The organism is Vibrio aquaticus (genome assembly GCF_003970385.1).
GTDB classification, from domain to species: Bacteria; Pseudomonadota; Gammaproteobacteria; order Enterobacterales; family Vibrionaceae; genus Vibrio; species Vibrio aquaticus.
On record NZ_RXZH01000008.1, the window covers coordinates 1 to 115,343 of the forward strand.

Here is a 115,343-nt window from a genome sequence, read left to right on the forward strand (position 1 = left end):
GGCGTATAGCCGAGAACAAGTAGCTTAACAAGCAATTTAAGAGGGATTCACAACGCTTGGCACTTTTGCTTCTACTTCAAGTTTAGTGTTTATGGCACAATGCTTTAGGTTTGGGTGGAGGCGTTGTTCACCCCTTAATTGGGCGTTAGGCAAAGGGCAAAAAAGTTCTTAGTTCTAATCTTCTTGTTCCCTCTGGCAGTTCGTTTTTCGTAGTGGGCAATCCAGCATTGTCGGCTCAAGTCCTTGAACCTCTCCAACCTTAAACATGTCAAAATTCGTGGGTTGCCTCATTGGTTTTCAGTGTTGGTCGGTGGTGAGTTTCATTGGCTTAAGGTGTGGAAAGGGCTAGTTCAAAGAAGCTTTCGTATTCGCTGTCATTTCGCAGCTTTGAGTTTCTCAGGTTCAAAAGCTACTTTCTCGCTGAAAGGCTGTATTTCGTGAGCATAAAAAGTGAGGCTGTAACATAGTGGCTGTAGTACTTCTTGAATCACAAAAAGTCAGTGGGTGATTGGTTGCTTATCGTGTTTAAGGTATTCTGTTTTCAAACCAAGTAAGTGAGTAAACGAGAAATTTGCCTAACAAACAATTCAAGCTGATTCGCAACGCTCGGCGCTTTCGGTTTCAATTGGTTTTGTGATTACGGTGAAGTGTTTGAGTGCTTTGGCAGTGTTGCTCACAACTTAATTGGGCGTTATGTTTACTTGTATTTCAAAGGCTTAAAGGTCTTAGGCTCTAGTTCTTTGTTCCTTTGGCAATTAGTCCCTAGTAGACTCAGCAAATCCGCATTGTCGGTCTAAGTTCTTGAATCTCTCAGCCCGTAAAACATGCCAATGTTCGTGGGTTGCTTCATTGTCAGGTCGTGGCGATCGGCTTCTTGTTTCACTGGCTCTAAGTCGCTTTGAGGCTTTTAGTCAATTAGCATTTCAGCTTGGCAGTTGCCTCGGCAATTCAACATTGTTTTGCGCTTTTGTTGGAAAGATAGGGCGCTTGTTGTTTCTTAGTAGGGTTGCCTCATTGGGCAGGGAAGTGGAATTACTGGTTTTGGGTTAGTCGCTTTTGGCGGCCAAGTTGGTTCTAGCCTTGTGGTTTGCTTCAGAAAATTAGTTTGAAATAGCAGTTCTTTCTCAAGTAAATCATGTATTTGTGGTAAAACATAACAAACAATTCAACAGTGATTCGCAACGCTTGGCGCTCTCACTTCGAGTTGAATTTAGTGTTTACAGCGCAGTGTTCAAGTTCAGTGTCTGCGCTGCTCACACGTTAATTGGGCGTTATTTTGCTTATTTGAATTATGGAGGATAAGGTTAAGTGATATTCCCACAAGCTCTAAAAGTTGGTGATAAGATTGGCTTCTTTTCACCATCTTCACCCGCAACGGCTTTTGCGCCAGTTCGTTTCAAACGAGCAAAGTCTTATTTGGAATCTCAAGGCTTTGAGTTAGTGGAAGGGCATCTCACAGGTTGCTCTGATTCATATCGCTCTGGCTCAATTCAAGATCGCGCAGAAGAATTGAACCGATTAATCCGCGACCCTAATGTACGATGTATCATGTCTACAATTGGTGGGAGCAATAGTAACTCTCTATTGCCCTACATCGACTATGAAGCGCTCAGAAACGACCCCAAGATTATCATCGGCTATTCTGACGTAACCGCTTTGCTATTGGGCATCTATGCTCAGACAGGACTAATTACATTTTATGGCCCCGCACTGGTTGCATCATTTGGTGAGTTTCCGCCCTTAGTTGATGAAACTCTAAAGTCCTTTCTGGAAATCTTATGTTCGGGCTCTGACTCTCATCAGTATACAATCCCTCCGCTGTGGACAGATGTTAAGCATGACTGGGAAACTCAGGACTCTCCAAAACCTAGTTACACGAATGAATGGCAGTTTTTAGGCAAAGGCCAAGTTAGTGGTCGTATAATTGGTGGTAATCTAAATACCATGGCGGGCATATGGGGTAGCCAATATATGCCAAAGATAGAGCAAGGCGATATCCTACTACTTGAAGACTCGCTCAAAGGTATAGAAACTGTCGAACGTTCTTTTGCTCATTTAATGGCTTGCGGTGTGTTCGAAAAAGTTGGTGCAATTGTTTTAGGCAAACATGAACTGTTTAATGACAAAGGGACGGGGCGCAGTCCGCTAGATGTTTTGCTTGAAGTGTTAAATGGAAAAAATGTTCCTATCCTCTATGGCTTCGATAGTTGTCATACACATCCAATGTTGGTTACACCACTGGGCGTTCGGGCTTCAATTGATTTTGACAGCGAAATTATTGAGGTTAAAAGCCAGTGGATATCAGCAAAATAACAAAGCATTTAAGAGTGATTCGCAACGCTTGCCGTTCTCGCTTCGCTCAAAGTATAGGCAAGCGACGCTCACACCTTAATGCGGCGTTATACGCTGCGCATAAAATTAAGCAATTAGAAGGATTTAAAGCTTATGATTACTTGCTATGTCAGGTACGTGATTGACCCGAAAAAGGTTAAAGAATTTGAAGAATACGCAAGAATGTGGATTCCGCTTGTTGAGAGGTTTGGTGGTCAACACAATGGCTATTTTCTACCGTCAGAAGGTGCGAATAATATAGCTCTAGCTTTGTTCACATTTGAAAGCTTATCAGCATATGAAGAGTATCGTCTTAAATCTCTAAATGATCCCGAGTGTATTGAAGCTTTTGAGTTTGCAGATAAAGTAGACTGCATTGTTAGCTATGAACGTAGCTTTTTTAGACCAGTACTCGGGTAGGGAAGCAACGTATAACAAGCAATTCAAGCTGATTCGCAACGCTCGGCTCTTTCGGTTTCAACTTGTTTGGTGATTACGGTGCAATGTTTTAGTAAGGTGGCAGCGTTGCTCACAACTTAATTGGGCGTTAGGCAAAGGGCAGAAAAGTTCTTTGTTCTAATCTTCTTGCTCCCTCTAGCCACCTGCTTTTCTTAGTCGGCAATTCTGTATTGTCGGCTCAAATTCTTGAATCTATCCAACCGTAAAACATGCCAAGACTCGTGGGTTGCCTCATTGGTTTTTAGTGTTGGTCCGTGGTGAGCTTCACTGGTTCAAAGTGTGGAAAGGGCAAGTTAATCGAGGATTTCTTTTTTGCTGTCAGTTCGCAGCTTTTAGTTTTCCGGTTCAAAAGCTACTTCGTCGCTGAAAGGACGCATTTCGTGGTTGTTGAAACCTCGGCTGTAACATAGCAACTTCAGTAGTTCTTGAATCACAAAAAGTCAGTGGGTGATCGGTTGCTTATCGTGTTTAAGGTATTCTGTTTTCAAACAAAGTTAGTGAGTACGTAGAAAATTTGCCTAACAAACAATTCAAGCTGATTCGCAACGCTCGGCGCTTTCGGTTTCAATTAGTTTGGTGATTATGGCGAAGTGCCTAGGCAATGTGGCAGCGTTGATCACAACTTAATTGGGCGTTATGAGCATCATTTTACTGTGAATAAACTCGCATTGCTTATCGAACCTTACCTTAGCTCTCTAGTTTTGATGAACAATGATAAACGGAGGTTCTATGATGCGTGAAATCGAGTTTATCGCTCATTCTCGAGCGCTTTCTTATTGTCTATCGTCCGTTTTCGGTGGTGTGGCAGTTTTGCTGACAGTGGACTTTGTTTTTTCTATGGAGCAAAGTGCAATTACTTATGGCTTTGTGCTTGTAGGCGCTGCAATTCAATATTTCTCCACTAAGCGTAAGTATGATAGCAATCTGACAGCGGATGATGATGAGGTGTATTTATTTAGCATTCCGGCTGCATTGAGGTATCAGAAGTCACTAACAGGCCGGCCTTATATTCGTGTTACATCCTTGACTCAAAAGGGCTATCACAGGGTGAAGGTTTTTGAATCTTGGGTTTCTGAACAGGACTGGCAGTTCATGCTGTCCAGATGCACATAACAATAAATTTAAGCAGATTCGCAACGCTTGGCACTTTCGGTTTGAATCGACTTTAGTGTTTACGGCACAATGGTTTAGCTTAGGTGGTGGTGTTGCTCACTACTTAATTTGGCGTTAGGCAAAGGGCAAAAAGTTCTTAGTTCTAATCTTCTTGTTCCCTCTGGCAGTTCGTTTTTCGTAGTCGGCAATTCAGCATTGTTGGCTCAAGTCCTTGAACCTCTCCAACCGTAAAACATGTCAAAATTCGTGGGTTGCCTCATTGGTTTTCAGTGTTGGTCGGTGGTGAGTTTCACTGGCTTAAGGTGTGGAAAGGGCTAGTTCAAAGAAGCTATCGTATTCGTTGTCATTTCGCAGCTTTGAGTTTCTCAGGTTCAAAAGCTACTTTCTCGCTGAAAGGCTGTATTTCGTGAGCGTAAAAAGTGAGGCTGTAACATAGTGGCTTTAGTCGTTCTTGAATCACAAAAAGTCATTGGGTGATTGGTTGCTTATCGTGTTTAAGGTATTCTGTTTTCAAACTAAGTTAATGAGTAAACGTGAAAATTTGCCTAACAAACAATTCAAGCTGATTCGCAACGCTCGGCGCTTTCGGTTTCAATTGGTTTGGTGATTACGTTGCAGCGTTTGAGTAAGGTGGCAGTGTTGCTCACAACTTAATTGGGCGTTATAAGTTATAGGAAGTAGTAAAGCAGATGTCAAAAGAACCAGTATCTCATCATTATTTGCCACAGTTTTATCTTAAGTCGTTTGCTTTTGAGTTCTCAAAAAAGAAAAAGTTGTATTGTGTGTACTCCTACGATAAGGAGTTTCAGCGTGTTGTAATACCCAAAACAACTAAGGAGATATGTTGCGAAAAGCACAGAAATACTTTGGATATGCTTGGTGAAAAAGACTTTTTTATTGAAAAGTCTTTTTCAGAGCTAGAATCAATAATGTCGGAGTTCTTTAAAGTTACTACGGGTTATTGTAAAGAATTAGAGAAAATAAATAAAATAAAGCTAGAAGTTTGGGATAGCGATAAATTTAGAGAGACAAGGTACTTACGTAGCTTAAATAAGTTAATGGATGAGCCTTATTATTTTAGGCTGTTTAACTACTTTATTACAGTTTTCTATTGGCGATTGACTATACATGACGAATATTTTGAACTAAACACTACAGAAAACTACTTGTCTGAATCTATTAGTTCTTTATTGCAAAAGTCTAACCAGATTGAAATTATAGACTTTAATTCTTTTCCTGAGCTTTTGAATGAAATAAAGTATGACCTTTATCTTCCATTTGCATTTGGCGAACAAAAAAATGTCATGAAAGTCTATAAGAATCTCATTTTTCCAATGTCCGGTGTTTACATTAATCAAAAAGAACACTTCAAGTTATGCCAAGTTTACCTTCCAGAACAAAGAATTGTCAGTTCTGATGCTCCATTTATTACGAATGACCGTGGGGTAAGCTTAGAACAAGAATTTATTTTTACTTGGTCACCTAACTTAGCTTATATTAATGTAAATAACCAAGCGAAGTTGAAGATTACCAATGTAATCGATTGGGCATTTAAGTTATCAGTACTTAATTACTTACAAGCAAAAAGGTTTGTATTTAGCAACGATAAACTAACATTAGAAAATGTGATCAACTATGCGAATATGAGATATGGAAACCAAGGGGTTAGTGACTTAAAGAAAGAGTTATTGGCTTTGGTGCAGTAACTCTTAGTATCAAGTTTGAAGTGCGACACTTTTTACAGATGCGTATGAATATACTCCTGTGAGGTATATAAACCTCACTTCTTTCCATAGGTGCGATGACGATTCGACTACAAAACCTCTTCATCACAGATGCCATTGAAGCTTTCCAGCTAAATACCTCTTTATGCGAGCACTTGCTTTCTTCATGTAGAAATCGTATATCTTTTGTTCTCAGTAAGGTATGTAAATATCTCAATTGAATCCAAATGAACCGTGACATGACAACGCAGGAAGCGACATGAAAATCTTTTACCTTGCACTTACCATCTTCGGGGTGTTGATTCCCTATGGTGCGTTACTCCCTTGGTTAATGGAGAACGGACTCAACATACCTTATTTGATTCAACAGGCAGCCGCTAACTCTGTTGGCCTATTTGCTTGGTTAGACGTTTTAGTTTCAGCAGTGGCCCTTTTAGGCTTTATTCTTGTTGACGGTGCTAGGAATTATATTAAATTTCGCTATGTTGCAGTGATCGGGACTCTAAAGGTAGGCGTCTCGTGCGGCTTGCCTCTGTACTTATATCTCAAAGAAAGGCAGCTGAACTATTGTTTATGTTAGAAACAGAACGTTTGATATTGAGAGACATGAGCTTGGACGATGAAGATGATTTTGTTGCAATGTCACAAGACCCGAAATATCAGCGATTTTATGATGAACAAGACTGTAAGCCAGAAAAGTACCAAGAACTGACTCGTTTGTTTGTCTCTCAAGCAAAAGAAGATCCTCGAGGCTCTTATCAGTTAGCCGTAGAGTGTAAAAAAACGGGAGAGTTCATAGGTACGGTATGCTTACGATTGGAAGCAAACCAACAAGCCTCTATGGGCTGTGCGTTTTCTCGCCGTCGTCAAGGTGGAAAACTAGCGCATGAAGCGGCCCATGCCTTAGCGGACTTCGGTTTTTCTGTTTTAGGTGTTCACCGTATTTATGCCGAAACCATTGGCAGAAATACGCCTGCGATTAAAATGTGCCAATCACTGGGAATGCGTCAGGAAGCACATCTAAGAGAGCATCGATTCTTTAAAGACCAATGGTGGGATACTGTCATTCTCGCGATTCTCAAGAGTGAGTGGCAAAGTCAAAGCTAAGGCTGAGTGTTGGAACCCAATCTTGGATCTGATGGATAAGATCGATCATAATGCTTCTAGTTGATTGGGCTAATACGGTGAGACTATGCAACAAGAAAGAAACGCATTGCTGGCGCTATTGAAAGATGAATGCGAAAAATATACTCAAATTCCATCGAGTGAAAACAGAGCGAAGCAAGAACAAAAGAAATTTATCTATGGGATCATGACAGCCAGTCGAGTGGTTGGCATAAGCTATGAAGAGCTAGAGACGATTGTTAACGCGATGTCTACACAGCCACAATTTAAAGACCTTGATGAGAAACTGGCAGTACCGACTTATATCAGAGACAAAGTGCAGCTTGAGCTATAAAGTCTCTACTCGCATTCTTATCCTCCAGCCTTTATCATATTCCATAGAATCAACGACTAAGAAGAAATGATGTCATTACCTGCTTGCCCTAATTGCTCATCTGAGTACGTCTATCAAGATCAAAACAACCTTATTTGCCCTGAATGCGCTTATGAATGGAACCCAGAAGAAATCGCCGCAGAGAAAGAAGCGAATGCGATTAAAGATGTCAACGGTGCGGTGCTAGAGCAGGGCGACAAGGTTACCTTCATCAAAGATCTCAAAGTGAAGGGCAGTTCCCTTGTACTTAAAATCGGCACAAAAGCGACCATCAGACGCATTGTCGAAGGAAAAGACCATCAGCTGGACTGTAAGCTAGATAAAGGTGGAGAAATGATGGTGACTGCGAAGTACGTTAAGAAAGCTTAACGAACCGATAGCCAGAAGAATAAAAACGCCTCAATAACAAGCGGCTATTGAGGCGTTTCTTTAATTGCTGAACGGTGTGGCTTATAGGTAACGCTGAATCAGGTGTTGTTTAAAGTGCTCAGCGTTGAGCGTTTCTCCAGTCGCTCGCTTAACCAGTTCGTCCGTCGTGAGTACGCTTCCTTGGCTCCAGATTTTATCGGACAACCAAGAGAAAATTGGCGTCAGGTCACCACTAAGAATTGCACCATCGACATCTACTGATTGCTTCATTGCCGCCATAAACTGCGCCGCATACATTGCGCCTAAGGTGTATGAAGGGAAATAGCCGAATGCGCCGTCTGTCCAGTGAATGTCTTGCATACAGCCATTCTTAAAGTTCCCTTGGGTAGAGAGCCCCAAATATTGCTGCATCTTGCTATCCCAAAGATCCGGTACATCGGTATGTTTAATTTTGCCATTGATCAAGTCACGTTCGATTTCGTAGCGCAAAATGACATGGGCAGGGTAGGTCAGTTCATCGGCATCGACTCGGATAAAGTCTTTTTTCACTCGCGTATATAACTTTTGGAAATTGTCTTGAGCGAACAGCGCTGGGTTATGTTGATCGAACTGTGAACCAGCCAGTTTTGCCAAATGCTGAATAAATGCTTCACTGCGGCCCACTTGCATTTCAAAAAACAGAGATTGAGATTCATGAATGCCCATCGAACGCGCTTCACCAGATGGTAGTCCTGACAAGGATTTCGGTAACCCTTGCTCATAACGAGCGTGGCCAGTTTCATGCACAATGCCCATTAATGACTGGACAAACTCGTTCTCATCATAACGCGTGGTGATACGAACATCAGATGGTACACCACCGCAAAACGGGTGGACACTCTCATCCAATCGACCGTGTTCGAAGTCAAACTGAAGTAACTTCATCACTTCTAAACCCAATTGTTTTTGCTTCTGGGTATCGAATTGGCCTGTCGGTTCTAGATAATGTTCACTGCTCTGCTTTTCAATCACCTGATCGATTAAATCAGGCAGCCAGGTTTTTACATCATTGAACAAGCTATCAAGCGAGGTAGAGCTTGTGCCAGGTTCATAAATGTCGAGCATCGCATCGTAGGGGGTTAAACCGTTCGCTTCTGCCCGAATTTGCGCCTCTTCCTGAGATAAGGCAACAACTTCTGACCAGTTTTTCTCGAAACCTTGCCAGTCGTTTTGGCCTCGTTGTGTGCGCCAAGCATGTTCACATTTCGAACCGGCTAGAGATTTGGCTTGTACGAGTTTTTCTGGCAGAACATTGGCTTGCTGCCATTGGCGTTTAAGCTCGCGCAGTGTGGCTGTTTCTTGCAAGGAAAGAGATTCTTGTTCCGCTTGTGCAAACCAATCTGCGAGTTGAGGCTGAGTGTGCAAAGAATGGATATGAACAGACAATTCAGCCATCGCATTGCTGCGGGCTTGGTTTCCGCCTGATGGCATCACTGCGGCTTGATCCCAACCAACGATAGCGGCAAGGTGATTAAAATGAGAGATCTTCTGAGAATGTGTGACGAGTTGTTTGAATGCGCTCATTAGCGGCCTTCCATGACGGTATAAAAAACAAAGTCTACCAACCTAAGGCTGGTAGACCAAGTCTTCACACAGTGTTTTTAGCCTTGGCTAGCACGCTGTAGACCGAAGTTGTTTTTAGCTTGTGCTGTCAGTTTTACAGGCCAACCGTAGCCTTGATACTCATTCAGCAGTGCTTGTGCAACATCTTCGCTTACGTTTACTTGCGTCCATTTGCCAATGCCCATTACCTGGTACGATAGTTCTACCATCACCATGTTTCCTCCCCCCGGAATAAGAAATCGTAATCCTCCCGATTACATGACAGCATACTAATTGAACTTTTATGGTTTGTCATCCTATAAATTGCGCTAGATCAAAAAATGTGAAGGTAATCATTAATGGAATCACTGTCACATAATTGTAATAGTTATTTGATTGAAATATTGGTAGGTGATGAATTTGGAACAATCGAAATGGAATGTAAGGATGAGTCATTGTGATCAGTAATGTTGAAGCCTTTTTGGTCGCGATAACGATATTGACGTTAACCCCCGGCCTAGATACCGCTCTAGTGGTACGTAATTCCTCTCGTGGAGGCTTCACGGATGGTGCGTTGACCAGTTTGGGTATTTGTTTAGGGTTGTTTGTTCACGCGACATTCTCTGCAGTGGGTATATCCGCGTTGTTAGCGCAATCGGCAGAGTTGTTTAGCGTAGTTAAACTGATTGGTGCCGCCTATTTGATTTGGCTCGGGTTATCGACATTGATGAGTTTGTGGAGAGGGGAGTTATCCTCTGGGCTTAACGTTGACGCAACTACTCATCGGTTTGATGCTAAACGTTCACTTCGAGAAGGGTTTCTGTCGAATGTGCTTAACCCTAAGACGGCCGTTTTCTATTTGGCCTTTTTGCCACAGTTTATAAACCCTGAAGGATCGGCATTAGTGCAGTCATTTTTGATGGCGGCGATTCATTTTGTGATTGCGATGGTATGGCAATGTGGTTTGGCAGGGTTACTCAATTCAGCGAAAAACTTGCTTAAGAGCTCGGTGTTTATGACTCGAATGGAGGCAACAACGGGGGCGGTATTAGTTGCTTTGGGAATTAAACTCTTAGTAGAAGAATAAAGCAGCGGCGAATACCGCTGCTTTCACTGTATGAAATCTAGATTGTTTAGAACTTAAGATGTGACCGGCTGTTTCATCGCGTTAATATTGGCTGCAAAGTACTGTTTGGTCTCTTCTATTACAACATGGCGAAGCATGATCAGACCTATAAGGTTTGGAATCGCCATCAAGCCGTTTACGATGTCAGCAATAATCCAAATCATATCTAAGTGCAGGAAAGCGCCAGACGCGACCAAGGCAACAAAGACTATTTTGTATGGCAGTACCGCTTTTACTCCGAAAAGGTAAACAACACAGCGCTCACCGTAGTAGTTCCAACCTAGAATGGTGGTGAAGGCGAAAAAGATCAGGCCGATAGAGACCAGAAGAGGGCCAAACGTCTCAGCATTCAATCCAACCGCAAACGCATGAGTTGTCATCGCGGCGCCGGCAAAATCACTCTGCCATGCACCCGTTAGAATCAAGGCTAGGCCAGTCATGGTACAAATGATGATGGTATCGAAAAACGTACCCGTCATCGAGATAAGGCCTTGCTTCACGCATGAATCTGTTTTTGCTGCGGCGGCGGCCATTGGTGCGCTACCAAGACCAGATTCGTTTGAGAACACGCCACGAGCAATACCCGATTGAATCGCTAGCATAATGCTTGCACCTAGGAAGCCGCCTGTTGCCGCTGTTGAGGTGAAAGCTGAAACGATAACAAGCTCAACGGCATCAAACAGCTTATCAGCGTTCATGATGATTACACTCAAACACGCTAACACGTAAAACAGCGCCATGGTTGGCACCACTTTACCTGCCACTTTAGCAATAGATTGAATACCACCTAACGTTACAAAGGCGACTAATAGGGTTAGAACGGAAGCTGAAATTTCACGAGAAACACCAAATGAGATCTCAGTGGCATCAAGAATCGCGTTAACTTGCGGGAAAGTACCGATACCGAAGCAGGCAACACCAAGAGCGAAAACAGCAAACATCACCGCCAATGCTTTCGAACCCACACCGTATTGCAGGTAGTACATAGGGCCGCCAATCATTTGGCCGTTACTGTCTTGTTTACGATATTTGATCGCCAGCAAACACTCTGCGTATTTGGTCGCCATGCCAAACAGTGCAGCTAGCCACATCCAAAAGAGTGCGCCTGGGCCACCAAGCTTGATTGCCGTGGCAACGCCAACAATATTACCCGTACCAATGGTGGCCGATAGGGCAGTACATAGGGCAGCGAAGCTAGACACATCGCCCTGTTTGTTTTTGTCTTCTTTGCTAAACACCATTTTTAGTGCGGTGGGTAGGTGCCGAAACTGAAGTAAGCCTAAGCTAAAAGTGAAATAAACACCGGTACCGACCAATAAAATGAGCAGTGGTGGACCCCAGACAAAGTTGTCGATGGTTTTTAGTAAAGAATGAAGGTTATCCATGATTTCCCCTTAAGTGATAATGCTTATTTAAGGAGAAGAGAGAAAAGCAGAGATCAAAAGAAGATCTCAGTAAGCGAGTAGACAGAGAGTCTGCGGCTGATGGTTACTTTCCACTCCTCTGTCCTTTTGCCTGAGAGTTTCACTCGACCTTATTGAATATGGTCAAGCTTGCTCCTTCGGCGACCGATTTAACGGTTCTCTCCAGAGGTTCCTCCAACTACAGTCCCTGCCACCTTAGTAGCACCTGAAATAGTTAATTCTTCGGCGGGTTGTTTTGTCTAAATGTTGATATTTAGAAAACAACCACTCTCCTGTAGTCTTCATCGGAACAATTACCCAAGTAAATGGGTAAAAGATGGTCAATAGCTCTGTGCTATTAACATGTGAACTCTATCATAAAAATATTGTAATTCAATAAACAATTGCAGAAAAATAGCGAGAGATTTTTCTGATAGTAAAAGACGCAATTGTGTCGAAATGACTCTGTGGGTTTCTATGTCTAAATGACATGATTTGAGTGGGTTTTGGTTCTATGTTTATGAAATAATTGCGTAAGAATACTTGGTATGCATTGTGCAATATCAAAGGAGATAATAAAAATGACTCTAGTGAGGTCTCTATGTTTGTTCAATCAAAGTTTGCTCAATCAAACACTGAAAAATTTAAACTCCTGCTCAATGTCTCGAATTGTGTTCTGGTGCTGACTTCGGTCGTTATGATCGTGAGTATTCTTATGTCTTACCCATACGCAGAACATTTTAGTTTGCCGGTACAAGTTGCAGCTCACATCAGTACGATCGTTATCGCTGCGTTTCTTAAAGTCAGCTACGTCACTCGCTGTCTTGCACAATACAATTTAGGTATTGAAGTAAGATAGCGCAGCACAAAAAAATAGCGCCACAAGGGCGCTATTTGTGTATCTGTATTGATTAAAATACGAGATTAGAAATAGTTTGCATCAAGCAGTTCGCTGGTGTTTACGCTTTTCACTTCTTCACGAGCTTCAAGCCATTTAACCACTTGTGCTTTTTGTTCTTCAGTCACGTCTTCATAACGTTTAGTACAGCATAGGAAGCCTTCAAATAGCTCAAGGCCACCGCCACCAAAACAAAGGCCAAGTGAGTCAACGTAGTCGATGAAATCATCAACGAACGTATCGTAGCGAGCAAAATCGTTGATAGTCGTTTCGCAGCTTAGTTCAAAGCCTAACATTGCAAACTCACCCAAAAATAGTTTCTTCTGGATACGGCGTTTTTTATTCTCTAACTGGTACGGTTTCATACTGTTTTCTCACGAGTAATTGAAGGTTCTTTATACCTCAAAATAGCGGAATCAACCAAATTAAATCCTGCACAATGTGGAAGGTTGGTGGATGTTTGCTCGTCTAGGTATGGTCAGTGAGCCAGATCCAGAGCTGACACAATGAAATAGACGTAACTCTGACTATTTAACACCAAAAAATGGTATAAAGTGAAAGGTAGAAAGTCCATCTAAGGAGAGAGTATGACAAGGTTGTTAGCCATCGTCTTTTTTATCGCACTTGCTTTTGTATTGATCCGCTATCGAACCAGTGAAAAGCTACAAAAATACGTGGTCATTACTTTGCTTTCTGGCTTTTTTATATACACAGCAACACTTATGGTTACTGAGCTCATACGTTAACGGTTTAGGAGCAAACAATTGAACGAACGAACCAACAATCAAGAACACGAAAATGATGACGTGGTCGTTATTGAAGAGCGAGATAAACGTACCTACGTCTATATTGCTATTGCGGGAGTCCTAGGCTTAGCGTTGGGGGGATTGATTGGTTCAACATTGACCGCGAACAAATGGGAATCCACTTATCACTCTTTAGAAGAGCAGTATCAAACACTTGCATCTGAAAAAAAACAGATGGTAGTGCAAGTTGAAGAGAAAGTGGCAAAGGTCGATGATGAAGTGGCTGAAAAGCTTCAACAAGCGATTCAACAGCAACAAGAAGAACATCAAACAGCACTCGCTAAGTTACAGCAACAAGTTGAAGAACTAGAGAAAGTAAACTTGTCGCTTGAAGAACAAGTTTCTACTCAAAAAACACAGCTTGAAGAGACAAGTAAGGTGAACAGTAAACTGAACCGTCAGGCAGACATGCAAGCCACCATGTTTGAGCGTTCTCGTGAACTGTTCCAACAAGAGTTAAAGGTTAAGCAAGAACTTGAAGCGCTGGAAAAAGAGCGTGATTCGCTAGAGCCGACTCTTGTTAAACTGAAAGAGCAATGCGACATCTATCTGCAAGGCACATCTTGGGATGCAACGTCAGATTCTTGTGATAAACAAGACGAAGCCAACTCGCGCTTAAGCCAAGTGAACCAAATGATCCGAGTTCATCAAATGGATCTCAAACAGATGCAAGCTTTGTCGGAAGAACTCGGCCTATAACGGACTTATAGACCCAAATAACAACGCCTCACTTTATCGTGGGGCGTTTTTGTTTTAGCCGAAATTGGCCATTTGCCTTTCTATGGTGGGATTTTGCGCTAAGTTTATAGTCATATAGACAGAAGTAAGGCATGGAATGCGGAGCTTAAAGAATAACTATGGGGTAGTCGCGATAGTTGCGGTGGCTTATGTCGGCGCTGTTGGTGTCATGTCGCTTGATTTACTGACAGAGCCACACCCGTGGGGGCGAGGTTATTGGTTATTTCCTGTGTTTTTGCTTTGTGCTCTGGTCGTGGACTCGCCGAATTTGAAGCATATTTACGCTTTCGCTGCTGTTGCGATGTTTATCTTAGGTGGTCTTATTGATTCCTTCCCGATTGATTCGGTCGAAAGTTGCCTACTACTACTTCCATTCTGCTACATGGTTTTGTTCCCCGGGACCCTTTGGCCTATTGCAGTCGGAGCCGCGGTCATCAATGGCTATTTGTACCAGATAGACCTGAAAGAATTCGAAGCCTTTATCGATGTCTCATTACATACCACGGCCATCACCGTATTCGCGACCTTGATGACTTACTACTATGTCACCGTCAGGCAGCAAGCGAGTGATTTTAAGCATGAGAGTCAGACGGACTTTCTCACCAAATTGCCGAATATGAATGCTTATAAAGAAGAGATCGAACGAGTGAATGCCCGTAATGCAGACCATTTTGCATTGATCCACATAGGGTTGGTCGGGTTCAAAAACGTCAATGATCGACTGGGCTATCGTCATGGTGATGATTTGCTGATCGCCTTCTCGAATCATACTAAGCAAGTGGTGGGGGAGTATGGCACCTTGTTTCGTCTTGGGGGGGATGAGCTCTTAGTACTCGTCGAGAGTGACGAGCTGATTGCAACCTTGGATAACTTGGTGGCTGAGTTCAATAAACAGCAACACATGATGTACAACATTGATAATACCTCACACCGACTCAATTTCTGTTTAGGCATTGCCTTTGCCGCAGATGCAAGAGAGAGTCACGAAGTGTGGGAAAAGAATGCAGATTTTGCCTTGTACAAAGCGCGAAGAGACAAAAAGACGAACGTCTGTTGGTTTGATGATGAGTTGCTTGGTGAGACCATACGTCAGCATCAAATTGAAACCGAAATAAAGTCGGCACTAGAGCATGAACAGCTTATCCTAATGTTTCAGCCGAAGGTCTCTTTAGAAACAGGGCAAGTGATGGGGGCTGAAGCCTTAGTTCGTTGGAACCACCCTCAACTCGGCATGGTACCACCCAGTGAATTTATCCCTCTGGCTGAGAAAACCACGCAAATTGTTCCGGTTGGGCACTGGGTTATCTATGAGGCGTGCCGTAAAGCGAAAGAGTACAGCGATGCAGGAACGCCAATGTGTATCGCGGTGAATGTTTCGACTGTCCAGTTTGCTCACGCTGATTTGTTTGATGTTGTGGTTCGGGCATTAAAGGAAACCGAGCTGCCATCGCATTTGCTGCAAATGGAAATTACCGAATCTTCCCTAATGAGCGATCCTGAAAACATCATGGATATATGCCGTCAGCTAAGGGCGCTAGGTGTGACCATTGCTATTGATGATTTTGGCGTTGAATACTCAAGTTTGAAATACTTAAAACAGTTGCCAATCGACATCATAAAAATTGATAAGTGCTTCGTTGATGATTGTGTGACAAGTGAATCCGGCCGGATATTGATTCGTACCATGATCCAAATGGGGCACAGTTTAGGGATTAAGCTGGTGGCCGAGGGAGTAGAGTATCAAGAACAGTTAGATGTTTTGGTGGCTGAGGAGTGCGACCAATATCAGGGCTATCTATTCTCTCAACCTCTAGATAGCGAAGCATTTTTCTCTATGCTGAAACAGCAGCAAAACAGTCATGCCTCGTTGGTGAATCATTAAGGCCGCATGAAACGGCCCTAATGAAATGTTCTTAATGAAACAGATTAGTGCGTTAAGTAGTGCTCTAGGAACTGAGTCACTTGAACGATATCTTCAACCGCAATGTATTCTTCTGTCGTGTGAACTTTCGCCATGCCTGTTGAGATATTGACTGTCGCTAGACCTTTCGCATTAAAGTTATTCGCATCACTGCCACCGCCGGTTCCTTTCGTGAATGGGCTGGCGCCAATGGCTTCGAACGAAGATTTAACCGATTGAATGTGTGGATGAGCGTCATCAATTACAAAGGCATTATAAGCACGGGTAGATTCGATGTTCACTTGCGCACCATGCTTATCAGCCGCACTTTGGAACGTCGAGATCATGTGCTCAACTTGAGCCGTTAGCTTGTCGTCATTCAGCGAGCGTGCTTCGGCAACAACCTTTAACTCAGGCATTACGATGTTAGTGGCATTACCACCTTCAACAATACCGATATTCGCCGTGGTTTCTTCATCAATACGCAGTAAGTTCATTTGCGTGATCGCCTCTGCCGCCACCTGAATCGCGCTGATCCCTTGCTCAGGGGCAAGACCGGCATGGGCAGGGCGGCCGATAAACTGCGCTACAATTTTCTGCTGACCAGGGGCCGCGTTAACGATGGTACCAATTGGGCCTCCGGTATCGAGTACAATCGCTTTGTCTGCTTGAATGTAAGACATATCAAAATGCTCTGAACCAAATAAGCCGCCTTCTTCATGCACAGTAAAGGCGATCTCTATCGTTTTATGGTCAACGTTTTGCTCTCGGATTACGCGAACGGCTTCCATGATGGCAGCGATGCCTGACTTGTCGTCACCGCCGAGAATCGTATTGCCTTTCGAGCGAATGATGCCGTCTTCAATGATAGGTTCAATCCCTTTACCTGGTGTCACTGTGTCCATGTGGCAGCTCAGCACAACGCTGTCATCGATGTTGCCATCAAGATGAGCATAGATATTAAAACCATTGGAAACGTCAGCAGGAACAGGGAGCTTATGCACAGTAAAGCCTAGCTCACCGAGCTGTTCTGCTAGGGTTTGCGCAATGAGCAATTCGTCACGTGATTCACTGTCAATTTTGACTAGCTGGATAAAGTGATCAATAAGGCGAGAGCGGTTAATTAGAGTCATTGTAATACCTTGATAGGGAACAGAGGCATTACCTTATCCTTGTCTGGACGAGAAAAGCCTGCGATAAATCAATTTCTTCACCGCTCACCGCGACTTTTGAGCAAAATGATATCGTCAGGCTATACCTCTAATAGCATTAGATTAATTTGGTGAAACTCAGACCGATCAATCGATTCACTGTTTCATCCGATTGCTCACCAAAGATGCTAGAAGCGGTTTGATTGATGTGCAGAATGAAGGTGCGAGCAAAAAGCTGCTGTCGATCGTCTTTCCCTATTTGTGAAAGAATCAGACAAATAAGGGCGCGAAAGTTCCTTTTATCGAGTGCGCTTACCCAGCTTTGCTCGAAGGCTGATAAATCTTTCTTAAACTCAATATGATCGGCAAATAGCTTCAGTAAGCGCCCTTGTAAGGCTTCAAGAAAATCCGTTTTCTTTGGAAAGTGGTGACTGATACCAGTACGAGAAACTCCTGTCTCTCGGCTCAATGTCGTGTAGGACATCGAATCATATCCATTTTCTAAAAGTTGTTTAGTCACCGTATCTAGGATGAGATTTATCGTGACTAAAGTATCTTCTTTGCTACGTTTCGGCATAGGGAATACAGAGTTGGTCTTTTTATTGATTGTCGTATTGTAAATCATTGCAGTACAAAACACCATAAATCGAGTTTTTTTGGCGGTTATTATCCAAGTTATTGAGGTGGTAATAGATTTAAAACTTCAGTTGTAAATAAATTGTTACTACGGATGGTGGAGTTAAGTTGATGAATTTTAATGAATAAAGTTGCTTTGAAACATTGCGTTTACACTCTTTCGATTCTTTGACGGTGGCAGGAGATTGGCGCTGAAATATTCATTTCTCGGTTGAGTTAGGCCAATTTAGTAGGAGAAACACGGCAGTTAACATCAATGAGGGATTAAAATGAACGAAGCTTACAACCCATTAGGAACCGATGGTTTTGAATTTGTTGAGTACACCGCGGCCGATGAAAGTGGGATCGAAGATCTGAAGCATCTATTCAATTCACTTGGATTTGCTGAAGTCGCCAAGCACCGTTCGAAAGAAGCGTGGCTTTATAGACAAGGTGATGTGAATTTTATCGTCAATGCTCAGCCGCACAGCCAAGCGCATGGCTTTGCCAAAATGCACGGTCCTTCAGTGTGTGGCATGGCATTTAGAGTCGCTGACTCAGCAATCGCAATGGCACACGCTTTGAACAATGGCGGTAAGGAGTATGTGACCGAAATTGGCCCAATGGAGCTGAGTATTCCTGCCATTTACGGCATTGGCGAAAGTCTGCTTTATTTTGTCGACCGCTATCAGGATGGCAATATTTATGATGTCGACTTCCGTTTTTATGACGATGCTAAGGAACGTCTGGCGAAGATGGATGTTGGCCTATATGAAATTGACCACCTCACGCATAATGTGAAACAAGGCAATATGGATGTGTGGTCGGGATTTTATGAGCGCATCGGCAACTTCAGAGAAATTCGCTATTTCGATATTGAAGGCAAGCTGACGGGCCTAGTGAGCCGAGCAATGACCGCCCCATGTGGCAAAATCCGCATTCCAATCAATGAATCTTCTGACGATAAATCACAGATTGAAGAGTTTATCCGTGAATACAACGGCGAAGGCATTCAGCACATTGCTTTGACGACGGATGACATCTACCAAACGGTTCAAACCCTGCGTGACAGAGGTATGGACTTTATGCCAACGCCAGATACCTATTACGAGAAAGTGAACGATCGAGTTGAGGGGCACAGCGAAGAAGTCTCTAAACTCAAAGACCTGCGTATTCTCATCGATGGCGCGCCAATGAAAGATGGCATCTTGCTGCAGATATTCACCCAAACCGTTATCGGACCTGTCTTCTTTGAAATCATTCAACGTAAGGGCAATGAGGGCTTTGGTGAAGGCAACTTTAAAGCGCTGTTTGAATCGATCGAAGAAGATCAAATTCGCCGTGGGGTATTAGACGATGCATAAGTGGATAACATTCCCTCATCGGGAGGGAGTGTGCTCCAAACAAGCGCATGCAGATTTTCCCGAAGAGGCTATCTATGAACGCGAGGCGGGTCGCAGTGGGTTCTTTGGCCCAGCGGCTCATTTTCACCATCAACATGCGCCTACTGGTTGGAGTGAATGGGAAGGGGACTTAAAACCTAGAGCGTTTAACTTCAACTCTGTTGAGAGCGCATCGCAAACGTCACCTTGGTCTGTTCCTCATCTCTTACACAATGCCAACTGTAAAGTGCGAGTGTGGAAGTTGAATGCCGCTATGGAGCATTTGGTTCGCAACGCCGATGGGGATGAGCTGTTGTTTGTTCATCAGGGCAAGGCGGACCTTTACTGCGATTATGGTCATTTAGAAATAACAGAGGGGGATTATGTCATGATCCCTCGCTCAACCTCTTGGCGCTTAGAACCCAGTGAGCCAATGTTCATTCTGATGATAGAGAACACGGACGCGGCCTACACCTTACCTGAGAAGGGTATGGTGGGTAATCACGCTGTGTTTGATCCTGCAGTGTTAGATGTCCCTTCCATTGATGATGCGTTTAAAGCGCAATATTCGGAGCAATCGACACAAGTTCACATCAAGCGCCATGAACAAGTCAGCGTGGTCACTTATCCGTTTAATCCACTAGACGCGATTGGTTGGCACGGTGATTTGTCGGTGGTGAGAGTCAACTGGCGCGATATCAGGCCGTTGATGTCACACCGTTATCATTTACCACCTTCTGCCCATACCACCTTTGTCGGGCAAGGCTTTGTCGTGTGTACGTTTGTGCCAAGGCCAATTGAGAGTGACCCAGGCGCGCTGAAGGTGCCGTTCTACCACAACAATGACGATTATGATGAAGTGCTTTTCTATCATGCGGGTGACTTTTTTAGCCGTGACAACATTGAAGCGGGCATGGTCACATTTCACCCTGCAGGCTTTCCTCATGGGCCTCATCCCAAAGCCTTTAAAGCAGGTCAAGAGCATAAGAAGAAGTTCACCGATGAAGTCGCGGTGATGATTGACACGCGTCATGCATTGTCGTTTACCGATGCCGCACAGAAAGTAGAAAACCCGGATTATGTCTACAGTTGGAAAGAGAAGCCGTTAAAGGATTAAATATGAAGTTAGCCAGCTTAAAAAATAACAGCCGTGATGGCCTTTTGGTTGTCGTGAACAAAGCATTAACGAAGTGTGTTGCTGTACCAGAGATTGCTCAAACCATGCAACAGGCGCTCGATGATTGGCAAGATGTTGAAGCGCAGTTACAGGAAATCTACGTCGCGCTTAACAATGGTGAGCTAACTCAAGAAATGGAGTTTGATCCGGCTCGGTGTGAGTCTCCCTTGCCACGAGCGTATCAATGGGCGGATGGTTCAGCTTATGTTAACCATGTTGAGTTAGTCAGAAAGGCGCGCGGCGCAGAAATGCCCCCAAGCTTTTGGACCGATCCTTTGATGTACCAAGGTGGCTCAGATGCGTTTATTGGACCGCGGGATGATATTCCAGTTGTTAGCGAAGAGTGGGGCATTGATTTCGAAGGTGAAGTTGCGGTGGTTACCGATGATGTCCCGATGAACGTATCAACGGAAGAGGCAGCAAAGTCGATTCGATTAGTCATGCTAGTCAATGATGTCTCTCTGCGTGGTTTGATTCCAAACGAGTTAGCAAAAGGGTTTGGCTTTTTCCAATCTAAGCCTTCTTCCGTTTTCTCACCGGTGGCGGTCACTCCCGATGAGCTCGGAGCGCATTGGAATGACTCAAAGGTGCATTTGCCACTGCTGAGTTACTACAACGATCAGCCCTTTGGCTGCCCAAATGCGGGCGTGGATATGACATTCGACTTTGCGCGCTTAATCGCCCATGCAGCGCAAAGCCGACCGTTATCGGCAGGGGCGATTATTGGCTCAGGTACTGTGTCAAACAAGCAAGGGACCGATTATGGAACGGCAATCTCGGAAGGTGGCGTAGGGTATTCCTGCATAGCGGAAGTGCGCATGATCGAAACGATTCGAGATGGATCACCCTCAACCTCATTCATGAAGTTTGGTGATCGTATCAAGCTTGAAATGCTCGATGAAAAAGGCGATTCAATTTTTGGTGCCATAGATCAACAGGTCGTTAAATATGGCTGATCGGATTCTATATGGCTATTGGCGCTCGTCAGCGGCGTATCGAGTAAGAATTGCGCTGAACCTTAAGGGGCTCGATTATCAGCAGCGTTCGGTACATTTGGTCAACAATGGCGGAGAACAACACTCCGCTGATTATTCTCAACTCAACCCCAATCAGCTCGTGCCAGTCTTGGTCGATAATGGGTTAGTGCTCAATCAATCACTTACCATTATCGACTACCTTGATGAAGAGTATGGAGGGGGACTACTGACCCCAAAGGGAAAAGAACAACGTTATTTGGTTAAATCGATGGCACAAGACATAGCGATAGATATCCATCCTTTGAATAACTTGCGCGTGTTGCAATACCTTTCTGGTCAGATGGGGGCGAGCGATACTGATAAACAAAATTGGTATCGCCACTGGATTGAAACCGGGTTTGAAGCGTTAGAGCAGCGCCTTAACAAAACTCGAGGCCGCTACTCAGTAGGTGATGAAATCAGTTTGGTGGATGTGTGCCTTATTCCTCAAATCTACAATGCTAAGCGGTTTGGTGTTGATTTGACGCCATACCCAAATATCAATTTGGTGACAACGTCACTTTATGGTGTTGAGGCTTTTATTCAGGCTGCCCCTGAAATGCAGCCCGATGCGGATGCAGCAGGGTAGTCGCTACGATGTTACGTCCACCTTCTTTGGCGCGGTAGAGCGCCTGATCTGCTTGTTCAAATAAGTCGTTGATATGGGTGTTGGCGGTAGGTTCGGTCATCGCTACCCCCAAACTGACAGTGAGCACTTCTGATGTACTTGAATAGTGATGCGGTACCGCGGATTGCTCTACCTGTAAACGAATCTCTTCCGCAATATCGATCGCGATATCCAACCCCAGTTGTGGCAGCACAGCGATAAACTCTTCGCCGCCTACTCGAGCAAAGAACGCTTTGGATGTATGCAGTTCAATATGATTAAGGCAGTCAGCAACGGCTTTGATTGCTTTGTCTCCGGCCAAATGACCATAGTTGTCGTTGAATGCTTTAAAGTGGTCGATATCAAAAAGGATCAAGCTCAGCTGACTGCGGTTTTCGATACTTTTCGCCCAAAGCTCTTCAAGCTGTTCGTTGAAATACATGCGGTTTTTAAGGCCCGTCAACGCATCTTTCTGTGCCAACATTTTGATTTGATGATTGGCTTCTGACAACTCTTCAATCAACCTTTCTTTTTGTACCGTTTCGCTAATGCGTGTGGTGGCTTTGGAATGCAACACTTTGGTGTACAAAGTCACGTAGACAATGCCTGCAATGGTGATCACAACGACTTCAAAGTAAAGGTGTAATTCCAGTGCGAAATAGAGTGACAGCGGCGCCATGAGTGACCAAAAATAGGTTTGCAGTGAGGGAATGGAATTGACGTGAAAAATGGTCCCTGCGTAAGCCAATGCTGTGCACCAAATGGTGGCGGCAAGTAGGTTTCGTTCAGGATCAATTTGAATAAACCAAATGGTGCCAACCGCCCAGACAAAGCCTAATAGTGAACGTGTTGCCATCAGAGCGATCCAACTCAGCTTATTTAGCTCTCCTGCGACTAATTGAGGTCTTAACAATTTATCGGCTATAAAACGACAACCGATGACCGTGGGGAACAACCCGATCCAAATCATCAGTTGATGCGTTAATCCGTATGAATAGAGTGAGATAGCAACAACGATAACCGCCAGTAAGGAGTGAATAAGAGCAATGACCGGAAAGCCATCGATGACTTCGAGGTGTTTGCGGCGGCTAACTTCATTAACTAGGATAGAATTCATTTTTAGGGTATCTCATTCTATATGTTAGGTGAAACTTATCGTAAACGTTTACTGTTGTAAACAAATGAAGTGAAATTGCTCGGATCGTGGGGTGAAATAGACAGAAAGTGGTACTAAATTGGGCGTTATAACGCAAAAAGGCCACCTAAATGGTGGCCCAGTATCTTCCTTGGAGAATCAAAGCGATTAACGCATGCCTTCGGCGTGACGTTCTCTTTGTTGTAGCTCGGCAATGTTGAATTGGCGTACGTCCAGTGTCGCTAAATCATTGCACTCTTTGCATGAATGATGGCATAGGCCGTCAACGTATTCATGTTTGGTCAGCATACTTGGCTTTTTACACCAGTCACAGATACCTTCGATCGTAAACATAGTTTTCTCCCCACCTTTAGATCTAGGTGTTATTTTCGGCACGGATTATTGCATAAATAACGAAGGCTGGTTAAGCATTTGTTATGGTTTATGGGAGAGAGATCGATTGCGCCCCTTTGAAATACGGGGCTGTCGACATTTCGAAAACTAAGTAACAGTGTTTTGTAACTATTTATTAACGTGCTTGACGATGAGCTTTAAGGCCTGATTTAAACGTTTCATTTCAGCGTCACTGCCTTTTAAATCAGGGTGATAAATCTTAGAGAGCTGTTTATAACGAGCTTTGATTTGTTTCTCGTCGGGAATGGTGCTCGGACTAAACCCAAACAATGCACAAGCTAAGGTTAATGGTTTATCTTGAGCGGCAGGCTCTGCTTTTTGTGGCGAGTTTTGTGGTTGCTGTGCAGAGGCGACTTGTTGTTTCTTAATATGACGATACATACTCTCAAGCTGACGCTTTTGTTGTTTAAGCTGTTCATCGCGACGTTTGAGTTCTCGCTCTAACTTGGTGTAACGTTGTTGAGTCGATAAGTCGCTCTCACTGCTCGCGCTTTTTAGTCGATGGTTCTTACGCATCAACCAGACAACTGCGACTGTGGTTAAAAGTAGCGTCGCGAGCAGACCATAGATTGTCATATTGTAAGACGCGGTGCTGCTTTCGAGAGAGCGCGCTTTCGGGCTTACTTCTATATCAGAGGTATCAAAAGCGACTTCAAGTTGATCGATAGCGGCCACTTGTTTTGCGCGGCGATTATTGAACTGCTGCTCTAGTACTTTGGCGTAACGCTCTTCTGCATTAGGATCAAAACGCATCGCTTCTTGATACCACAGTTCGGCTAAGTCGAGATTATTCGCGGGTGTGTTTAGATCTTCGTACAGTTTTCCGAGTAGGCTAGGGGCTTGTGTACTGCCTTCGCTCGCGGCTTTACTCAACCAGAAAATAGCGTTTTCCGGATCGGCTTTTGTCCCTTTACCCCAAAGGTAACCCTGCCCAACATGGATCGAGGCGTTATGATTTCCATTCAGTGCGGCCTGCTCATACCAATAGAAAGCTTCTGACTCTGAAGCTTCAACGCCATCACCGAGTTCGTATCGTTGCGCGAGTTGGAATTGAGCATGGATATTCTGATTCTGCGCACTTTCGGTCAGCTCTTGAATAGATTGAGCATAGCTGGTGGTTGAAACGAGCAAAAGCAAGGTGGAAAGCAGACGCAAAGTGACCTCAATATTCAGAAGGTAAAGAATAATTATATCAGTGGTTGTACAGAGATTGGATTAGGGAAGCAAGTTTTGCCAGATTAAATACAACATTGGCTCCCGAAGAAGCCAATGAAATCACACTTAAATGACGGGTTTTCTGTTACTTAAGTGGTAGGATTTGAATCTCAACACGGCGGTTACATGCGCGGCCTTCTGTCGTGCTGTTTGTGCACAGTGGGTAACGTTCACCATTACCACGAGCAATGGCACGACCTGCTGCAACACCCTGAGAAACAAGGTATGAACGAACAGACTCAGCGCGGCGCTCAGAAAGCACTTGGTTAGTCGTCTCGCTGCCTGTGCTGTCTGTGTGACCATCAATCACAAGGCTTGTATCTGGGTATTCAACTAGAATACGTGCAACACCGCGTAGTGTTTTATGGATGCTTGGGTCAAGCGTGTATGAGCTTGATTGGAAGCCGATGCCATTTTCAAGGCGAAGAAGCAATTGGTTTTCACCAACACGTTCAACTTGAACGCCGGAATCAAGGAGCTCTTTACGCAGCGCAGCTTCTTGTTGGTCAAAGTAGTAACCAACACCACCACCAACGGCGGCACCACCTGCTGCACCAATCAATGCGTGCTTACGGCGTTCTTTAGCGTCATCACCCGTTGCAAGTCCAACCGCTGCGCCAGCAAGAGCACCGATCAGGGCGCCTTTGGTTGCTGAGTTGGTTTCTGAATCACCTGTAGTGGCAGATTGACGTTGGGTGGCCTGACAGCCAGTAAGTGCGATTGCAACAGCTAAAGCAAGCGTAACTTTTTTCACGAGAACATCTCCGTATATCATTATCTCGCCGATGCAGCCGCACCGGTCTTTGGTAGGTTGTGAATTAACCTGATGCCATGCGTAATGTCAAATGATAATTGCACCAGTTGGCTGAATATCAACCAAACTGGCCGTAAATTGACATTACCTAAGCATTTTAGGGGTTTGAGCACCATTGATAGGGCGACTCACCGAGACAGTGCGGCCTTTTTTCAGTCCCACTTCGTAATCTGCGGTCAGGTTCTTCATCGCTTCTCGAAGCTGTTGCTTAAACGTTTCTCGGTCGATGTTTTTAAACTCTTTATCGATGTAATCATCAATTTTCTTCGCTGAGTCTTCATCCGGGCTGATAATCGGCAGCTTCTCAAGAGCGCCTTCCACCCAGCCTGACAAGAATGAATTGACTCGGCGAGTCACTTCTAATGTTGAAGTACCAGTTCCTGAGAAACTGTTACGGAATTTTCCCGTTTGCTCGTTCATTTCACGATAAACGATATCAAACGCAAAAGCGGCGAAAATGGCGCGATCCGCCTCACCGATAAACTCGACGCGTTTAAGACCTTTGTGATTAAGCAGAACGGCTTCAACGCCAAACTTGGTGTTGATACCGCGGATAATGCGAAGAATGTTTGATCCAACGTTACCTGGAAGCAGGTGGGTAGATTGGGTCTTACCCATTTTGATGAACTCGATGTCATCTTTATCTAAGCCGTATTTCAGCATTAGACGATGAGCCATTTTAATTGCATTTGCCGCTTCGTTTACGTTGGCTGAGTTGCCAAGCTCTAAACATTTTGCAATTTTTTTCAGGGCTTTCTGCTTATCCATTGACCGGAACATTTCTCTCAAACTTTAATGAAGTCGGACATTTTACCCCGTTATGAGAAAAAACGGAAATGAAGCGGTGAATTAGATGAACTCGCTATGTGGAGTTTGATTAAGAGGAGGCGCTTACTTCTAAGTGGTGTCCGACAACGCAAAACGCCACCGCAGAAGCTCGGTGGCGTATCAACGTCTAGCGCATCAAGTCAAAGACTTAAATACCTAACTCATCCAGTAAGTCGTTCGCGTTTGGCCCACTTTCGGTTTTAGGCGCTTCTTGTTTCGCTTTCATTTTTTGCTGTGTTTGCTCCAGGATGGTATCCGGACATTCGTCTTCAGCGACTTCAAACTCTTCTAGCTGAATGAACTCAGTTTTATCCATGGCCAATTCTAGATAGAAGATGTTGCCTTGTTCAGTAGAGAAGGTCACACGACGTGCTTGAGGACGGTCTAGGTTGGTATCAACAGACAGGTTCACTTGCTTGTTCAGCGCCAGCATTTTCGGCTGATTTTGCGTAATGTGCGTGTGAAGATCTTTACGAATCTGATTAGTAAAGTCACCGACTAACTGGTTCATTAATTCACCCAGTACGTCAGCCACTTCATCAGACGTATGCAACACCGCCAGTTCTTCTTCAGGCATGCCCATATTACGCATGTAATTGGTGTACACCTCTAGGGCAGCTTTCGCCGTGAAGTTAATAACGACAAGACCTGAAAAACCACCATCAAAAAGGACGAAACAGCCAAAATCTGGCTTTAAACTGGTTTTGGTGATCTTCTGCACCATTGCTGAGTATGAAACTTGTGAGCTAGTTGCAGATGTCAGTACGCCAGAAACGGATTGGCATAGCTTTAAAAGGATATCTTCTGTTGTGATGACTTTATTTTTTTTCATTGATGTTTTGCTCATAGAGACACTCAAATTGGATTCAACAATTATAAGTGTGGAAAAGAATCGCGATAAGTTCCATTCTGACATTGCATTTCTGTTTTGATCACCCTTTTAAATGTTGTAAAGTGACGAGATTCAAATAATAGTTTAATTTTTATCGAACCCAGTGCTGATTGGATCGGCGTCGTAGGGGGCAGGAAGCAAATGTTACCAAGATTACATTCACAGTCGGATGTTGATCCGATCGTACTCACCTTTCTTAAAGAACTCGAACAAGCGGGCTTTACCGGCGACGTAGAGCGCCAGTTCTCGAGCCGACTCGCCGTGGCAACCGATAACAGTGTGTATCAACAGCTACCTCAAGCTGTAGTGCATCCAAAATCGACGCAAGACGTCATTTTGATCGGTAAGCTTAGCCGTGATTCACAATATGAGCGGATTACCTTCTCACCTCGTGGTGGTGGTACTGGTACTAACGGTCAATCTTTAACCAAAGGGATTGTGGTTGACCTCTCGCGTCATATGAACAAAGTGCTCGAAATCAATGAAGATGAAGGTTGGGTGCGTGTTCAGACTGGTGTCGTTAAAGATCAGCTCAATGATGCCGTTCGTCCTTACGGTTATTTCTTTTCTCCAGATCTTTCCACCAGCAACCGTGCTACGTTAGGCGGAATGATCAATACCGATGCGTCGGGCCAAGGCTCACTAAAGTACGGTAAAACGTCTGACCATGTATTGTCTCTCCAAGCCGTATTTGCCGATGGCTCTTGCCTTGAATCTGACCTTTCAAACGGATTACCTCAAGAGGGTGAGTATGCCTACAACGCTTTTCACACGACAGAAAAAGTGTGTAGAGAGAAACGTGCCCAAATCGAAGATAAGTTTCCGCCACTGAACCGTTTCCTAACGGGTTACGACTTAAAAAATGCTTTAGATACCGACAGCGATACCTTTGACCTTACCCGAGTGCTGTGTGGCGCAGAGGGCTCTTTAGCGTTTATAACGGAAGCCAAACTAAACCTGACCCCGATTCCCAAAGCTCGCACCTTAGTTAACGTTAAGTACAACAGCTTTGACTCTGCGCTTCGTAATGCACCGTTTATGGTTGAAGCGAAAGCGTTGTCAGTTGAAACCGTGGATTCCCGAGTACTGAACTTAGCTAAGCAAGACATTGTTTGGCATACTGTGAGTGACTTACTGACGGATGTTCCTGGCCAAGATATGCAGGGCATTAACATGGTGGAGTTTGCAGGCCAAGACGAGCAAGAAGTGTCTGGACAGGTTGAATCGTTAGCTGCTCGTTTAGATAGCATGCTTGAAAACAACGAAGCTGGGATCATTGGTTATCAAGTCTGTGACGATCTCGCAAGTATCGGCCGTATCTACAACATGCGTAAGAAAGCGGTCGGTTTGTTGGGTGCTGCGAAAGGGCGTGCTAAGCCGGTTGCGTTTGCAGAAGACACCTGTGTTCCACCTGAGAATCTAGCTGATTTCATTGTCGAGTTCCGAGAATTACTGGATGCGAAATCACTTAATTACGGTATGTTTGGTCACGTTGATGCGGGTGTGCTGCACGTTCGTCCTGCTTTGGATTTGTGCGATCCAAAACAAGAAGCACTGATGCATGAAGTCTCTGATGAGGTAGTGAAGCTGGTGGCTAAGTACGGCGGCCTGATGTGGGGCGAACATGGCAAAGGCTTCCGCTCAGAATATGGCCCTGACTTCTTCGGTGAGGAGCTGTTTACTGAGCTTCGCCGAGTTAAAGCCGCATTTGACCCATTCAATAAAATGAACCCGGGCAAGATTTGTACGCCTCTTGATAGTCAACATGAGTTGGTAAAAGTCACCGATACCAAGCGTGGTTACTTTGATCGCCAAATCGACGTTCAGGTGCGCGACAGCTTTAAACAGGCAATGGAGTGTAACGGCAACGGGTTGTGTTTTAACTACGATACATCCTCTCCAATGTGTCCATCAATGAAAGTGACCGCTGACCGAAGACATTCGCCAAAAGGTCGTGCAGGCATGGTAAGAGAGTGGCTGCGTCAGCTGACAGAGCAGGGCGTTGATATTCTTGATCTAGAGAAACAGACTCTAGAAAACGATGCCTCCATCAAAACCATGGTGGACCGTGTTCGTAACACCTTGAACAAGCGTCATGAGTACGATTTCTCTCATGAAGTGTATGACGCGATGAATGGTTGTCTGGCGTGTAAAGCGTGTGCTAGCCAATGTCCTATCAAAGTTGACGTTCCAAGCTTCCGTTCTCGTTTCCTAAATATCTATTACTCTCGCTATCAGCGCCCGGCTAAAGATTACTTGGTCGCAAATATCGAAAGCATGTTACCGGTGCTGGCTAAAGCACCAAAGCTGGTTAATGGCGCGTTAAAGCAGCAATGGGTTCAAGATTTAACCGCTAAATCGGTTGGTTATGTCGATTCGCCATTACTGTCTGTACCAATGCTCAAGCAACGACTTTCAAGCTTGAAGCCGTTTAATCTGCAAGAGTTGGCGGCGCTATCAAAAGAAGATAAATCGAACCATGTGGTGATCGTTCAAGACCCGTTTACCAGCTTCTATGACGCAAGCGTGGTTGAAGATTTTGCCACTCTTGTCACTAAGCTGGGTAAAACGCCGGTTCTGTTACCGTTCAAGCCGAATGGCAAGGCGCAGCATGTGAAAGGCTTCTTGAAGAAATTTGCGGATAGCGCAAAAAATACCGCAGCGTTTTTGCAGCAGGTAGCGGATATTGACATCCCATTAGTCGGCGTCGACCCTGCGCTAGTGTTGTGTTACCGAGATGAGTATCAAGAAGTGTTGCAAGAAAAGCGCGGTGACTTCGATGTGTTGACGGTTCATGAATGGTTGCAACCGAAACTACCGGAATTCGATAAGCAAGCGAGTAACGGTCAAGAACCTTGGTACCTGTTTGCGCACTGTACCGAAAAAACCAAAATGCCGAATGCAGAGAAAGAGTGGGGGCAGATCTTTGCTCACTTTGGAGCACGTTTAGATACTATTCCAGTCGGGTGTTGTGGCATGGCAGGTACCTTCGGCCATGAAGTCGACAAGTTACAGATGTCTAAAGATATCTATGCATTAAGCTGGAAACCGAGGTTACAAGACTTACCAAAAGAACGCTGCCTAGTGACCGGATACTCATGCCGAAGCCAGGTTAAGCGTTTTGAACAAGAGAAGGTTCAGCATCCGCTTCAAGCACTGCTTACCATTCTATAATCGCGAGACTCCAATAGCTCAATCGTTTAGATTGAGCTATTTTTTAATAACTTACCGTTTGATGGAAAACCAATGAAAGCGTTAGAGCGAAAGATCCCGCCAGTGGCGTTGTTTATTATCTTCATTGTGGCGATTAATCACCTAAGCCATGAACTTGTGGCGTTTACTGTGGATTTACCGCTTAATTCAGTCGTCTTTGCGTTGTGTTTCTTAATTGCAGGCTTTGTCGGGTTGGCGGGAGTGTACGAGTTTCGTAAAGCCAAAACGACAGTGAATCCGGTTAAGGTCGAGACGGCCTCGACAGTGGTCGATAGCGGCATTTTCGGTTATACCCGCAACCCTATGTACTTAGGTTTGTTTCTGCTCCTGTTTGGCTTTGCATATTGGCAACAAAACCTAATTTCAATCGGGTTTAGTTTTGCCTTTGTGTTTTATATGAACCGCTTTCAAATCTTGCCTGAAGAGCAAGCGCTTGAATCTCTGTTCGGTGCTCCTTATTTAGACTATAAGCAGCGAGTAAGACGTTGGATCTAAACGGTCATGAAAATAAAAGCCCTGCTCATGTAAGTAGGGCTTTTTTATGCTTATTAGAAGGTTACCTCATTATACACTTGGCAATAACGCATCTGGCATAAGGTGGTTATGAACAGCCAATTTCAGTAGCTGATTTGCTGCCTCAATATCGGGTGCGAAGTAGCGGTCTTTATCATAGAAGGATACTTTTTCACGTAGGATTTGTTTCGCTTCCTCAATGCGAGCAGCCGACTTGTTTGGCGCTCTGAAATCAAGACCTTGAGCAGCAGACAAGTACTCTACAGCGAGGATGCCACGAGTGTTCTCTGCCATATCACGCAGACGTCTACCTGCGAACGTTGCCATAGAAACATGATCTTCTTGGTTCGCAGAGGTCGGTAAGCTATCTACCGAAGCAGGGTGAGCTAGGGTCTTATTCTCACTCGCCAATGCTGCGGAAGTGACCTGAGCAATCATAAAGCCCGAGTTTACGCCGCCATTATCAACCAAGAATGGTGGCAGTTTAGAAAGGGCACTATCGATAAGAAGCGCCATTCTTCGTTCTGACAAGCTGCCGACTTCCGCAATGGCTAGAGCAAGGTTATCTGCAGCCATTGCAACCGGCTCAGCATGGAAGTTACCACCAGAAATAATGTCACCATCATCTGCGAACACTAATGGGTTATCGGATACGGAGTTCGCCTCCACTTGCAAGATGTCAGCAGCGTTACGAATCTGCTGCAAACAGGCGCCCATAACTTGAGGTTGGCAACGCAATGAATACGGGTCTTGGACTTTTTCACATCCGGTGTGTGAGTCACCAATTTCGCTGCTAATGTCCAACAGGTGGCGATAAGCAGATGCTGCATCCATTTGCCCTCTATGGCCGCGTACACGGTGAATACGAGGATCAAATGGTCTTCTGCTACCGAGCGCAGCCTCTACTGACATTGCTCCACATACCGTTGCTGACGCGAACAGATCTTCCGCGGCAAACAAGCCTTCTAGTGCAAATGCTGTCGAAGCTTGAGTACCGTTGAGCAGCGCCAAACCTTCTTTAGGCGCTAGTGTAATTGGCTCTAGTCCGGCGATTTTCAGCGCTTCTAGGCCTGAAATGATTTTTCCATTATGGCGAGCTTGGCCTTCACCAAGTAGCACTGTGCTCATATGAGCTAATGGCGCAAGGTCACCAGACGCGCCCACTGAACCTTTTTGCGGTACACATGGATAGACTTGGCAGTTCACTAGGTCGATAAGTGCTTGAATCACTTTAAGGCGGATACCGGAATACCCACGCGATAAGCTATTAATTTTAAGCACCATCATCAGTCGCACAGTCTCGTCCGACATGAACTTTCCGATACCTGCAGCATGCGAGAGTACGATACTCTTTTGCAACGTTTCTAAATCTTCCGGTGCAATACGGGTATTGGCTAATAGACCGAAGCCAGTATTGATGCCATAAACGGTGCGATCTTCGGCGATAACTTGCTCAACGACCTGCATGCTTTCTTCAATCGCAGGGTAGGCCTCAGGGTCTAGTGCGAGGTTGATAGGTGAGCGGCTGATTTGGCGAATCACCGATAGATTAAGCTGACCTGGTTTTAGTAGTAGGTTTAACATCGTAATAATCCTTATTTCAGCTTACGCAACTCTTCGTTGAGCATTGGGAGATCGAGTTTTTGTTCCGCAGCACATTGTTTAGCAATGTCGTAACCAGCATCGGCGTGGCGCATCACACCCGTTGCCGGATCATTGTGAAGAACACGAGCAATACGCTCAGAGGCATCATCACTACCATCACAACAAATTACCATGCCTGAGTGCTGTGAGAAGCCCATACCAACGCCGCCGCCGTGGTGAAGAGAGACCCAAGTCGCACCGCCTGCTGTGTTCAATAGAGCGTTCAGTAGCGGCCAATCTGAAACCGCGTCAGAGCCATCCATCATACCTTCTGTTTCGCGGTTCGGACTGGCAACGGAACCTGAGTCTAAGTGATCGCGGCCAATCACAACGGGCGCTTTCAGTTCACCACTTTTAACCATCTCATTAAACGCTTGTCCTAGACGTTCACGGTCTTTCAAACCAACCCAACAAATACGAGCCGGTAAACCTTGGAACTGAATGCGTTCACGTGCCATATCTAGCCAGTTGTGTAGGTGAGGGTTATCTGGGATCAGCTCTTTGACTTTTTGATCGGTTTTGTAGATATCTTCTGGGTCACCAGACAGCGCCGCCCAACGGAATGGTCCAATGCCTTCACAGAAAAGCGGTCGAATGTAAGCAGGTACAAATCCTGGGAAATCAAAGGCATTCTCGACGCCTTTTTCTAACGCCATTTGGCGGATGTTGTTACCGTAGTCCAGCGTTGCAGCGCCTCGTTCTTGAAGCGTCAGCATCGCTTTAACTTGAATAGCCATTGACTCTTTTGCGGCATCGACCACCATCGCTTCGTCTTTTTGGCGCATGTCAGCGGCGTGTTCCATCGACCAACCAATCGGTAAGTAGCCGTTTAGCGGATCATGAGCTGATGTTTGATCGGTGACCACATCAGGTGTGATGTTGCGCTCAACCAACTCTGGGAAGACGTCTGCAGCGTTGCCAAGTAAACCAACAGACACAGGTGTCTCTGATTCATAAATGATCGCCAACGCTTCATCTAAGCTTGTTGCTTTCATATCTACGTAGCCCGTGCGTAAGCGGTAGTCGATACGTGATTCATCACACTCGACAGCAATCATTGAAAAGCCAGCCATTGTAGCTGCCAGTGGTTGCGCACCACCCATGCCGCCAAGACCGCCAGTAAGTACCCAACGCCCTTTGGCGATGCCGTCGAAATGCTTTTTAGCGACAGAGACGAAGGTTTCATAGGTACCTTGCACGATGCCTTGCGAACCGATGTAGATCCAGCTGCCCGCGGTCATCTGACCGTACATCATCAAGCCTTGTTTATCGAGTTCGTTGAAATGTTCCCAGTTTGCCCAGTGAGGGACAAGGTTGGAGTTAGCAATCAGTACGCGAGGGGCATTTTTGTGGGTAGGAAATACACCAACAGGTTTACCAGACTGAACCAAGAGAGTTTGATCATCTTCAAGGCGCTCTAACACTTCAACGATCTTATCGTAGCATTCCCAATTTCGCGCAGCTCGGCCAATACCACCGTAAACCACCAATGAATGCGGATGTTCAGCCACATCAGGGTCAAGGTTATTCATTAGCATACGCAGAGGGGCTTCGGTAAGCCAAGATTTAGCGGTTAGATTGGTGCCGTGGGGCGCGCGAATAGTCCTTGTAGTATCAAGACGCATATCCTCTACTTGGCGCTGTGTCATGGTAAAACTCCTTGTTGTTCACGTTATTCAGAAAAACAGAAGGTGGGGCAGCAATGCCCGTATCCACTCACTGCTTTTCTTCTAGTTGTTATTTTTCTGAAAAGGCGTTGGCGATATCCCAACACAGCCTTGCCGCTAATCGAGCGGTTTGGCTATCCACGTCGTAAGTTGGGTTGTATTCGGCAATATCGGCAATGACCAGTTTTTGTTTGTAATGCAAAATTCTGTCTAAGAACGGGGCGAGCGTATCGATACTCACGCCTCTTGCAGCCGGCGCGCTGACGCCAGGTGCGGTAGCCGCGGGGAAAACATCCAGATCGATGGTGAGATAGATGTAGTCGCAGTTGTCGATAAAATGCTGCAGCTGAGTCAGGTGGTAGACCTGATTGAAATGGGTCAGATCTTTGTCTTCGATATACCAAACATTGAGCTCGTCGGCTTTGTTGAACAGGGCTTGTGTATTACTGGCAGCACTGACACCAAGACAAGCGTAATGGAAAGGCCAGTTGTTACGCTTGCAGTAATCGTGAATCTGATTGAATGGCGTGCCAGAGCTTGGTTTGATGTCCGCGTGATCGCTTTCAAACGCACGAAGATCGAAATGCGCATCAAAGTTGATGATGCCGATCTTAGGTGGCTGCGCTGGATTTAGGTATTCAAAATACTGGGCCAATCCTTGGAAAGAAGCCCAAGCGACTTCGTGACCGCCACCTAATGTAATCACAGGTGTCGACCGTAATGCTGTGGCGATAACCTCTGCACATCTCGTTTGGCTTTGCTCTAGTAGATCATCATCGCAGACGACATTACCGAGGTCGATTAAGGTACTTTGCTTGTGCCATGCCATATTTGCTAAGGCTCGACGAATTAAATCGGGAGCACGTCGAGCGCCAATGCGGCCTTTGTTTCTTGCAACGCCAGCATCACTGCAAAACCCCAATAGGCTTACGGCGTTATGGTAGGGTTGCAAATCTTCAACCGGCATTTGTTTGATGATGTGATGAATACGATGCCCTAATGCACCATCTTCACTGTCATGTCGGCCTTGCCAATGAAAGTCATGGCCTGTGGTGACTTGATTAGACATGATCAAATTCTCCTGCGACAAGGCGAGCCGTTAAACGAGGAGCGCCTTGAAAGTAACTGAACTCAGCTGGGTGTGAGGCATCCCAAATCGCTAAATCAGCCTCAAATCCGATCTCGATCTGGCCTCTACGGTCACTCATACCAAGTGCTTGGGCTGCATGTGAGGTAACGCCTCGAAGTGTTTCTTCAGGCGTTAAGCCAAACAGTGTGCAGCCCATATTCATCATCATAGTTAAATCAGCAAAGGGCGATGTGCCCGGGTTCAAATCTGTCGCAATTGCAATTGGCACTTGATGTTGGCGTAATAATTCAATCGGTGGCTGTTGGGTCTCTTTCAAGAAATAAAACGCGCCAGGCAGCAGAGTGGCTACTGTGTTTGTCTCGGAAAGTGCGAGAACGCCTTGCTCATCAAGATACTCGATGTGATCCGCTGAAAGACCGCCATAGCGAGCAGTGAGGGCAGTGCCACCTAAGTTAGACAATTGCTCAGTGTGCCCCTTCACCGTTAGTCCATAGTCAATGGCGGCTTGGAAGACTTGCTCGGTTTGCGCGAGGTTAAAGCCGATAGACTCACAAAAAACATCAACGCTGGTGGCTAGAGATTCTTTAGCTACTAAGGGAATGATTTCTTTACATACAAGCTCAATGTACTCATCAGCTCGTCCTGCATATTCAGGTGGCAGCGCATGGGCCGCTAGTAATGTGGTAGAGACATGAACTTTACGATGCGCCTCAAGTGCTTTTGCAGCGCGCAACATTTTGATTTCGTCTTCAATGGTTAGCCCATATCCAGACTTTACCTCGACCGTTGTAACGCCAGTGCGAAGTAAGCCGTCTAATCGAGGCAGGGCGAGTTCAGTAAGCTCTTCTTGTGTTGCCTCTCGTGTTGCTCTGACGGTTGAAAGTATTCCACCACCTTGTTTAGCAATCTCTTGATAAGGGACACCTTTGAGTCGCTGCTCAAATTCATCTGCGCGGCTACCTGCGAAGATCAAATGAGTATGACAATCAATGAAACCAGGTGTCACAAGCTTGCCTTTACAGTCGAAGGTATTGGTTGCTTGCAGCGGCTCTAACGATAACGCTGTGATTTGACCGTTCGTGATCCCAATGTGGCATAAAGGCGATGGAGTATAACCTTCGCTGCCTTTGGTCATAGAAATGACTCGGGCATTGGATAACGCTAAATCACAGTGCTGGTTCATGGTGGATACTCTGTTTTAAATGTATATACAATTATTGGTTCAAAACAGAGTATTGATCAAGGTGGATGTTGCGAAAATGTGATCAGTAAAAAGTGCGAAATTCTTTATTTAAGCAAAACCTTAGAGCTTAATTTGTATCTTGTGCCAGGATGGTAGAGTAATGCGGTGCTGACCAAGCGTTCGTCACTCCAAGTACGGCGGTTGAGCAATAAGCAAGGCTCGTTCACGGCTAGCCTTAGGGCAGAGCGGATAGAATCGTCAGCAACAATGGCCTCAACCGTATGTTCAATGGCGCTCAGTGGGCAATTTTCTGATAGGTATTGATTGGGCGTCATCTGCGAGAAATCTTGCTGTAAATAATTAGGGGCGTAACTTGCGTTTACCCAACGAACTTCTAATTGGATAGGGGATTTGTCTGCAAAGTGGATAATTTCACTGTAGAACACTTCTCTGCCCAGCATAACCCCCAGCTTCATGGCTACGTTGTCATCAGCACTCATTGCAATCTGCTTAATCACTTTGCTGCTGTACTGCTTGCCGCGCTGTTCGACCTCTTTGGCAATGTTACGAATATCGAGCAAAGGGGATTCTGCTTTGTCATCAGGAGCGCAGACAAATGTACCAAGTCGTGGTCTTCTCACTAAGCGGCCTTGAGCCACTAAGTCACGAATCGCTTTATTCACTGTCATACGGCTGACGTTAAACTGCTTAGTCAGTTCGAGTTCGGTCGTAATGCGGTGACCAACAGGCCAAAGACCTTGATCGATTTGATCGGTAATGTACTGCTTAATTTGAAGGTAAAGGGGTGATTGGCTCATAATCATTTATCTACACAATTGACTATACAAATAGTCTGGTATTTTATGAGTAATTGCAAGTTTGATTCGTTTGGTGATTGATATCTGTTCGATTAGGTACGCTTTTCACGAATAAGCCCAAAAGCCCTTGCATTCATCGGCTCAGCAAGATAAATCAATAGGTGCAAAGAAATCATAAGGATAGTTTATGTTTGGAAAGTTAAAAGCCTCATTAGGTATTGGTGCTGCAAAAGTAGATACAATCTTAGATAGCATGTCTGTGTACCAAGGTGAAACCCTAAAAGGTACGGTTCATATTAAAGGTGGCGACGTTGAGCAGCAAATTGATGCGATCAACCTAAAGCTTTGTACTGAAGTGAAAGTGGAAAGCGAAGAGAGCACCAGCTACCAAGATTTTATCATCGGTAAACTGCAAGCGGTTCAGCCTTTTGTGATTCAGCCAAACGAAACCAAGCAAGTGCCTTTTGAATTTAAACTGCATGATGAAACACCGGTCACTGAGCTGAATGTGCTCAAAAACCTCTGTCATGTTTGGATAGAAACGACATTGGATATCGACTTCGCTATCGATCCGAAAGACCGTGATTTTGTCGCTGTGAAGCCAATCCCAGTGGTCGCGCAAGTACTGTCTGCCATTGAACAAGCGGGTTTTGGTATGGTGAAAGCGGATGTCGAGAAAGGCTATCTACGTGGTGGTAACTTCTCTTCAACGTCCGGCTGCTATCAAGAAATAGAGTTCCGCAGCAACGGCTTTATTAACCGCAAAGAAATTGAACTGTCATTCATTCTCGATGGTGCTGCTGTACACTGTTTTGCTGAAGTTGATCGCTCGTTTAGCATGAGAGGCGATCAATACGCTTCGTTTACGCTCAACCGTGAGTCCAATGACACAGAAATCGCTTCTGTTGTTCAACGTATCCTGTCTATTTAGAAGCGTTGAATAGATAGCGAAACGCAACGCCAAAGGCAATGTCTGTACTGTTGTCGGCGTTAAACATATTTTCTACCGCAGTGATCTCCACTGCGGTATTTTTTAGCCGGTAGCGATAGGTGAAGGTAAATTCAGTCGACGGCTTAGAAAATTCATCATCATCTTCCGTCACCCCTTGCAGCACTGACAACTGTCCAATAAGTGTATGGTTTTCGTAGATTTCGTAGCGATAGCTTCCGCCAACACTCCAAGTTTGATCTCGATAGGGCATCTGTTCAAATAGCGTAGGTGTATTGCGCATGGTCAGGGCGAATGTCGTATCAAGCGCATGCTTTCCCCTGCGATAGCCATAGTTCACTTGCACCGCTTGCTCAAAGTCGGACGAACTGAAGATGCCATGCTCAGTATCGTTATAATAGAGTGATGCACCGATGGACAAGCCATGATGGTCTTCGGTGACTAGCTGATACTGAAGATAACTGATTAATGCGTGGCTTAGGGTTTCTCCACGAAAGTTTTCAATCTCTATACCATACTCGGGCATGTTGATAACGAATCGATTGTTCTCCACGTTGTCACGTCCATTCTGATCAATACCAAACAGGTCATGAAAGTCTTTGGTTAATCCATCTAAATGATTGTTGCCGGCATAGTTCCAACGATATTGCAGGTCGAATTGCCAGCGATGATTCAATTGCCACTTGCCGCCAAAGACAATTTGGTTTTGATAGTAATCGAGCTCGTAAGTGTCAGTAACCGCCCAAATACTGGAAACCACACCCGAGGTGTAAATTTCGTACTGATCTAACGGCATTGAATATCCTGAGCGGATTTGTGGAGAAAGGTTATTGGTATGGAAAGGGGATTGAGTATAACTTTGCGTCGGGCCAAACCCATCTTCACTCAGTGCAGAGGCACTTAAGAATAAGCAAATGGTGAGTAGAAATCGCCGAACGAAAAGGTGCATTTGTGCTCCTTGTCTTAACTGATATCTACAAAGCTAGTTCAAAAGTTTAGATTTTACGAACCAATAAGCGACCCAGTTATAGGTCGCTTATAGTGTTGGCGGGAGGGTTATGCAGCGCTCAAATGGGTGGTGATGTATGGCTGCCAAGCGTTTTGGTATAGCGCCTTAGATTCGCTGCGCATGTTGCGAATTTGAGCGGTTTCAAACTCGTTATAGTCACGAGATTCCGCAGCAGCGGTACGTTCAATCTTTTGGATCTTTTCGTAAATCGCATGCTCAGGACCGCTTTTCACATCAGCAATGGCTTTTAGGTGAAGCTGAACCTCTGCAACTAAGTTGGTTTTTGGCAATTGAACCAACAGGTTCAAATCACGGTAGCCCGATGCCGCAGGCTTCTTGAAGCGGTTTTTCACTTTAACAATCGTGGTTTCACGGCTTAGCACTTCGTAGGCAGACATAAGGCCTTCAATATCATCAGCAACAATTGTTGCGCGGGCTAAATCAGTAATGCGGTCGACTTGACCATCAAGCTCGTAGGCGATTTTCTCTTTGGCACGTTGAGATGATTTCACGCCAGCAAAGTAAGCGTCTGTTGACGTTAGCATGGCAGTGCTCTTACATAGCGTTTCTAGTTCTGCTTGAGCTTGGTGTGCCTTGCTGTAAAGAACGTCGAAGTCATTGTAAGGTTGAGTCGGTGACATCGACATAGATTGAATACCGTAAAGGCCGCTTAAGTTATGTTTGAAGGCTTTTGAGCAAACTTCGTTTTGTTTTGTAGAACGAGCTTCCTCATCAACTTGTGCGGTTGGAATAGCAGCGAATGCAGGTGAACGGCTGAGCATTAAAAGCATTAAGGCCGTAGTTCGCAAAAATAGGCTCATTCACTCTCCTTAGATGTGTCAGGCTTAGCTAAAAGTGTGTCGAAAAAGGATTCAATCACCAAGTCTGTCTATCTACATGTATTTAATGGGGCTGATTTTGCTAATCCCAAGCCTCGATTAAACGCTATTAAACTGAAGTTTGAACTCCCTCTCAAAACTCATGTGTAGAGTTAGAGTCATTGGGCATCACAAGGTTCAGTTCCAACTTGTAAGCAAGTATAAACAACCAAGATGAACGTAAACTGAATAGAACTTTCAGGTTTGATTTTCTTGCTAGTCTGCCTCGGGGGATACCACTTAGCTCAGCTTTCAGCTAGTCTATGCGGGTTAAAGTCAGCAATTGAGAAAGAGAATGAGAGACCCAGAGTTTTGGCATGGTAAGTGGGCGGCAAACCAAATCGGCTTCCACTTAGAAGATGTAAACCCACTGTTGATTAAATACTGGCAGCACACCAATCCTCGTTTTGAAGATAAGGTGTTTGTCCCTTTGTGTGGTAAGTCAGAAGATCTGGTTTGGCTCGCGACAAAGCATGAAGACATTCAAGGGGTAGAGCTGAGCAATATTGCTGTTAGGGCCTTCTTTGCTGAACACTTTTACACGCCAATGGTGATGCCAATTAATGGTCAACATGAGCTATTCCAATTCGATGAGCTCTCTATTTATGTTGGTGACTATTTTACCGCACCAGTAAAACCCGTCGATATTGTGTATGACCGTGCTTCGCTGGTGGCATTACCTGAAGAGATGCGTGCTGACTACGTGGCAAAAATAAAGTCACTGCTTAATCAAGGCGGTCGTATTCTTCTGGTGAGCTTAGATTATGTTCAAGAGGAGATGGCAGGGCCTCCGTTCTCTGTGCCAGAACAGGAAATCCGTGCTCTATATTCAGAATACAAAGTAACGAAACTGTATCGTGATGAAGCGGGTGACGATCATCCAAAAATCGCGAAGAAAGGCTTATCGCGATTTGCAGAAGAAGTTTATTTGATCGAAGCGCAATAGACGCGTAATAAAAACAAAGGCCTGGCGATGAACCAGGCCTTTGTTTTTTATATTTTAGTTAGTAAATCACTTTTACTTTGTTTGCACTTTCAATTGCGCTCTCGATAGACTCTTCAATGGTCTCGCGACGCGTAATCGCTACACCTAAACGGCGGCGGCCATTGATGTCAGGTTTGCCGAAGAGGCGAACTTGAGTTTGTGGAGCGGCTAATGCGTCTGATAGACCTTCATAGCGAATATTGGTGGAGGTCCCTTGACCTAACACGACAGCAGAAGCTGCTGGCCCATACTGAGTAATGCTTGAAATCGGCATACCAGTAAAGGCACGAACATGAAGGGCGAACTCAGAACTATCTTGCGACATCAAGGTCACTAGGCCAGTGTCATGCGGGCGAGGTGAGACTTCATTGAAAATCACTGTATCGCCTTTGATAAACAGTTCAACACCAAAAATACCGTAACCGCCTAATGCGTTAACCACTTTACTTGCAGCGTCTTGAGCGGCCTTTAGTGCAGCGTCAGACATCGCTTGTGGCTGCCATGATTCACGGTAGTCTCCGTCTTCTTGGCGGTGCCCAATTGGCGCACAGAAATGAACGCCATCCACAGCACGTACGGTCAGTAAAGTGATCTCGTAATCAAAATCAATAAACCCTTCAACAATCACTCGGCCAGCACCCGTGCGGCCACCTTCTTGCGCGTAATCCCACGCTTTGTTTACGTCGTCTGTGCTTTTGATAACACTCTGCCCTTTGCCTGAAGAGCTCATAACTGGCTTACACACACAAGGAATACCCACAGCTTCGATAGCGGCAGTAAATTCTTCGTAGCTATCAGCGAATCGGTAAGGAGAGGTTGTCAGGTTTAGTTCCTCTGCAGCCAAGCGGCGAATGCCTTCGCGGTTCATGGTTAATTTAGTCGCGTTTGCGGTTGGAACGACATTCAAACCTTGCGACTCTAGCTCGACAAGTGTCTCTGTCGCAATCGCTTCGATCTCAGGTACAACGTAGTCTGGCTGCTCTTTGTCAATGATCGCTTTTAGCGCGTTTCCATCAAGCATATCGAGTGTGTAACTACGGTGAGCCACTTGCATTGCAGGTGCGTTTTCATAGCGATCACAAGCGATGACTTCTAAGCCAAGTCTTTGGCATTCAATCGCCACTTCTTTGCCCAATTCACCAGAGCCTAATAGCAGAACACGTGTCGAATTTTTCGCTGTCGCAGTACCAAACATAAATAACCTTAAAATCTTGAAGGAGTAATTTTACGGGGAATAATACTCAACCTTACGCAAAAAGCAAACGTTTGCGCGAGTCTGTAAGCGATTATTTTTCACCGGTGAACGTGTTGGTGATCAACTGAACGTGATTTTATGACTGTTTGAATTCAAACTTTAGGGAAATATTACCCGTCCAGAGCGTTCGATCGTTAGAGAAGTAAGAAAAAACGATTAATTAAGCGTATAATTATAGTCAATATTTAGATGATCAGATATTGAGCTAGCAGCAGTATTCATGCAGTACGATCCTAACAATTCTATAAAAATTCCAATCAACACATTAAGTGTTGGTATGTTTGTGACCGCGATTGAAGACAGTAAGCGCGTGAACCTTGCTCATGCTGGCCGAGTGTCGAGTGACAAAGCGATCAGCCAACTGATTAAAAGCGGTGTTAAGTTCGCTTGGGTAGACAAAGAGTTGTCTGCGAAAGGTAGCGTATTTAAACCAGTTGTCGATCTCCCTGAAATCGAAGAACCAAAATCACAAGAACCAACAGCACCGCTAAAACGAAAAAAACGCAGCCGTTTTTCACAGCAGCAGAAAGCACAAAAAATCATTCGTGATGCCAAAGGGCTCGCGCAGAAAATCTTATCGCAAACCTTTGACGGTAAGCCAATTCAAGTCGATGAACTTGATGATTTGGCTGATGACCTGATTGAGTCCATTTTGTTGGACTCAGATGCGCTGCATTGTGTTTCAGCCCTTCGCACTAAAGATGAATACCTACTCGAACATTCGGTAAACGTTGCCACGCTGTTGGTGACCTTTGGTAAGCATCTGCAATTGCCTAAAGAGACGCTAAAAGAGATGGCGATTGGTGGCTTGATTCATGATGTGGGCAAAGTAAAGGTCGATGATGCGGTGCTGCATAAACCTGGCCGTTTGACCGCAGAAGAATTTGAGCATATGAAGCTTCACCAGGTCTTTGCCGGTGAAATCATTATGAAAGTTGCAGGGTTGAGTGACGTAAGCCGCGATGTGTGTTTGATGCACCATGAAAAACTGGATGGCACTGGGTATCCAAATGGTCTCACAGCAGAGCAGATGCCTATTCATGGCCGTATGAGCTGCATTGTTGATATCTATGATGCGCTAACGGCAGACCGATGCTATAAGCAGGGTATGAGCCCGGCAGAAGCGTTTAAAATCTTACTGTCCCTGACACCTAATCACCTTGATAAAGAGCTCGTGTATAAATTCATTAATTGCATTGGGGTGTTCCCAGTTGGGGCAATTGTTGAGTTAAGTGATGGGCGAGTGGGTATCGTGTGGAGCTCTAACCAAGAAGAACCACTGAAACCAGAAGTTAAATGCTTTTACTCCAGAAAATACGGGCGCTTTATTGATGTGACGATGGTGGATTTGAAAACTTCTCGACTCACAATCAAAAAAGCAATCGCACAAAGCCAGTTAGAGGTCGATGCTACTCGCTTCTTTGAGGCTTAATCGTTCCACATTTCAGAGATCAAAAAGGCGCATGAACTGCGCCTTTTTTGTTTTCTTCAACTTACAGTTCTAAGTAAGTCATTGGAATATCAGGGTTGATTGACTCAAGCGTTGATTGGGTGGTTTCCAAATGACTGATCGTGCCTTCTTTCACTTCAACCAAAGCGGCAGAGTCGATGTTTTCAAATGATTGACGCGCAAGCAGTAGCTGAATCATGGCAACTTGAAGGGGCGGTAAGCTTGGGTTAAACGCGGCATTTTCTGCGTACGCACCGTAGTAAACCTTGCCATCATTCGTCTTGAGTGCCACACCACTTAGGTTGTGAGTGTAAGGCGCGTGGCTTCGGTTTAAGGCTGCGATTGCTTGTTGAACTAGCTCATCGTCTTCGCTGCTTGCTTTACCGTGATCAACGTTAGACATCAATGCAGACTGAATCCCGAGATCGGCTGGGCCAAACGACTCTGGTAAGTATTCTTGCAGAGATTTACTATCACGTTGAGGTAACTGAACTTGCAGTCTATCCGCAGTAGAAAGCTCATTCATAAACTGACGGCAGTGGCCACAAGGACTAAAGTTGATTGTGATGTCAGCAACGCCTTGTTCGCCTTTCATCCAAGCATGGCTGATCGCAGATTGTTCAGCATGCACCGTTTGGCCAAGTTGTACCCCTGCAAATTCAACGTTTGCACCAAAGTAAAGTTTACCTGATAGTCCACGAACGATCGCACCGACATAAAAATTAGACAGAGGAGCGTATGAGTACGCCGCTGCAAAAGGCAAAAGAGCGACACGCAGTTCAGCATCTTCAAGACCTGAAATCGTTAATAGCTGCTCAAATTGCTCTGCAGATAATGTCGCGTCAAAATCGTCAGCAAGAATAATAGGGCTTAGAAAATCTGCTACGTTTTGTGGCGCTTCAGCTAACGCCTGTTCAATGCGGCTTCTCATAATGAATCCTTAAATAAACTGAGTTGATATCTGCCAGTTTAGAGTGCAAATGTCGCCTAAAAACCTCGATATTGGTATTACATTTTAGGTAACACGAAAAATACTTCAGAGATCAATGTCACATAATTATGTGTAACGAATATTCATATTTCACAGTTAGAGTGAGGTCACACATGATAACGATTGCATCTCTTTGAATTGTGATATGAGTCGAGAGGACTAGCCCATATCAAACTAGTGCCTATCGATTCATATTATTTGAGAGTGTGTATTAAGATGCTAGCCAAACAGACAAAGCAAAGAATGAAGGAGCAAGAATAGAGGTGATGACACCGCAGACAACCAGTGCAAGAGAGCTGAACGCAGCATCTTGAGGATCTTTCTCCGCACAAGTTGCGGTACCTAAGGCGTGAGACACCGTGCCCATCGTCAACCCCTTGGCAATTGGGTGGGTGATATTAAGCAGGTTGTAAATTGGGTAGGCCATGATCGCCCCAAACAAACCTACAATCAGAACCAAGATAGCTGCAATGGCAGGCTCGCCGCCTAGGTGACTTGAAACTTCCATAGCAATTGGCGTGGTGACCGACTTACCTAGCAAACTTGCAATCAGAGTGATGTCCGCTTGCATATAAATCGCAATAAGAGAGGCTGTCAGCATCGACATAATGCTGCCAACGCCACAGGCCAACATGATAATACGCCAGTTGGCACGTATCTGAGGCAACTGCTCATAAAGAGGGAATGCTAACGCAACCACTGCAGGTTGCAGCAAGTAGTTAATCCATTTGTTGTCGGCGTAGTAAGTTTCAAATGGTATTTTTAAGTAAGTCAGCATCGGAATAAGAACGAGGATACTGACCAGAAGCGGGTTCATAAATGGGCTGTTGAACTTCTGACATAACCAACGTGCTGAGAAGAACACAGCAATAGTGACCAATAACCACATTATTTTTGTCCTCCTTTAAGCATGCGATCAAGCATCAGCCCAAGTAATACAAGGACGATCGCCGTACCACCAACTGCACTGGCTAAGATGGGCAATGCGTTGGCAATCAGCATATCAAAGTGCTCCATTAGGCCAACGCTGATCGGCACGAACAGAAGAACCATATAGCGAATGAATAGGGTTGCACCAGGTCTGACCCAATCAGAAGGCACCAAGCCACTTGCCATTAGGCTAAATAAGATCAGCATGCCGATAATACTGCCCGGGATGGAGATATCGAGTAAGTGTTGAATGTTAATGCCGGCCACTAGGCAGAGAAAGATCAACCCGATGGAGATGGCATATTGAAGCAGAGTTTTTGCCATAATGTACTTTTGTCCAACTGAGAGCCTCCATAGGATTGGAAGCTCAATATGTTTTGTACGCTTTCGCTCGATTTATTATTTTTTTTGAGCGTTCAAGCCGTTTTGTAGGGGCAGGACTTAGGTTTTCGCTATTCTAGTTTGTTACTAGGATACTCGCTTTTGCACGTAATGGTAGACCGATTTAAGAATCGCTATTTTCTTCTCGTCACTCTCGTGTTCATGCACCAAGTTTTCAAGATTTAGCATGTAATCTTCAATACGTGATTCGAAATATTCACGGCAGTGATTTGCCCAGCGAACTTGCTCTGTTTCGCTCAATGTCCACGGGAAGTGGCGGGCGCGGTAGCGGAACAGAAGTGGGGTAATTCGTTCATCGTTGAATGTGATGTCTAAAGCCGCCAGATTGTTCGGATCGGTTTCACGAATGATGTTCATTGCTGTTTTGTCGGCAGGTGAGAAGAAGCCGTCGTAGAGCATGGTATCCACGTCAGAGCTTTTCTCATATTCACGCTCAATAGAGTAAAGGCCAATTAACTTTTCACGCACTTCAGGGTGCTGACGCAGTAATGCTAAGTTCTGTAGGCACTGTTCTCTATCGATGCCGATCTTTTCTGCATTCTCGGCGGTCAGTGTTTTGGCCGGTGCGAGAATTGGACACTTATTCAAGTGAATCAGTTTAACCGGAACAGGAAGCTCATCTGGAGCGAGTTCAGAGTGCTTAGTGTAAAGGCGCTCGTTCAGTTGGTCGACATCTAAATCGAGCAACACTTGAGGATCTTTGGCTAGATCAACGCAAATTACCGCATTTTGGTTCGTTGGGTGCCAAGCGACAGGGACCATCCAACTGGTGTAATTGCACTCTTTACCCAACATTCCAGATACGTGCATGAGTGGCGTCATATTAACAATATCCACCAGCTCATTAAGCTTGCGTTTGTGGCGCATGTTAAGGAAGTAATCGAACAGTTTTGGCTGCGCCGCTTTGACTTTTTTAGCCAGTTCGATAGTAGCGATAACATCCGCCATCGCATCGTGAGCATTTTCGTGCTCAATGCCATTTTCTTTAGACAGGTGTTCGAGTTTAAAGCTGATGAACCCTTCCTCATTCTCAGGCCATTCGATGCCTTCAGGGCGCAGGGCATAACACGCTCGCATTACGTCAAGCAGATCCCAACGAGAGTTACCGTTTTGCCAGCTCCATGCGTATGGGTCAATGAAGTTGCGGTAACAGGTGTAGCGCGTTACTTCATCATCAAAACGAATGCTGTTATAGCCCAAGCTGATGGTGTTTGGCGTGGCTAATTGCTCATGGATCTTAGCGATAAACTCAGGTTCCGACAGGCCTTTAGATTCGGCTGTTTGTGGTGTGATGCCAGTGATTAACGCCGCTTCTGGATGAGGCAGGTAGTCCGCTGGCGGTTGGCAATAAATGACAAGAGGCTCACCAATAATATTGAAGTCCATATCGGTGCGTACGCCTGCAAACTGACAAGGTCTGTCTTTTGCTGGGCTGGTTCCCCACGTTTCATAATCGAAGAAGAAAAACGTAGGCTGCTGCTCTTGTTGCATTATCTATTACCAAGTGGTTGAAATTCACCTTGATATTAGACCATTGCTATTCAAGCAAGGCAAACGAGATAGCGCGATCTCAGTGCGATTGATAAAAAAATGGCCGACAATTGTATGCCGGCCATTTTCAAAGATGGATTAAAGTGGTTACGCTTGCTGCGTTTCTAGCGATTCATCTGAATTTTTAGATTTCATCAAACGGCTAGTAATGGTACCAGCTGTCATCGCGCCTGATACGTTTAGCGCGGTACGTGCCATGTCGATCAATGGTTCAATCGAGATAAGCAGCGCTGCGATTGTGACAGGTAGGCCCATTGCAGGCAGGACGATAAGTGCCGCAAATGTTGCACCGCCACCAACGCCAGCAATACCAAATGAACTTACTACGATGATAGCAATCAGTGACAACATGAAGTTGATTTCAAATGGGTCGATACCAACCGTTGGTGCAACCATTACTGCTAGCATTGCAGGGTAGATACCCGCACAGCCGTTCTGACCAATTGTCGCACCAAAAGAGGCGGATAGGTTAGCGATTGCTGGTGGCACGTTCAGTTTGTTGATTTGCGCTTCTACGTTCAGCGGAATGGTTGCCGCTGAGCTGCGAGAAGTGAACGCAAATGTCAGTACAGGCCAAATCTTTTGGAAGTATGACTTAGGGCTAACACCAACAAACGACACTAAAATACCGTGAACAACAAACATCAATGCGATAGCAACGTAAGACGCCACAATAAAGCCAAGTAGGTTTAGGATGTCTGTTGCACTTGATGTCGCGACCACTTTCGCCATCAGCGCCGCAATACCGTAAGGTGTTAGCGCCATGATCATTTTCACGAGTCGCATTACGATAGATTGGGCAGCTTCAACGAACGTGCGGATTGGTGATTCAAGCTCTTCTTTCTCTGCCATTACTTTACGTGCAGCAATACCTGTTAGCACGCCGAAGATGACAACAGCAATGATAGAGGTTGAACGAGCACCGGTCAGATCAGCAAATGGGTTTGTCGGGATAAAGCTCACCAGCATTTGCGGAATGGTTAGATCGCTTACTCGGTCAGCACGGCTTTCAAGCGCGGCTATTCGAGCTGTTTCACGAGCACCTTCCGTTAGACCTTCTGCACTCAGCCCAAACGCGTGTGTCACGATGATCGCAACTAACGCTGAAATAGCTGTGGTTACAAGCAAGACAGAAATGGTTAAACCAGAGATTTTGCCCAGAGCGCCGCCTTTTTCAAGCTTGACAACCGCAGCGATCATAGAGACCAAAACAAGTGGCATGATGATCATTTTTAGTAGGCCAACATAGCCACGACCAACAATGTTTACCCATTCTAAAGTTTGGCTAATAACCGGATTGCCTTCACCAAAGATAAGCTGAAGAGCTAGGCCGAATGCGCTGCCCGAGACTAAACCGAGTAACACCAAGCGAGATAACGTTTTCTCTTGTTTCTGCTGTCCGTAGAGAAAGAAGAGAATGCCAACAAATACCGCTAATGCAGCGATAACAACGACTGACATGATTGATTGTCCTTATGATTACGCGTGAGATATAGGTAGGATCTATATCTTATGGAATTTGGTTCGGTATGAGAGTAATGATTTGAAATGCCCAAATAAAAGTACATTTGGGCATTATATATAACAGTAAGTTATTAAAAGGGAGGGAAGGACATAATTTGGACGTATAGAGCCGAAATAACGCCGATTATTGATACTTATTGAGCAGTGCTTTCATACTGACAGTATCAAGAATTTCAACCTTTTTGGTCGCGTGAGAAAAGAGCGAATACTGCATCGCCTTGGCAACGTCTTCTGCGTCGATAGGAACGAAGTTCGCCAACGGTCCAAACATCACTGGCTTTACGACTCGTAAAACGGCTTGCAGGACAGCCTCATCTTTACGTGGAGATTCTCGCAATCCTTTTAATGGCCCTGGATGAGCAATGACTAAACGCTCGAAGTTTAATCGTTCCAGTGCAAGCTCCATGCGACCTTTACACCTTAAATAATGCGAGAAGGAGCGAGTGGATGCACCTAGACTAGACACGACCGCTAGGTGCGTAACACCAAGCAATTTCATTTCTTGCGCTACTTGGCAGACCAATTCATAGTCAACGTGCTCTAGGGCTGGCTTTGAACCTGCTTGCTTGAGCGTCGTACCCAAACAGATAAAGCCATACTTTGGCTGAACATCGTCAGACTCCCATTCATGTACTTGCAGCTCAGGGTGCTGGATGGTGACTAACTTGGAATGAAAGAAAGGTAGAGGCTTTCGAGAAAGCGCATAGATTTTTTCGATCGGCTCTGCCTCAAGCATCTGCTTTGCTAGCTCATTCCCGACCAATCCGGTACTACCCGCGATCATAACAATGAGGTTGTCTCTTACATACAATATGATGTACCATTTGTTATTGATGGATAAGAAATTAGTGACTATATTTTCATCACGATACCCAAGCATCTAATAAACAGGCGTAAAAGTCTGTGATCACAAACAAACTTGTTTCTTACTACACTTATCTTTGACGGATGAGCCATTTCGATTGAAGGCTGTCGAGAATGATAAAGTTAGGGCGCAATTAAATGAAAATTAAGCAAAAACTATTACTGGGTTTGATGGCGGCAACGTTACTTCCCGTCGCGATCATATCTTTCGTTGTGATCTCGAACTCAAGAGATGAAGCGATAACGGATTTTATTGATCGAAGTACCGGTGAAATCCGACAAGTTGATAACGCCATATCGATCTATTTCAAAGCGATTGAAGAAAACGTTCGTATGTTAGCGAGTCAACCAGCAATCAAGAAGGCTGACAACTCAATTGAAAGTTACATGGATAAAGGTGATATGGCGATGACGCCTTTATCTAACAGCAAAACAGAACAAGAAATTTTCAAAACCCTTGAGCAATTTGGCCGTTCACACTCAGGCTATTCCTACGTTTACATGGGGACTAAGCAGGGTGGCTATGTACAATGGCCACAAGGTAATATGAGTGCGGGCTACGACCCACGTCAGCGCCCTTGGTTCACAACTGCCCAAAAAACGCCTAACAATGTTGGCCGTACACCGGCTTACTATTGGGCAGCGGATGATGCGACAATCGTTGGGACAGTGATGACCTTTGACGCGGATGATAGCGCGAGTTCAGGTGTGGTTGCGGTTGATGTATCACTTAAGAACCTGACCGATATCGTCAAAGAAATCAAAATCGGTGAAACCGGCTACCTGATGATGATTGAAGATTCGGGCAACGTATTAGTCGATGCACATAATCCAGATAATAACTTTAAGGCGATTGACTCATTAGGGACAGGGTACAAAGCGTTAAGCCAGCTTGAAAGTGGTGTGCTTGATGTTGAAATCGACGGCGAGCACATGATGGCAAACGTCTATTACTCGAACAAGTTAGGTTGGAAGTTTGTTGGCCTTATCTCTTACGATGAAGTGATGCGTGATAGCAATAACTTGATGAAGTTTATCACGGTGATTGTTGTTGTTCTGGGCGTTATTTTTGGTGCTGGCGCGATGTTATTGGCGAACCTGATTTCAAAACCTCTGACATTGGTATCTACCGGTCTAAAAGAAATCTCAGAAGGTGAGGGTGACCTGACGAAAGAGCTGCAAGTACGCTCAAGTGATGAAACCGGTGCCTTAGCGGGTTACTTCAATGAATTTATCAAAGCGATTCGTCAGCTTGTTCAGCAAATCTCTTCGTCAGGTTCGAGCATTGCGGATTCGGCTTCTCGAGCGAGCTTGGTATCGGAAGAGCTAAACCAAGTATCAGAGCGACAAAATCAAGCGGTAGAAATGGTATCTACTGCCTTTAATGAGATGGTGGCTACGGCTAATGAAGTGGCAACACTTTGTACAACCGCGGCATCTGCAGCTGATAGCAGCCAAGTGTTGGTGAGCCAAGGTCAAACGGATATTGGTGATGCGGTAAATAGTGTGAATGAATTGGCACAACTTATCTCAGCATCATCGGAAACCATCACTGAGCTTGAGCACGATAGCCAAAGCATTACGGTTATTCTCGAAACCATTCGTGGCATCGCAGAACAAACGAACCTGTTAGCGTTAAATGCAGCGATTGAGGCAGCCCGAGCAGGCGAACAAGGTCGCGGCTTTGCCGTTGTAGCGGATGAAGTTCGTGCCTTGGCGAAACGTACACAAGATTCAACAGAAGAAATTAACGGTTTAGTGCAGCGCCTGCAAAACCGCACTAAAGAAGTGTCAGAGCAAATGACGGTCAGCTTGCGTGCGTCTGAGCAAACGGTCGAAATCACTGACTCAGTTCACTCAAGCTTTAGCGGTATTTCTCAGTCGGTGACGTCTATCCATGATATGAGTACACAGATTGCAACGGCAGCTGAAGAGCAGCATTTAGTGGCGGAAGAGATCAATCGTAACATTCAGCAAGTGCACGAAGATACAATGCGTGTCGATGAAGTCGCGAACAGAGCCAAACAAAACTCGACTGACCTTGCGAGCGCAGCGGATGGTCTGAATGATTTGGTGAAGAAGTTTAAGACAGAATAATTGACGTTGTCGTTAAACTTTAAGGCCTCGCTAACAATGCGAGGCCTTTTTCTTTTTAAGTTAGCGACATCGGGACTTTCTTTTGATTTCGTTGCGGAGATTTATTGGTTTTTTGCTTGTTAGATCGTTGGTTGGCAAACATAGCGCCTCCTTGACGGTTATGTGAGTTAAGCAAGAACACGGCTAAAGAAAATGCATAGTTTGTGCCGTTATTAAAAAACTCACTGTATTAATAAGATAGATGAATAATGGGAAAGACGGCTAAGTTTGTTGTCAAAATAAAAGTCATTTTGAAAAGCACACAAAAGGAAGGAAGATCTCAATAAAGGGTGTTAACACCTTGATTTCACGTTACACTCACTGCAAAGGACGAACACTTCTAGGATATCGAATGGACATCAACCTCAGTACCCTTGCTCCCACTCAGATTTACCACTTAATGACTCAAACTGTGATTCCAAGGCCTATAGCATGGGTTCTAACGGAGTCAGACGATAAGAACTACAACCTAGCGCCTTTTTCTTACTTCACGCCTGTTTCGAGCAACCCGCCATTATTGATGCTTTCGGTGGGTAAGAAGCCGACAGGTGACATCAAAGACACCACTCGCAATGTGTTAGAAATGGGGCGAATGGTCGTGCATATCGCTCATGAAGATCAAGCCAATGAGGTGACACAGACAGCAGCGACATTGCCACATGGTGAATCAGAAGTTGCAGCGTCGGAACTTTCTTTGGTTGATTTCGAAGGGTTTGAAATGCCTCGTGTCGAGGGTTGTCCAATTGCCTTTGGTTGTAAATTGTATGAAGTGAAAGAGATTGGTGAGACGCCGCAAAGTCTGATCTTCGCTGAAATCGAACAAGTCTATATCGATCCTAAGGTGATTGATGATCGCAGTGACCGATTGGTGGTTGAAGCGTTAAAAGTGAATCCACTTTCTCGTCTGGGTGGCAGCCAATATGCCACGCTTGATCATGTTTTTTCTGTTGCACGCCCGAAGTAGTTTCTTATGTCTAATCAAATCTTCTCTGATGCAATTTGGCATCGTATTAATCAAAAAACCAAACCAGTAGGCGCATTAGGTCAGCTTGAAACGGTTGCTCATCAACTGGCGATGATTCAAAGTGAACAGCTGGGTGACGTTGTCACTAAAGTTAAAGTCAATAAACCTACGGTAGTGGTGTTTGCTGGTGATCATGGCATCGCAGACGAAGGGGTGAGTATTGCCCCAAGTGCAGTTACTCAGCAGATGGTACTGAACTTTCTTGCGGGTGGCGCGGCGATTAACTGTTTTTGTCGAGTCAACGATGTCGCGCTTAAGGTTGTAGATACCGGTATTTTGCTTCCTGTTGAACAAGCTCATGATGACTTTGTTGTTCAGCGTTTAGGTGATCGCACGGAGAATTTTGCGAATCAAGCAGCAATGACTGAGCAGCAAGTTGAAGAGGGCTTAAAGCTTGGTAAGTCGTTAGTTTCATCGATTATTCATGATGGCTGTAACCTTATCATGTTTGGTGAAATGGGCATTGGCAATACCAGTAGCGCTGCAGCTATTTTAAGTGCGCTGTCTAAGCGTAAGCCCGCAGATTGCGTTGGCCGTGGTACAGGTATTAGCGATGAGCAGTGGGCTAAAAAAGTTCAACTGGTAGAGCAAGGCGTATCAAGGTGCTACGGATTGTCAGTAACAGAAACGTTGGCTCAAGTCGGTGGATTTGAAATTGTGCAAATGGTGGGTGGTTTCCTTGCAGCAGCAGAAAACAAAACACCGGTGCTGGTGGACGGGTTTATCGTGACTGCGGCGGCTTACGTAGCGGCACTTATCAATCCTGCGTGTCGCGATGTAATGATCTTTGCGCACCAATCACATGAAACTGGACACCAATATCTGCTACAAGAATTGGATGCAGAACCATTACTCGACCTCTCATTACGTTTGGGTGAGGGTACAGGTGCTGTGCTAGCCATGCCTTTGATTCGAGCTGCGGCCGAGTTTTACAACAATATGGCGAGTTTTGAAGAAGCCGGTGTGGTGGTCGATTGATGCAAGTGGCTAAACATCAATATCAGCTATTCATACTTGCATTGGGCTTCTTTTCACGTATTCCGGTTCCGGCATCTATACCTTACAGCGAAGAGCGGATGAACCAAGCTGGGCGTTACTTTGCTCTTGTTGGTTTGTTATTGGGCGCTTTGTGTGCCTTGGTTCTTTATCTCGCTCTGTGTGTACTGCCAAGCTCGATTGCGATTGTGCTCATGATGGTGTTTAGCTTAATGCTGACTGGCGCTTTTCACGAAGATGGTTTGACCGATATGGCCGATGGTATTGGTGGCGGTATGACGATTGACCGCCGCTTAACCATAATGAAAGACAGCCGTATTGGTACTTATGGTGCCAGTGCTTTGATCATGGCGCTGCTTGGCAAATACCTACTTTTGGCTGAGCTTGTACGCCTTGATCAAGTTGTCACAATGGTGGTCGTTGCTTATTCCCTTTCAAGAGCTGTAGCTGCATCACTTATCTATGATATGCCTTACGTCAGCGACATTGATACCAGTAAAAGCAAGCCCTTAGCGCAAAGACAATCGAAGAAAGAGCTATTGTTACTGGTTTTGACTGGGCTTCTACCTTGTTTGTTGCTCGCCCCTCAACTCGTTGTGTTACTCATTGGCGCGATGGTCGTTTTTAGAGTGATATTTAAACGTTGGTTATTAGCCAGACTGGGCGGCTTTACGGGAGATTGCTTGGGCGCAGCGCAGCAGTTATCTGAGCTTCTCATTTACCTTATCTCTATCGCTTGGGTGTTTAACACGTTATGACGATTCACTTTGTTTTAGGAGGAGCGCGATCGGGTAAATCTCGATACGCAGAGCAACAAGTTCACCAACTGGCTGAGGCTAAAGCCAAGCATTATGTCGCGACAGCCATTGCCTTTGATGACGAGATGAAAGCGAGAGTTGCTCATCATCAGCAATCTCGTGGTGATGGCTGGCAAGAGCATGAATGCCCAACCGCGTTGACAGATCTTCTATCTCAATTTAGTACGCAAGATGTGGCGTTGGTCGACTGCTTAACCCTTTGGCTGAACAACGTTATCTATAATGAAGGGGACACCCTTGAAGAGACCAAGATCAAAAGCTCAGTCGAGGCGTTGGTTCAAGCGTTAAGTAAAACTCAAGCTGATATCGTACTGGTTTCTAATGAAGTCGGTCTAGGGGTGGTCCCATTAGGCGAAGTCTCGCGGTTGTTTGTCGACCATGCCGGCTGGATGAACCAAGCGATAGCCAAGGTCGCTAATGAAGTCGTTCTAGTTACTGCTGGTTTACCGTTGATGCTTAAGTTAGAGCAAGAGGGGTAGTCCGTGGAGGATGTAAAGACATTCAATGTTTACCTACTTCGTCACGGAAAAACCGTTGGAGATCCGGCACTCTATGGTCATACCGATGTGTTAGTCGCCGATGAAACGCAGCATGGAATCCAACGAGCTGTTCAGGCAGAACAGATTGCATTTAGCGCCATAGAAAGTTCGCCACTTCAGCGTTGTCAGACATTGGCTCGGTTAATCGCTCAAGAGAACCCTCAATTGAGTCTGGTCGTTGCTGAACGTTGGAAAGAAACCCACTTTGGCGGCCTCGATGGTGTTCCCTTTGAAAGCGCGACCGAACAGTGGCCTAAGTTAGAAGCATTCTGGCAAGACCCAATGACTAACACTCTACCTAATGCGGAGCCATTGGCTCAGTTCTATACAAGAATTTCGAATGCTTGGGACGAATTTGTCCAAGCACTACAACAAGATACATTGATCGTCTGTCATGGTGGCACCATACGGATGATATTAGCGAAAGTGTTGCAGCTAGATATTGCTAACCCGAAAATCTATTCGACGCTGCACATTGCTCATCAATCATTAACTCACATACAAATCACACTTGCTGATAAGCACTATGAGCGTGTTTGTATGATTGGAAAACCTTTAAACGGATAGGAACGAGAATGACTGCACCAAGCTGGAATTTATCAATCGCATACCAACAACTTGATGATCCTAAGATCGAACAAGATATTGGCCTTATCCAACAGTGCATCGAAGTGCTGGTGTTGCATGTCGATAATTGCAACGCAGTAACGGTGATGCAAAATGCCATTCAAACCAGCGAAGCGGCGGGGAAACTGCTTGCAACGCTGAATACATTCGCTACGTGTCACGCCTCTATCGATGCAACAAACGGAACGGCAAAAGCACTTATTGGCCGTGTTGCCAAGTTGCACTCGGAGCTTTCTCAAGCCTTTGCGCCTTACGAACATGCCTTAACTCACGCGGCAGAAAGTTTTATTAAAGATGTGCTTGAGCATGAAAGTGGTGACGTAAATGGCCAAGCATTTTTAATTGAATGCGATCGTAAAGTGGCTGACACCAAATTGTCAGTGGCAGAAGAGCAATTGCTAACCGCGATGCAAGTCGATGGCCGTGATGCGTGGGGCCGTTTATACGACAACATTACTGGCTCACTTCAAGTTCACGTTAATGATGAAACCATCGGCTTCTCGCAAGCAGCAAGTACGCTTTATGGTACAGACTTTGATGCTCAAGAACCGGCATGGCGTGGCATTCAACAAGCGATGAAAGACAATCAAGAGTCGTTTTCTTCGATTTTGAATGCTTTAGCAGGTTGGCGCCTCACTGAATACCAAAAGCGCTCAAAAATCACCGATGTTGAGTTCCTAGACCCAAGTTTGCATCAAAGCCGAATTCAAGCCTCAACACTAGAAGCGATGATGTCGACAGCCAAAGCAAATAGAGACGTTGGGCAGAAAGCGGGACGTTTGATGGCGCGAGTACACGGCTTATCAGAAATGAAGCCTTGGAACCATTTAGCGGGTATGCCAAGCCTGACGGACGCAGAGCCGAAAGTGTACGAGTTTGATGAAGCGATCGACATCATCTTCGCGGCGTTTAACCAAGTTGAGCCAGAAATGGCAAACTTTGTGACTCGCATGGTGGAGAACGGTTGGATTGATGCTGAACCAACAGAGAACCGCCGACTAGGCGCCTACTGCACTAAGTTCGCTGCAACTCGTACGCCACTGGTATTTATGACTTGGGGTGGCAGTCGCTCTGATTTATTGACGCTGGCTCATGAAATTGGACATGCTTTCCATAACTGGGTAATGCGTGACATGCCATTGTGCCAAACTCGCTACCCAATGACCTTGGCGGAAACGGCGTCTATTTTTGCGGAAAACATTGTTCGTGATTACCTGCTTGAGCACGTATCTAGCCGTGAAGAGAAACTTGAGATGCTGTGGGAAGAGCTTTCAAGCTGTTACGCTCTGATGATCAACATCCCAGTACGTTTTGAGTTCGAGAAACGCTTTTACGAGCAAAGAGCTAATGGCGAGCTGACACCAGATCAGCTGTGCGATTTGATGAGCGAAACATGGCAAGAATGGTATGGCGATTCAATGTCTGAGTCTGATCCATACTTCTGGGCGAGTAAGCTTCATTTCTCAATTTCTGAAGTCAGCTTCTACAACTACCCATATCTATTTGGTTACCTGTTCAGTATTGGTGTTTATGCGCAGCGTGAAAGTAAGCGCGAGGCATTCTACGCAGACTATGTAAACTTACTTCGTGATACAGGCTCTATGATGGCAGAAGAGGTGGTTGAGAAGCACCTAAGCATGGATCTCTCAAAAGCGGATTTCTGGCAACAAAGCATTGATCGTGTAAAAGCGAAAATTGATGAATTCGAAGCGTTGCTAGATCAAAAATAACCATTGAAAACATGGTACTATATACGGCCGGGCTCAAGCTCGGCCAGTGTGTACAGCTTTACTTTAATCTAGGTTAGGCGACGGCAATTTAATAAATTACGATGAAGCACAACATTTGTGTCCATAAGTGGGATCGCCCCTACATAATTTCGATGAACAATTCTTTAACATACCCGCTGTGCAATAAAGGAGTAGCGCATGACGAAAAACCTCTTTCGCCAATCTTTTCTTTTTGACAGCTTAGACTTAGAACAAGAAATGCCTGCCAACGAAGTGACTGTGGCGGGTGGTACGATATTTAAGCTTCATCAACGAGGTGTTCTGGAAGTGATTCCAAAAGAACTCTCGCCAGAAAGCAAACACATCATTATCTCTTGTGGCATCCATGGTGATGAGACTTCTCCAATGGAGATCACGGATAAAATCATCACAGATATTCAGACTGGCTTCCAACAGATTAAACACCGTCTGCTTTTCATTAACGCGCACCCTGAAGCAACCAATGCGCACACTCGGTTTATTGAGATGAATCTAAACCGACTGTTTGATGATAAAGAGTATGAGCCATCAAAAGAGCTCGACATTGCCAATAATCTAAAGCGAGTCGTGACCGATTTCTTTGCTGACACGCCGCAAGAGCAACGTTGGCACCTCGACCTTCACTGTGCGATTCGACTCTCTAAACACTATTCGTTTGTCGTCAGCCCTAAGGTCAGACACCCTGTGCGTAGCCAAGCGCTGATGGACTTTGTTGCAAGTGCGCACTTAGAGGCGGTAATGTTCTCTAATGCGCCATCGAGTACATTCAGTTGGTACAGCGCCGAAAACTATGGTGCGCAAGCGCTAACAGTAGAACTAGGCCGTGTGGCGAAAATTGGTGAAAATGAACTGGATAAACTGGTCGCGTTTGATCTCGCTCTTCGTGATTTGATCAGTGAAAGTGAAGCGGAGCATCTTCCACGTCAGCCGGTTATGTATCGCGTCAGTCGCACCATAGTTCGCTTACATGATGACTTTGACTTTATCTTTGATGATAGCGTAGAAAACTTCACGGCATTTAAACATGGCGAAGTGTTTGGTCACGATGGTGATAAACCGTTGATGGCGAAAAATGAAGGCGAAGCGATTGTGTTCCCGAATCGTCACGTTGCAATTGGCCAACGAGCCGCGCTAATGGTGTGTCCAGTCAAGATTCGTTACGAACATGACCAAATCGTGTACGACTAAGTCTGCTCAGGGGTGAGTTAACCCACGATTAGACTTTCTATTTTAAAGGCTTAACGGTATTGTTAAGCCTTTATTTTTTGCAGAGAAGTTTGGCAACCTAGTCAAGACATGGAATTTACTCAGCTACTTAATCGCAGACAACAAAGGTGGACACGTTTCGGTTGTCTCGTTTCGATACTCCTTGTTGTTTTTAGCGTCATCTACCTTCTTGTTGGTGAAGTGTTCATTTCGCCGTTCCAAGCATTGTCTCCTTTGCAAGAACAGTTGATCCTTCAGTTAAGATTGCCTCGTTTACTTGCCGCAATAGCCGTTGGGGCTTCGCTCGCCGTTTCTGGTGCTGTGTTACAAGTGCTGTTAGGCAATGTGCTCGCAGAGCCGGGTGTACTTGGTATATCAGGCGGTGCCAGCGTAATGATGGTACTGGTGATGTTCTTTATGCCAGCCTTTGCTACGCCGATTGGCTTTATGATTGCTGCGGTAGTGGGCGCGTTGGCTTTTACTCTACTGTTGGTCTCAATAGCGAAAGCGATGCGCCTTACTACGACCAAGTTATTGCTTGTTGGCGTGGCATTGGGCATCTTGTCGGGCGCTGTCGTGACGTGGGCGTTTTACTTCAGCGATGACTTGAGCCTTCGTCAGTTAATGTATTGGTTGATGGGTAGCATTGGTGCCGCCAGTTGGTATCACCATACGTTAACGTTAATCCTATTACCTGTTGTACTTTGGTTATGCTTGAAAGGCCGAGTGCTCGATAAACTGATGATGGGGGAACAACATGCGAAACAACTTGGTGTCGACATTAACGAAGTACGTTGGAAGCTGATTGGGGCGGTTTCCCTATTAGTCGGTGGCGCAGTCGCATTAGGTGGTGTGATTGGTTTTGTTGGCTTAGTAGTGCCGCACTTACTTAGGCTCGCACTTGGCAGTGAAAACCGTTTTTTGATTCCTCTTTCTGCGATTGCTGGCGCCGGCTTAGTGGTGTTTGCGGATCTTGTAGCAAGAACCGCATTGGACTCCGCAGAGCTGCCATTGGGCGTTGTGACAACTTCTATTGGCGCGCCAATCTTTATTTGGATGTTGGTGAGAAATCATGATTCACGTTAACAGCCTCTCGGTAGGGTCTCGCCTTTTACCTCTCTCATTTGATGTGAAGCAGGGTGAAGTTCTGCATGTTATCGGCCCAAATGGTAGTGGTAAAAGTACGCTGTTATCTGCGATTTCAGGTTTACTTTCGTTTGATGGTGAAGCGGTTCTCGGTGACTTAAACATTAAGTCTGCGTCCAATGAGACACTGGCGGCTAACCGAGCTTTCTTAGCGCAAAGTGACCGACCTGCGTTTAATCTAGAAGTTGTCCAATACCTGGCTCTCTCTCTTCCTGCCCATGTTGATGCTTATTCTCCAGAACTTGAGTCAGTGGTGAATGAGCTTGCTCAGTTATTGCAGATAAGCGATAAACTGCATCGTTCGATCCATCATTTATCGGGTGGTGAGTGGCAACGAGTGCGTTTATGTGCGATTTGTTTGCAAGTGTGGCCAACACTTAACCCTTACGCCAAATTACTTGTACTTGATGAACCAGCTGCGCCGTTAGACATTGGCCAAGAAACCTTGCTGTATGGACTTATTCGCAGAGTGGCTCAGATGGGCATTACCGTGATCATGTCTAACCACGATTTAAACCGAACCCTTAAATATGCGGATATAGCCTTATTGTTAGAGCAGGGCGTATTGCAAGCCGTAGGGGAGGTGGATGATGTGTTGTCGGCGGAATTGTTGTCTCGAGTCTTTAACACCAAGGTATTGAAACAAGTCGTTAATGACCGAGCAGTCCTTCTATTTGATTAGTTTTTTATTAGCTCATTACAAATAAAAACGCCACCTAATGAACTAATAGTTTGATAGGTGGCGTTTTTAATATCTGGTGCTCTATTTAGTTAGAGGCGCTAAATCTGCTGGGCGGTAGTAAACCGACTTAAGCACTTTACCTTGGCGAATTGTCTTACCTTCAGCAACAAAGTCTTCTGCACATTTTGCGATGATGTAATCGCCTTTCTGCACAGCCATTAGATTAATGCCTTGCTCTGCATAGTGCGCTTCAGTTTCCGCGTACTCTTTTTCAGTGCGACATACTTTGCTCATGTTGCTTGAGTGTACTTCATCCCAACATGGTACAAACTCAATACCACGGTTTACCGCAACGTTAAGCAGCAAATCGATCAGGTAGTTGATTGCTAAGTTGTCTTCAATCTTGTCGTGGCCTAGGTGTACTAGGCGTCCCATCAAAACATACACACTGTCTACAATGGCATCGGCCTGCTCTGTTTTGCAGTCGGCTTCTGCTAATTCAGTCAGTTCTTCAATCGCAAGGGATGTATGAAGCGTATCTGCTTTGTCATCTAGGCTTTCTGGTGAAGCCACTGGCAAGTCAAAGGTGCTGCGGAATTCAGAAATATCACGGTAAAGGTGATTAAAAAGTTCAGTAGTCAGTTTTGATAGGTGCATATCCAATCTATCCGGATGTCATTGTGTGGGCGACATACTACCAAAGTGGCTCTGCTCTCGCTATCCAGGAAAAGTGATTCTTGAGTTGAGAGTGGGAAAACTGAACTAAATTGCCCCGAAACTGAATCGAAGCTGAATGGAGCCTACGCTATTGTCATGGAAATGTGAGGAGGTTGGCATTTCTATTGTTAGCAAATGCAACAATTTTTAATATCTCTCCCGTAAACAACACAGTCCATTAATCAACAGGAAACAAAGATGTTAACTAAAGCATTTGTAAAAACTCAACTATTCATCGAATCATTTAAAAACGACGAGCGCGGCGTAACAGCAATCGAATACGCAATCCTTGGTGTATGTATGTCAGCCGTTGTCCTTGCTGTGTTTAATGATGCTCTATTCAAAGCACTAAACGACGCAGTAGCAACAATCTCTTCTAACATCGGTAAAGCTAACTCTACGCCAGCAATTTCAGGCTAGTGAACTTAAATCTGTGGTGGCTAGTTGCGTTAGCCGCCATGGCTTTGATAGCCAGTTATCAGGACGTAAGACAAAGAAAAATACCCAATGGAGTGGTGACAATTATCGCTCTGCTGGGTGTTTTTTTTGTCTTTTTTTATGGTCGATACACGCAGCTTTATTTACCCATCGTGGTGTTAGTGGTTGGCGCTCTCTTGTTTAAGTTCAACATTATGGCAGCCGGAGACAGCAAACTCTTGGCAAGTTTCAGCCTGATGATATCGCCTCACTATTTTCTACTGACCGTGTGTCTCATTTTAATTGCAGGTGGAACCTTAGCTATAACCCAATGGATTTTAAGTCGAGTGACTGGAAATGCGCAGTGGGTAACTAAAGGGGTGCCGTATGGATTACCCATTTGTTTAGGAAGCTTATTAGGTATAGCTGCATCGTTGTAGGTTAATCAATGAATTCAAAAATCATTCTTGGTTTAGCGTTTGTCGCTATATCTATTGGGCTTTATGGGGTGACTAATGCCACACCCAAGCAGCCAACGAAACCGGAACTGCCGGTTACTGCAGAAGTATCGTACAAGGTTTGGCGCTTAAAGCATGAACTGGCGAAAGGGGAAAAAGTAACGCGAACGGATCTAATGATTGAACATCTACCGCAAGCGAAAGCCGCATTAGTTGGGATTGATGAGGACGCCGCTCTTGATTGGGAGAAGTCATTTTTCGCCGTTCGTGATTTAACAATGGGTGAAATCGTCACTGAATCAGTGCTGACGTCACCGGGTGACAATGATTACCTACAAACGGTTCTTAAACCTGGATTCGTTCCTTATAACGTGACGGTTCCAAGTGAAGATGTGTTAGGTGGCACTATCAGTGTTGGGGATTGTGTTGATATTTCGGTGTTATCCGCACCAAAACAAAATCTATCAACACAAGAAACAGTATCGGATATTCAACATCTTTCGATGACGCCATTGCTCGCGCAAATCCCGGTATTAGACATGGTGTCGAAAGAAAAATCGGTCAGTGCATTAACAAGCAAAACAGCCACTGAAGTGACTTTGGTTTTGCAAGTGACCAACCAACAACTCGCTAAGTTAACTGTCGCAAGACGTATTGCTGAAATCGCTGTTCACCACTCAATGGGTGAAGAATACGCAGATGATCTTCAAGCCGACTCGTCAGACATTATCCCTGTGAACAGTAGTAGCGAAGGTATTCGCGAGTTTCGTTTTGAGTAAAGGTTGAACATGAAAAAAACAATAACAAGTCTATTGCTAGTCTGCCTTATTCCTTTTTCTGCTTGGGCGAAGAGCACGGTCAACTTGAGCCAGGGTGAGGCTAAAACGTTCTCGGTGAAAGGAGACATCGCGTCAGTCTTTATTTCAGGTAAAAACGTCGCTGATTACCAAGTTATCGATAAGCATAAAGTCGTGGTGTTTGGTAAGAATATTGGTGAAGCGTCGCTCATTGTATTTAACACCGATGGCGCAGAAATGCTTAACCGAGCGTTAATCGTCAACAAAAGTTACCGCGCTATCGAGCAGCAAATTGCAGTGCAATACCCGAACGTGAATATTTCAGTTTCAGGTATTAGTGACAAAGTTGTTCTGAGCGGTGAGGTAAGCACCGAGCAAGAAAAAGACAACATCTATCAACTAGTGGGTGAACTGCTAGGTATTAAGTCATCTGTTACTGGGTTTGATATGCCTGATGCTGATGACGAAGACATCAATATCAGCTTTATGGATAAGCTGAACTACCCAGGGGTGGTGAACAACATTGAAGTGAGTGCGACCAAGCAAGTGAATGTGAAGCTGACCATTGCTGAAGTGTCTCACTCATTCATGCAGGAGTTTGGCGTCAAAATGGGTAGCGGCGGTGATGCCGGGATCTTCGTGGATCAGCTGACCAACTTTAGCGCGAGCGACATTGTCTCGGTTATTTCAGCCGTTGGTGGCGATACAGTTGGCCAAGTGTTAGCAGAGCCAAATCTATCGGTAATCTCAGGTGAAAAGGCGAGCTTCTTAGTTGGCGGTGAATTACCGGTTGTGACGACCAGCAATAACGGCTCAAGCGTTGAATACAAAGAGTTTGGTGTTCGCTTAGACATGATGGCAAAGGTGCTGCGTGACGACAAAATCAAGCTTGCACTGACTCCAGAAGTGAGCTCGTTAGACAAGCAATACACCACGGACGCTTATGACATGCCAGCGCTGCACACACGCAGAGCGCAAACCACCGTTGAATTAGGTGATGGCCAAAGTTTTGTACTTGGTGGGTTGCTCAATAGTGAAGAACGAGAGTCTTTAACTCGCATTCCGTTCATTGGAGATATTCCAATCCTAGGAAGCTTGTTCCGTCATACGGGCACTGAGCGTAAGAAAACCGAACTTGTGATTGTGGCTACGGTGAACCTAGTTCAGCCAATCAAGGCAAACCAGATTCAGCTACCAAGCATGAAGAAAACGAGCACATTGCAACGCTTTTTTGCTTTAGACAGTAACTATGAGCAATCACAACAGAAATGGGCAGACGAAGTGTTATCTGCTGGGGGATTTAGCCAATGAAATCAGTAATTGCAGTTATCGCTTTAGCCACAACACTTGCTGGGTGCGCCGACCATATCGCTGAGTCGAGAGGCACTCATATTGAAGTCGTGCCAACAACTTACCAGTTTGAGCTAAACACCGTTGAGACGAAAACAGTCTCAGCGCGAGTTGATCAGTTTGTTGCGAAATACCCTCAGCTTGCGCATAACGCCAAATGGGTGATTTCAACCAAAGGCAAACACGGTGAAGTCCTGTATTCAAGTGCGAAACAACAACTGGAATCACTTGGTATTTCAACGAGTCGCATTGAACATCAAGTGCAAAGCCACAATGCGAGATTTGAATTTCGACTATCAGCAACGATAAACCAAACCAAGCTGGAAGTTTGTCACCAAGAGCAAGTGGGCCGATATGGCTATGGCTCATTAGGATGCACAACTGATGTCAACCGATGGCAGTCCATGGTGAATCCACATAACGCAATGTAATCGCAAACGCACTGTAATTAACGTCAACTGAGGCATTATCATGTTTGATTTAGTCGATAAGTTAAGTCGCACAGAAACAAAGAAAACAACAAAATCGAGCCACTGTGCACTGTTTTATCAATCTCAACTATGTAACGCATTGGTTCAAAAAGCATTTCGCTTTGAAGGATTTGAAGAGCCAATAAGCTTTACTAACGAAGCAAAAAGCTACGATAAGCTAGAAGTACACCCCGATGTCGAAGTGGTGTTTATTGAGCTAAACCAAAGCAGCAATGTCGCTGAAGATGCAAAGCAGTTGGTTCATAGTTTACCGACTCATCTTTCGGTCATCATCATTGGTAACGAAGATGCGATCTCGACAATACGTGCTCTGAAAGAACAAGGTTTGTACTACCTGTTCTGGCCTGCAAACGAAGCAGAAGTGATGGACTTCTACCGCAACGTCGCTCGCAACCACGAACAGAAGCAAGGTGTTGGTCGAAACCGCAAAGCGAAGCAAATTGCGTTTATGGGCGTAAAAGGCGGTGTAGGTACATCGCTGGTGGCTTGTGAAGTCTCTCGCTCTTTAGCGAAACATCATAACGCAAGCACGCTACTGATTGATCACACCTATACGGGCAGCAACATTGACGTGATGCTTGGCCTAAAACGTTTCAATAAACGCAGCGTACAAAAAGGCACTTTGGTGTCAGGTATTGATAGCGATATCGCATTGAGCTTGGTACAGAACATCGAAAAACATTTGTCGATTCTGGCTGTTGAGTCTGACGAATTCAGTCGCCAAGAGTTACACCAATACACGCAAGCGCTGAAAAAACAGGTCATCCAGAACAACACCTTTATCGTTGAAGATTACTCGCATACTGCAACAACCAATGAAGAGTTTGAACGCGCTATCGAAGGCATCAACGTTCTAGTTTTGGTGTTTGACGCGACGGTTTCGTCACTTCGCGAATTGAACCGCATTAGTGCAGAGATTGAACTGCGTTACCCAGAATTGAAAATGTTGACGGTAATGAACCGTTCTCGACCAGACAACGCCGCATCGATCAACGAAGCGGATGTAGAGAAATACTTCGGCCGTAAAGCCGATGCGCAATTGGTATTCGATTTCAAAGCTAACCAATATCTACTTCAAGGCGAATTGATCAGCGACACGCGCTCAGAAATGAAACGTGGACTGCAAAACTTAGTGGCGCTTCTAGTGGGTGACAAAGTTGAGCCTCAAAAAGGATTTACACTGCGTAGCCTTTTGGCTCGTAAGGGGTAAGCGAGATGGAACAGTCACAACAAGTTTACCTTACTCTGCGCCGACAAATCTTTGATGCGTTAGACGCCAGTGTTGTTGAGAGCCTTTCACGACAAGAGCTAGAAGCTCAGTTAGCGAATGCGGTCGATATGCTCGTGAGTCGCGAACAGCTGCCAGTCTCTTCACTGGCAAAGTCTGAATATGTGACAAGCCTAACGCATGAATTGGTCGGTTTAGGGCCACTGCAAATCTTGATGGATGATGATTCGATCACAGACATCATGATCAATGGCCCGAAACAAGTCTACATCGAGCGCAATGGTTTAGTTGAACAAGCGCCGGTTCGATTTATTGATGAGCAACAGCTGCTGGATATTGCGAAGCGCATTGCGAGCCGAGTTGGACGCCGTGTTGATGAATCATCGCCAACGTGTGATGCAAGATTGGAAGATGGTAGCCGTGTGAACATTGTGATTCCACCGATTACCTTAGACGGAACTTCAATCTCGATTCGTAAGTTTCGTCAGCAAAGTATCGGCTTCGAACACCTGGTTGAATACGGTTCATTAAGTATGGAAATGGCCGCTATTCTGCAAATTGCAGCTCGTTGTCGCCTAAATATTTTGGTTTCTGGCGGTACAGGTTCAGGTAAAACGACGTTGCTTAATGCCTTGTCGCAACATATTTCAAATGGCGAACGCATTGTCACCATCGAAGATACGGCTGAACTTAGGCTGCAGCAGCCTCATGTGGTTCGTATGGAAACGCGCAACAAAGGCGTAGAAGGAACGGGGGCGATCACTTCGAGAGATTTGGTGATCAACTCTCTGCGTATGCGACCAGACAGAATCATTGTCGGTGAGTGTCGTGGTGGCGAAGCTTTCGAAATGCTTCAGGCTATGAACACTGGCCATGATGGCTCGATGTCAACGCTGCACGCCAATACGCCTCGCGATGCGTTAGCCCGTGTCGAGTCGATGGTGATGATGGCAACCAACAACTTACCCCTAGAGGCGATTCGCCGCTCAATTGTGAGTGCCGTGGACTTAGTCGTTCAAGTTAGCCGCTTACACGATGGCTCAAGAAAGATCATGAGCATTACTGAAGTGGTCGGGATCGAAGGGGAGAACGTGGTGCTTGAAGAGCTGTTTGCGTTCAAAGCTGCTCAAAGTGGCGATGACGGCCGTATTCAAGGCGAGTACACCACTTCAGGGGTTATGGCTCGTTCGGCGCTGTTTGAGAAAGCGCGTTTCTTTGGGGTTGAGCAGCAGCTCAGTCAGGTTATCGAAGCGATGACCATGAATATCTAGTGAGTGCTTATGTATTGGTTAATTATCATCGGTGGCGTGGCGTTGGTGTTTGCCGCGTTGCTTCCAGAGCGCAATAACGCAGCGAATGATTATCTAGAACAAACGAAAGCCGGACACCACAACAAGGTTACTTTCAGTCAGCAAGCGTTCAACATCGCAAGCTTGTCAGACAGAAACCTAAGACAAAAATTGCTTCTACGTTGGGATAACTTGCAGCGTCAATTAGGCAATATGGCAACATTGAAAATTGTGCTATTCACCGTGTTAGCGATTGTCGCTGCGAGTGTGATTAACACGTCGATGATTCGGTTGCCCTTTTGGGAGGTGTTGCCTTTCGCGGTGATAGCAGCATGGACGTGGGGCTATCTCTTCTTACAAAAGCGAGAGCGAAAACATTTTGAAGAAACATTCCCTGATGCGTTGAACATGCTAGCCAGTTCCCTGAGCGCTGGTGAGAGTATCGGCCGAGGTATCACGTATGTCGGCCAGAAATTGGAAGGGGAAGTGGGTAAAGAGTTTAAGTTGATGAGCGAACGCCTCAACTTAGGCGAACCGATTGATGAAGTGTTTCGTAAATCGTGTCGTCGATTTCCGTACCCATCGTTTCATTTCTTTGTGATTACTTTACGAGCCAACATGCAACGCGGTGGTCAGCTAAAAGAAGTGATGTCTCGTTTAAATAGACAAATGTTCGAGGCGAGAGCGGTAGAAAGAAAGAAATACGCGCTGACCTCGGAAGCACGTATCTCGGCCAAGATAGTCGGCGCAACGCCATTTTTCTTCTTGTTCATACTGCAGTTTTTGAGCCCAGAAAACTTTGAATTTGTCATGTTCCACCCTGAAGGAAGACCAATCCTTTATTACATGGTGAGCAGCGAAGCGATAGGCATGTTCATCATTTGGATGTTAATGAAGAAGGTGAAGTAATGAGTGACCATTATAGCTCGACTGATCTGGAACTGTTTTTAGCATGGAGCGGAATAGCTTTTGGGCTGTTCATCATTGTCTACTGGTTGATTGTGAAAATTCAGCACAGACGCCGCATTGCCGCATTAGCAAAACACAATCAGTTTGTGGCGAGCAAAAAAGCGACCAAAGCGGAACTGTCGAGCTGGCTGCAACCCGTGACGTCGATCTTGTCGACATCGGAAGATGAAGTTGCAGTCCGATTTTCGAACGCAGGCTTTAAGAATACCCGCTATTCGCACCTGTTTATGCCGATCAAATACGGCGCTTTGGTGCTAGGGGAGCTGGCGATTGGTGGGGCGTTTTACTTCTTTGATGGTAAAACCAATCACTGGATCGCGGCAGCTGGCGCGTGGGCAATGTTAGCCATCGCAGGGCCAGACATTATTTTAGATTCTATGGCTAAGGCTCGCCAAAGAAGAATCTCAAAACAGATGCCGTACCTAATTGATTTGATGGCGATCTGTGTTCAAACCGGTATGACGATAGAAGCGTCAATGAAATACCTAGCAATAGAGATTCAAGGCTTCAATAAAGAGCTGGCTGAAATGCTAGATAAGACCAACCAGCGTGCGCGCATCATTGGTATGGAAAAGGCATTAGAAGAGTTATACCAAAAAGTGCCGTCATCAGAGATGCGCAGTTTTGTGATGACACTGAGCCAAAGTATTCAACACGGCTCATCAATCTACAGCATGTTAACGACATTAGCCGGAGACATCCGTGAAGTGCAGATGCTGGAACTGGAAGAAGAGATAGGGAAGTTAGCCGCTAAGATGTCGATCCCATTGATCGTATTCATCTTAATCCCGATTGTTTTCGTAATCGCCGCACCTGGCGTGATGAGGTTAATGCTCAATGTTTAATAAAGCGATTGTTGTTTCTCTTACTCTTATTCTAACGGCTTGCAGTTCAACTCAATCAAGTTGGCAAAAAGACGAATCGAAAGAGGCCATTTACAACCAAACCAATAATCACGTTGCGTTAACTGAACTCTACAAAGGTCAGCTGAAAGATCATGACTCCGCTGAGGTCCGAGAAAAGCTGTCAGCAAGCTACTTAGCGATGGGTGATGCTGAGTCTGCGCTGTTCTACATCATGCCAGTCACGAAAGAGAAATCGGCTAGTGCAGAAAGCCACCTGATTCAGTCGAAAGCTTACGGCGAAATGGGGCAGTATCCAGCGGCCATCAGTAGTGCGAAAAAGGTGTTAGCGAAAGATTCTGACAATGCGGAAGCTGAGAACTTACTCGGCACTTTCTATGGTTACAGCTACCAATACGACTTGGCGAAAAGCTACTTTGAACGCGCTCGTAAGCACTTTTACGATGAAGCAACCATCACCAATAACCTTGCGGTGTTGGATATCGCACAAGAAGAGTATGAATCAGCGGCCAAGCGTCTATTGCCCCTGTACAAACGTGGTCAAGTTAATGATCAGATGATGGCGAACTTAACCCTGAGCATGGCAAAGCTGGGCCAATACCCGTTTGTAGAGTCGGTATTGAGCGATCGTTACAGCAAGCATCAGATCCAAAAAATCTATCAGTCATTACGCGAACATAAGCCGTATTCGCCAGAGAGCCGTGCATTGAGCATTAACAACGTTCAACACTCTGGAGCTGCCAATGCGAGCTAAGCAGAAAGGCGTGGCCAGTATTGAATTTGCGATAGGTTTTTTTGCCTTTTGGTTGATGTGCATGGCTTGGGTTGAGATGAGTTACATCTCTTATATCTCAGCGATTAACGATTTAGCGATCTCTGAAATTACTCGAACCGCCAAGAAAGGTTCGGATAACTATATGGATGCGGTTCATGAGGTTCTGCACAGAGAAGACAGCATTTGGAACCAAGTTGTGGATGGTGATGATTTTCAAGTCACCATTCAGTATGTCGAAAGCATCAAAGACTTAGTTAATGTGGACGAGATATGCAGCAAAGTCGACGTCGATGAGAGTGCTGAGTGTGGCAATCCCGACCATGCAGCGTTAGCTATTTATCGAATCAATTATCGCTTCAAGCCTATTTTTAGTTACTTCTTTACGACTCAAGACTTAATGAGCCGTGAAATGATCGTGGTGCAAGAATATGAACGTTCGCAATTTGAAGTCTAAGCAACGCGGCACTTTCAGTATCGAGTTTGCCATTGTTGGTGTGTTCTTTAGTGTGCTATTGGCGTTCAGTGGGGACGTCATTATCAAGCTTTCAGTAAAGGGAAAGTTGGACAGGCTTTCTTACTCACTGGTTAACGTAGTGAAAGAGCGTACTCAACTTTATGGTGCTGAATACGAGTTGGATGCCAAGGAAGTGAATGACGTGAATCAGCTGGCGGTGAACTCTTTAAAACGAACCTTTGGTGCGTTTGATGAAAGCAAATACGGTCTGCTAGTGGAAGAGCTGAGTTTTAAATCGGTTGGTGAGCCGAATCCTGTGATTGCACTTAGCCGTGGCAGTGTGAGTTGTCATGTCGGTGAGTCGATAGACAAGTTAGAGCATTTAACGGTAGTGAGTAACCGAGGTCGAGAAATGCCGCTTTATCGCGTGACATTGTGCTACGAAACCGACAACTGGATTGGTGACATTTTGGGGACGGAATTTACCCACGTCATGTCTGATTCTGTCGTGATTGGGAGATAACATGAAACGTTCAATGAGAAAGCAGTCCGGTCACGCAGCCATGCTGTTCGCCATCATCATTCCCGCACTGTTTGGCATATTTATGCTTGGATCTGATGGTGCTCGTGCCCTGCAAACCAAAGCAAGGTTGGAAGAAGCAGCCGAAGCAGCCGTGCTCGCGGTGTCTGCCAAAGATGAGGAAGATCACCAGCTTGCCAAGGACTACATCAATCATTACCTCTACGATGTCGATGCGATTACCTCAATTGAAGTCAAAAAGCTCTCTTGTGATGAGTTGCCGGATTGCGTCGCAGGAACTGAAGAGGGTGAAGCTCGTTACTTTGAATACCAAGTCGCTGGACGTACAAGCCATCGCTCTTGGTTTCCGGGGAATGAAGTCATCGCCGGTTTCGGTGATGAGTTTGGTGTCACCGGTTCTTCGAAAGCGAGACGCTATCAGAGCCAGCCGGTAGACATTACCTTCATTGTCGATTTCTCAGGTTCTATGAACGATAAGTGGAGTGGTGGCAAAAAGAAGAAAATCGAAGATCTAAAAGACATTATTGATGATGTGACCACAGAGTTGGGGATCTATAACGATCTATACCCAGAACACCCACACCGTGTGGCGATGACGGGCTTTAACCGTCGAACCATGAACCTTGGTGACAATGACAAGCTACTAATACGCGATCAACGCATCACCAAGTTAGATACTGATGATGATTCTTGGGATAAAGATGACATCTTCTATCCGCAAGAAACCATCAATAATCAGTTTGTAGTGAAAGGGCGGGCGAAACGCATACCGAATGAAGATGACTTGGCGGTGTTTAAGGATCTCTACTTCACGACCAATCTAAACAGCTTTATGAATCAAGTCCGCAGTTTTAAAGCGTCCGGCGGTACAGCGTCACTGCAAGGCATCATTCGAGCTGGGCAAATCGTGCAGCAACTTGCCAAGAACCCTAAACAGCTGATCATCATTTTGTCAGACGGTGAAGACTTCAACCATTATTCAGGTCAAACCGAGAAGCTAGTGAACCTAGGTATGTGTAGCAACATTCGCAACCTTGTGAATGGTGGACCAATGACGGTTGATGGAATGGGAACAAGTACAGGGATGAAAACCCCTGATGGTGAACAAATGTCTGCACGTATGGCGGTAATTGGCTTTGATTATGAACTAAACGCTAACGTCGGTCTGCGCAATTGCGTGGGGAAAGACAACGTATACAAAGCAGAGAATAAAGACGACATTCTCAATCAGATCTTGTCATTGATCACCGAAGAAGTCGGGCACTTGGCGAATTAATAGAGTAGAAAACATGAACAATCAAAAATTAAAGTGGGTGCTGCTAGCGGCACTGCCTATGAGCTCACTGGTGATGGCGAACACGGCTACAAGTGATGTAAACGAAGCGCTTTACTATTACTGCCATCAAGGGAGCAACGAGTACCAAGAACAGGTCTTGGTCGGTGAGAGCCAGCGCGTGATGTATCACCAAGGGCCATTTATGCAAATCACAGCCAAAACCGATGATCAAACCCGGTTCGATAGCGTCAAAAAAGAGCTAGAGAAGGTAGGGGTTGAATCAAATTGCGCTCAATACTTGTTAAGTCATGCGGTTGTTGATGAAAACGAGCAGTGGCAGCAAGAGCTTACAGCCCAAGTTTTGTTTGATTTCGATAAGAGTAACCTCAACGCTCAATCGCGCTATTTACTCTCTCAAGTGAAAGCACGCATCGAGCAAGGCGAAAGCCAGTTAAAGGTGTTAGGTCATACGGATTCCAAGGGCGAAGAGGCGTACAACCTTAAATTGGGAATGAAACGTGCGGATACAGTAAAAACGTACTTAGATCAGGACGCTAAAGCCGGCTCAGAAGGCGAGTCACACCCGCTCAAAAGTAATGACTCTGCACAAGGTCGCCACCTCAACCGCCGTGTAGAAGTGGAGTTACTCCCGAAAAGCTAACTGATACGGTTAGCTTGAACGGTAAGGAAGCATCATCTTAAGGCTCACACCCATGGATGGGTCTGCTGGGTCTTCGAACCAAATTGCCCCTTTGTAACTGTGAATGATCTCATCACACAAAGCCAAGCCTAACCCTGTTCCTGGGTTTTGTTGGTCCGCTCTTACCCCTCGCTGGAACAGTGATTCACGAATCGATGGCTCAATAGGTGGACCATCATTGTTGATGGTAATCACTAAGCCTTCTTCGCCGTTGTTTACGAAAATGTCGATGCGTGACTCAGCGAAGCGATAGGTGTTTTCAAGCACGTTACCGAATATCTCCATAATGTCAGATTTGCTCATCGGCAGGGTTTGACCGTTAGAAATAAACATTTCGACTTGAAGCTTTTTATCGATATACACCTTATCAAACATCATGGTTAAGCTATTCAAGATAGGCTTAATCAACGTCGAGTTCTCGGTTATGCCTTTTACGCCGTAAGAAGCGCGTTTTAGCTGCCCTTGGATAACGTCATCCATTTCAAGCAGTTGCTGGTTAATCGCATCGATTTTGCCTTGTTCAATGTCGCTTAATAGCGCCTGAGAAACGGCCACTCGGGTTTTTAAACTATGGGCGAGATCGTTTAGCGCTCGGCGGTAACGTTGTTCGTTTTCTTTTTGTTGAAAGAGCATTTCGTTGAGTGCATTAGTGAGTGGGGCAAGGTCTTCAGGATAAACCGCTTCGAGCCTATCACTTTTGCCCGCTCTAACCAGTTTTAATTCATGTTCTAGTGTTTGTAATGGGCGGAAACCCCAACGGTAGATCGTATGGATCAGCAATGAAATCAGTAATGAAGCCAATACGGTCGCGATGGTGACTTGCATCTTGAGTTCATGCAGTGAATCGATTTTGTGGTTCATGCGCCTAAATACGATGATGCGACCTGATGGATTGTATTCGGTAGCTTCAAGTGCAATGACATGAGTGATGAATGCAGAACCTCTAAGTGTTTGAATAAGTTCAACCGTGTTCTTTTGTTTAGAGAGCAAGGGGTCGGTGCAATAGTTGTCAATGTGAGGAATGTATATTCCTTTCTTGCGCATTTCGAGACGACGCGGCTCAGTCATGGAACGCCAAAGCTCATTGTCGTTGTCGTCACAGATGACCATGGCAAACTCCTCTGAGTCGGTACCATAAACCTCCGGCCATTTTTCAATCGGAGGTAATTGCTTTGAGGTGTTTAGTTCATTGATCACAGAGGGCAAATGGCTTGTTAACTCGACCGAGTAGCCTTTGACCAGTTTCGCTCGTTCAATATGGTAAAACAGGATACCGGCGCAAAGTACAAAAAATATCCCGCTAACCAAAGAGAAGGCAAGAACTCGGCGTCTAAAACTGGTCGAGACTAAACGTTTCACGATGCGCTTCCTTGTTGAATAATGCGATAGCCTTGGCCGCGAATGGTCGCAATGATCTTTTCATCGCTGTAGGCAGAGAGCTTTTTACGTAGGCGAGAGATGATCACTTCAATGTTGTTATGGTTCACTTCTTCGCCCGAATCGTAAAGGGAGTTGGCAATTTGCTCCTTAGAGACAACTTGTTGGTGGTGACGAATAAGATATTGAAAGATCTGATACTCGAGCGCCGTTAACTCGAGCAGGTTACCGTGAAATGCAATGCTATTGGCCTGAGTGTCGAGAGTAAGGTCTTCGACTTTGATTTGCGATGAGGCAAAACCTTGATAACGCCTTACTAATGCTTCTAGTCGAGCCGATAACTCCTCAAACTGGAAAGGTTTTGTCAGGTAATCGTCGGCACCGGCATTGAGCCCTTCGACTTTGTCTTGCCAGTCACCGCGCGCAGTGAGGATCAGAATAGGGACATTAATCTCTTTGCGGCGGATCTGTTTAATCAAGGTAATGCCGTCAAAATCAGGGAGGCCGAGGTCAATAATCATTACATCAGCATTTGGCTGCTTTTGAATGGTTTGCAAACAAGCTGACGCGGTTTTATCCGCATACACGGTATGATTTCGGTCTTTCAATTGAGAAGAAAGGTGGTGGTTTAAAATTTCATTGTCTTCGACCAAAACAACCTGCATAACAAGGCCTCACATACGCATATTATTGAATGGCTTACGATACCATTGAAGCGATGTTTCACCAATGACTTCACAGGTCTAGCGGTCAAGTTAAGCCGAATCCGATGTGATGTTTTGTGTGGGGGAAATGAAAAAGCCACCGCAGTGGGTGGCTTTGGTCAAAATAAGCTCGAATATCTAAATCAAGTATGGGAACAGCTTGGCCTTTTCTTGTGCGCTCAAACCTTCTACTCGGGCGATATTGGTATCAGGAATTGCTTCTGGGTTCGGGTAGTGCTTGAGTACCTTTTCCATGCTCTCTTCACGAATCAAATGGAAAACCGGATACGGAGAACGGTTGGTTAAGTTTTCTGCGTCTTCTGGCTCTGCTCCGCCAAAACAGTAATCAGGGTGGAAGGTGGCAAGCTGGAAAATGCCATCCCACTCTTGCTGACGGATCAAAGCTTCAACCCAATCAATAAACAGGTTGTAGTCGTAAAAATCTTCCAACATATTTGGAACCGCAACCAGCGTAGTTTCAAGTTGCTCTGGCTCTGTCGATTCAAGCTCCAAAAGCTGCGTTAAGATATCTTCAAGAAGGGTTTCTTCTTTCGTTGCTTCACTGACAAAGATCTTAATCTGCTTATTGCGCTGCGGCTTTGCTGCGAATGGACACAGGTTAAGGCCAATCACGACATCATTGAGCCATTGGTCTACGGCTTTGGTCACGACTTCGACTTGTGTTGAGCTTTGGGTGGTCATTTTGCTTCCAAATTAGAATTTTTCGCAAGAATAACAGAATCTGCTCGACCTTGCTCGGTGACTTGATACGTTGAACGTTCATGCGGGGCTAATAGGCGACACAGCATAAAGATCAGCACGTAAAGAAGTGTTCCTCCGGCCATTACGTATTCCCAACCGCCATGCTGCCAGCAGTAAATCAAGAAGAATCCACCGATACTGCCGCCAACATAGTAATGCATCAGATATAAAGCTGTTGCCGTGGCTTTAGCGTGGGTGGCCTTACGGCTGACCCATGCATAGGCCAAGGTGTGAGAGAAGAACGCTCCGAAGCTAATCAGTAACAAGCCAAGCATCATAAAAGGGATCTCCTCGACATAAGCGACAAACATTCCCAGCATGCTGATGATGGTGCCAGTGACGATGCCAGAAAGGGTAGTTTTTCGTTTCGTCCAAGTGGCTGTGAGCTTAGAACTCAACGTGCCAGCTAAATAGCAAAGGAAGATTAAAGAGACGACACCAATTGGCAGATAATGAGGTTCGGCAACCAGTCTAAAGCTCATCACTGAATAGAGATTAACAAACAGAGCGAAATTAACCCCACCAATCAGCATAGCGAACCAAAGGGCACGGTTTGACAGGTGTTTGATTAAGGCTCGATTGTGTTGACGAAGCATGCCTCTTTGCGGGGTGAAACGAGTCTGCTTTGGCAATAAATAAGCAACCAGTATAGCGCCAAGCAAAGAGACAATAGCCATAGTGATGACTGCTTCTTGCCAACCAAACGATCCAGTAATGGTGCCACCTACAATACGCCCGGTAATTCCGCCTAATGAGTTAGCAGCAATATAACCGCCAATCGCTTGGCTAAAGGCGCTCTCAGAAAGCTCTTCCACCATGTAAGCGACTGCAACCGAAGCAAACGCCGCCAGAGCTAGTCCCATTAATGCTCTCGCGATCACAAGCATAAGCAACGATTGACTAAACAGCATGATCAAACCGATAAACGGCATCGCCAGTAGCCCAAAAATCATCACATTTCTTCGACCAAATGACTCAGAAGCGACGGCCCATGGGACTAACGAAATCGATAGACCAAGAGTCGAAGCGGCGAAAATCCAGTTCACTTGCGTTTCGCTAACCGAGAAATAATCCGCCATGTAAGGGAGCATCGGCTGGAATAAGTAAAGGTTACAAAACACCAGGAACGAGCCTAGCGCTAGGCTAAAAGTGACACGGCGATAATTTGGGGTGTTGAGTTCAATCATAAGGAATAAGCAAGCCACGGAACAACGAAGATGTGAGCAAAGTATCAGCCTGCTATTGATATATAAAATATATTAAAAATATCGACCTGATACATTTTTGATCTAATGGTGACGACGTGGAATCTAAGCATCTTAAACATTTTGTGGCGGTTGCCGAACATCAGCATTTTACCAAGGCAGCTAAAGCGTTACATATTGCTCAACCTGCGCTGAGTGTCTCGATCAAAAAGCTTGAGCAAAGTTTAGGGGTTGAGTTGTTTCGCAGAGAAGAACGTCAGGTCTCGCTCACGGATGAAGGTGTGGTGCTTTATGATCATGCCAAGCGAGTATTACAACAATTGCAAGACGCTCAATTAGCGATGAATGAGTTAAAAGGGCTAGAAAAAGGCGAAGTTCGTTTAGGCGCTCCGAGTATGATGGGTTCGTATTTCTTCCCTGAGATCTTGATGGCATTCAAGAGTCGCTACCCACACCTTAAGTTGACGTTAATCGATGCCGGCACACGCTCAATCCGGCAAATGCTGCTTGATGGCGAACTCGATATCGGTGTTATTAACGATCATAACGTTCCAGATGATCTCGAAACCGACCAGTTGCTCACGTCAGAAATGGTGGCTGTGGTCTCGAAAGAGCATGAGTTTGCCGCTCAACCATCCGTCACGTTTGATGAGTTCTTCGAACATGAGTTAGTGATGTTTAAATCTGGTTATTTCCATCGCGATTTTATTGAACACAAAGCCAAACAGTGTGACAAAGAGATGCTGTTTTCTTTTGAAACCAATTTATTGCCAATGATCTTAAGCATCGTCAAACATGAGTTTGCCATCACCGCGTTACTAGAGCTAGTTACTCAACATGAGAAAGACGTGGTTGGCATTTCTTTTGAGCCCAAGGTAAAGCTGGATCTCGCACTGGCGTGGCGCAAGGACGGTTATCTTTCTATTGCCGACAAAACCTTTATCGATTTTGTTAAGCAATACGTGTGACTAGGGAATGCAAATATCACACTTTGCTTAATCTCTATCGCACTTTTTAAACAATTACAGTAATTTGGAATTAGCAATCGCAATATATTGAAAGGTAGGGACACCGTTTCATGCAAATTGACATTCAACAGCTTCACTTGGACTTAGGCTCACATGAGCTTGATATTGAGCAATGGACCATCGCAGACAAACAGTCTTGGGGTGTCTTTAGTACCGAAGGCGACATTGGTTCTGCGCTTGGTTGCCTTCTCTGTGGCGAGCTGGCCGCTGACCCTGCATCACTTCAGTTAACCCAAGGTCGTGTCGCTCAAGTCTCTTTGGTGGAGCAGCAGCGTCTGTTGGAAGAAGAAATCGCAAAGGACGAAACGGATTATCTCGATAAGGTGGATAGTGGTACTGCCATTTATGACTTGATCTATGAGCAATGTCAGTCGTCGTCACTGACCGAACAACTGATTGAGCAGCTTGATCTGCAGCACCTTAAGCAAAGTGGTTTTCGAGTGCTTTCTACCGGAGAAACGCGCCGAGTAATGCTTGCAAGAGCGTTGGCGACAGAACCTAATCTGATTGTACTGGATAACCCGTTTACGGGTTTAGATGTTGCTCACCGAGCGGCGTTAGCGGAGTTCTTAACTGAGCTCTCTCAGCGCGTGCAAATGATTGTGACTTTTAACCGTGAAGAAGATATCCCAGAGTGGATAGAACATATTGCTCTGTTCAATCATGGCAAGCTTGAAAGCACGATGAACAAGCACGAGTGGGAATCTCATCCAATTATCAGTCAAATCAAAGCTCAATCTCAGCAGCAGAGTCAGAAAATGATGGAACTGATCCACCGCTACCAGCATTCCCATCACTTTGAAAATCCAGTATTCGAAATACAAAATGGCCGAGTCGAGTACACAGAGAAAACCATTTTTACCGACTTAAACTGGCGGATTGAAAACGGGCAGCATTGGCAGATTAAAGGCCCTAATGGCTGTGGCAAGAGTACCTTGCTTGGTTTGATATTTGGCGATCATCCACAGTGCTATTCTAACGACATTCAGATTTTTGGTAAGCAGCGCGGTAGTGGGGAATCAATCTGGGAGATAAAACAGCACATTGGCATGGTCTCTTCGGCGCTGCATTTACAATACCGCGTTAGTTGCAAAGCGATTGATGTAATTTTGTCAGGGTTTTATGACTCGATTGGTCTCTATCAGCAGCCGAGCAAAAAAGAGAGCATCGTAGCGCGGGAATGGCTTGAGATTTTGCACATGTCAGAACATGCTAATACCTCGTTTAGGCAGCTAGAGTATGGTCAGCAGCGACTGCTTTTGATCGCGCGAGCCATCGTTAAGCAGCCAGCGATACTGATCTTAGATGAGCCGTACCAAGGGCTAGATTATCTTGGTCGTCGCTTGGTCAAAAATACCTTAGAGCTGATAGCGAAAGAAAATTTAAGTCAGCTACTTTATGTCTCTCATTACCAAAAGGATAAACTAGACAGCATCAAGAATGAGGTTGAGTTTATCTATAGTGATGATGTGCAATGTTATAAACCTGAAGTGAGAGTAGGTAAGTGTGATGATTAGCTGCAGTGATTACGATTACATTGAAATAGTATGTATGCATAGATACCCGGTTCGTTTAACGATGAAAGAGGGCGATATTGTTAAAGGCAGAGCACTCGATACCGCTCGTGATGAAGCGAAGCAAGAGTGTGTGATTGTCGCGGTGGATGGGTGTAAGCAGTTCGTGGTACTGGACAGTGTATCAAAGCTTGAGGTGTTAGAAGAGAATCCACACTTTAACGAAAAACGCTTTGATTGATGGTAAGTCACCACATCGTCTTATCTGCCCTAGCTTGAGTTAGGGCTTCCATTCCTTTAGTACAAAACCTGAGAAATTAAGCATTTAGTGCTGTCTTTGTCTGTCTCATAAATAATTAAATCCCATGATATTGCTAGAATCTATAAAATTATTCCGGTAAATAGGATAGTTTTCTATCAATTGATGTCGAAGCATTATTCATACGTACAATGATCCACACAGCTCATCATTATTTTTCCGATCTCACGACAATGTCAGGGGACGACAATGATGACACCGTTATGATCAAACAGACTGACAAGGAACTCAAATGACGATTAAGCCGTTACGTTGGTTATTGCCATTTCTCATATTGGGTGGTTCTTACGCCGCCTATCAAGCCATTGCATCTAGTGGGCCTGAGTCACTAGAAAGTAAACCGCCTAAAGCGTCTCCTGTAGTAAAAGTTTCCAAACTGAGCCCGAGTGATCACAAAGTGGTGATTACTAGCCACGGTGAGCTTCAACCTGTAGAAGTAACACAGTTGTCTGCACAAGTGTCCGGAGAAGTTCTCAGTTGGCACCCTAATTTTGTCGTTGGTGGTATTGTGAAGCGCGGCGAAGTGTTATTTAGCCTTGAAAGCGATAACTACCAAGCGGCGGTACTCCAAGCGGAAGCACAACTGGCCAGTGCTCAAGCTGCGCTAATTGAAGAAAAAGCACGGGCAGAAGTGGCAAAACGTCAGGCGAAAAACCTGCCACAGAAACAGGTAACGGATCTGTACTTACGCAAACCTCAATTATTGAGTGCCGATGCTCAGGTCAAATCTGCTCTGGCATCACTGAAACGGGCGAAACGCGATTTGGAAAACTGCAAAGTAGTCGCGCCTTATGATGCACTTGTGATTGCCAAAGACATTGGTGTTGGCCAGTTCATTTCCGCAGGCGCTCACGTTGCTACGTTAAATAACGTTGAAGCGGGTGAGATCCGTATTCCTATTGCAGGATTCGACAGCGCATTCTTACCGCAAGAGTATGCGGGGCTTCCAGCGCAAGTCACTCAAAGAGGCATTGAAAGCACCCAAAGAGAAGGGGTGATTGACCGTGACCTTGGCGTGATTGATAGCAGCACGCGCATGATCAATATGGTTGTGCGAGTCGAAGATCCTTATGCGATAAAGAGTGCTCAAGCGCCGATGCAGTTTGGTTCTTATGTCGAGGTTCAATTTTCAGGTAAAGAGCTGAAACACATCTATCGCCTGCCACAAGAGCTAGTGAATAACCGCCAAGTGTGGGTCGTTAATAGTGAAAATCAGCTCGAACCAAGAGTGGTGAACGTTCTGCGAGCAGAAAAAGAGTTCATGCTGATTAATCAAGGCTTAAGCGACGAAGACCAGATTGTTCTGACGGTGCCCGAATACCCGCAAACTGGATTACAAGTTGAAATTGCTGTTCAAGACAGCTTAGTCAATAAGTAGAGGCTCAACATGGAAGAATCCAAACAGAAAGGGCTTATCGCTTACTTCGCCAATAATTCCGTGGCGGCCAATTTGATGATGGCCTTCATCCTGATTATTGGTACGGTGAGCTTTTTCTTTATTCAACGTCAGATGTTCCCAAACATTGAAGTCAACTACATCAATGTTAGCGCCCAATATCCAGGCGCGTCACCGCAAGAAATTGAAGAGAGCATACTCATCAAGCTGGAAGAGTCGTTGAAAGATGTCACCGGCATCAAAAAAGCGGTGTCTACAGCCTACCGAGGCAGCGGTAACATCGAACTTGAGATTGGTGTGGATGAAGACATCGACGCCGTACTGGACAAAGTAAAACAAAAGGTTGATGCGGCTTCTAATTTTCCGGATGCGATGGAACCGATTCAGGTTTATCAATATGAGTGGCGACAAGATGTGATCGAAATGGCGCTGGTCGGTGATCGAACCTTGCTTGAGCTCAAGCCGATTGCCAAGCAAATTGAAGATGAGTTGCTTCAACTAAACAATGTCGCTTTGGTGGATCTTGGCGCGCCTGAATATGAGATAGCCATTGAGGTTGAGCCCAGCATTTTACAGAAATACAGCTTAACGTTGAACGATGTCAGTAACGCCATTCAACGCTACTCAGCGAACTATTCTGCCGGTGAAGTTCGCACTAACTCGGGCATGATTTCGGTGCGTATCGAAAACCAATATTACAGCGGCGAGGAGTTTCGCGACATTCCGGTTAAGATAGGGGCGAACGGCGGTAAGGTTTTACTTCAAGACATCGCAACGATCAAAGATGGCTTTACCGAAGACGATCGTTACTTCCGCTATTCCGGTCAAAATGCCATGTACCTGTCGGTTAAGGCAACTAAAGACCAAAACATGGTGACGGTTGCAGAGTCGGTGAAATCCTACCTAGAACAAAAGAACCCAACGTTACCGTCTGACCTTAAGATCAAAACCTTGGTCGATATGACCTACTACCTAAACGCCCGCCTAGACATGATGCTGAAAAACCTGCTTCAAGGTGCGGTATTGGTGGCGTTAATGCTCAGTCTGTTCTTGCGCGTTAAGCTCGCCATGTGGGTGATGGTTGGTCTTCCGGTGTGTTTCTTGGGGGCAGTCATGCTTATGCCAGCCATTGGTGTCAGCATCAACATTGTTTCTCTGTTCGCCTTCATCATGGTTCTGGGGATCGTTGTTGATGATGCCATTGTCATAGGGGAAAGCGCTTACAGTGAAATAGAGAAACATGGAGGTGGTGTCGAGAACGTGGTCCGTGGAGCTAAACGTGTGGCAACACCTGCTACGTTTGGCGTTTTGACGACAATGGCGGTATTTGCACCGTTTTTGATGTCAAAAGGGATAGAGCGCGCCTTCTTCTTTGGTATCGCTTCTATCGTGATTTTGTGTCTTTTCTTTAGCTTGATTGAATCCAAACTGATTCTGCCTTCACACTTGGCACACACTAAGTTTAAGCCCATCAAAAAAGGCAGCTGGCGTGACAGGTTCAACACACGCTTCTTTGGGTTTATTAATGGCCCGTACAAGCAGTTCGTTAAGTGGTGTACCCATTGGCGTTGGAGTGTTTTCACTACCTTTGTTGGTGTGTTGGCGGTAAGTGTTGCTTTGGTTATGGCGAATTATGTTCGTGTTGTGCCATCTCCCAAGGTTCCCCATGACTTTCCTAGCATCAAGCTCGTGATGAACGACAATGTCTCGAGTGAACAAACCATTGAAGCATTGAAGTTGATTGAGTCTACCGTTTTAAGCATTGATGAAAGCATCGAACAAGAGACCGGTCAGAAAATGGTGCGCGATATTCTGACCTTCAGTCAAGGCAGAAAAGAAGGGCGCTTGGTTATCCCGCTGGTGGACGAAGAGTTAAGACCTTTCAATACGTTTGAGTTGGCAAGGCGCTGGCGAGAAAGCATTCCAACCATCCCAGGTTTGAAGATGCTTAACGTCTCAGACAACGTGAATGACGATGAAAAAGGCGATGAATTTGGCTTCTTGCTCTACGGAGGAGACATAGAAAGCCTTAACGCCGCAGGGCGTGATTTGATTCTTGCTTTGCAACAGCAGCAAGGTCTCTTTGATATTTCATCGTCGATCGATTCTGGCAGCCAAGAAGTTTTGTTATCTCTCGCTCCCGTCGCTTATGACCTTGGTTTGGATTTGTTTGATATCGCCACTCAAGTTGGTGGCAGCTTCTATGGCGGTGAGGCTCAGCGTGTGCTCCGTGACGGGGAAGAAATCAAAGTCATGGTGCGTTATCCGAAGTTAACCCGAGAAGCGTTTTCTTCTTTACGCTACGCCATCATCACAACGCCCGAAGGCAAAAAGGTGATGCTTGGCGATGTGGTCGAGATTAACCAGCAGCCAGGAGTGAGCAGTATTCGCCGCGAAGGCGGTTATCGCAGCGTGTATGTTTACGGCTCTATTGATGAAGAGTTAGTTGAACCAAACCAAATTGTCGAGCAAGTGAACAGTGAAATCATCCCGGATATTCTTGCTAATTATTCGGGGGTTAAAAGTGAACTCGGCGGCACTATAGAAGAGCAGCAAGCTCAGCAAAATGAGCAAATCATCTTCTTCATTGCCGGTATGATTATCGTGTATATCCTGCTTGCTGTGCCGCTTAAGAGCTACTCTCAACCCCTGATTATTATGTCGGTGATTCCGTTTAGCTTAACGGGTGCAATTTGGGGACATTACTGGTTTGGTTTGGATCTCAGTATGATGTCGACCTTTGGCTTAATAGCCGCCGCAGGTGTGGTGGTTAATGACTCGCTGGTAATGACCGATTACGTCAACCAAGTGAGAGCAAAGGGAGTGGCGATCAAAGAAGCGGTGATTGAAGCGGGTTGTGCGCGCTTTAGAGCCATCACGCTGACCTCAATTACCACCTTTGTGGGTGTCTTGCCGATCATGTTTGAAACGAGCTTGCAGGCAAGGTTTGTTATTCCAATGGCGGTAGCACTTGGCTTTGCTGTGCTGTTTGCAACCCTGCTGACATTGGTGCTCGTGCCATGTCTATATCTTATGCTTGAGGATATCAAAGGGATGTTTTCGAAGTTAAAAAACCTTCTCACAGGAAAACGAGGTAAAGCCCAAGTGGTGACCTAAACAAGCGATGCCCAAATAACAAGGCCTGAGGAATTTGATACTTCTCAGGCCTTTTTCATTCATGATGAAATCGAGCGTTAGTGACAATTACTTAGCTCTTATACATCTTCTCGAAGTTACCTGGATTCCAGCCAATCATAATGCGGTCACCGATTTTAAGAACAGGCAGCGAGCGAGCACCGATCGCATCTAGCTCTTTACGGCCGCGTTGCATTTTTGCGTTGGTTAGTCTGTACTTGTAACCCTTAGAATCTAAGTAACGCTGTGCATCTTTACAATGTGGGCATTTATCTTTTACGTACAGGACAAGTCGTTTCATGCTAGGTTTCCTAAGGGTTATCTCTGGCGCAGAGTTTAACGAAAAGGCTGTGAATGGCAAGTAGGAATAGGGTAGACTTACGCCCCTTTAGTTGTGCCGTTGGCTCTATTTTCTACTGTGACTATGAATCCGTTACTCCGCTACATTCAAGGCTACCCTGAACATATCCTCACCCCGGTGACTCAAATGATAGAGTCGGGCCGCTTTACCACTTGGTTTGAAAAACGTTACCCAACCAATCACGACATCAAAAGTGAAAAAGCTCTGTTTGAATATACGATGGCGATTAAAAATCGTTATATGAAGAAAACAGCGCCACTAAGTAAAGTCATTTATGACAGCAAGATCCACTTGATCAACAACGCACTCGGTCTGCACACGTATGTGGCTAAAGTTCATGGTGGCAAGATTAAGTCGAAAAACGAAATTCGTATTGCCAGTATCTTCAAGAATGCGCCTGAGCCATTACTGAGAATGCTGGTAGTGCATGAGTTAGCGCACATCAAAGAGAAAGAACACGATAAAGCGTTTTATCAGCTCTGTTGCCACATGGAACCGGATTACCATCAGTTAGAGCTCGATGCTCGTCTATTTATGATTTACCAAGAAATTAATAAGAAAAAGTAGCGTTATGACTCGCCTAAACAAACCTCATCGTCAAAGTAAGCAAACCAAAGATGCCAGCGCCTCAACTATGAAAGTGGTTACGGTTAAAGGTAAAGCGGGCTTACATAAGCGTAACCTACACCAAGGTCGTTATGACTTTACTCAGTTGGTAAAAGCACTCCCAGAGCTACAAAAGCACGTTATTAAGAACCCGAAAGGGGATGCGAGCATTAACTTTTCCGATCCTTTAGCGGTCAAGTTACTGAATAAAGCATTGCTTGCTCATCATTACAACGTCACGTCTTGGGATATTCCTGAAGGCTATTTATGTCCGCCAATTCCGGGAAGAGCTGACTACATTCATCGTTTAGCAGAGTTGTTAAGCAGTGAAAGTTCCTCACTTAAGCATAATCAAGTAAAAGCATTGGATGTCGGTGTGGGCGCGAACTGTATTTATCCTATTGTAGGGGCAACGGAATATGGTTGGCAGTACATCGGTGCCGATGTTGACGCCGTGTCTGTCGATAACTCGAATAAGATAGCCCAAGATAATAGTGTATTAACGGGGCGTGTTGAGTGCCGCTTACAGGCCGATAGTCGCCATTTCTTCAAAGGTATTATTCAGCCAAACGAGTATTATGACGTAACGACGTGTAACCCGCCGTTCCATAAGTCGCTTCAAGACGCGCAGCAAGGGACGGAGCGTAAGCTCAACAACCTAGCGGCGAATAAGAATAAACGTAATCAAGCTGAGCAGAAATCGAAGCCAGCAAAGTCACCTATACTTAACTTTGGTGGTCAAAAAGCTGAGCTTTGGTGTCCGGGTGGTGAAGCGACATTTATTAAGAATATGGCGTTTGAGAGCCGAGATTTCGCTAAACAGGTACTGTGGTTCTCAACGTTGATCTCTAAGAAAGAAAACGTTCGTTGGATGCGCAAGAACTTAGAGAAAGCGGGTGCTACTGAAATGCGAATTGTAGAGATGAGCCAAGGACAAAAGGTGAGTCGCTTTGTTGCGTGGACGTTCAAAACAGAAAATGAACGCCAACAGTGGTTAAAGGTAAAACGCTAACGGTTTGATACGGAGGGGGTATGGAGTTTGAAATCTATATGCCCTGCGAGCCAGTTTGGATTTGCGATAGCTTTCTGGCTCTGTTCACTGTGTTAGGCGTACTTGGTCTAGCGGGTTTTATCTACATTCTTTATAAAGAACACCGCCGCATTCATCGTAAAAGCAGTAACAAACGTAGCGGCAAGCGTTAGCCCATCAGTTCTAGCTTCTTCTGATATTTCTTCTCCAATGCTTTGTTACCTGCTTTGCCCTCTAAATCTATCAGCAATTGTAACGATGGCTTTTGCACACCATAGCGCTTATGGAAGTTCATCAAACGGATTCTTGCATCAGTATACTGACCGTTTTCAATCTCAAGTTTTGCTAAGTTAAGTAACGAGCGCGGACGATAAGGATCATGGTCTAATGCGCGGTCGAAGTATTGCTTCGCTTTCTCTTTTTCACCTGATTTCAGTGAGCATAGCGCGGCATTTTCATAGCTAGCAGAGATAAGGTAATAATAAGGCTGATTGATGGCTTTATTGAAGTACTGATCGGCCTGTTCGTAGCGTTCATGCTTACAAAGGAACGTACCGTAGTTGTTGAGTACATTACCGTTTTTCGGGTGTTGTCTTAGTGCGGTTTTATAGAGCTTTTCTGCTGACTTTTCTTCACCCACCTGCTCAAAGTAGTGCGCGAGTGAAAGCTGCGCTCGATAGTATTTCGAATCGTGTTCTAAGGCTTTTTCTAAGTTTTCTCGCGCTTTGAGCATATTGCCTTGTTCAAGATAACCGATGCCGAGCTCAATACGGGCCTCGGCTTGTTCTCTTGAGCTAGCAGTGAGCGTGTTACTTGATGTCGCTTCTACAGTCACACAACCGGAAACGAGAAGGGGCAGAGAAAGAAGCAGTAGACGCATAGTTCCAACAAAGGTTATGAATGAATTATCTATATAACCTACTTAGCTAGCCTTGATGAGAAGCCAAGAAAAAGTATGCGACAGGTTTGGCATTTCCCAATGTTTTGAGAGAGATAAAACAAAAGGGGAGCTTGGTAATAAAGCTCCCCTTTAAAGGCGAATGGATGATGTTAGTCGTCTTTGGTGAAGTTAGCTTCGCTGAACTTATCAAGATCGTATGGCGTTTGCTGGTAAACGCAGTAGTTCAGCCAGTTAGAAAACAGTAAATGTCCGTGACTACGCCAGCTCGCTGATGGCGGATTATCAGGATTATTGTTCGGGTAGTAGTTCACTGGAATCGACGGTTCCATACCTTCACCTAAATCACGCACGTATTCATTGTGAAGAGTGTGTGAGTCATATTCAGGGTGTCCGGTTACAAATACATTACGCTTATCTTTGGTTGAGGCAAGGTAGACACCAGCAACGTCAGAAGTGGCAAGAATGTCCAAGTCTGTGTGCTGTTCTAAATACTCTGGTGAGAAGTCAGCGTAACGGCTATGCGGTGCTAAGAAAGTGTCATCGAAACCACGTAAAACAGGGTGGTAAGGTTGATGAATCTTATGATTATAAACGCCAGACAGCTTTTCTTTACGGGTGCGTTTAGGTAAATCGTAAAGCAGTTTCAAGCCAGCTTGCGCAGCCCAACACACATATAGCGTTGAGGTCACGTGCTCCTTCGCCCAGTTCATGATGGTTTGCAGGTGCTCCCAATAAATCACATCTTCAAATTGAACTAAACCCAGTGGCGCGCCCGTGATGATAAGGCCATCGAAATTGCGTCCTTTGACCATTTCGAATTGACGGTAGAAGTTATCAAGGTGCTCGGTTGGGGTATTTTTGCTTGGGCGGTCGTCAATACGCAGCAGCTCGATGTCGACTTGTAGCGGGCTATTAGATAGCAGACGTAAGAATTGAGTTTCCGTCTCAATTTTCTTCGGCATAAGATTGAGGATCAGAACCTTAAGCGGACGAATTTCCTGTGTAGAAGCACGAGATTCAGGCATGATGAAGATGTTCTCAGTGCGTAATACGTCAGATGCAGGTAGTTGATCGGGGATCTTAATTGGCACAGCTTACTCCCTAAGCGTTATTGTGGACGTCTATACTTCCAAACTTAACCCAATCAGAATGAGATGTCGATAGCAATCTTGGTCTGATCTGTATTAAGATCTGCCCATCATGCTCAATCCAACTCAATTATGGCTTTCACTCTTACTCTCATTCGAGGACTTCCCGGCTCGGGAAAAAGTACCTTAGCGAAAACGCTACCGGCTCAGCATTTCGAAGCAGATATGTATTTTATCAATGAGCAGGGTGAGTACGTCTATCAAGCCGATAGGATTACCGCAGCGCACGAATGGTGCCAATCGAGTGTGGAGCAGGCCCTAGCTCAGCGCCAAAGTGTCGTGGTGTCGAATACGTTCGTCAGGCGTTGGGAAATTGTACCTTACCTTAAAATAGCGCAACGCTATGGCGCCAAGTTTGAGGTGATTGAGTGTCATAAGCAGTACGGCAACATCCACGGAGTTGGCCCTGCTGTAATCGCAAAAATGAAAAAACGGTGGCAAGAATGGCGAAACGCAGTCCAGTTGTAGAAATGGTCTCTTACGGGATCTACAAAGAGTGGGATTCTCGCTCAAAAGAACTGCCTAAAATCGTCGACTTTACGACTAAGGTTCCGGCGGATGAAGAGATTGAATTTGGCTATATCGTTAACATCAAAAAAGCCAAAGGGGAGGTGATTGAGTTCTGCATTGATCACCCAGGTGTTAAAGGCAAAAAGGGTCAAATCCTCGAACCGTTCACAGGAGAACTGCATGTTGGCAGTAACGATTGGGACTTCTATCTTGGCGATACTATTCAGCTGCTTGACCCGATTGACGGGTTTGAGTCCAACATCGGTAAATGGCGCATGACGATTCAGTTGGGCAACAAGGTCATATCAGACAAGACCTTTGATGTCTTTGCTCGTGATGAAGGGGAGTTTTGGAAACGCAGAGGTTTCTAAATTTCGAGCGTTACTCTTCTTAACGTCCTAATAAGCATTGTTAAATTAAGGTATAAACAATAAAGGCTGGTGATTCACCAGCCTTTTTACTTCATATCGCTTTAGTTCTTTAATACCTTAGCTTTTCATGTTTTTACTTTGAGTATGCCAAGCAAGCATCGTCCAAACTATCGCTTGTCCCCACAGTAAGGTGTACTGCCCGGCAACGGCGCTCCAATCTCCGCCCATTTGGTTCAGTGTTAAGAAACCTTGAATCGCAGGGGTACTAGGAAACAGAGTCGAAAGCCAAATCATAGGTGGAGGAATAGACTCTAATGGCCAAATAAATCCAGCACTGAATACCAACGGCATTGAGCTAATTAACACCACTAATGTGACCAATTCTCGGCGCGGTGTAACATTACCTAGCCAAATCCCAATCGCTGACGAGGCAATGAGAAATGGTAGCAGCAGAGCCAATAGATCATTGATGCTCGCCAGCTGACTCACGCCATGCATGGTAAAGCTTGCGCCGAAATAGTAGCAACTTAAGAAATAGTAGATAGCCACAAGCACAGCAGTTCGAGCACCAATCAAGCGCAGCGGTGATACGCGATTCCAATATCCAGAGCCATGTTTTTGTGTTCCACCAATTAGACCTGCCGCCATGGCTAAGGTTTGCTGAAGGATCAACACAAATACTGCAGGCACGACATAATCGACATAGCCCATTCTCGGGTTAAAGGTAGGTTTAAGGTTTAGCTTGGTCGCTGCATATTGCTCACTGGCAAGCGACAGAGGTTGGCCATCAATCACCAATTTAGCCACCGTAGTTTGAGCAGCTAATGTCCCTCCCGCTTGAGCCAAACCCTCTACAATGGTGCCGTAGACCAAGAAGTAGGAAGCATCACCTGCGTAAGAAAGGGTTGGGCTTTTCCCCAACATTAAATCTTTATAGAAATGCTCAGGTATCACCAATATTCCACTGACTTCCCCAGACAAGAACGCGTCTTTTGCGTCTGTGATAGTACTGTCTCGCTGACCAACTTTGACTTGTGGGGTGGCATCGACCATGCGTTCAAGCTGATAACTGGTTTGGCTTTTATCGAGGTTCACCACACTGATCTCTTGCTCTCTCGGTGTCTGATGACTGTACGGGAGAGGGTAGAGAAACGAGTAAAATAACACACCGCCAAAAACGGTTAAGACGACAACTGGGTTGGTCAGAAGTGCTTTGAATTCTGCTTTGAGTAATTCGACAATGTTCATTGAATTACCTCTTTGTTCAGATGCTTCTTGATAAGAACCACGGTAAGTATGATAGGAATTACATAGCCAATCATAGGTACTAGGTGCTTAAACGAGGTGATCCAAGGTTGACCGTAGCTGACCTGACTCACCTGAACCTCAATATAGTGGCTAATAGGCAATAGGCTACGCCAAAACTGAGCCAAAGAGCCCATGTCAGTCACTGGGAACGTAATCCCCATGAAGGCAAAACTTGGAGCCGTAAACGCACCGGCAAAGCTCATGGCTCGCGCTGCATCAAGAGTAAGAAAGAAGAAGACACATCCCATGATCATACATGCTGCAATCGTAATGAACTGCGCAGCGGCAAGGGTGATGAAGCTGCCATTCATTGGCCACTCAAAGCCCAGATAAAACCAGCATAAGAAGCCAAAACCTTGTAACGCAAACACCCAATAATAAGGCGCTAGCGTGTTGATCAAGCTCTTAATCGGATGTTGAGCCAGCCAAGGGGACAACTGACGGTCTCTTAAGTTAGCAGACAGAATTAAAATGGTTCCAACGACAATAACAATTTGCCAAAGCGCTGGAATGATCGCAGAAACCAGAAACTGAGCGTAATTGGAGTTTTTGTTAAACAGCGGTGTAATCTGAGTTCGAACGGGAACAGCGTTGCCCATGGCAGAAAGCAGGGTACTGTTGCCGGAAGCGAGCCCTTTCATCGTGCTGATTTCGGCATTAAATGTGCCTTGAGCTTGCAAGAAGGCGGAGTTAATCAATTTACCGACCAAGATCATTTGGCTGTTGTAAAACACACTGACCTGCGGAACCAACTGCTTGTAAGTGTCTTGTTCAAACTGGCTTGGGATAACGGCGTAAGCGTAGACATCACCACTAACAAGCGCCTGTTTCGCTTCATCAACGCTATTAAACTTGGTGACCACCGACATGGTTGGCGTCGCATCATAATAACGAGTTAGCTTATTGGACAAGGCGCTATTGGAAAAGTCGACCACGCCAATCGGCAGATCACGGGCAATACCTTGTGAAAATATTGCCCAAATCATCACGGCCAACAGCAGTGGGATCCACGTTAAGCTCGAAAGCAGCCATTTGTCTCGCCGAACAATCTCTAGCTGTGAAATTGGGTGAGTTTGCATAACCAATTCGCTTAGTTGAGTTCAACAGATAGGCTCATACCCATTCGTAGGTCATTTTGCGGTTGAGTAGGACGAGCTTCCACTTCAAATGTGCGTAGGTCGAAGCCTTGCGAAGCGTCAGTTGAGCGCCAAGTAGCAAAGTCACCCATAACGGCAATGTGGCTCACAGTAAACTCAACCTCTTTATCTAGCGCTGGAAGGTAAGCGGTAAAAGCCTGGCCTTTGTTGAAGTATTTAAGCTGGTCTTCACGCACATTGAGCATCGCCCAAGAGTCTTTAGTATCGACCACGGTAACAACCGGGAAGCCTTGTGGTGCAAGCTCACCACTTTGAAGGAGAACCTGAGAAACCTCTCCATTAAACCAACTTTTGATAGTGGTATCTTCTGCGTACGCTTCCACTTCGGCTACCGCGCCAGCTGCCATGCGAGCTTTCTCAGCCGCTGCTAACTTGGTTTCACTACGTGCGCCTTCTTGCGCCATGTTATACATTTGCAGTGCAGCGCTCTCGGTGTATCTTGCCGCTTCCCACTGGGTTTTGGCTTCATCACGTTTTTGCTCAGCAACGACTCCCTCTGTGTAGAGGTTGTTCACTCGAAGGTAGGTTTTCTCCATTAGTGATGCAGCCGCTTTTGCTTTTAGCCATTGATCTTTAGCCGCTTGAATTTGTTGGCTACGAGCGCCTTTTTCTGCTTCAAGTGCGAGTGCGCCTGCGGCTTTTTCACCGGCTTTCGCTTGTTCTAATTTCGCTTCAATCTCTGGGCTGTGAAGTGTAAAAATAAGGTCGCCTTGTTCAACCTCATCGCCCTTACGGACAAGCACTTGGTCGATACGCCCCGGTACTTTAGATGAAATGCTGTATTGTTGAGATTCGATCTGCCCTTGTAGGCGAATCGGTTGTGGTTGGTAAGCTTGGTAGAAGCTGTAGCCGACCCAAGATGCAATGCCAATAGCTGCGGCGCTCAAAATAAGTGATTTTGCGTTTTTCATCTTAGATCCTTATAAACTCTTCACGTTAATTGCGTTGTGTTGGTATTGGCTGAAACTGTTCATCTCGTTGGAAAGGGCCAACAGCTTAGATAATGAGATGAGGTAGTTGAAACTTGCGGCCGCCTTTTGGGTTTGTACGCTGGCAATATAGAGCTGCGCATCCACCACATCCGTTGATGTTGATAAACCTTGGCTAAACGCCTTTTGTCTTAACTTAAGATTCTCTTTCGCAAGGGCAATGCTCGATTCTAAACCTTGCACTTCTTCTTGCGCTTGCTGCGCTTCCAAATAGGTTTTATGTACTAGGATGGATAAATCCTGCTTCGCTTGCGCTTTTAGGTAACGCACTTGAGAAACGGCGCTGTGTGCGGCTTTAACTTGTTCGCTACGACCACTGTTTTCGATTAGAGGAATGTTTACACCCACGCCTACTAACCAATCCGGTTTCATCTGGCTCGCTAAAGAGTCATCTTCATGAAGGCTGTAATCACCATAGAGATAAACCTCTGGGTAGTACTTGCCTTTTTCTGCTGCAATCAGGCTTGATGCTTGTTTTTCTTTTGCATCAAGTAGTGCCAAGCCAGGGTAGGTTGCCAATGTTCGTTCAACGAAAATGCTTTGGTCGGGTAGGTTTTGGTTGATGAACAAGCTATCAGCAGGTTCTACAGTATCGGTTTGGCTAAGAATTTGTGTCAACGCCGATTGAGCAATGTCGAGGCTTTTCTCCGCTTTCTTACGTTCGATAGTCGCTTTGTCTAATGCCGATTCCGCTTGTAGGCGCTCGACTCGTGCGATCTGACCTTGTTGCTCGAGCTTAAGGGCATTGTCTCTGTGTTGAGTTAGGCCTTGTTCAACCAATTGACGAGTCTGAACCACTTCTTTCGCGAGCAGTACGGAGAAGTAATATTTGCTCAAGTCCTCGAAACGGGCTTGAGTTTCCATTGCGAGTTCGCTCTGCGCTTGTTCTTTTTTGCCTTCGGCTGCAGATTGCGCGGCATTGATACGACCACCGGTGAAGATAGGCCAAATAGCACGAATGGAAGAAGTGAAGATGTCACGTTCAGAAATGGTCGACGTGATGCCGCCAAGCTCTCCAAGAATGGGATTGAGTATAGGCCCTAAATTAGGAAGCGGCTGACCGGTACTTTCAAATAGCTGCTGCCCTGAAACGGTCACGTCGGTATCTAAGCGAGTGTAATTTGCACCAATTGAAACAGACGGGAGATTAAGGTTATCGGTCGCACTTTCTAAATGTTGATAACGTTCAACATTGGATCGTTGAGCCGCTAGAGAATTGTTTTCTTGAAGCAGAACCTGCCAAGCTTGGTCAAAGCTGACTGGGGCTGAGTAAACAAAAGGAGAGGCGAAACTGATACAACCCATGAGTACCGCAAGTGGACGCAATGACATCTCAATGTTCCTGAACTGTTAAAAATTAGAGTTTATACTCTAATGGTATTTAGTACAACAGAACGCCAGCGGTCTAGAGCTAAAAATGGATAGATCAAAAAAGGGGCCACAAAGGCCCCAAATACATAGGAATGTAAATCGACTATTGCTCGACCTTAGTAGGAGTCGGCTTTAGCTTTTGGAACAGCTTTACAAATATTGGGCTAAACAGCACCAGTACAGCCAAAATGGTGAATGTCATTGTGATTGGGCGCTCCCACAAGAAGCTCAGTTCACCATCACTGATCATTAGTGCTCGACGAAGGTTCTCTTCCATCAGGCCACCGAGGATGAAACCAAGCAATAATGGAGCAAGTGGGAAGTTCGCCAATCTAAGTGCTATCGCGGCCATCGCAATCAATAGCATGATGAACACATCCATAGTATTGAACGATACCAAGTACACGCCTGTGATAGAGAAGAACAGAATCATAGGAAGTAAGACAGTACGTGGCACTGCTAATAGCTTCGAGATGTATGGAATCAGCGGTAGGTTCAAGATAACCAATACGATGTTACCAAAGTACATAGAAATGATGACTGACCAAAAGACATCTGGGTGTTCAACGAACAGGCGAGGGCCTGGTTGAATACCGTAAGCTATCAAAGCACCAAGCATGATGGCTGTTGTACCAGAACCCGGAATACCAAGGGTTAGTAGAGGAACAAACGAACCGCTCGACGCTGCGTTGTTTGCAGACTCAGGAGCAACAAGACCACGAATACTGCCTTTACCGAACTGTTCTTTTTTCTCTTTTGGAGCAAGGTTACGTTCCATACCGTAACTTAAGAAAGCGGCGATAGTTGCGCCTGCGCCCGGCAGTACCCCAGTGAAGAAACCAAGGATCGAAGAACGGATTGAGACAGGTGCGACTTCCTTTATCTCTTCTTTGGTGACTTTCATGCTACCAATGTCGCTCATTTTGCTCTGTTCATCAGAGCGAGTGTCTTGTTCTGGCTTCAAAATGCCCATCAAGGTCTCACCCAAAGCGAACGTTGCCATAGCAAGGAGTAGGAAGCTAAAGCCATCCATTAGGTCGGTTAGACCAAAGGTAAATCGTTCAACGCCGACACCTTTATCAATACCCACTGTTGAAAGCATCAAGCCAAGAATTGTCATCATCCATGCTTTAATGACCTGACCTGGTCCGGCAAAGGCGGCTACAGCAGATAAACCAAGAAGCATTAGGGCAAAGTAATCTGAAGATTGGAAGCTCAGTGATACGCTCGCAAGGGCAGGGGCTGCGATAAGTAGCATGATCGCAGACAGCGTACCACCGGTGAACGATGAGTAAGCCGCTAATGCTAGTGCTTTACCCGCTTGACCTTTTTGCGCCATCGGGTAACCGTCAAACGCCGTCACTACCGTAGAAGAACAGCCCGGAGCGTTGATTAGGATAGAAGAAGTAGAACCACCAAAAACGGCGCCATAGTACACACCTGCCATTAGGATTAAACCAGATGATGGATCCAAGCCATAAGTAATTGGGATCATCAGTGCGATGGCTGAAATAGGGCCTAGACCCGGCAACATACCAATGAAGGTGCCTACGAAACAACCAACGACCACCATCATGATGTTCATTGGCATAATTGCGGTAGATAGGCCTTGTAAGATTCCGTCTAACATAATGTCATTTCCCTTAAAATTACGACCAGATGGTGAAAATAACACCAGGCTCTAGGTAGATATCTAAGCCTTGGGTAAGAAGAAGATAGAAGGCGAGTACAAACGGGAACGATGCACCGAATAGAACGGCTTTGCGTCTTTCGCCCAATAAGTAAAAACCCGCTAATAGGAATAAGCTTGTTGCAATAACAAAACCGAGGTAGGTAAGCCCGACGCCGTACAATGCCATTAGTACTAGGAAACCGGTTAGGAGCTTCCAGTTGAATTCAACAACCGCACCACTTTTAACGTCAGGTTGGCCTGTCACAAGTAGCAATAAAGAAAGCCCAATTCCGATGAACGTCAGAAGTGTAGGTAACGTTCTTGCAGTAAAGGGTTCATATTCGTCTCCGGGGAACAATGGGATCTGAGACGTTTGGTAGCCATAGCAAAGGCAGACAAGCAAAAAAATCATTGCTCCGACACGGTCGCGGCAGAGGAGATTTTCCTTGGTAAAGAAACGTCCATTGTTAAGAGAGTTCGTTGGCAAGTCCGACATATCCAACTCCATGTGACAGGTAATAAATAAAAAGGCCGTACACGAGGGTTAATGAGCATGTTTCACTAACAATAAGCCATTAGCTGCTAGTCAAAGGCTTAGCTGTTCATAAACAAACAGAGGAGATTGTGGTGTTAGCTCGTGTACGGCGAAAAGGGGCAATACCAATCAGCCATTACTCTGGGGAGATTGGTGTGAGGGCGGTGCAAGTCGCCCTCAACTTATTTGCAGGAAATTACTTCAAGAAGCCTAGCTCACGCATTAGGTCGCCCATTTGCTTCTCTTGATCTTCTAGGAAAGCGTAGAAGTCTTTGTCCGCTTTGTAGTTGTCAATCCATCCATTGCGGTCACGCACGACTTGCCACTCATCGGTGTTGTACATCTTAGTCAGCGCCGTGTTCCACTCATTGATTTTCTCTTGGCTCGCACCTGGCGCTGCAAAGAATCCGCGCCAGTTTGCAAATACCGTTTCGTTACCGTATTCAGTTAGCGTCGGGATGTCTGGTGCTGCATCTAAGCGCTTAGGTGCCGTAACTGCAAGGATCTTAACCTGACCTGATTTCGACATTTCTAGCACTTCGCCAAGACCTGTCGAAAGAAGCTGAGTTTCACCGGAAAGGAGCGCTGCCATCGCTTTACCGCCCGCATCGTAGGCAATGTAGCGAACTTTCTTCGCATCAAAACCTTCACCTTTAAATGCCGCTGCTACCACAAGGTGGTCCATGCTGCCACGAGCCGAGCCGCCAGCAATTTTCACTTTACGTGGGTTCGCTTCGAATTCTTTTACAACGTCTTCCCAAGTATCGTACTTAGAATCAACCGACGTTACGATTGCACCGTAGTCTGCAATCGTTGCTGCTACAGGTGTTAGGTCACGGAAAGATTGAGGGAAGATACCGGTTAGGGAGCGAACAACGATAGGCGTAGAGTTCACCATCAAAGTGTCTTCTTGGCGTTCTGCTGTTTCGATAAGGTGAGCAATTGCTTTACCGCCGCCGCCACCCGAAAGGTTTTGGAAAGAGACATTTTCAACGATATCGGATTTCACCAATACGTCACCCGTTCCACGAGCAGTCATGTCCCAACCGCCGCCTGCACCACCTGGGATTAAGAAGTGGATTTTTTCAACGTCAGCGGCCATTGCGCTGAATGAAAATGACGCTGCAATAATTGAAGCGGCCAGTGTCGGTTTGAATGCCTTAAACATGATTCACGTTCCTTATGTAGGTGTACATTCTTCATTGAAAATGTACTTATCATTATGAATTTACTATCACCAAGGGAGGGAGCTTGTTGATAGATAGGATTAAGGTTAATGGGTTGTTACATAACTGTCTCTAATACGCTAATAAAAACAATATTGAGCATTCTGGTGGTTTTGTTCATAAAGTTCACGGTTGTGAACTGACTGTTTTCAGAAGAGGTAAGGTTTTGAAAGTAGATGAGATAATGTACTGATAGCGCGCAGGCAATCCTTGGGTGACGGGTGTTCTCCCTTGTTTGAAAAAGTCTAATGTATTTTGAAAGTTAAAAGGATGTTCGTAGAAAATGGAATGGATGCTAACGCCAAAAGAAAAGTAATCTTCAACGGGCGAAATTCTGCCTTGCCTCAGATGCGCCTTGGGTGAGCTGAACATAGGAGAGATTGAGCTGTACATTTGTTGATCGTAGCGTTCACCAATCGGAAGCACGCTGCCCATGTCAATCAACCTAGCTTTTCCATCAGGGGTAAGGAGTAGGTTGGCGGGTTTAACATCACCGTGAATATAGCCCGTTTGATGAAGGGAATAGAGCGCGCTTTCAAACGCACGAAGCACACAGTTTTGATTTAGGTTCCACACCTTTGGCTCAGTCAGTGGGCTGCCTTTTTGAAATTGTGTCAACAGCCACATCTGGTTGTTGTTACGACCAGATTGAATATAGGTCGGCCAATAAGGACTGGCGTGGCGCTTTAGAAACTCTATTTCATTGGCCAATTGAGCGTGGCCAATCTTGGTATGCGCCACTTTAAGTGTGACGTTGCCAACATCGTTACCATGACAATGAAGAACGTTGGTCGACAGTTCAGAGCAGACGGTGAGGCCAAGTTGTTCAATAATAGCAGCGTATCGCCGTTCAGGCGTTAACTGTTCAGCGATACGCGCCATAGATTAAATACTTCCCGGTAAAGAAAACGCAGAGAAGAAGTTCGGTACGAAGGGGTTATTTTGCCCTTGCGTTTTAATATCTAGCTCAACATTACTGTCTTTAAACGAGAACTTCACTTGCGTTGTTTGGGAAGTAGCAGAGACAACATGAGGAGTGAGTAGCCTGAACCAAGCCCAGTTACCGCTGAATGTTTCATTCGCAATTTGCTCTCCTTGAGCGACAAGTTTAAAGCTAATGGTGTCTTTGCTTAGGTCGGTCGCCGACCAAGATTGTTTACTCCATAGGCGAGGCCCATGACGATAACTGAACAGCGCTTTATCTGCATCAATTGAGAACTGGGTTAAGTTGGCACTCATCTCTTGAGCCTTTAACTGAAACTCTAGCGACAAACTTTGCGGATCATTCAAAAACAGCGCATTGCGAATATCTTCTGCTTTGCTGATCATTTGCCATACGTTCGGGTCTAAAGCTAGGCCGGTGTTCGGAAGTAACCCCGGCAAGAAAGGGGAACGCTCATCAGTGATAAACCCTTTCAGTTTTGTCTTATAGAAAGTATCGAGTATGCCGTTGCTTTGGAAAAAGCTCTTCACATCACTCGTAGACGCATCTAACGAGGAACCGCCTTTAAACGGATAATAAGCAGCAATGGTATTTTCATACGTTTGGAACACTTCGGTTTGCCAAGCGCTATTCAGATACTCATGGGCAAGTTGCATGACCATTTCATTCGTTTGTTGAGTCACGCCTTGGATGATCTGTGTCGAAATAGCCGGCTGACCTGACATAGAGGCTGCCAAATCTGAAACAGGATTACCTACCTTAAGTTCAGCGGTTAAGGTGTTGTACGCGACTTGCTGAGGTTGAGCTGCGCTGTAAAACTTGTCTAACCAAGTTTCGAGAGCAGTAAACTGACCAAGTAATGTATCAATAGGTTTTGCGTCTTGGTTAGCTGCTCTCACTTGCTGGTGGTATGGCATAAAGGCGATATAGATTTGTCGCGCGGTTTCCTTTTTCTCGACGTCTTGCTGCGGAGGTGGCGCATTCTCATCGCTTTCCACTTTTGGTACTTCGATCTCAAGTGATGTGTATTTACTGATCGTTGTATAGAGCTGAGCGAGAGGATTATTCGATGCTGTGGTCAGTACCGATAAGGTCGACTTGAGCTGGTCCGGCGAATCATTAGTGTTCACTTCAACACCGTTGATAAAGTCACGCCAGTAATTGATGTAGTCAGCTTGATACATCTGCTTTAGATCGCGGCTCACGCGGTACATTTCTAGAGCACTTGGCGAGTTTCCAGCCACACCTTCGTAAGCTTTGAGCGCTTCGTGGAGTAACGGTGACTCGACTGACAGGTCCAGTTCGTTAAATCCTGATGGTGTGAACAAGTAAGGAACGAGATAGCCCGCATAGTTAGGTGAAAAACTTAACAGTTGTGCAAAGTTTTCCCCAAGCTCTGGTCGAATATCAATACGCTTAGAATAGGTTGATGAATTAATGATGTGCTCGTAGAGCAAAGTTTCGATGCCGGTTTGATTGATGACCTTTTTCGCCAAGCTTTCAAGATCAAAATTAGGTTTAGTCGGCACCAAGTCTTGGGCGAATACATCATCTAGCAGCACTTTTAATTGGGCTAGGCTCACACTGTCAGCTTCACCTTGGTCACGAAGTGAAGAAATGAAATACAGCTTGAGCTCTTCAATGTTGGTTCTGTTTTGATTAAACAACAAACGGTAGTTGTTTAGCAGGGATAACGTTTGTGATTGGTCTTCGAGGTTGACGTAAACAAACAGATCCTTTTCGAGCGTTTTCTCCATAGAAGGGATCAGCACTTTTTCTAACTCATTAAAGTACGCATCTTCGACTTCTTGCTTAATGCTGGAACTCGGCATAAATGGCAAGGTGTACCAAGGGTCTGGTCTTAAGTAGAGGCTATAAATCCGATTTAGTGAGTATAAGTTAGGGATGTTTTCACCCATATTTTCTATATCATACGGAGCGGCGGAGACAGACTCTTTATAGTGCTCCAACATGCTATCTGCACGAGCCTCTCGCGCGTTTTGATAATCGAAATCGAGCTTCAATATCGTGAGAATCGCAACAAGAGTGACAGCGCAAAATATAGTGTAAGCGCCTTGCCAAAACAGCAGCATATTCTCTTTGCGGCGATTGACACCCACCAACTCATGTTCATTCAACACTACGTGACTCATAAGGTGCTGAGCAAACAGAGACTGATTGACCGGCATTTGCTGTTGTTGCTGGAATCGTTCGTTGCCTAAAGAGTCATTGACCACATTCGCTAATAAGTCATATTGCGTGTCGTTTGAACCGCTATGGGTAAAATAGAATCCACGGAAATTGAGGCCATTATTCAGCTGGTCTCCACGGAACAATCGTTGTAAAAAATGCCATAAAGACTGCTTGAGCAAACCAAATTGATACGGGGCCGCGCAGATCGAATTACGAAACTCTTGATTTAACTGCGAGGAAAGCGCACTGCCTGTTGTGGCAATCAGTTGTCCAATCAGATGGTCATACTCTTCATTGAACCAATCGGCATCAACACCACCGTTTTTCATCACAGGGGCGGTTGCGCCGAAAACTTCATTGCGTTTGGATTCATCAAATGCGGAAAAGAACTGGCAGAAGTCGTTGATCTGGCCCATTTGGGTGATGACGTTATAGATGGGTAAATCTAATCCCAAAGCGTCATTGAAGGTTTTTATGGTCGACTTCGTCTGATCAGCTTTTTGGGTCAGCAGTTCTTGGTTCTCTAAAAGCATAGAGACTTCAGTAGTGAGCAAAATACCGTTAGCAGCTTGTCTTGGTCGCCATTTGTTTAAGCACTTACATAAGGTTTTAAGGTAGGCTGGTTGTTGGTCTTCACCCATGCTAAGGGAGATAAGAATGGAGTGCTCACTGAGCCAGAAAAGAATAGGAAACTCGATATCGTTACCGAAGTCATCGAGCTTATAGGCCTCGTATCCCATTTGGGTAATGATGCTTTTATCTTTATTTGGGTCGTCACTCAGCATCAGGTAGATAGGTTGGTCATAACGACTATTCAAACGCTTTTTACGCTTTTGAACGTTCAACATGCGCTTGAAATGCAGGGCGAGCAATTTACTGCGCTTTTGAATCAACAGGTTTTGTTGATTGGTCGTAGCGCTTTTGGTTTTTCGTTGCATTAACCAATAGGTAAGTAAGCCAAGTAGAATGCCAGTTAAAAGCGTTGAAACAATGCCGGCAACCCAGTGATCTGGGTAGCCAAGTAACCAAGTCAGAATGCCACCAATAGTTAGCGTGATAAAGGTGATAGCCGTAGCCCAAATTAGGCTGCGTTTGTTGCTTTTTGGCTTAGAGGATTTGCTTTCACTCATCGATTATTGGGCCTCTTTATTATCATTTTTAGTAGAGTGGGTGTTTCTGACGATGATAGGTGTAATGCTGTCGTTCTCTGCGTACCACTTCTTGATCTCAGTCGCTTGAGCTGACGAATTACTGCGAACAATGACGCGATAGTAGGATTCAAATTCATCGATCACTGGTTCGTATTTAGATGGCGACAGGTTGGCCACAAAGCGAGTTGCATTGTCATTGCTTTTGAAAGTAGCCAACTGCACTAACCATGACGATTGGCTAGTTGCGAGGTTCGCTGGTGGGGTTGCGCTCACCATCTCAACTTTGCTGGCTTTTTTTGGTAAAGAGTCGAGATCCGCATCGTCACTGATGAAGATAATATCATTGACTTCGCCAGACAAAATGTAGCGAGTGCTAAAGTCTGGCAAGTTAAAGAAATCTCGTGCGCGTTGAGCATGTGTTTTATCGTACCAAAAATAGGTAAGTAGCACGCTGGTCACTAATAAGCAGGAAAAGAATAGGGTCGTCAGGAAATAACGCTTTCTTCGTGTCGGCTTACGTACTTTGGGTAACTTGATGCGCGTATGACAATGGATGTTACCCGGTTGACGATACTGACTGAGCACTTGTTCCAGCTGGTGGATAAAGGTTTTTAGTTGTTCGCTACCGGTTTCTCGATATTGGCCTTTAAACCCGATATTGAGGAAGATGTGAATGATCTCCAAGAGATCAATCAGCTTATGCGGCTGTCTCAGCGCTTTTTCTGCCACTGTGAAGAACAGCTCACCACCATTACGCATGCCAAATAGGTCACTGAGTAAGGTTTTGTTTTCCCAACCTCTCGATTCTCCCCATTCGCTGTAAATGATCAATTCATCTAATACAACGGCGTAAAGAAAACACAGCTTATCAATCACGGCAACGGGGTAGGTTAGCTCAGCACCTTTGGTTTTGATGTCATTAATACTGTCGACAAGTTGCTGTCTGAGCGCCGCTACATCATCGGGTTCGGGCAGGGTCGAGACTTTTACCGTAATAGCCAATAGTTCACTGCTGATGTTGAGCAGCTGGTTTTCCGCTTTATCGAAGTAATGTAAAAACTCACCACGGCCTCGGCTTGGATCAACCATGCTCCAAGTGTCCAGAGGTGAATCATCATCCTTGCTCACAAAGTCTGCTTGCTTTGCGTCCCATACGAGCGTTTCTTCGTCTAAGTAATCCATACAGTTATCTCAACGCGTAAAGCATTACGTCTATATCGGCGATTCGCGTATCAACATGCAAGGCAATTGCATCGCGATTTTCAAGCATCTCCAGCCACATACGGTCAGAGCTATCGACTTCAAAGTAAGACGTTCCCTGCATTGGTTTTAGCTCACTTGGTGTTACAGGTAGAGGGGTTAACTTAATACCAGATAGGCCGTTACGGACGATTTCCACAATGCGTGCGTTGTTGCTTAGCTTCGCGGCAATCGGGAATACTTCATTCAGCTCGGAACTGCTGATGGTTGACTTCACTGCGAGCACAAAGCGGCGGTTAGCCACACTAGCGGTATCTTTAATCAGACTGCGTAAGAGTCGGCGCTTTTCGAACAATGAACTGTCCCAAGCAAATTCAAGTACAGAATCCTGCTGCACAAGGGTCAGCATGTTACGTAGGGATGAGAACAATGGGTTAAAGCTGTCGTACAACTTATGGTATTGCAGCGGCTTACAGGTTTCAGGGATCGCAGGTGTTAGCGCCATGATCTGAGCTTCAAATTTACGCAGTTGAGCATAAAGTTGATGCGTTTGAAGTTTTGGGTTGGCGATGGTTAAGTCAAACCAAGGAAGCCATGTGTTCAATGTTTGCAACCATAGATAATCGTGCATCATCGACTGAGGGCTTTTCTGACCCTCACCAGCTTGGATACGCTGAAGTAGGGTCGTCGCGCGATTCGAAGTGAGAGCATGGATCTCTTTAATGCGTTCAAGCAATAGCTGAGAAGCGCCAAAATGGAGACAAGCCGGTATAAATGCGCGATCTAGGACCACTTCACCAGACTCGGTGCACTCTAATACTTTCGCGACAGGGATTAAGGTAAAGCCTGATGTGTCTTCACCTTGCAGCTTAATAGAGATGTTTAGGTGCGCGACATCGACTTCTACGCTGGCGTTTTCTGACGTTGAGGTATCAAATACATTGACGGTACGAGTGAGGTATCGACCTTGATCAGACTGCTCTTGTCCGTAGTCGTTGTTACCTTGTAAGGAAATTGGCAGAGCAAGGTATACTACGGTTTCAATGCTGTGTTCTGGAATGTCTCTTGCGACTTCATGGTTTACTTCAAAGTGAGTGCCATCAGGGAAGACACCAGCACTGCTGGTAATAGAAAGTTTGCCGATCTTAAGCAATTCATGATTAATGGTCAGTTCAGTCACACCGTAAAAGGGCGCAAACCCCGCTAACGTTTCTACGTTTTGTCTCACGTAGTTTTGTACATAGCGGTCTTGCTGCTGAAAATGTTGTGGGGCAATGAACATGCCTTCTTGCCATACTACTTTTTTAAACGCGTCCACGTAATTTCCCTATCTACTGACTAAAATAATTGCCACCAGCTCGAGTCTGGCGTCACAATGTTCAATGAGGCCGTTGCCCCTTCAATGGTAAGTTGGAGGAACTGATCCTCTTCGAGTGGCAAAGTGGAATACGCCTTTGCTTCGCTATTTTGATAATCGATAAACTCAACCAATACTGCCACGTACTGGGTGGTCGAATTGATATCTAAAGTCTGTGTCACTTTTGTCTCGGGCATCACCATCGGAAGTATCTGCTTTGATACGAGATTAGCGCTCAGTAAAGTGACATCGTTGGAGTACAAGTCGATAAACGGTAGCTGATTAAACATCTGAGCATCCGTTAGTTGGTATAAACGCACCGCGACAGGGTTTGCCTGGTTGTTGTCTGACGGATTAATCGTATTGTCAGACGACACCGCCAATGTATATTGCGACACAACGGGTACTGGGTCAGATGAACAGCCCACTAACGTGAGAAGTAACAGGGTTGATAGCCACCTCGCCATTAGCTTTCCTCTCGCTGCTTCTGCATGTTTTCCATAAACAGAGCTTTAAATTGGCGACGGAAGTCTCCACTTTGTTGGCGATGTTGGAAGTGCTTGCGATAGATTTTCCAGTAACGTTTATCTTTATTGGTGAACATCCCACCTGAGATATATTCACTAAACTGGGATTCCAGTTCTTGTGGCGCAAATTCGTTAAGGAACTGATCAACCGTTTTTTCTAACGCATCAAACAGCGCGTCATGGTGAAGCATCGGGTTCTGCAAATACTGCTGGTTCTTTTCAGATTGAATCAGCAGTTTTTCGATGGACGCTTCTAAATGAGAGTGATTAGGGCTGTCCAGCGGTAACAGTTCGAGATCCGAACTTGGTTGATATTGAGGCTGGGGAGCAATCTCATCGACCTCAACATGCTGGGCGATCGTCTCGCGCTCTATATCTTCGAATGGGTCAGAGGCGAAAGGATCATCACTCAATACATTTTCATGTGAAAAGCCGTGCGATTTTACTTCCGCGTCAGGCACTCGTTCTTGTTCGAGAAAATCCGTATCATCATCAAGATTTAACTCAAACGGCTGAGTCAAAGGATCGTCAAATGGGCTTTCAGGGGCAGACGTTTGTGGAGAGACCATAGTCGATACGAGCATGGTGTAGCTTTCCACTTTGAGAATATCACCATCACTCAATGGATATTCTTTGTCTCGGCTGAGAGGTTTGTCATTGAGAGCCGCACTGTTTTGGCCTCGACTGATATAGATATAGCCACGATCGGTAAGGCGTACCTCGCCGTGCAACCTTGAGATACGCTTGCTTTGGTCTGGTAAAGAAACATCACAATCAGGCGCACGACCAATAGTGCCGCCTGATTCTGGAAAATACACAACTCTAGAGGTGACAACCTCTTCAGTGGGTACAGAAATCAAGTGAATGCTGATAGCCACTAGTTACCTCTCACATTTTGAAACCGCTGCATTAAATGCAGATAGAAAACCAGAATACTTGTTTAGGAAACGATTCGAAAAATACACACCCATCGGTTTAGTCTCGTGGGCTTTAGATTGGAAAAAATCGCTTGGTAGTTCGGCTGTGTCTAACTCTCGTTGAAAGACAAGCTTATCCTCTAGCGCGATATCAATTTCCCTTTGTTTTAAAAGCTTTAGTAATACTTTAGCATCTCGTGGCTGTTTCACTACATTGAACCCATTACGTTTTAGCCAAAACCACTTATTCGACCCAAATTTGGCAGAGAACTTAAGGTTTAACTTTGACAACTCATTGATTTTAGGTTCAACACCCGGGCCGAAATACCAAACTAACTCTTGCTGCGCGATAGGTGCCGAAAGGGTGGCGTAATCATCACGTTCCGTGGTTTGAGTCGCGACAAAAAACGCATGTTGCGCACCACTATGAACACGTAATTGTGCGTCCGACCATGCGGTCATCGTGAGTTGATAGGGTTGCCCCATCTTTCCCAGAGCACACTTTACTTTATCTAGCGCCACGCCTTGCATTTGGCCGTGTTTATACTCTTGATAAGGTGGCCAATCTTGGGTGGTCAGTAGTAAGCGAGATGGGCCAAACGTTGGCTGTGCGTAAACGTCAGCACTGAATTTTAGGCTGATTAATAGTATTAGGCAGAAAGTAAGACTCGGAATCATTCTTGCCATTCATTCCCTCCAATGAGCTCGGAAATTTTTAGAATAGAAACAGGAGGATAGTAATCCAATGTTCGTGCAGCGCCGATATTTACAATATAGGAGTATTGGCTTAAAGGTTCTATCGGTACCTCTTGAGGAATCTGTTTGTTTGTTAAAATTTGTTCGGCTTTGTGACCTGCGAACTCCCCCACGTTGTAATAGCGGCTGACAATACCGAATAAAGCATTGTGTTTACGAATCGGTGACTCGGTGGCAGAGAAGGTTGCGATACCTTGTTGGTGAAGACTCTCGATGATCGCTTCACCTTGGCTGATGATGTATGAATCAGGCGGCAGGTAAGCGAGCTGAACCTTATCTTCCAACATCGTGTCGATAACAGCATCTAAGGATGCTAAATCTGGTTTGCTGTTTTTGGTGCGTAAAGGGTACAAGTAAACATCCATACCGAACTTCGCTGACAGCATTTGAATCTTACGGGCGGTGATGACCGCATTGTTCTCTAGTGGGTTAAAGACAATCCCCATGGTCTGGATGTTGGGTAACTTCTGGATGGCATTGAATTGCACTTTGTGTGGCACGATATGGCTCACCCCAGTGAAGTTACGCGTAGACTCTGTAGTACTTGAAACGATCTTCGATCCAACCGGATCGGTAACGATACTGAATACGACAGGGGTATTGCTGTTTACACGAAAGTCAGACGGCTTATCTTCGGTACCAAGCAACGACAAGGTGGTGGTTGTACCAAAGGTATAAATCAAGTCGGATTCGTAACGTTCGATCTGAGCAATATGTTGGTTCAATGTTTCCTTATCACGTTTAGCATCTAGCAGTGTGTATTTAACGTCCATCTGGCTGGAAAGGTAATCCATAAAGCCACGCTCTGCATCTGTTACACCACGCCAGAGCAACATCACGACTTGTTTTGAATCGTTCGAAGAGGCCATGACGCTAGTGGAAACCGAGACGAGTAATGCGATCAGAACTGGAACGAGATATTTCATTTGGCCACCTCCAACTGCGAACGGTCACGTTTGGTGAACAGTGCGTAGAAGACAATAAGAATGGCTGAGCTGAAAAACAGGGTGATGCCGAATAAGACGATGGTTTCTTGGTAACCAAACAGGCTCAAGCTCAAACCAGCCAGCATTGGCCCAGTGATATTGCCGATACGCTCAGTCAGACGGAAAATACCGATGGTTTTGCCTTTATCGATGCCTTCGTTGGCAAGCAGCTCCATAACAAGTGGAATTTGAGGCGACACACTAATTCCGTGAGCGATGCCAATCATAATAACGATGAGCAACAGGCCAAGTGTTCCGGGCAACATCATGACATTGACAAGCGCAAGACCAGAAAGCAGCCCACCAATCACAATGAATCGAATCTTGTTATTCCAACGATCCACTAAGAATGCGCTAAGTGGAGAGATAATAATGATGGCGAGACCGTAGCTCATCATAACTCGACCAGATACGGCGCTGCTTTCACCTAGAGATTGCAAGTAAACAGGGCACAGGTAGTACAAGAAACCCGTTAGAACGACCTTAGAAGGGATAGCGCTACAGAACGTAATCAGCGCAAAGTATTTGTTGCTAAGGAGCACTTTAAAGTCATTAAGGCTGACCGGTTTACTCTGTGCATTCGTACCGCCGCGGCTAAAGAAATTCATGACAAACAGCACGCTCGCCAACGCAAGCACCGCCGCTAAGACAAACGTTACATGGTAGCCAAGCTTGTCGGCGACAATGCCACCGATCGCAGCGCCACACAGTGAGCCCGCGAAGAAGGCGGATAAAAACGTCGACATGCCTTTGGTGCGGTTTTTAGTGGTTGTTGTATCGGTGATATAGCCTTGCGCGGAAATAAACACGATACCGTAGCCAACCGCGGTATAAGCTCGAACGAGAAGCAGCAGCTCCAACGTTTGGCATATTGCGGTTAACGCGAGCCCTGAACTGGTGATTAGGCCGCCAACAATTAATGACTTTCTGCGTCCGACTTTATCTGACCAGTAACCGGCAAAGGGCAGCGAAATTGCCCAGCAGAACATGAACAACGAGATAGGTAAGCTAGTAATTAAGCTTTCTGGAATCCACGACTGTGAATGGCTTAAGCTCGCGACAAAGTTCGGGAAAAACGCCAGTGATGCGGCTTCAGAAAAGACCAACATAAAGAGTGGTAAGCGGATAAAGCGGTAGTCTTGAACGCTTTGCGTTGTCAGTTCTTCATTATTTCCATTGCGGCGGACGATGTTATTTAACGTGCCAACAATATTCCCTAGTTCATCTTTTGCTGAAACTTGAGCCACCCAACTGGCTTGGCCGCTTTTTATACCGCGAAGAAGCTGCTTTATTTGGTGCCAAGGTTTAATGATCATGAAATTACAAACAAACAGGATAATTTCTATCACAATCAACGCGGAGGCAATTAGCACGGTCACCATATCCATCAAACTGTCTTCCAATAGTTGAGGAATGATGTTGGTATCCGTTGTCAGGCGAAGTTGAATGGTTGCCGAGTCGTCAATTGGAAGTGTAGAGGCGAATATAGAACTATCGTCGAACTGATAAGCTTGGTAATGATAGAGGTCATTACCGGCTTGTTGCAGTTGAATAGATAGAAGCTCAGGGTGCTGAGAAGTGTAGGCTGCAAATTCATCCTCTAAGCCATCTAATCGATTCAGTGGTACACCTTGCTCTAACAGACGTTTAATCATGCTAGACAGCGTGTCACCAATGACGTGAGACTTTTGCTCTAACTGAGTTTGGTAAGTGACGGAGAACTTATCCAGCGCTTGGTATGAACTCCCAATGTTAGAGGTAAAGGTAAGCACAATAGCGAGCGTAATAATCAATAATGGGAAGTAGTGGTCTCGGAATTGTTGCCACTGACTTTTCCCTTGAGCGCTGAAAAACGCTTGATGCGCGGCATCGATACGTTGTTCATCGGTTGCGTTTGTTTGTTCTAATGCTTGCTGAGTCGCTTGTACCTTTTTAAGAATGAAGTCTAAACTAAAGTTTAAAGCAAAATAGCCGAGGCCGGCAGTAAACAACACCCACAATAGGGTATCGACAATTTGCTGTGTGAGCAGAGTAGACTTGATGTTGTCGAGATAAGCAGTCGAGTAAAAGAGGTTAAGCTGTCCCTCTTTTTGTCCAAACGTATTGGTGATGTTAGCGCTGATCATACGCTCTACTTTGACATTTTCGCCAGCAGAATAGTGGGCGATACCATTCTTATCGAGTACTTCGATCTTGGTGATCCCATCGACCAGGGCAAGACGCCTTTCCAATAACGATTGAATGTTTGAAATAGCGGTAAGCGGCAAACCCAATGTCATTGCTTGTTTAATGTCATTGTCCGTTTCGTTTAGTACGACTTGATAGGTCGAATCGCTCGTCTGAGTTAGCCGCTTTTCAAAATTGAGGTAGTTAAGAGTGGTATTGAGGCCGTTGGAAAACAGCAAGACAGCGATGATCGCAAGTACGAGCTTAACGCGCAGCGAGAACAACGAACGTGACTTGTGATTCATCGAGTTATCCATTACAACTTTCCTTCGGCCCTATTACTACTTGATCGTGAGCTCAAAGCCCGTTGCATTGTTTGCCGCAACAACAGAAACCTGCTCAATTGGCTGCTGTTGGCTTAAGCGACTAATGCACTCTTCTGCGAGTTTAGGCATGAGTGAGCGATTGATGATCTGCTCCACAGCACGACCACCTGTGGTTGGGTCCGTGTTTTTACCGACAACAAAATCAACAAACCCCTCATCCCAAGTAAAGCTAGCTTGATATTGCTCTGCCAGTTTTTTCTTAATACGGTTGAGAGAAATCTCGGTGATTTTACCTAGCTCTTCATCGTTCAACGGGTAGTAAGGGACGATGGTCGTACGACCAAGGAACGCCGGTTTGAAGTAATGCTGTAAGTCTGGACGAATACTCTCAAGCAGATCGTCGTTGCTCATACGTTCATCTTGGCTTTCACATGCATCACAAATGGCCTGATCAGCAGCATTGGAGGTCATGATGATGATGGTGTTTTTGAAATCAACGGTACGACCTTCACTGTCTTTAATATGGCCTTTATCGAAGATTTGATAGAAAAGGTCATGGACACCTGGGTGTGCTTTTTCCATCTCATCAAGAAGAAGGACTGAATATGGATTTCTTCGGATAGCTTCTGTCAGCACGCCGCCTTCACCAAAGCCGACATAACCGGCAGGAGAGCCAAGCAGCATTGAGATTTTGTGCTCTTCCTTAAATTCAGTCATGTTGATGATGGTCATATCGTTGCTTCCACCATACAGTTGCTCCGCTAGCGCCATGGCGGTTTCTGTTTTACCGACACCACTTGGGCCACACATTAAGAACACACCGATAGGTTTGCGGCTGTCAGTTAAACCTGCACGTGAGATGCGTATCGCTTTTGCCAGTTCCTGTTTAGCAACGTCTTGACCAATAACTCGCTTGTCTAATTCTTCTTCTAAAGAAAGTAGGCGAGCGATCTCGTCACTCATCATGTTACCAACAGGGATGCCGGTCCAATTAGCAATGACTTGCGCGATGGTATTGTCATCGACCATCGCATTTACCAAGGGTTGCTCGCCTTGCAGTGTTGCAAGCTCATCCAATGTATCGTTTAGCGCTTTCTGTTTGGTTAAGTCAGGCGCTTGGTCTTCATCGGCGTGGCTGATTGACTCTTGTAGCGCCTTAATCTTATCGACAAGCTCAACTTCTTGTTCCCAACGTTTGTTAAAGGCTTCAAGTTCCAGCTCATTCGATTGAATAGTCGCAGTGAGTTCAGCGATTTCATCTTCAGCAATGCCAAACAAGGCATTCTCTTTTTCTAGCGCGGCTTTCTCATTATTTTGATAACGAATGCTTTGCTCTAAAGATTCAATGACTTCTGGTTTCGCGCCTTGTGTCAGTGCGATACGAGCACTGGCGGTGTCTAATAGGCTGATGGCTTTATCAGGCAGTTGGCGACTTGGTAAGTAACGGATAGAGAGGTGAACAGCGGCATCAATCGCGGATTCGGCGATAAATGCACCGTGGTGTTTTTGCAATGAGACTGCAACGCCGCGTAGCATCTGTTTCGCATCTTCTGCATTTGGCTCTTCAATCGAGACAACTTGAAAACGGCGTGTAAGAGCAGGGTCTTTTTCGAAGTACTTTTTGTACTCAGCCCAAGTGGTTGCCGCAATGGTTTTAAACTCACCACGAGCTAGAGCAGGTTTGAGAAGGTTAGCGGCATCGTTTTGACCAGCTGCACCACCAGCGCCAATAAGCGTATGCGCTTCATCAATAAAGACGATAATAGGCACTTCGCTATTTTTTACTTCATTGATGACATCTTTAAGGCGATTTTCAAACTCACCTTTGACGCTCGCACCGGCTTGAAGAAGACCTAAATCTAACGAGTGGATCTGAACACCTTGCAGCGCACCGGGTACTTCATCTGCCGCAATGCGAAGTGCTAACCCTTCTACAACGGCTGTTTTACCGACCCCTGGTTCACCGACCATGATTGGGTTGTTTTGGCGCTTACGACAAAGAATATCGATGGCTTTACGAACTTCCGCATTACGCCCTGAAATGGGATCAATGTTTCCGTCAATCGCTTGCTGAGTCAGGTTTACCGTGTACTTGCTCAGTGCATCATTGCCTGTTGCTTGACCCGCTGATTGAGCTTCACCTGAGGCGGTGGTTTTAGCGCGCGCAACCGCTGTTTTGTTGATCAATCCTTGAAGTGATTCCAAAGAGACAGACTGCAGGCTTTCAAGCTGAAGTGTATTCACACCGAGTACGTTTTGCTGCAATAGGGCATGGATTAAGTGCAGACTGATGATTTCCCCGTGACCGTAATTAACAGAGGCCAGCATCCAGGCATCTTTAACCAACTCAGTAAGTGCTTGGCTTAATGTTGGTTGACCTTCATTTCCTTTAGGCAGGCGAGAAATTTTGCTCGAAAGTTCATTAACGATGTTGTCCTGAGAGAGATTTTGAGACTGAATCAAATTGCTCAGGTGCGTATCTTGTTGTGAGATTAGCTGTAGCAACCAATGTTCAACTTCGATAGACGCCACACCTTGGTTCATTGCCGCGCCGGCCGAGACTTCAAGTGCTTGTTTAAGCTCGGGTGACAGCTTGGCCACCAAATTAGTTAATGTTACTTGTGTCATACATTTATCCTTGTATTTCAAAGTCACAGCGCTTTACAGCAACTGGCGCTCTTATTTGAGCAAAATACGAACCCTTTGCTGAGGCTTCCGCTCCGGAGCGAGGCAATCTACCTCGCCAAGTTTTGCCGCATTCATACGGCTTGAGGAAAGCTGTGGGCGTGCTAAATAAGCCCGCTTCACCTCTAGGTAAATCGATACTGGTGTGTTGTCTCTGAGATAGTGCTGAATCAGTTCGGTCATACAACCAGCCAGTTCGCGATCATTTTGTATATCGGTCAACTCTTGTTCATTCGCGGGTAAGATTGAGACCAACAGATGAGTAAAGTGCGTTAAGCAGGTTTTGCCAATGAGAAACCCCTGACCAATACGACTGTTGTATGCGCGATCTGTCCCCAAACGAGTCAGAGAGTCGTTTGGCAATTGTCTACGCTCAGATTGTTTGGTCGTGACCTCAATTTGATAGGGAAAATAATCATTCAAAATCTGCTTTAGCGTTTTAATGTTGCGCGTTTGTTGATTAAGCAGCAGTGAATATTGGAATAGGTGCGAATGCTGCTCTTTTAATGATGCGAGTTCGCGGAGCATTTGTGTTTTTTCAGGTGCAAGCTCGTCTTGCACCAATAACCACTGTTTGCTTTCAAGTTGAGCGGCAAGCTCAAAGTAACGTTGATTGAACACGTCCAAGAAATCTTTTAGCGCATGGTCATCATCGTGAAGCGAAAGTAACAGTTCCTCGTAGATATAATAAGGAATGACCCCTTTAACACCAGATAGCGCCTCTTTGGCGAGACGAAATTTAGCGCGATTATCTTTAAGCGAGAAATATTGGATCTCGCTGGCGTCACCCGTTGGCATGGCCTCGGCCTTCAGTACGATATGTATCCTTTGTTCAGAGCTCGCGATGAAGTGCGTCAATAAACGCATTGCTTGAACAAAGTCGTACTTTTGAGGTTGTTGGCTGAGGTCGTGAATGAGCGTCATGTTATCTCCCGTATCCATTAAAGCGCGCATTGGCTTCCGTGGAATTTCGGGTAGCGTTTAACGTAACCGTCTCGGCCATACACACGAATAGAAAGCTGAATATAGCGGTCGAAACTGCAATATTGTTGGAAGAAACGATTGAGAACATCACTAAAGGCTAAGAACCCAGTTTGGCTATCAAGCATTACTTCGATTTCGGTTCCCGGACAAAATACATTTTTTCCGAGAATACGCACCGCCGAAACCTGAGAACGGAAGTTAACCTCTCGTATCGTTTGTATCTCGTCACTTGAAACTTGGTTTCGACTACATAGTTGAAGCATCTGTTTGAGTGCTTCTGCTGGATCTTGGCTGTGCAATAAAGAAGTGAAGTTTGCATTGAGCAATGCGATGAATTGCCAATGGAGCTGACTGTCATTCTCTTTTTTGATTGGAGAACTTGGCGGATAAATCGCATTAAATGCACCCGGCAAGTTAATGTTTTCAAGACATTCAAACTCACCTTGGACTGAACAAGCGGTTTTCCCGTTGCTGCACAGGAGTCGAGTCCCGTAAAGGCGATTGAATTCGAGTTCTTGCTGGTTCTGCAGAGAAATCGCTAACCGAAACTCATTGTTGCTATCACGCAAACTCTGCCAGTGGTCAGCCTGTTTATCAGAGCGGTAACTGTCTTTAAATAGTGGCACCAACAGTTTTTCGCCCATCGGGGTAATTTCAAATACTTCTTTTACTTCAACGATCTCAATATCATCATCACTGTGTGAATCCGCATTCACCGGGATACTGAGACTACGTTGATCATAACTGGTCGGTTCGCCTGTTTTATCAAACAAATTGATCGCTGGAACAATGTTGAGCTTAAATACATGACGGTCGAAAAGGCGGATAAACTCACTCGGCAAGCTGTGCATGAATAAGTTTAATACCACCTCAGACTCATCGAAGCTTGTTAGAGCGTTGCCAAACTCATGGATTCGGAAAAATTGACGTTTTTCCTTAAAGAAGAAAAATTCACTGACCAATTGAAAACCAGAGAACTGATTGCCTTTTTGAGGCAAAAAGCGGAACGCTTCGTCGCTAACACGGTTAGTTAACAGGCTAGGGTCAAGAACCACATGGTTTTCACCACTCACATCCGACACTGAAATCGCTTGGGTCTCAGCAAGCAACAATTCAACCAAAGAATCAGCGTTGTTTTCGAAACCTTGCAC

109 protein-coding genes and 1 riboswitch (1 of these 110 running past the window's edge) are annotated in these 115,343 nt (G+C 45.4%); of the genes, 56 read left to right on the plus strand and 53 right to left on the minus strand.

Features of this window, described 5'->3' with window-relative positions:
* Window positions 1-1,308 precede the first annotated feature (1,308 nt).
* From EJ063_RS15905 to EJ063_RS15945, 8 genes are all read left to right on the plus strand, one after another.
* Window positions 1,309-2,313 carry a S66 family peptidase gene (locus EJ063_RS15905; RefSeq protein ID WP_126575316.1) on the plus strand — a complete coding sequence of 335 codons (1,005 nt, stop codon included), beginning with the start codon at window positions 1,309-1,311 and terminating at the stop codon, window positions 2,311-2,313.
* 132 nt (window positions 2,314-2,445) lie between these two features.
* Window positions 2,446-2,751 (plus strand): NIPSNAP family protein, encoded by a 306-nt coding sequence (locus EJ063_RS15910; protein ID WP_126575317.1) that lies wholly within the window; start codon window positions 2,446-2,448, stop codon window positions 2,749-2,751.
* A gap of 768 nt (window positions 2,752-3,519) precedes the next feature.
* Window positions 3,520-3,903 (plus strand): hypothetical protein, encoded by a 384-nt coding sequence (locus tag EJ063_RS21030; RefSeq protein ID WP_167469911.1) that lies wholly within the window; start codon window positions 3,520-3,522, stop codon window positions 3,901-3,903.
* Window positions 3,904-4,592: 689 nt separating this feature from the next.
* Window positions 4,593-5,609: a DUF4238 domain-containing protein gene (locus EJ063_RS15925; protein ID WP_126575318.1), complete on the plus strand. Its 1,017-nt coding sequence runs from the start codon at window positions 4,593-4,595 to the stop codon at window positions 5,607-5,609.
* Window positions 5,610-5,886: 277 nt separating this feature from the next.
* A complete protein-coding gene (locus EJ063_RS15930; protein WP_126575319.1) occupies window positions 5,887-6,207 on the plus strand; it encodes a DUF2834 domain-containing protein in 321 nt (106 codons plus the stop codon).
* On the plus strand, window positions 6,195-6,734 hold the full coding sequence (locus tag EJ063_RS15935) for a GNAT family N-acetyltransferase (RefSeq protein WP_126575320.1): 540 nt from the start codon (window positions 6,195-6,197) through the stop codon (window positions 6,732-6,734). The genes EJ063_RS15930 and EJ063_RS15935 overlap by 13 nt, the downstream gene beginning before the upstream one ends.
* Window positions 6,735-6,819: 85 nt before the next feature.
* Window positions 6,820-7,086: a hypothetical protein gene (locus EJ063_RS15940; protein ID WP_126575321.1), complete on the plus strand. Its 267-nt coding sequence runs from the start codon at window positions 6,820-6,822 to the stop codon at window positions 7,084-7,086.
* Between the two features lie 69 nt (window positions 7,087-7,155).
* Window positions 7,156-7,494 carry a zinc ribbon domain-containing protein YjdM gene (locus EJ063_RS15945; protein WP_126575445.1) on the plus strand — a complete coding sequence of 113 codons (339 nt, stop codon included), beginning with the start codon at window positions 7,156-7,158 and terminating at the stop codon, window positions 7,492-7,494.
* 81 nt (window positions 7,495-7,575) lie between these two features.
* Here EJ063_RS15945 and EJ063_RS15950 read toward each other — a convergent pair whose 3' ends face one another.
* Both EJ063_RS15950 and EJ063_RS21035 read right to left on the minus strand, forming a co-directional pair.
* Window positions 7,576-9,057: a carboxypeptidase M32 gene (locus EJ063_RS15950; protein ID WP_126575322.1), complete on the minus strand. Its 1,482-nt coding sequence runs from the start codon at window positions 9,055-9,057 to the stop codon at window positions 7,576-7,578.
* 77 nt (window positions 9,058-9,134) lie between these two features.
* A complete protein-coding gene (locus EJ063_RS21035) occupies window positions 9,135-9,311 on the minus strand; it encodes a hypothetical protein (RefSeq protein ID WP_167469912.1) in 177 nt (58 codons plus the stop codon).
* A 218-nt stretch (window positions 9,312-9,529) separates the two neighbouring features.
* On the opposite strand from EJ063_RS21035, the gene EJ063_RS15955 reads away from it, so the two are divergent.
* On the plus strand, window positions 9,530-10,162 hold the full coding sequence (locus EJ063_RS15955) for a LysE family translocator (protein ID WP_126575323.1): 633 nt from the start codon (window positions 9,530-9,532) through the stop codon (window positions 10,160-10,162).
* A 53-nt stretch (window positions 10,163-10,215) separates the two neighbouring features.
* Here EJ063_RS15955 and EJ063_RS15960 read toward each other — a convergent pair whose 3' ends face one another.
* Window positions 10,216-11,586, minus strand: coding sequence for an alanine/glycine:cation symporter family protein (locus EJ063_RS15960; RefSeq protein ID WP_126575324.1), 1,371 nt, complete (start codon window positions 11,584-11,586; stop codon window positions 10,216-10,218).
* A gap of 108 nt (window positions 11,587-11,694) precedes the next feature.
* A riboswitch (glycine riboswitch) is annotated at window positions 11,695-11,801 on the minus strand.
* Between the two features lie 404 nt (window positions 11,802-12,205).
* Between EJ063_RS15960 and EJ063_RS15965 the strand changes: the two genes are divergently transcribed.
* Window positions 12,206-12,463, plus strand: a complete 258-nt coding sequence (locus EJ063_RS15965; RefSeq protein WP_126575325.1) for a hypothetical protein — start codon at window positions 12,206-12,208, stop codon at window positions 12,461-12,463.
* A 65-nt stretch (window positions 12,464-12,528) separates the two neighbouring features.
* Here the strand turns inward: EJ063_RS15965 and EJ063_RS15970 are convergent, their stop codons facing one another.
* Window positions 12,529-12,867 (minus strand): 50S ribosome-binding protein YggL, encoded by a 339-nt coding sequence (locus tag EJ063_RS15970; protein ID WP_126575326.1) that lies wholly within the window; start codon window positions 12,865-12,867, stop codon window positions 12,529-12,531.
* 222 nt (window positions 12,868-13,089) lie between these two features.
* On the opposite strand from EJ063_RS15970, the gene EJ063_RS21040 reads away from it, so the two are divergent.
* The 3 genes from EJ063_RS21040 (at window position 13,090) to EJ063_RS15980 (ending at window position 15,928) form a co-directional block, all read left to right on the plus strand.
* A complete protein-coding gene (locus EJ063_RS21040; protein ID WP_167469913.1) occupies window positions 13,090-13,248 on the plus strand; it encodes a hypothetical protein in 159 nt (52 codons plus the stop codon).
* An 18-nt stretch (window positions 13,249-13,266) separates the two neighbouring features.
* On the plus strand, window positions 13,267-14,007 hold the full coding sequence (locus tag EJ063_RS15975; protein WP_126575327.1) for a chromosome partitioning protein ParA: 741 nt from the start codon (window positions 13,267-13,269) through the stop codon (window positions 14,005-14,007).
* Between the two features lie 136 nt (window positions 14,008-14,143).
* Window positions 14,144-15,928 carry a putative bifunctional diguanylate cyclase/phosphodiesterase gene (locus EJ063_RS15980; protein WP_126575328.1) on the plus strand — a complete coding sequence of 595 codons (1,785 nt, stop codon included), beginning with the start codon at window positions 14,144-14,146 and terminating at the stop codon, window positions 15,926-15,928.
* 44 nt (window positions 15,929-15,972) lie between these two features.
* Here the strand turns inward: EJ063_RS15980 and EJ063_RS15985 are convergent, their stop codons facing one another.
* Together EJ063_RS15985 and EJ063_RS15990 are read right to left on the minus strand one after the other, a co-directional pair.
* Window positions 15,973-17,079, minus strand: a complete 1,107-nt coding sequence (locus EJ063_RS15985) for a M20/M25/M40 family metallo-hydrolase (RefSeq protein WP_126575329.1) — start codon at window positions 17,077-17,079, stop codon at window positions 15,973-15,975.
* Window positions 17,080-17,215: 136 nt separating this feature from the next.
* Window positions 17,216-17,674, minus strand: a complete 459-nt coding sequence (locus tag EJ063_RS15990; RefSeq protein WP_126575446.1) for a TetR family transcriptional regulator — start codon at window positions 17,672-17,674, stop codon at window positions 17,216-17,218.
* A 328-nt stretch (window positions 17,675-18,002) separates the two neighbouring features.
* Between EJ063_RS15990 and hppD the strand changes: the two genes are divergently transcribed.
* The 4 genes from hppD to maiA are packed head-to-tail and all read left to right on the plus strand — an operon-like array spanning window position 18,003 to window position 21,876.
* Window positions 18,003-19,076, plus strand: a complete 1,074-nt coding sequence (gene hppD / locus EJ063_RS15995; protein WP_126575330.1) for a 4-hydroxyphenylpyruvate dioxygenase — start codon at window positions 18,003-18,005, stop codon at window positions 19,074-19,076.
* On the plus strand, window positions 19,069-20,211 hold the full coding sequence (locus tag EJ063_RS16000) for a homogentisate 1,2-dioxygenase (protein ID WP_126575331.1): 1,143 nt from the start codon (window positions 19,069-19,071) through the stop codon (window positions 20,209-20,211). The genes hppD and EJ063_RS16000 overlap by 8 nt, the downstream gene beginning before the upstream one ends.
* A 2-nt stretch (window positions 20,212-20,213) precedes the next feature.
* A complete protein-coding gene (locus tag EJ063_RS16005; RefSeq protein ID WP_126575332.1) occupies window positions 20,214-21,227 on the plus strand; it encodes a fumarylacetoacetate hydrolase family protein in 1,014 nt (337 codons plus the stop codon).
* Window positions 21,220-21,876 carry a maleylacetoacetate isomerase gene (gene maiA, locus EJ063_RS16010; protein WP_126575333.1) on the plus strand — a complete coding sequence of 219 codons (657 nt, stop codon included), beginning with the start codon at window positions 21,220-21,222 and terminating at the stop codon, window positions 21,874-21,876. Before EJ063_RS16005 ends, maiA begins: the two co-directional genes overlap by 8 nt.
* Here the strand turns inward: maiA and EJ063_RS16015 are convergent.
* From EJ063_RS16015 to EJ063_RS16040, 6 genes are all read right to left on the minus strand, one after another.
* Complete coding sequence (locus tag EJ063_RS16015) at window positions 21,827-23,011, minus strand: GGDEF domain-containing protein (RefSeq protein WP_126575334.1); 1,185 nt, start codon at window positions 23,009-23,011, stop codon at window positions 21,827-21,829. The genes maiA and EJ063_RS16015 overlap by 50 nt on opposite strands.
* A gap of 186 nt (window positions 23,012-23,197) precedes the next feature.
* Window positions 23,198-23,383: a hypothetical protein gene (locus EJ063_RS16020; protein WP_126575335.1), complete on the minus strand. Its 186-nt coding sequence runs from the start codon at window positions 23,381-23,383 to the stop codon at window positions 23,198-23,200.
* Between the two features lie 168 nt (window positions 23,384-23,551).
* Window positions 23,552-24,598, minus strand: a complete 1,047-nt coding sequence (locus EJ063_RS16025; protein ID WP_126575336.1) for a J domain-containing protein — start codon at window positions 24,596-24,598, stop codon at window positions 23,552-23,554.
* A gap of 145 nt (window positions 24,599-24,743) precedes the next feature.
* Window positions 24,744-25,412 (minus strand): YiaD family glycine zipper/OmpA-like lipoprotein, encoded by a 669-nt coding sequence (locus EJ063_RS16030; RefSeq protein WP_126575337.1) that lies wholly within the window; start codon window positions 25,410-25,412, stop codon window positions 24,744-24,746.
* A gap of 144 nt (window positions 25,413-25,556) precedes the next feature.
* Window positions 25,557-26,240, minus strand: coding sequence for a DUF2786 domain-containing protein (locus tag EJ063_RS16035; protein ID WP_126575338.1), 684 nt, complete (start codon window positions 26,238-26,240; stop codon window positions 25,557-25,559).
* A 208-nt stretch (window positions 26,241-26,448) separates the two neighbouring features.
* The gene (locus tag EJ063_RS16040; RefSeq protein WP_126575339.1) at window positions 26,449-27,132 is read right to left on the minus strand and encodes a DUF3334 family protein; all 684 of its coding nucleotides are present in this window, start codon (window positions 27,130-27,132) and stop codon (window positions 26,449-26,451) included.
* Window positions 27,133-27,333: 201 nt separating this feature from the next.
* On the opposite strand from EJ063_RS16040, the gene ydiJ reads away from it, so the two are divergent.
* Together ydiJ and EJ063_RS16050 are read left to right on the plus strand one after the other, a co-directional pair.
* On the plus strand, window positions 27,334-30,366 hold the full coding sequence (gene ydiJ / locus EJ063_RS16045) for a D-2-hydroxyglutarate dehydrogenase YdiJ (protein WP_126575340.1): 3,033 nt from the start codon (window positions 27,334-27,336) through the stop codon (window positions 30,364-30,366).
* Between the two features lie 72 nt (window positions 30,367-30,438).
* On the plus strand, window positions 30,439-30,900 hold the full coding sequence (locus EJ063_RS16050) for a methyltransferase family protein (RefSeq protein WP_126575341.1): 462 nt from the start codon (window positions 30,439-30,441) through the stop codon (window positions 30,898-30,900).
* Between the two features lie 69 nt (window positions 30,901-30,969).
* On the opposite strand, the gene hutH is transcribed toward EJ063_RS16050, so the two are convergent.
* From hutH to hutC, 5 genes are all read right to left on the minus strand, one after another.
* The gene (hutH, locus tag EJ063_RS16055) at window positions 30,970-32,502 is read right to left on the minus strand and encodes a histidine ammonia-lyase (protein ID WP_126575342.1); all 1,533 of its coding nucleotides are present in this window, start codon (window positions 32,500-32,502) and stop codon (window positions 30,970-30,972) included.
* Between the two features lie 11 nt (window positions 32,503-32,513).
* Window positions 32,514-34,211, minus strand: a complete 1,698-nt coding sequence (gene hutU / locus EJ063_RS16060; protein ID WP_126575343.1) for a urocanate hydratase — start codon at window positions 34,209-34,211, stop codon at window positions 32,514-32,516.
* 88 nt (window positions 34,212-34,299) lie between these two features.
* Window positions 34,300-35,298, minus strand: a complete 999-nt coding sequence (gene hutG, locus EJ063_RS16065) for a formimidoylglutamase (RefSeq protein WP_126575344.1) — start codon at window positions 35,296-35,298, stop codon at window positions 34,300-34,302.
* Window positions 35,291-36,502, minus strand: coding sequence for an imidazolonepropionase (gene hutI, locus EJ063_RS16070; protein WP_126575345.1), 1,212 nt, complete (start codon window positions 36,500-36,502; stop codon window positions 35,291-35,293). The genes hutG and hutI overlap by 8 nt, the downstream gene beginning before the upstream one ends.
* 104 nt (window positions 36,503-36,606) lie before the next feature.
* Window positions 36,607-37,320 carry a histidine utilization transcriptional repressor HutC gene (gene hutC, locus EJ063_RS16075; protein WP_126575346.1) on the minus strand — a complete coding sequence of 238 codons (714 nt, stop codon included), beginning with the start codon at window positions 37,318-37,320 and terminating at the stop codon, window positions 36,607-36,609.
* Window positions 37,321-37,507: 187 nt separating this feature from the next.
* Here hutC and EJ063_RS16080 point away from each other — a divergent pair, with 187 nt between their 5' ends.
* A complete protein-coding gene (locus EJ063_RS16080; protein WP_126575347.1) occupies window positions 37,508-38,251 on the plus strand; it encodes a sporulation protein in 744 nt (247 codons plus the stop codon).
* On the opposite strand, the gene EJ063_RS16085 is transcribed toward EJ063_RS16080, so the two are convergent.
* Entirely contained in the window at window positions 38,244-39,218 is a 975-nt protein-coding gene (locus tag EJ063_RS16085; RefSeq protein WP_126575348.1) for a DUF3187 family protein, read from the minus strand. The genes EJ063_RS16080 and EJ063_RS16085 overlap by 8 nt on opposite strands.
* 107 nt (window positions 39,219-39,325) lie before the next feature.
* Complete coding sequence (locus tag EJ063_RS16090) at window positions 39,326-40,099, minus strand: RelA/SpoT domain-containing protein (protein ID WP_126575349.1); 774 nt, start codon at window positions 40,097-40,099, stop codon at window positions 39,326-39,328.
* A 352-nt stretch (window positions 40,100-40,451) separates the two neighbouring features.
* Between EJ063_RS16090 and EJ063_RS16095 the strand changes: the two genes are divergently transcribed.
* Complete coding sequence (locus EJ063_RS16095) at window positions 40,452-41,102, plus strand: thiopurine S-methyltransferase (protein ID WP_126575350.1); 651 nt, start codon at window positions 40,452-40,454, stop codon at window positions 41,100-41,102.
* A gap of 58 nt (window positions 41,103-41,160) precedes the next feature.
* Here the strand turns inward: EJ063_RS16095 and purT are convergent, their stop codons facing one another.
* Window positions 41,161-42,336: a formate-dependent phosphoribosylglycinamide formyltransferase gene (gene purT, locus EJ063_RS16100; protein WP_126575351.1), complete on the minus strand. Its 1,176-nt coding sequence runs from the start codon at window positions 42,334-42,336 to the stop codon at window positions 41,161-41,163.
* Window positions 42,337-42,616: 280 nt separating this feature from the next.
* On the opposite strand from purT, the gene EJ063_RS16105 reads away from it, so the two are divergent.
* Window positions 42,617-43,828: a cyclic di-GMP phosphodiesterase gene (locus EJ063_RS16105; protein WP_126575352.1), complete on the plus strand. Its 1,212-nt coding sequence runs from the start codon at window positions 42,617-42,619 to the stop codon at window positions 43,826-43,828.
* A 61-nt stretch (window positions 43,829-43,889) separates the two neighbouring features.
* On the opposite strand, the gene cdd is transcribed toward EJ063_RS16105, so the two are convergent.
* From cdd to EJ063_RS16135, 6 genes are all read right to left on the minus strand, one after another.
* The gene (gene cdd, locus EJ063_RS16110) at window positions 43,890-44,777 is read right to left on the minus strand and encodes a cytidine deaminase (RefSeq protein WP_126575353.1); all 888 of its coding nucleotides are present in this window, start codon (window positions 44,775-44,777) and stop codon (window positions 43,890-43,892) included.
* A 271-nt stretch (window positions 44,778-45,048) separates the two neighbouring features.
* Window positions 45,049-45,726 carry a CidB/LrgB family autolysis modulator gene (locus tag EJ063_RS16115; protein WP_126575354.1) on the minus strand — a complete coding sequence of 226 codons (678 nt, stop codon included), beginning with the start codon at window positions 45,724-45,726 and terminating at the stop codon, window positions 45,049-45,051.
* Window positions 45,726-46,091: a CidA/LrgA family protein gene (locus EJ063_RS16120; protein WP_126575355.1), complete on the minus strand. Its 366-nt coding sequence runs from the start codon at window positions 46,089-46,091 to the stop codon at window positions 45,726-45,728. Before EJ063_RS16120 ends, EJ063_RS16115 begins: the two co-directional genes overlap by 1 nt.
* 144 nt (window positions 46,092-46,235) lie before the next feature.
* Window positions 46,236-47,660: an exodeoxyribonuclease I gene (gene sbcB / locus EJ063_RS16125; protein ID WP_126575356.1), complete on the minus strand. Its 1,425-nt coding sequence runs from the start codon at window positions 47,658-47,660 to the stop codon at window positions 46,236-46,238.
* Between the two features lie 147 nt (window positions 47,661-47,807).
* Window positions 47,808-49,181 (minus strand): L-cystine transporter, encoded by a 1,374-nt coding sequence (locus EJ063_RS16130; RefSeq protein ID WP_126575357.1) that lies wholly within the window; start codon window positions 49,179-49,181, stop codon window positions 47,808-47,810.
* 187 nt (window positions 49,182-49,368) lie between these two features.
* Window positions 49,369-50,028 (minus strand): Rossmann-fold NAD(P)-binding domain-containing protein, encoded by a 660-nt coding sequence (locus EJ063_RS16135; protein ID WP_244225202.1) that lies wholly within the window; start codon window positions 50,026-50,028, stop codon window positions 49,369-49,371.
* A 218-nt stretch (window positions 50,029-50,246) separates the two neighbouring features.
* On the opposite strand from EJ063_RS16135, the gene EJ063_RS16140 reads away from it, so the two are divergent.
* The 10 genes from EJ063_RS16140 (at window position 50,247) to btuD (ending at window position 61,051) form a co-directional block, all read left to right on the plus strand.
* Entirely contained in the window at window positions 50,247-52,205 is a 1,959-nt protein-coding gene (locus EJ063_RS16140; protein ID WP_126575358.1) for a methyl-accepting chemotaxis protein, read from the plus strand.
* A gap of 391 nt (window positions 52,206-52,596) precedes the next feature.
* Window positions 52,597-53,208, plus strand: a complete 612-nt coding sequence (locus tag EJ063_RS16145; RefSeq protein ID WP_126575359.1) for a flavin reductase family protein — start codon at window positions 52,597-52,599, stop codon at window positions 53,206-53,208.
* A gap of 6 nt (window positions 53,209-53,214) precedes the next feature.
* Window positions 53,215-54,246 (plus strand): nicotinate-nucleotide--dimethylbenzimidazole phosphoribosyltransferase, encoded by a 1,032-nt coding sequence (gene cobT / locus EJ063_RS16150; RefSeq protein WP_126575360.1) that lies wholly within the window; start codon window positions 53,215-53,217, stop codon window positions 54,244-54,246.
* Window positions 54,246-55,022: an adenosylcobinamide-GDP ribazoletransferase gene (locus EJ063_RS16155; RefSeq protein WP_126575361.1), complete on the plus strand. Its 777-nt coding sequence runs from the start codon at window positions 54,246-54,248 to the stop codon at window positions 55,020-55,022. Before cobT ends, EJ063_RS16155 begins: the two co-directional genes overlap by 1 nt.
* Window positions 55,019-55,561 carry a bifunctional adenosylcobinamide kinase/adenosylcobinamide-phosphate guanylyltransferase gene (gene cobU / locus EJ063_RS16160; protein ID WP_126575362.1) on the plus strand — a complete coding sequence of 181 codons (543 nt, stop codon included), beginning with the start codon at window positions 55,019-55,021 and terminating at the stop codon, window positions 55,559-55,561. Before EJ063_RS16155 ends, cobU begins: the two co-directional genes overlap by 4 nt.
* A 3-nt stretch (window positions 55,562-55,564) precedes the next feature.
* Window positions 55,565-56,188: a histidine phosphatase family protein gene (locus EJ063_RS16165; protein WP_126575363.1), complete on the plus strand. Its 624-nt coding sequence runs from the start codon at window positions 55,565-55,567 to the stop codon at window positions 56,186-56,188.
* A gap of 8 nt (window positions 56,189-56,196) precedes the next feature.
* The gene (locus tag EJ063_RS16170) at window positions 56,197-57,978 is read left to right on the plus strand and encodes a M3 family oligoendopeptidase (RefSeq protein WP_126575364.1); all 1,782 of its coding nucleotides are present in this window, start codon (window positions 56,197-56,199) and stop codon (window positions 57,976-57,978) included.
* Window positions 57,979-58,176: 198 nt separating this feature from the next.
* Window positions 58,177-59,205, plus strand: a complete 1,029-nt coding sequence (locus EJ063_RS16175; RefSeq protein ID WP_126575365.1) for a succinylglutamate desuccinylase — start codon at window positions 58,177-58,179, stop codon at window positions 59,203-59,205.
* A 108-nt stretch (window positions 59,206-59,313) separates the two neighbouring features.
* Window positions 59,314-60,309 (plus strand): vitamin B12 ABC transporter permease BtuC, encoded by a 996-nt coding sequence (gene btuC / locus EJ063_RS16180; protein ID WP_126575366.1) that lies wholly within the window; start codon window positions 59,314-59,316, stop codon window positions 60,307-60,309.
* Entirely contained in the window at window positions 60,296-61,051 is a 756-nt protein-coding gene (gene btuD / locus EJ063_RS16185; protein WP_126575367.1) for a vitamin B12 ABC transporter ATP-binding protein BtuD, read from the plus strand. The genes btuC and btuD overlap by 14 nt, the downstream gene beginning before the upstream one ends.
* Window positions 61,052-61,132: 81 nt before the next feature.
* On the opposite strand, the gene EJ063_RS16190 is transcribed toward btuD, so the two are convergent.
* Window positions 61,133-61,708, minus strand: coding sequence for a nucleoside triphosphate pyrophosphohydrolase family protein (locus EJ063_RS16190; protein WP_126575368.1), 576 nt, complete (start codon window positions 61,706-61,708; stop codon window positions 61,133-61,135).
* A gap of 258 nt (window positions 61,709-61,966) precedes the next feature.
* On the opposite strand from EJ063_RS16190, the gene EJ063_RS16195 reads away from it, so the two are divergent.
* The 14 genes from EJ063_RS16195 to EJ063_RS16260 are packed head-to-tail and all read left to right on the plus strand — an operon-like array spanning window position 61,967 to window position 73,337.
* Window positions 61,967-62,188, plus strand: coding sequence for a Flp family type IVb pilin (locus EJ063_RS16195; RefSeq protein WP_126575369.1), 222 nt, complete (start codon window positions 61,967-61,969; stop codon window positions 62,186-62,188).
* Window positions 62,188-62,625: an A24 family peptidase gene (locus EJ063_RS16200; RefSeq protein WP_126575370.1), complete on the plus strand. Its 438-nt coding sequence runs from the start codon at window positions 62,188-62,190 to the stop codon at window positions 62,623-62,625. Before EJ063_RS16195 ends, EJ063_RS16200 begins: the two co-directional genes overlap by 1 nt.
* Before the next feature lie 8 nt (window positions 62,626-62,633).
* Window positions 62,634-63,422: a Flp pilus assembly protein CpaB gene (cpaB, locus tag EJ063_RS16205; protein ID WP_126575371.1), complete on the plus strand. Its 789-nt coding sequence runs from the start codon at window positions 62,634-62,636 to the stop codon at window positions 63,420-63,422.
* Window positions 63,423-63,431: 9 nt separating this feature from the next.
* Window positions 63,432-64,751 carry a type II and III secretion system protein family protein gene (locus tag EJ063_RS16210; RefSeq protein WP_126575372.1) on the plus strand — a complete coding sequence of 440 codons (1,320 nt, stop codon included), beginning with the start codon at window positions 63,432-63,434 and terminating at the stop codon, window positions 64,749-64,751.
* On the plus strand, window positions 64,748-65,221 hold the full coding sequence (locus EJ063_RS16215; protein WP_126575373.1) for a hypothetical protein: 474 nt from the start codon (window positions 64,748-64,750) through the stop codon (window positions 65,219-65,221). Before EJ063_RS16210 ends, EJ063_RS16215 begins: the two co-directional genes overlap by 4 nt.
* Before the next feature lie 40 nt (window positions 65,222-65,261).
* Window positions 65,262-66,491, plus strand: a complete 1,230-nt coding sequence (locus tag EJ063_RS16220) for a CpaE/TadZ family protein (RefSeq protein ID WP_126575374.1) — start codon at window positions 65,262-65,264, stop codon at window positions 66,489-66,491.
* 5 nt (window positions 66,492-66,496) lie between these two features.
* The gene (locus EJ063_RS16225; RefSeq protein ID WP_126575375.1) at window positions 66,497-67,780 is read left to right on the plus strand and encodes a TadA family conjugal transfer-associated ATPase; all 1,284 of its coding nucleotides are present in this window, start codon (window positions 66,497-66,499) and stop codon (window positions 67,778-67,780) included.
* A gap of 9 nt (window positions 67,781-67,789) precedes the next feature.
* Window positions 67,790-68,707: a type II secretion system F family protein gene (locus tag EJ063_RS16230; protein WP_126575376.1), complete on the plus strand. Its 918-nt coding sequence runs from the start codon at window positions 67,790-67,792 to the stop codon at window positions 68,705-68,707.
* Entirely contained in the window at window positions 68,707-69,612 is a 906-nt protein-coding gene (locus EJ063_RS16235; protein ID WP_126575377.1) for a type II secretion system F family protein, read from the plus strand. Before EJ063_RS16230 ends, EJ063_RS16235 begins: the two co-directional genes overlap by 1 nt.
* Window positions 69,605-70,384, plus strand: a complete 780-nt coding sequence (locus EJ063_RS16240; protein WP_126575378.1) for a tetratricopeptide repeat protein — start codon at window positions 69,605-69,607, stop codon at window positions 70,382-70,384. Before EJ063_RS16235 ends, EJ063_RS16240 begins: the two co-directional genes overlap by 8 nt.
* Window positions 70,374-70,859, plus strand: a complete 486-nt coding sequence (locus tag EJ063_RS16245; protein ID WP_126575379.1) for a TadE/TadG family type IV pilus assembly protein — start codon at window positions 70,374-70,376, stop codon at window positions 70,857-70,859. The genes EJ063_RS16240 and EJ063_RS16245 overlap by 11 nt, the downstream gene beginning before the upstream one ends.
* Window positions 70,834-71,382 carry a tight adherence pilus pseudopilin TadF gene (tadF, locus tag EJ063_RS16250; protein ID WP_126575380.1) on the plus strand — a complete coding sequence of 183 codons (549 nt, stop codon included), beginning with the start codon at window positions 70,834-70,836 and terminating at the stop codon, window positions 71,380-71,382. The genes EJ063_RS16245 and tadF overlap by 26 nt, the downstream gene beginning before the upstream one ends.
* Before the next feature lies 1 nt (window position 71,383).
* A complete protein-coding gene (locus EJ063_RS16255) occupies window positions 71,384-72,676 on the plus strand; it encodes a TadE/TadG family type IV pilus assembly protein (protein ID WP_126575381.1) in 1,293 nt (430 codons plus the stop codon).
* A 13-nt stretch (window positions 72,677-72,689) separates the two neighbouring features.
* On the plus strand, window positions 72,690-73,337 hold the full coding sequence (locus EJ063_RS16260) for an OmpA family protein (protein ID WP_126575382.1): 648 nt from the start codon (window positions 72,690-72,692) through the stop codon (window positions 73,335-73,337).
* 9 nt (window positions 73,338-73,346) lie between these two features.
* On the opposite strand, the gene EJ063_RS16265 is transcribed toward EJ063_RS16260, so the two are convergent.
* The 4 genes from EJ063_RS16265 to EJ063_RS16280 all read right to left on the minus strand — a co-directional run bounded on the left by EJ063_RS16265 (window position 73,347) and on the right by EJ063_RS16280 (window position 77,406).
* Window positions 73,347-74,735: an ATP-binding protein gene (locus EJ063_RS16265; RefSeq protein WP_126575383.1), complete on the minus strand. Its 1,389-nt coding sequence runs from the start codon at window positions 74,733-74,735 to the stop codon at window positions 73,347-73,349.
* Window positions 74,732-75,418 (minus strand): response regulator transcription factor, encoded by a 687-nt coding sequence (locus EJ063_RS16270; protein ID WP_126575384.1) that lies wholly within the window; start codon window positions 75,416-75,418, stop codon window positions 74,732-74,734. The genes EJ063_RS16265 and EJ063_RS16270 overlap by 4 nt, the downstream gene beginning before the upstream one ends.
* Before the next feature lie 177 nt (window positions 75,419-75,595).
* Window positions 75,596-76,159 carry a DUF1415 domain-containing protein gene (locus EJ063_RS16275; RefSeq protein WP_126575385.1) on the minus strand — a complete coding sequence of 188 codons (564 nt, stop codon included), beginning with the start codon at window positions 76,157-76,159 and terminating at the stop codon, window positions 75,596-75,598.
* Window positions 76,156-77,406: an MFS transporter gene (locus EJ063_RS16280; protein ID WP_126575386.1), complete on the minus strand. Its 1,251-nt coding sequence runs from the start codon at window positions 77,404-77,406 to the stop codon at window positions 76,156-76,158. The genes EJ063_RS16275 and EJ063_RS16280 overlap by 4 nt, the downstream gene beginning before the upstream one ends.
* Before the next feature lie 116 nt (window positions 77,407-77,522).
* Between EJ063_RS16280 and EJ063_RS16285 the strand changes: the two genes are divergently transcribed.
* The 5 genes from EJ063_RS16285 (at window position 77,523) to EJ063_RS16305 (ending at window position 84,798) form a co-directional block, all read left to right on the plus strand.
* Window positions 77,523-78,392: a LysR family transcriptional regulator gene (locus EJ063_RS16285; RefSeq protein WP_126575387.1), complete on the plus strand. Its 870-nt coding sequence runs from the start codon at window positions 77,523-77,525 to the stop codon at window positions 78,390-78,392.
* A gap of 110 nt (window positions 78,393-78,502) precedes the next feature.
* Window positions 78,503-79,969, plus strand: coding sequence for a molybdate ABC transporter ATP-binding protein ModF (gene modF, locus EJ063_RS16290; RefSeq protein WP_126575388.1), 1,467 nt, complete (start codon window positions 78,503-78,505; stop codon window positions 79,967-79,969).
* Window positions 79,962-80,207, plus strand: coding sequence for a Rho-binding antiterminator (locus tag EJ063_RS16295; RefSeq protein WP_126575389.1), 246 nt, complete (start codon window positions 79,962-79,964; stop codon window positions 80,205-80,207). Before modF ends, EJ063_RS16295 begins: the two co-directional genes overlap by 8 nt.
* Before the next feature lie 310 nt (window positions 80,208-80,517).
* A complete protein-coding gene (locus EJ063_RS16300) occupies window positions 80,518-81,663 on the plus strand; it encodes an efflux RND transporter periplasmic adaptor subunit (RefSeq protein WP_126575390.1) in 1,146 nt (381 codons plus the stop codon).
* A gap of 9 nt (window positions 81,664-81,672) precedes the next feature.
* The gene (locus tag EJ063_RS16305) at window positions 81,673-84,798 is read left to right on the plus strand and encodes an efflux RND transporter permease subunit (protein ID WP_126575391.1); all 3,126 of its coding nucleotides are present in this window, start codon (window positions 81,673-81,675) and stop codon (window positions 84,796-84,798) included.
* A gap of 91 nt (window positions 84,799-84,889) precedes the next feature.
* Here the strand turns inward: EJ063_RS16305 and EJ063_RS16310 are convergent, their stop codons facing one another.
* Window positions 84,890-85,117: a glutaredoxin family protein gene (locus EJ063_RS16310; RefSeq protein WP_126575392.1), complete on the minus strand. Its 228-nt coding sequence runs from the start codon at window positions 85,115-85,117 to the stop codon at window positions 84,890-84,892.
* A gap of 123 nt (window positions 85,118-85,240) precedes the next feature.
* Between EJ063_RS16310 and EJ063_RS16315 the strand changes: the two genes are divergently transcribed.
* Genes EJ063_RS16315 through EJ063_RS21045 form a run of 3 tightly spaced genes read left to right on the plus strand, consistent with a single transcriptional unit; the run spans window position 85,241 to window position 86,986 of the window.
* Window positions 85,241-85,744, plus strand: a complete 504-nt coding sequence (locus EJ063_RS16315; protein ID WP_126575393.1) for a M48 metallopeptidase family protein — start codon at window positions 85,241-85,243, stop codon at window positions 85,742-85,744.
* A 4-nt stretch (window positions 85,745-85,748) separates the two neighbouring features.
* A complete protein-coding gene (gene rlmF / locus EJ063_RS16320) occupies window positions 85,749-86,795 on the plus strand; it encodes a 23S rRNA (adenine(1618)-N(6))-methyltransferase RlmF (protein WP_126575394.1) in 1,047 nt (348 codons plus the stop codon).
* Window positions 86,796-86,815: 20 nt separating this feature from the next.
* Window positions 86,816-86,986: a hypothetical protein gene (locus tag EJ063_RS21045; RefSeq protein ID WP_167469914.1), complete on the plus strand. Its 171-nt coding sequence runs from the start codon at window positions 86,816-86,818 to the stop codon at window positions 86,984-86,986.
* Here the strand turns inward: EJ063_RS21045 and pilW are convergent.
* The gene (gene pilW, locus EJ063_RS16325; RefSeq protein WP_126575395.1) at window positions 86,983-87,693 is read right to left on the minus strand and encodes a type IV pilus biogenesis/stability protein PilW; all 711 of its coding nucleotides are present in this window, start codon (window positions 87,691-87,693) and stop codon (window positions 86,983-86,985) included. The genes EJ063_RS21045 and pilW overlap by 4 nt on opposite strands.
* A 170-nt stretch (window positions 87,694-87,863) precedes the next feature.
* Complete coding sequence (gene metA / locus EJ063_RS16330; protein WP_126575396.1) at window positions 87,864-88,805, minus strand: homoserine O-acetyltransferase MetA; 942 nt, start codon at window positions 88,803-88,805, stop codon at window positions 87,864-87,866.
* 129 nt (window positions 88,806-88,934) lie between these two features.
* Here metA and EJ063_RS16335 point away from each other — a divergent pair, with 129 nt between their 5' ends.
* Window positions 88,935-89,330, plus strand: a complete 396-nt coding sequence (locus EJ063_RS16335; RefSeq protein ID WP_126575397.1) for an ATP-binding protein — start codon at window positions 88,935-88,937, stop codon at window positions 89,328-89,330.
* Window positions 89,306-89,743: a DUF3859 domain-containing protein gene (locus tag EJ063_RS16340; protein ID WP_126575398.1), complete on the plus strand. Its 438-nt coding sequence runs from the start codon at window positions 89,306-89,308 to the stop codon at window positions 89,741-89,743. The genes EJ063_RS16335 and EJ063_RS16340 overlap by 25 nt, the downstream gene beginning before the upstream one ends.
* 117 nt (window positions 89,744-89,860) lie before the next feature.
* On the opposite strand, the gene EJ063_RS16345 is transcribed toward EJ063_RS16340, so the two are convergent.
* The 19 genes from EJ063_RS16345 to tssF form a co-directional block, all read right to left on the minus strand.
* Window positions 89,861-90,991, minus strand: coding sequence for an ABC transporter permease (locus EJ063_RS16345; RefSeq protein WP_126575399.1), 1,131 nt, complete (start codon window positions 90,989-90,991; stop codon window positions 89,861-89,863).
* Window positions 90,988-92,130, minus strand: coding sequence for an ABC transporter permease (locus tag EJ063_RS16350; protein WP_126575400.1), 1,143 nt, complete (start codon window positions 92,128-92,130; stop codon window positions 90,988-90,990). Before EJ063_RS16350 ends, EJ063_RS16345 begins: the two co-directional genes overlap by 4 nt.
* A gap of 11 nt (window positions 92,131-92,141) precedes the next feature.
* Window positions 92,142-93,119 (minus strand): HlyD family secretion protein, encoded by a 978-nt coding sequence (locus tag EJ063_RS16355; protein ID WP_126575401.1) that lies wholly within the window; start codon window positions 93,117-93,119, stop codon window positions 92,142-92,144.
* Between the two features lie 9 nt (window positions 93,120-93,128).
* A complete protein-coding gene (locus tag EJ063_RS16360) occupies window positions 93,129-94,529 on the minus strand; it encodes a TolC family protein (protein WP_126575402.1) in 1,401 nt (466 codons plus the stop codon).
* Window positions 94,530-94,671: 142 nt separating this feature from the next.
* Window positions 94,672-96,198 carry a tripartite tricarboxylate transporter permease gene (locus tag EJ063_RS16365; RefSeq protein ID WP_126575403.1) on the minus strand — a complete coding sequence of 509 codons (1,527 nt, stop codon included), beginning with the start codon at window positions 96,196-96,198 and terminating at the stop codon, window positions 94,672-94,674.
* 19 nt (window positions 96,199-96,217) lie between these two features.
* On the minus strand, window positions 96,218-96,736 hold the full coding sequence (locus EJ063_RS16370) for a tripartite tricarboxylate transporter TctB family protein (protein ID WP_126575404.1): 519 nt from the start codon (window positions 96,734-96,736) through the stop codon (window positions 96,218-96,220).
* Between the two features lie 235 nt (window positions 96,737-96,971).
* The gene (locus tag EJ063_RS16375) at window positions 96,972-97,943 is read right to left on the minus strand and encodes a tripartite tricarboxylate transporter substrate binding protein (RefSeq protein WP_126575405.1); all 972 of its coding nucleotides are present in this window, start codon (window positions 97,941-97,943) and stop codon (window positions 96,972-96,974) included.
* 184 nt (window positions 97,944-98,127) lie between these two features.
* Window positions 98,128-98,883 carry a protein kinase domain-containing protein gene (locus EJ063_RS16380; RefSeq protein ID WP_126575406.1) on the minus strand — a complete coding sequence of 252 codons (756 nt, stop codon included), beginning with the start codon at window positions 98,881-98,883 and terminating at the stop codon, window positions 98,128-98,130.
* 3 nt (window positions 98,884-98,886) lie between these two features.
* Window positions 98,887-102,267: a type VI secretion system membrane subunit TssM gene (gene tssM / locus EJ063_RS16385; protein WP_126575407.1), complete on the minus strand. Its 3,381-nt coding sequence runs from the start codon at window positions 102,265-102,267 to the stop codon at window positions 98,887-98,889.
* 3 nt (window positions 102,268-102,270) lie between these two features.
* Window positions 102,271-103,470, minus strand: coding sequence for a type IVB secretion system protein IcmH/DotU (gene icmH / locus EJ063_RS16390; RefSeq protein WP_126575408.1), 1,200 nt, complete (start codon window positions 103,468-103,470; stop codon window positions 102,271-102,273).
* Between the two features lie 4 nt (window positions 103,471-103,474).
* On the minus strand, window positions 103,475-104,806 hold the full coding sequence (gene tssK, locus EJ063_RS16395; RefSeq protein ID WP_126575409.1) for a type VI secretion system baseplate subunit TssK: 1,332 nt from the start codon (window positions 104,804-104,806) through the stop codon (window positions 103,475-103,477).
* A gap of 20 nt (window positions 104,807-104,826) precedes the next feature.
* Complete coding sequence (gene tssJ / locus EJ063_RS16400; RefSeq protein ID WP_126575410.1) at window positions 104,827-105,312, minus strand: type VI secretion system lipoprotein TssJ; 486 nt, start codon at window positions 105,310-105,312, stop codon at window positions 104,827-104,829.
* Complete coding sequence (locus EJ063_RS16405) at window positions 105,312-106,250, minus strand: FHA domain-containing protein (protein ID WP_126575411.1); 939 nt, start codon at window positions 106,248-106,250, stop codon at window positions 105,312-105,314. Before EJ063_RS16405 ends, tssJ begins: the two co-directional genes overlap by 1 nt.
* Window positions 106,251-106,253: 3 nt before the next feature.
* The gene (locus tag EJ063_RS16410; protein ID WP_126575412.1) at window positions 106,254-106,976 is read right to left on the minus strand and encodes a transporter substrate-binding domain-containing protein; all 723 of its coding nucleotides are present in this window, start codon (window positions 106,974-106,976) and stop codon (window positions 106,254-106,256) included.
* Window positions 106,964-107,971, minus strand: a complete 1,008-nt coding sequence (locus EJ063_RS16415; protein ID WP_126575413.1) for an ABC transporter substrate binding protein — start codon at window positions 107,969-107,971, stop codon at window positions 106,964-106,966. Before EJ063_RS16415 ends, EJ063_RS16410 begins: the two co-directional genes overlap by 13 nt.
* Window positions 107,968-110,502 (minus strand): MFS transporter, encoded by a 2,535-nt coding sequence (locus EJ063_RS16420; RefSeq protein WP_244225203.1) that lies wholly within the window; start codon window positions 110,500-110,502, stop codon window positions 107,968-107,970. The genes EJ063_RS16415 and EJ063_RS16420 overlap by 4 nt, the downstream gene beginning before the upstream one ends.
* A 36-nt stretch (window positions 110,503-110,538) precedes the next feature.
* The gene (gene tssH, locus EJ063_RS16425; RefSeq protein ID WP_126575415.1) at window positions 110,539-113,151 is read right to left on the minus strand and encodes a type VI secretion system ATPase TssH; all 2,613 of its coding nucleotides are present in this window, start codon (window positions 113,149-113,151) and stop codon (window positions 110,539-110,541) included.
* Between the two features lie 51 nt (window positions 113,152-113,202).
* Window positions 113,203-114,132 (minus strand): type VI secretion system baseplate subunit TssG, encoded by a 930-nt coding sequence (locus EJ063_RS16430; RefSeq protein ID WP_126575416.1) that lies wholly within the window; start codon window positions 114,130-114,132, stop codon window positions 113,203-113,205.
* Between the two features lie 17 nt (window positions 114,133-114,149).
* Window positions 114,150-115,343 carry the 3' portion of a type VI secretion system baseplate subunit TssF gene (gene tssF, locus EJ063_RS16435; protein ID WP_126575417.1) on the minus strand. 558 nt of this gene lie beyond the right edge of the window, so only the last 1,194 of its 1,752 coding nucleotides appear in the window; the start codon falls outside the window, past its right edge — the gene reads right to left on this strand; its stop codon occupies window positions 114,150-114,152.

Bases quoted from the DNA above. Each gene is read 5' to 3' on its own strand.
- EJ063_RS15910 (WP_126575317.1), top strand. From the start codon at position 2,446: ATGATTACTTGCTATGTCAGGTACGTGATTGACCCGAAAAAGGTTAAA.
- EJ063_RS21030 (WP_167469911.1), top strand. From the start codon at position 3,520: ATGATGCGTGAAATCGAGTTTATCGCTCATTCTCGAGCGCTTTCTTAT.
- EJ063_RS15925 (WP_126575318.1), top strand. From the start codon at position 4,593: ATGTCAAAAGAACCAGTATCTCATCATTATTTGCCACAGTTTTATCTT.
- EJ063_RS15930 (WP_126575319.1), top strand. From the start codon at position 5,887: ATGAAAATCTTTTACCTTGCACTTACCATCTTCGGGGTGTTGATTCCC.
- EJ063_RS15940 (WP_126575321.1), top strand. From the start codon at position 6,820: ATGCAACAAGAAAGAAACGCATTGCTGGCGCTATTGAAAGATGAATGC.
- EJ063_RS15945 (WP_126575445.1), top strand. From the start codon at position 7,156: ATGTCATTACCTGCTTGCCCTAATTGCTCATCTGAGTACGTCTATCAA.
- EJ063_RS15950 (WP_126575322.1), bottom strand. From the start codon at position 9,057: ATGAGCGCATTCAAACAACTCGTCACACATTCTCAGAAGATCTCTCAT.
- EJ063_RS21035 (WP_167469912.1), bottom strand. From the start codon at position 9,311: ATGGTGATGGTAGAACTATCGTACCAGGTAATGGGCATTGGCAAATGG.
- EJ063_RS15960 (WP_126575324.1), bottom strand. From the start codon at position 11,586: ATGGATAACCTTCATTCTTTACTAAAAACCATCGACAACTTTGTCTGG.
- EJ063_RS15965 (WP_126575325.1), top strand. From the start codon at position 12,206: ATGTTTGTTCAATCAAAGTTTGCTCAATCAAACACTGAAAAATTTAAA.
- EJ063_RS15970 (WP_126575326.1), bottom strand. From the start codon at position 12,867: ATGAAACCGTACCAGTTAGAGAATAAAAAACGCCGTATCCAGAAGAAA.
- EJ063_RS21040 (WP_167469913.1), top strand. From the start codon at position 13,090: ATGACAAGGTTGTTAGCCATCGTCTTTTTTATCGCACTTGCTTTTGTA.
- EJ063_RS15980 (WP_126575328.1), top strand. From the start codon at position 14,144: ATGCGGAGCTTAAAGAATAACTATGGGGTAGTCGCGATAGTTGCGGTG.
- EJ063_RS15985 (WP_126575329.1), bottom strand. From the start codon at position 17,079: ATGACTCTAATTAACCGCTCTCGCCTTATTGATCACTTTATCCAGCTA.
- EJ063_RS15990 (WP_126575446.1), bottom strand. From the start codon at position 17,674: ATGCCGAAACGTAGCAAAGAAGATACTTTAGTCACGATAAATCTCATC.
- hppD (WP_126575330.1), top strand. From the start codon at position 18,003: ATGAACGAAGCTTACAACCCATTAGGAACCGATGGTTTTGAATTTGTT.
- EJ063_RS16000 (WP_126575331.1), top strand. From the start codon at position 19,069: ATGCATAAGTGGATAACATTCCCTCATCGGGAGGGAGTGTGCTCCAAA.
- EJ063_RS16005 (WP_126575332.1), top strand. From the start codon at position 20,214: ATGAAGTTAGCCAGCTTAAAAAATAACAGCCGTGATGGCCTTTTGGTT.
- maiA (WP_126575333.1), top strand. From the start codon at position 21,220: ATGGCTGATCGGATTCTATATGGCTATTGGCGCTCGTCAGCGGCGTAT.
- EJ063_RS16015 (WP_126575334.1), bottom strand. From the start codon at position 23,011: ATGAATTCTATCCTAGTTAATGAAGTTAGCCGCCGCAAACACCTCGAA.
- EJ063_RS16020 (WP_126575335.1), bottom strand. From the start codon at position 23,383: ATGTTTACGATCGAAGGTATCTGTGACTGGTGTAAAAAGCCAAGTATG.
- EJ063_RS16035 (WP_126575338.1), bottom strand. From the start codon at position 26,240: ATGGATAAGCAGAAAGCCCTGAAAAAAATTGCAAAATGTTTAGAGCTT.
- EJ063_RS16040 (WP_126575339.1), bottom strand. From the start codon at position 27,132: ATGAAAAAAAATAAAGTCATCACAACAGAAGATATCCTTTTAAAGCTA.
- ydiJ (WP_126575340.1), top strand. From the start codon at position 27,334: ATGTTACCAAGATTACATTCACAGTCGGATGTTGATCCGATCGTACTC.
- EJ063_RS16050 (WP_126575341.1), top strand. From the start codon at position 30,439: ATGAAAGCGTTAGAGCGAAAGATCCCGCCAGTGGCGTTGTTTATTATC.
- hutH (WP_126575342.1), bottom strand. From the start codon at position 32,502: ATGTTAAACCTACTACTAAAACCAGGTCAGCTTAATCTATCGGTGATT.
- hutU (WP_126575343.1), bottom strand. From the start codon at position 34,211: ATGACACAGCGCCAAGTAGAGGATATGCGTCTTGATACTACAAGGACT.
- hutG (WP_126575344.1), bottom strand. From the start codon at position 35,298: ATGTCTAATCAAGTCACCACAGGCCATGACTTTCATTGGCAAGGCCGA.
- hutI (WP_126575345.1), bottom strand. From the start codon at position 36,502: ATGAACCAGCACTGTGATTTAGCGTTATCCAATGCCCGAGTCATTTCT.
- hutC (WP_126575346.1), bottom strand. From the start codon at position 37,320: ATGAGCCAATCACCCCTTTACCTTCAAATTAAGCAGTACATTACCGAT.
- EJ063_RS16080 (WP_126575347.1), top strand. From the start codon at position 37,508: ATGTTTGGAAAGTTAAAAGCCTCATTAGGTATTGGTGCTGCAAAAGTA.
- EJ063_RS16085 (WP_126575348.1), bottom strand. From the start codon at position 39,218: ATGCACCTTTTCGTTCGGCGATTTCTACTCACCATTTGCTTATTCTTA.
- EJ063_RS16090 (WP_126575349.1), bottom strand. From the start codon at position 40,099: ATGAGCCTATTTTTGCGAACTACGGCCTTAATGCTTTTAATGCTCAGC.
- EJ063_RS16095 (WP_126575350.1), top strand. From the start codon at position 40,452: ATGAGAGACCCAGAGTTTTGGCATGGTAAGTGGGCGGCAAACCAAATC.
- purT (WP_126575351.1), bottom strand. From the start codon at position 42,336: ATGTTTGGTACTGCGACAGCGAAAAATTCGACACGTGTTCTGCTATTA.
- EJ063_RS16105 (WP_126575352.1), top strand. From the start codon at position 42,617: ATGCAGTACGATCCTAACAATTCTATAAAAATTCCAATCAACACATTA.
- cdd (WP_126575353.1), bottom strand. From the start codon at position 44,777: ATGAGAAGCCGCATTGAACAGGCGTTAGCTGAAGCGCCACAAAACGTA.
- EJ063_RS16115 (WP_126575354.1), bottom strand. From the start codon at position 45,726: ATGTGGTTATTGGTCACTATTGCTGTGTTCTTCTCAGCACGTTGGTTA.
- EJ063_RS16120 (WP_126575355.1), bottom strand. From the start codon at position 46,091: ATGGCAAAAACTCTGCTTCAATATGCCATCTCCATCGGGTTGATCTTT.
- sbcB (WP_126575356.1), bottom strand. From the start codon at position 47,660: ATGCAACAAGAGCAGCAGCCTACGTTTTTCTTCTTCGATTATGAAACG.
- EJ063_RS16130 (WP_126575357.1), bottom strand. From the start codon at position 49,181: ATGTCAGTCGTTGTTATCGCTGCATTAGCGGTATTTGTTGGCATTCTC.
- EJ063_RS16135 (WP_244225202.1), bottom strand. From the start codon at position 50,028: ATGATCGCGGGTAGTACCGGATTGGTCGGGAATGAGCTAGCAAAGCAG.
- EJ063_RS16140 (WP_126575358.1), top strand. From the start codon at position 50,247: ATGAAAATTAAGCAAAAACTATTACTGGGTTTGATGGCGGCAACGTTA.
- EJ063_RS16145 (WP_126575359.1), top strand. From the start codon at position 52,597: ATGGACATCAACCTCAGTACCCTTGCTCCCACTCAGATTTACCACTTA.
- cobT (WP_126575360.1), top strand. From the start codon at position 53,215: ATGTCTAATCAAATCTTCTCTGATGCAATTTGGCATCGTATTAATCAA.
- EJ063_RS16155 (WP_126575361.1), top strand. From the start codon at position 54,246: ATGCAAGTGGCTAAACATCAATATCAGCTATTCATACTTGCATTGGGC.
- cobU (WP_126575362.1), top strand. From the start codon at position 55,019: ATGACGATTCACTTTGTTTTAGGAGGAGCGCGATCGGGTAAATCTCGA.
- EJ063_RS16170 (WP_126575364.1), top strand. From the start codon at position 56,197: ATGACTGCACCAAGCTGGAATTTATCAATCGCATACCAACAACTTGAT.
- EJ063_RS16175 (WP_126575365.1), top strand. From the start codon at position 58,177: ATGACGAAAAACCTCTTTCGCCAATCTTTTCTTTTTGACAGCTTAGAC.
- btuC (WP_126575366.1), top strand. From the start codon at position 59,314: ATGGAATTTACTCAGCTACTTAATCGCAGACAACAAAGGTGGACACGT.
- btuD (WP_126575367.1), top strand. From the start codon at position 60,296: ATGATTCACGTTAACAGCCTCTCGGTAGGGTCTCGCCTTTTACCTCTC.
- EJ063_RS16190 (WP_126575368.1), bottom strand. From the start codon at position 61,708: ATGCACCTATCAAAACTGACTACTGAACTTTTTAATCACCTTTACCGT.
- EJ063_RS16195 (WP_126575369.1), top strand. From the start codon at position 61,967: ATGTTAACTAAAGCATTTGTAAAAACTCAACTATTCATCGAATCATTT.
- cpaB (WP_126575371.1), top strand. From the start codon at position 62,634: ATGAATTCAAAAATCATTCTTGGTTTAGCGTTTGTCGCTATATCTATT.
- EJ063_RS16210 (WP_126575372.1), top strand. From the start codon at position 63,432: ATGAAAAAAACAATAACAAGTCTATTGCTAGTCTGCCTTATTCCTTTT.
- EJ063_RS16215 (WP_126575373.1), top strand. From the start codon at position 64,748: ATGAAATCAGTAATTGCAGTTATCGCTTTAGCCACAACACTTGCTGGG.
- EJ063_RS16220 (WP_126575374.1), top strand. From the start codon at position 65,262: ATGTTTGATTTAGTCGATAAGTTAAGTCGCACAGAAACAAAGAAAACA.
- EJ063_RS16225 (WP_126575375.1), top strand. From the start codon at position 66,497: ATGGAACAGTCACAACAAGTTTACCTTACTCTGCGCCGACAAATCTTT.
- EJ063_RS16230 (WP_126575376.1), top strand. From the start codon at position 67,790: ATGTATTGGTTAATTATCATCGGTGGCGTGGCGTTGGTGTTTGCCGCG.
- EJ063_RS16235 (WP_126575377.1), top strand. From the start codon at position 68,707: ATGAGTGACCATTATAGCTCGACTGATCTGGAACTGTTTTTAGCATGG.
- EJ063_RS16240 (WP_126575378.1), top strand. From the start codon at position 69,605: ATGTTTAATAAAGCGATTGTTGTTTCTCTTACTCTTATTCTAACGGCT.
- EJ063_RS16245 (WP_126575379.1), top strand. From the start codon at position 70,374: ATGCGAGCTAAGCAGAAAGGCGTGGCCAGTATTGAATTTGCGATAGGT.
- tadF (WP_126575380.1), top strand. From the start codon at position 70,834: ATGAACGTTCGCAATTTGAAGTCTAAGCAACGCGGCACTTTCAGTATC.
- EJ063_RS16255 (WP_126575381.1), top strand. From the start codon at position 71,384: ATGAAACGTTCAATGAGAAAGCAGTCCGGTCACGCAGCCATGCTGTTC.
- EJ063_RS16260 (WP_126575382.1), top strand. From the start codon at position 72,690: ATGAACAATCAAAAATTAAAGTGGGTGCTGCTAGCGGCACTGCCTATG.
- EJ063_RS16270 (WP_126575384.1), bottom strand. From the start codon at position 75,418: ATGCAGGTTGTTTTGGTCGAAGACAATGAAATTTTAAACCACCACCTT.
- EJ063_RS16275 (WP_126575385.1), bottom strand. From the start codon at position 76,159: ATGACCACCCAAAGCTCAACACAAGTCGAAGTCGTGACCAAAGCCGTA.
- EJ063_RS16280 (WP_126575386.1), bottom strand. From the start codon at position 77,406: ATGATTGAACTCAACACCCCAAATTATCGCCGTGTCACTTTTAGCCTA.
- modF (WP_126575388.1), top strand. From the start codon at position 78,503: ATGCAAATTGACATTCAACAGCTTCACTTGGACTTAGGCTCACATGAG.
- EJ063_RS16295 (WP_126575389.1), top strand. From the start codon at position 79,962: ATGATTAGCTGCAGTGATTACGATTACATTGAAATAGTATGTATGCAT.
- EJ063_RS16300 (WP_126575390.1), top strand. From the start codon at position 80,518: ATGACGATTAAGCCGTTACGTTGGTTATTGCCATTTCTCATATTGGGT.
- EJ063_RS16305 (WP_126575391.1), top strand. From the start codon at position 81,673: ATGGAAGAATCCAAACAGAAAGGGCTTATCGCTTACTTCGCCAATAAT.
- EJ063_RS16310 (WP_126575392.1), bottom strand. From the start codon at position 85,117: ATGAAACGACTTGTCCTGTACGTAAAAGATAAATGCCCACATTGTAAA.
- EJ063_RS16315 (WP_126575393.1), top strand. From the start codon at position 85,241: ATGAATCCGTTACTCCGCTACATTCAAGGCTACCCTGAACATATCCTC.
- rlmF (WP_126575394.1), top strand. From the start codon at position 85,749: ATGACTCGCCTAAACAAACCTCATCGTCAAAGTAAGCAAACCAAAGAT.
- EJ063_RS21045 (WP_167469914.1), top strand. From the start codon at position 86,816: ATGGAGTTTGAAATCTATATGCCCTGCGAGCCAGTTTGGATTTGCGAT.
- pilW (WP_126575395.1), bottom strand. From the start codon at position 87,693: ATGCGTCTACTGCTTCTTTCTCTGCCCCTTCTCGTTTCCGGTTGTGTG.
- EJ063_RS16335 (WP_126575397.1), top strand. From the start codon at position 88,935: ATGGCTTTCACTCTTACTCTCATTCGAGGACTTCCCGGCTCGGGAAAA.
- EJ063_RS16340 (WP_126575398.1), top strand. From the start codon at position 89,306: ATGGCGAAACGCAGTCCAGTTGTAGAAATGGTCTCTTACGGGATCTAC.
- EJ063_RS16345 (WP_126575399.1), bottom strand. From the start codon at position 90,991: ATGAACATTGTCGAATTACTCAAAGCAGAATTCAAAGCACTTCTGACC.
- EJ063_RS16350 (WP_126575400.1), bottom strand. From the start codon at position 92,130: ATGCAAACTCACCCAATTTCACAGCTAGAGATTGTTCGGCGAGACAAA.
- EJ063_RS16355 (WP_126575401.1), bottom strand. From the start codon at position 93,119: ATGAAAAACGCAAAATCACTTATTTTGAGCGCCGCAGCTATTGGCATT.
- EJ063_RS16360 (WP_126575402.1), bottom strand. From the start codon at position 94,529: ATGTCATTGCGTCCACTTGCGGTACTCATGGGTTGTATCAGTTTCGCC.
- EJ063_RS16365 (WP_126575403.1), bottom strand. From the start codon at position 96,198: ATGTTAGACGGAATCTTACAAGGCCTATCTACCGCAATTATGCCAATG.
- EJ063_RS16370 (WP_126575404.1), bottom strand. From the start codon at position 96,736: ATGTCGGACTTGCCAACGAACTCTCTTAACAATGGACGTTTCTTTACC.
- EJ063_RS16375 (WP_126575405.1), bottom strand. From the start codon at position 97,943: ATGTTTAAGGCATTCAAACCGACACTGGCCGCTTCAATTATTGCAGCG.
- EJ063_RS16380 (WP_126575406.1), bottom strand. From the start codon at position 98,883: ATGGCGCGTATCGCTGAACAGTTAACGCCTGAACGGCGATACGCTGCT.
- tssM (WP_126575407.1), bottom strand. From the start codon at position 102,267: ATGAGTGAAAGCAAATCCTCTAAGCCAAAAAGCAACAAACGCAGCCTA.
- icmH (WP_126575408.1), bottom strand. From the start codon at position 103,470: ATGGATTACTTAGACGAAGAAACGCTCGTATGGGACGCAAAGCAAGCA.
- tssJ (WP_126575410.1), bottom strand. From the start codon at position 105,312: ATGGCGAGGTGGCTATCAACCCTGTTACTTCTCACGTTAGTGGGCTGT.
- EJ063_RS16410 (WP_126575412.1), bottom strand. From the start codon at position 106,976: ATGGCAAGAATGATTCCGAGTCTTACTTTCTGCCTAATACTATTAATC.
- EJ063_RS16415 (WP_126575413.1), bottom strand. From the start codon at position 107,971: ATGAAATATCTCGTTCCAGTTCTGATCGCATTACTCGTCTCGGTTTCC.
- EJ063_RS16420 (WP_244225203.1), bottom strand. From the start codon at position 110,502: ATGAATCACAAGTCACGTTCGTTGTTCTCGCTGCGCGTTAAGCTCGTA.
- tssH (WP_126575415.1), bottom strand. From the start codon at position 113,151: ATGACACAAGTAACATTAACTAATTTGGTGGCCAAGCTGTCACCCGAG.
- EJ063_RS16430 (WP_126575416.1), bottom strand. From the start codon at position 114,132: ATGACGCTCATTCACGACCTCAGCCAACAACCTCAAAAGTACGACTTT.